The 114094-nt window shown below is 59.9% G+C and carries 107 protein-coding genes, 2 tRNA genes and 1 pseudogene (2 of these 110 cut by a window edge); 31 read left to right on the top strand and 79 right to left on the bottom strand.

Features of this window, described 5'->3' with window-relative positions:
* On the bottom strand, positions 1-141 hold the 5' end (the start) of the coding sequence (locus tag FHX06_RS21420) for an FAD-binding protein (protein WP_183880783.1). It extends 1065 nt beyond the left edge of the window; 141 of the gene's 1206 nt are visible here — the first part of the coding sequence; it begins with the start codon at positions 139-141; its stop codon lies beyond the left edge, outside the window.
* The gene (locus tag FHX06_RS21415) at positions 138-1577 is read right to left on the bottom strand and encodes an FAD-linked oxidase C-terminal domain-containing protein (RefSeq protein ID WP_183880781.1); all 1440 of its coding nucleotides are present in this window, start codon (positions 1575-1577) and stop codon (positions 138-140) included. The genes FHX06_RS21420 and FHX06_RS21415 overlap by 4 nt, the downstream gene beginning before the upstream one ends.
* 136 nt (positions 1578-1713) lie before the next feature.
* Here FHX06_RS21415 and FHX06_RS21410 point away from each other — a divergent pair, with 136 nt between their 5' ends.
* Positions 1714-2610 carry a LysR family transcriptional regulator gene (locus FHX06_RS21410; protein ID WP_112541446.1) on the top strand — a complete coding sequence of 299 codons (897 nt, stop codon included), beginning with the start codon at positions 1714-1716 and terminating at the stop codon, positions 2608-2610.
* A gap of 8 nt (positions 2611-2618) precedes the next feature.
* Here FHX06_RS21410 and FHX06_RS21405 read toward each other — a convergent pair whose 3' ends face one another.
* Complete coding sequence (locus FHX06_RS21405; protein ID WP_183880779.1) at positions 2619-3470, bottom strand: LysR family transcriptional regulator; 852 nt, start codon at positions 3468-3470, stop codon at positions 2619-2621.
* 103 nt (positions 3471-3573) lie between these two features.
* Between FHX06_RS21405 and FHX06_RS21400 the strand changes: the two genes are divergently transcribed.
* Entirely contained in the window at positions 3574-4560 is a 987-nt protein-coding gene (locus FHX06_RS21400) for a zinc-dependent alcohol dehydrogenase family protein (protein ID WP_183880777.1), read from the top strand.
* A 54-nt stretch (positions 4561-4614) separates the two neighbouring features.
* On the opposite strand, the gene FHX06_RS21395 is transcribed toward FHX06_RS21400, so the two are convergent.
* Positions 4615-5772, bottom strand: a complete 1158-nt coding sequence (locus FHX06_RS21395) for an adenosylhomocysteinase (RefSeq protein ID WP_183880775.1) — start codon at positions 5770-5772, stop codon at positions 4615-4617.
* Positions 5773-5862: 90 nt separating this feature from the next.
* Entirely contained in the window at positions 5863-6741 is an 879-nt protein-coding gene (locus tag FHX06_RS21390; protein ID WP_183880773.1) for a LysR substrate-binding domain-containing protein, read from the bottom strand.
* A gap of 267 nt (positions 6742-7008) precedes the next feature.
* On the opposite strand from FHX06_RS21390, the gene FHX06_RS21385 reads away from it, so the two are divergent.
* The 5 genes from FHX06_RS21385 (at position 7009) to FHX06_RS21365 (ending at position 12333) form a co-directional block, all read left to right on the top strand.
* Positions 7009-7521: an NUDIX hydrolase gene (locus FHX06_RS21385; RefSeq protein ID WP_112970227.1), complete on the top strand. Its 513-nt coding sequence runs from the start codon at positions 7009-7011 to the stop codon at positions 7519-7521.
* 62 nt (positions 7522-7583) lie between these two features.
* On the top strand, positions 7584-9080 hold the full coding sequence (locus tag FHX06_RS21380) for an inorganic phosphate transporter (RefSeq protein ID WP_112969797.1): 1497 nt from the start codon (positions 7584-7586) through the stop codon (positions 9078-9080).
* A gap of 14 nt (positions 9081-9094) precedes the next feature.
* Positions 9095-9832 carry a 16S rRNA (uracil(1498)-N(3))-methyltransferase gene (locus FHX06_RS21375; RefSeq protein ID WP_183880771.1) on the top strand — a complete coding sequence of 246 codons (738 nt, stop codon included), beginning with the start codon at positions 9095-9097 and terminating at the stop codon, positions 9830-9832.
* Positions 9833-9973: 141 nt separating this feature from the next.
* On the top strand, positions 9974-11347 hold the full coding sequence (locus tag FHX06_RS21370) for a glutamate--cysteine ligase (RefSeq protein ID WP_113147046.1): 1374 nt from the start codon (positions 9974-9976) through the stop codon (positions 11345-11347).
* 95 nt (positions 11348-11442) lie between these two features.
* Positions 11443-12333: a DUF937 domain-containing protein gene (locus tag FHX06_RS21365; protein ID WP_183880769.1), complete on the top strand. Its 891-nt coding sequence runs from the start codon at positions 11443-11445 to the stop codon at positions 12331-12333.
* Between the two features lie 86 nt (positions 12334-12419).
* Here FHX06_RS21365 and FHX06_RS21360 read toward each other — a convergent pair whose 3' ends face one another.
* Entirely contained in the window at positions 12420-12719 is a 300-nt protein-coding gene (locus FHX06_RS21360) for a DUF1127 domain-containing protein (protein WP_112541455.1), read from the bottom strand.
* A gap of 206 nt (positions 12720-12925) precedes the next feature.
* Here FHX06_RS21360 and FHX06_RS21355 point away from each other — a divergent pair, with 206 nt between their 5' ends.
* Complete coding sequence (locus tag FHX06_RS21355) at positions 12926-13885, top strand: LysR substrate-binding domain-containing protein (protein ID WP_112541456.1); 960 nt, start codon at positions 12926-12928, stop codon at positions 13883-13885.
* A gap of 5 nt (positions 13886-13890) precedes the next feature.
* Here the strand turns inward: FHX06_RS21355 and FHX06_RS21350 are convergent, their stop codons facing one another.
* From FHX06_RS21350 to FHX06_RS21335, 4 genes are all read right to left on the bottom strand, one after another.
* The gene (locus FHX06_RS21350; RefSeq protein WP_183880767.1) at positions 13891-14532 is read right to left on the bottom strand and encodes a TetR/AcrR family transcriptional regulator; all 642 of its coding nucleotides are present in this window, start codon (positions 14530-14532) and stop codon (positions 13891-13893) included.
* Between the two features lie 248 nt (positions 14533-14780).
* A complete protein-coding gene (locus FHX06_RS21345; RefSeq protein WP_183880765.1) occupies positions 14781-15656 on the bottom strand; it encodes a dienelactone hydrolase family protein in 876 nt (291 codons plus the stop codon).
* A gap of 116 nt (positions 15657-15772) precedes the next feature.
* Positions 15773-16189: an MAPEG family protein gene (locus FHX06_RS21340; protein WP_112541459.1), complete on the bottom strand. Its 417-nt coding sequence runs from the start codon at positions 16187-16189 to the stop codon at positions 15773-15775.
* 100 nt (positions 16190-16289) lie between these two features.
* Complete coding sequence (locus tag FHX06_RS21335; RefSeq protein WP_113211421.1) at positions 16290-17045, bottom strand: SDR family oxidoreductase; 756 nt, start codon at positions 17043-17045, stop codon at positions 16290-16292.
* Positions 17046-17145: 100 nt separating this feature from the next.
* Here FHX06_RS21335 and FHX06_RS21330 point away from each other — a divergent pair, with 100 nt between their 5' ends.
* On the top strand, positions 17146-18060 hold the full coding sequence (locus tag FHX06_RS21330) for a LysR family transcriptional regulator (protein ID WP_183880763.1): 915 nt from the start codon (positions 17146-17148) through the stop codon (positions 18058-18060).
* A 3-nt stretch (positions 18061-18063) separates the two neighbouring features.
* Here FHX06_RS21330 and FHX06_RS21325 read toward each other — a convergent pair whose 3' ends face one another.
* The 3 genes from FHX06_RS21325 to FHX06_RS21315 form a co-directional block, all read right to left on the bottom strand.
* Positions 18064-18612 (bottom strand): hypothetical protein, encoded by a 549-nt coding sequence (locus FHX06_RS21325; protein ID WP_112541461.1) that lies wholly within the window; start codon positions 18610-18612, stop codon positions 18064-18066.
* A gap of 2 nt (positions 18613-18614) precedes the next feature.
* On the bottom strand, positions 18615-20099 hold the full coding sequence (gene guaB, locus FHX06_RS21320; protein ID WP_112541462.1) for an IMP dehydrogenase: 1485 nt from the start codon (positions 20097-20099) through the stop codon (positions 18615-18617).
* 224 nt (positions 20100-20323) lie between these two features.
* Positions 20324-21316, bottom strand: a complete 993-nt coding sequence (locus tag FHX06_RS21315) for an MBL fold metallo-hydrolase (RefSeq protein ID WP_113211420.1) — start codon at positions 21314-21316, stop codon at positions 20324-20326.
* Positions 21317-21570: 254 nt separating this feature from the next.
* On the opposite strand from FHX06_RS21315, the gene FHX06_RS21310 reads away from it, so the two are divergent.
* Positions 21571-22989 (top strand): DHA2 family efflux MFS transporter permease subunit, encoded by a 1419-nt coding sequence (locus FHX06_RS21310; protein WP_113209194.1) that lies wholly within the window; start codon positions 21571-21573, stop codon positions 22987-22989.
* On the opposite strand, the pseudogene FHX06_RS21305 reads toward FHX06_RS21310, so the two are convergent.
* From FHX06_RS21305 to FHX06_RS21295, 3 genes and pseudogenes are all read right to left on the bottom strand, one after another.
* Positions 22982-23377 (bottom strand): annotated as a pseudogene (locus FHX06_RS21305) (VOC family protein). The gene FHX06_RS21310 and the pseudogene FHX06_RS21305 sit on opposite strands and share 8 nt — an antisense overlap.
* Positions 23378-23431: 54 nt before the next feature.
* Positions 23432-24151, bottom strand: coding sequence for an RlmE family RNA methyltransferase (locus FHX06_RS21300; protein ID WP_112541465.1), 720 nt, complete (start codon positions 24149-24151; stop codon positions 23432-23434).
* Between the two features lie 2 nt (positions 24152-24153).
* Positions 24154-25707 carry a Ppx/GppA phosphatase family protein gene (locus FHX06_RS21295; RefSeq protein ID WP_113211419.1) on the bottom strand — a complete coding sequence of 518 codons (1554 nt, stop codon included), beginning with the start codon at positions 25705-25707 and terminating at the stop codon, positions 24154-24156.
* 246 nt (positions 25708-25953) lie between these two features.
* Here FHX06_RS21295 and FHX06_RS21290 point away from each other — a divergent pair.
* From FHX06_RS21290 to FHX06_RS21280, 3 genes are all read left to right on the top strand, one after another.
* Positions 25954-26027, top strand: a tRNA-Gln gene (locus tag FHX06_RS21290).
* A 134-nt stretch (positions 26028-26161) separates the two neighbouring features.
* Positions 26162-26719: a hypothetical protein gene (locus FHX06_RS21285; protein ID WP_183880761.1), complete on the top strand. Its 558-nt coding sequence runs from the start codon at positions 26162-26164 to the stop codon at positions 26717-26719.
* Positions 26720-26976: 257 nt separating this feature from the next.
* A complete protein-coding gene (locus FHX06_RS21280) occupies positions 26977-27624 on the top strand; it encodes a hypothetical protein (RefSeq protein ID WP_113211417.1) in 648 nt (215 codons plus the stop codon).
* A gap of 31 nt (positions 27625-27655) precedes the next feature.
* On the opposite strand, the gene FHX06_RS21275 is transcribed toward FHX06_RS21280, so the two are convergent.
* From FHX06_RS21275 to FHX06_RS21265, 3 genes are read right to left on the bottom strand one after another with little or no spacing between them, the layout of a single operon-like run.
* Positions 27656-28450: an anti-sigma factor family protein gene (locus tag FHX06_RS21275; RefSeq protein WP_112969813.1), complete on the bottom strand. Its 795-nt coding sequence runs from the start codon at positions 28448-28450 to the stop codon at positions 27656-27658.
* Entirely contained in the window at positions 28451-29053 is a 603-nt protein-coding gene (locus tag FHX06_RS21270) for an RNA polymerase sigma factor (protein WP_113211416.1), read from the bottom strand. It lies immediately after the preceding gene.
* Between the two features lie 49 nt (positions 29054-29102).
* The gene (locus tag FHX06_RS21265) at positions 29103-29639 is read right to left on the bottom strand and encodes a tetratricopeptide repeat protein (RefSeq protein WP_113211415.1); all 537 of its coding nucleotides are present in this window, start codon (positions 29637-29639) and stop codon (positions 29103-29105) included.
* A 174-nt stretch (positions 29640-29813) separates the two neighbouring features.
* Here FHX06_RS21265 and FHX06_RS21260 point away from each other — a divergent pair, with 174 nt between their 5' ends.
* The 3 genes from FHX06_RS21260 to FHX06_RS21250 all read left to right on the top strand — a co-directional run bounded on the left by FHX06_RS21260 (position 29814) and on the right by FHX06_RS21250 (position 32690).
* Complete coding sequence (locus FHX06_RS21260; RefSeq protein ID WP_112541472.1) at positions 29814-30866, top strand: type III polyketide synthase; 1053 nt, start codon at positions 29814-29816, stop codon at positions 30864-30866.
* Positions 30863-31366 (top strand): isoprenylcysteine carboxyl methyltransferase family protein, encoded by a 504-nt coding sequence (locus FHX06_RS21255; protein ID WP_113015369.1) that lies wholly within the window; start codon positions 30863-30865, stop codon positions 31364-31366. Before FHX06_RS21260 ends, FHX06_RS21255 begins: the two co-directional genes overlap by 4 nt.
* 76 nt (positions 31367-31442) lie before the next feature.
* A complete protein-coding gene (locus FHX06_RS21250) occupies positions 31443-32690 on the top strand; it encodes an NAD(P)/FAD-dependent oxidoreductase (RefSeq protein ID WP_113211481.1) in 1248 nt (415 codons plus the stop codon).
* Here the strand turns inward: FHX06_RS21250 and FHX06_RS21245 are convergent.
* The 8 genes from FHX06_RS21245 to FHX06_RS21210 form a co-directional block, all read right to left on the bottom strand.
* On the bottom strand, positions 32680-33216 hold the full coding sequence (locus FHX06_RS21245) for a gluconokinase (RefSeq protein WP_113211414.1): 537 nt from the start codon (positions 33214-33216) through the stop codon (positions 32680-32682). The two genes, FHX06_RS21250 and FHX06_RS21245, sit on opposite strands and share 11 nt — an antisense overlap.
* Positions 33217-33258: 42 nt before the next feature.
* Positions 33259-34101, bottom strand: a complete 843-nt coding sequence (locus FHX06_RS21240) for a dipeptide ABC transporter ATP-binding protein (RefSeq protein ID WP_018114133.1) — start codon at positions 34099-34101, stop codon at positions 33259-33261.
* Positions 34101-34952 (bottom strand): ABC transporter ATP-binding protein, encoded by an 852-nt coding sequence (locus FHX06_RS21235; protein ID WP_113015370.1) that lies wholly within the window; start codon positions 34950-34952, stop codon positions 34101-34103. The genes FHX06_RS21240 and FHX06_RS21235 overlap by 1 nt, the downstream gene beginning before the upstream one ends.
* A 1-nt stretch (position 34953) precedes the next feature.
* Positions 34954-35844: an ABC transporter permease subunit gene (locus tag FHX06_RS21230; RefSeq protein WP_112541477.1), complete on the bottom strand. Its 891-nt coding sequence runs from the start codon at positions 35842-35844 to the stop codon at positions 34954-34956.
* Positions 35845-35853: 9 nt separating this feature from the next.
* Entirely contained in the window at positions 35854-36858 is a 1005-nt protein-coding gene (locus FHX06_RS21225) for an ABC transporter permease subunit (protein ID WP_113211413.1), read from the bottom strand.
* An 86-nt stretch (positions 36859-36944) separates the two neighbouring features.
* A complete protein-coding gene (locus FHX06_RS21220; protein ID WP_018115076.1) occupies positions 36945-38540 on the bottom strand; it encodes an ABC transporter substrate-binding protein in 1596 nt (531 codons plus the stop codon).
* Positions 38541-38889: 349 nt separating this feature from the next.
* Positions 38890-39363, bottom strand: coding sequence for an iron-responsive transcriptional regulator RirA (rirA, locus tag FHX06_RS21215; RefSeq protein WP_018115077.1), 474 nt, complete (start codon positions 39361-39363; stop codon positions 38890-38892).
* A gap of 197 nt (positions 39364-39560) precedes the next feature.
* Entirely contained in the window at positions 39561-41057 is a 1497-nt protein-coding gene (locus tag FHX06_RS21210) for a CoA-acylating methylmalonate-semialdehyde dehydrogenase (RefSeq protein WP_113015372.1), read from the bottom strand.
* Positions 41058-41228: 171 nt separating this feature from the next.
* Between FHX06_RS21210 and FHX06_RS21205 the strand changes: the two genes are divergently transcribed.
* Together FHX06_RS21205 and FHX06_RS21200 are read left to right on the top strand one after the other, a co-directional pair.
* Complete coding sequence (locus FHX06_RS21205; RefSeq protein ID WP_029616457.1) at positions 41229-41543, top strand: putative quinol monooxygenase; 315 nt, start codon at positions 41229-41231, stop codon at positions 41541-41543.
* Positions 41540-42421 carry a LysR family transcriptional regulator gene (locus FHX06_RS21200; protein WP_113211412.1) on the top strand — a complete coding sequence of 294 codons (882 nt, stop codon included), beginning with the start codon at positions 41540-41542 and terminating at the stop codon, positions 42419-42421. Before FHX06_RS21205 ends, FHX06_RS21200 begins: the two co-directional genes overlap by 4 nt.
* On the opposite strand, the gene FHX06_RS35660 is transcribed toward FHX06_RS21200, so the two are convergent.
* The 5 genes from FHX06_RS35660 to FHX06_RS21180 form a co-directional block, all read right to left on the bottom strand.
* Positions 42369-42593 (bottom strand): hypothetical protein, encoded by a 225-nt coding sequence (locus tag FHX06_RS35660; RefSeq protein ID WP_112541483.1) that lies wholly within the window; start codon positions 42591-42593, stop codon positions 42369-42371. The two genes, FHX06_RS21200 and FHX06_RS35660, sit on opposite strands and share 53 nt — an antisense overlap.
* Before the next feature lie 30 nt (positions 42594-42623).
* Positions 42624-43061 carry a DUF4174 domain-containing protein gene (locus FHX06_RS21195; RefSeq protein WP_113211411.1) on the bottom strand — a complete coding sequence of 146 codons (438 nt, stop codon included), beginning with the start codon at positions 43059-43061 and terminating at the stop codon, positions 42624-42626.
* A gap of 111 nt (positions 43062-43172) precedes the next feature.
* Positions 43173-43412 (bottom strand): helix-turn-helix domain-containing protein, encoded by a 240-nt coding sequence (locus FHX06_RS21190; protein ID WP_018115082.1) that lies wholly within the window; start codon positions 43410-43412, stop codon positions 43173-43175.
* A gap of 224 nt (positions 43413-43636) precedes the next feature.
* Positions 43637-43713: transfer RNA gene (locus tag FHX06_RS21185), tRNA-His, on the bottom strand.
* 131 nt (positions 43714-43844) lie between these two features.
* Complete coding sequence (locus FHX06_RS21180) at positions 43845-44294, bottom strand: phasin (RefSeq protein WP_018115083.1); 450 nt, start codon at positions 44292-44294, stop codon at positions 43845-43847.
* Positions 44295-44509: 215 nt separating this feature from the next.
* Here FHX06_RS21180 and FHX06_RS21175 point away from each other — a divergent pair, with 215 nt between their 5' ends.
* A complete protein-coding gene (locus FHX06_RS21175) occupies positions 44510-48229 on the top strand; it encodes an ATP-binding protein (RefSeq protein ID WP_183880759.1) in 3720 nt (1239 codons plus the stop codon).
* Between the two features lie 277 nt (positions 48230-48506).
* On the opposite strand, the gene FHX06_RS21170 is transcribed toward FHX06_RS21175, so the two are convergent.
* Complete coding sequence (locus tag FHX06_RS21170) at positions 48507-50459, bottom strand: acetoacetate--CoA ligase (RefSeq protein WP_183880757.1); 1953 nt, start codon at positions 50457-50459, stop codon at positions 48507-48509.
* Between the two features lie 162 nt (positions 50460-50621).
* Between FHX06_RS21170 and FHX06_RS21165 the strand changes: the two genes are divergently transcribed.
* Positions 50622-52520, top strand: coding sequence for an AsmA-like C-terminal region-containing protein (locus FHX06_RS21165; RefSeq protein ID WP_183880755.1), 1899 nt, complete (start codon positions 50622-50624; stop codon positions 52518-52520).
* Between the two features lie 12 nt (positions 52521-52532).
* Here FHX06_RS21165 and FHX06_RS21160 read toward each other — a convergent pair whose 3' ends face one another.
* From FHX06_RS21160 to FHX06_RS21140, 5 genes are all read right to left on the bottom strand, one after another.
* A complete protein-coding gene (locus FHX06_RS21160; RefSeq protein ID WP_183880753.1) occupies positions 52533-53351 on the bottom strand; it encodes an ABC transporter permease in 819 nt (272 codons plus the stop codon).
* A gap of 3 nt (positions 53352-53354) precedes the next feature.
* Positions 53355-54266, bottom strand: coding sequence for an ABC transporter permease subunit (locus tag FHX06_RS21155; RefSeq protein WP_018115088.1), 912 nt, complete (start codon positions 54264-54266; stop codon positions 53355-53357).
* A 4-nt stretch (positions 54267-54270) separates the two neighbouring features.
* Positions 54271-55413 (bottom strand): ABC transporter ATP-binding protein, encoded by a 1143-nt coding sequence (locus FHX06_RS21150; RefSeq protein WP_112969827.1) that lies wholly within the window; start codon positions 55411-55413, stop codon positions 54271-54273.
* 91 nt (positions 55414-55504) lie between these two features.
* Positions 55505-56602 carry a polyamine ABC transporter substrate-binding protein gene (locus FHX06_RS21145; RefSeq protein ID WP_018115090.1) on the bottom strand — a complete coding sequence of 366 codons (1098 nt, stop codon included), beginning with the start codon at positions 56600-56602 and terminating at the stop codon, positions 55505-55507.
* Between the two features lie 128 nt (positions 56603-56730).
* Entirely contained in the window at positions 56731-58125 is a 1395-nt protein-coding gene (locus FHX06_RS21140) for a short-chain fatty acyl-CoA regulator family protein (protein ID WP_183880751.1), read from the bottom strand.
* 180 nt (positions 58126-58305) lie between these two features.
* Between FHX06_RS21140 and aceA the strand changes: the two genes are divergently transcribed.
* From aceA to FHX06_RS21125, 3 genes are all read left to right on the top strand, one after another.
* The gene (gene aceA, locus FHX06_RS21135) at positions 58306-59595 is read left to right on the top strand and encodes an isocitrate lyase (RefSeq protein ID WP_183880749.1); all 1290 of its coding nucleotides are present in this window, start codon (positions 58306-58308) and stop codon (positions 59593-59595) included.
* Positions 59596-59608: 13 nt separating this feature from the next.
* Positions 59609-59845, top strand: coding sequence for a hypothetical protein (locus tag FHX06_RS21130; protein ID WP_007819322.1), 237 nt, complete (start codon positions 59609-59611; stop codon positions 59843-59845).
* Between the two features lie 105 nt (positions 59846-59950).
* Positions 59951-61051 (top strand): helix-turn-helix transcriptional regulator, encoded by a 1101-nt coding sequence (locus FHX06_RS21125; protein ID WP_183880747.1) that lies wholly within the window; start codon positions 59951-59953, stop codon positions 61049-61051.
* Positions 61052-61062: 11 nt separating this feature from the next.
* Here the strand turns inward: FHX06_RS21125 and FHX06_RS21120 are convergent, their stop codons facing one another.
* Complete coding sequence (locus tag FHX06_RS21120; protein ID WP_113211404.1) at positions 61063-61932, bottom strand: LysR family transcriptional regulator; 870 nt, start codon at positions 61930-61932, stop codon at positions 61063-61065.
* A gap of 14 nt (positions 61933-61946) precedes the next feature.
* Here FHX06_RS21120 and FHX06_RS21115 point away from each other — a divergent pair, with 14 nt between their 5' ends.
* A complete protein-coding gene (locus tag FHX06_RS21115; RefSeq protein ID WP_246715611.1) occupies positions 61947-62261 on the top strand; it encodes a hypothetical protein in 315 nt (104 codons plus the stop codon).
* Here the strand turns inward: FHX06_RS21115 and FHX06_RS21110 are convergent.
* From FHX06_RS21110 to FHX06_RS21095, 4 genes are all read right to left on the bottom strand, one after another.
* Positions 62234-64078: a methyl-accepting chemotaxis protein gene (locus tag FHX06_RS21110; protein WP_112969833.1), complete on the bottom strand. Its 1845-nt coding sequence runs from the start codon at positions 64076-64078 to the stop codon at positions 62234-62236. The two genes, FHX06_RS21115 and FHX06_RS21110, sit on opposite strands and share 28 nt — an antisense overlap.
* A gap of 256 nt (positions 64079-64334) precedes the next feature.
* Positions 64335-66863, bottom strand: a complete 2529-nt coding sequence (locus tag FHX06_RS21105; protein WP_113211403.1) for a methyl-accepting chemotaxis protein — start codon at positions 66861-66863, stop codon at positions 64335-64337.
* 308 nt (positions 66864-67171) lie between these two features.
* Complete coding sequence (locus FHX06_RS21100; RefSeq protein WP_018115099.1) at positions 67172-67315, bottom strand: hypothetical protein; 144 nt, start codon at positions 67313-67315, stop codon at positions 67172-67174.
* A gap of 166 nt (positions 67316-67481) precedes the next feature.
* Positions 67482-68663 (bottom strand): NAD(P)/FAD-dependent oxidoreductase, encoded by a 1182-nt coding sequence (locus FHX06_RS21095; RefSeq protein ID WP_113211402.1) that lies wholly within the window; start codon positions 68661-68663, stop codon positions 67482-67484.
* Between the two features lie 129 nt (positions 68664-68792).
* Between FHX06_RS21095 and FHX06_RS21090 the strand changes: the two genes are divergently transcribed.
* The 5 genes from FHX06_RS21090 to edd all read left to right on the top strand — a co-directional run bounded on the left by FHX06_RS21090 (position 68793) and on the right by edd (position 75757).
* The gene (locus FHX06_RS21090; RefSeq protein ID WP_113211401.1) at positions 68793-70229 is read left to right on the top strand and encodes a glutamine synthetase family protein; all 1437 of its coding nucleotides are present in this window, start codon (positions 68793-68795) and stop codon (positions 70227-70229) included.
* A gap of 9 nt (positions 70230-70238) precedes the next feature.
* Positions 70239-71534, top strand: coding sequence for an NAD(P)/FAD-dependent oxidoreductase (locus FHX06_RS21085; RefSeq protein WP_018115102.1), 1296 nt, complete (start codon positions 70239-70241; stop codon positions 71532-71534).
* Positions 71535-71669: 135 nt separating this feature from the next.
* Positions 71670-73145 (top strand): glucose-6-phosphate dehydrogenase, encoded by a 1476-nt coding sequence (gene zwf / locus FHX06_RS21080; RefSeq protein WP_018115103.1) that lies wholly within the window; start codon positions 71670-71672, stop codon positions 73143-73145.
* Positions 73146-73163: 18 nt separating this feature from the next.
* Positions 73164-73862 carry a 6-phosphogluconolactonase gene (gene pgl / locus FHX06_RS21075; RefSeq protein WP_113211400.1) on the top strand — a complete coding sequence of 233 codons (699 nt, stop codon included), beginning with the start codon at positions 73164-73166 and terminating at the stop codon, positions 73860-73862.
* 68 nt (positions 73863-73930) lie between these two features.
* Positions 73931-75757, top strand: a complete 1827-nt coding sequence (edd, locus tag FHX06_RS21070) for a phosphogluconate dehydratase (RefSeq protein WP_018115105.1) — start codon at positions 73931-73933, stop codon at positions 75755-75757.
* Between the two features lie 76 nt (positions 75758-75833).
* Here edd and FHX06_RS21065 read toward each other — a convergent pair whose 3' ends face one another.
* The 6 genes from FHX06_RS21065 to FHX06_RS21040 all read right to left on the bottom strand — a co-directional run bounded on the left by FHX06_RS21065 (position 75834) and on the right by FHX06_RS21040 (position 82875).
* Positions 75834-76247 carry a hypothetical protein gene (locus tag FHX06_RS21065; RefSeq protein WP_029616458.1) on the bottom strand — a complete coding sequence of 138 codons (414 nt, stop codon included), beginning with the start codon at positions 76245-76247 and terminating at the stop codon, positions 75834-75836.
* Between the two features lie 115 nt (positions 76248-76362).
* Entirely contained in the window at positions 76363-77454 is a 1092-nt protein-coding gene (locus tag FHX06_RS21060) for an ABC transporter ATP-binding protein (protein WP_018115106.1), read from the bottom strand.
* A gap of 21 nt (positions 77455-77475) precedes the next feature.
* Entirely contained in the window at positions 77476-79128 is a 1653-nt protein-coding gene (locus FHX06_RS21055) for an alpha-glucosidase (protein ID WP_018115107.1), read from the bottom strand.
* A gap of 35 nt (positions 79129-79163) precedes the next feature.
* Positions 79164-80327, bottom strand: a complete 1164-nt coding sequence (locus FHX06_RS21050; RefSeq protein ID WP_113211399.1) for a carbohydrate ABC transporter permease — start codon at positions 80325-80327, stop codon at positions 79164-79166.
* A gap of 1 nt (position 80328) precedes the next feature.
* The gene (locus tag FHX06_RS21045) at positions 80329-81342 is read right to left on the bottom strand and encodes a carbohydrate ABC transporter permease (protein WP_113211398.1); all 1014 of its coding nucleotides are present in this window, start codon (positions 81340-81342) and stop codon (positions 80329-80331) included.
* A 171-nt stretch (positions 81343-81513) separates the two neighbouring features.
* Positions 81514-82875 carry an ABC transporter substrate-binding protein gene (locus tag FHX06_RS21040; protein WP_112541500.1) on the bottom strand — a complete coding sequence of 454 codons (1362 nt, stop codon included), beginning with the start codon at positions 82873-82875 and terminating at the stop codon, positions 81514-81516.
* 295 nt (positions 82876-83170) lie between these two features.
* On the opposite strand from FHX06_RS21040, the gene FHX06_RS21035 reads away from it, so the two are divergent.
* Positions 83171-84196 (top strand): substrate-binding domain-containing protein, encoded by a 1026-nt coding sequence (locus tag FHX06_RS21035; protein WP_018115111.1) that lies wholly within the window; start codon positions 83171-83173, stop codon positions 84194-84196.
* 14 nt (positions 84197-84210) lie between these two features.
* Here the strand turns inward: FHX06_RS21035 and folD are convergent, their stop codons facing one another.
* The 26 genes from folD to FHX06_RS20905 form a co-directional block, all read right to left on the bottom strand.
* Positions 84211-85110: a bifunctional methylenetetrahydrofolate dehydrogenase/methenyltetrahydrofolate cyclohydrolase FolD gene (gene folD / locus FHX06_RS21030; protein WP_113211397.1), complete on the bottom strand. Its 900-nt coding sequence runs from the start codon at positions 85108-85110 to the stop codon at positions 84211-84213.
* Positions 85111-85230: 120 nt separating this feature from the next.
* Positions 85231-87006 carry a GumC family protein gene (locus tag FHX06_RS21025; RefSeq protein WP_183880745.1) on the bottom strand — a complete coding sequence of 592 codons (1776 nt, stop codon included), beginning with the start codon at positions 87004-87006 and terminating at the stop codon, positions 85231-85233.
* Between the two features lie 121 nt (positions 87007-87127).
* The gene (locus FHX06_RS21020) at positions 87128-87976 is read right to left on the bottom strand and encodes a WecB/TagA/CpsF family glycosyltransferase (RefSeq protein WP_018115114.1); all 849 of its coding nucleotides are present in this window, start codon (positions 87974-87976) and stop codon (positions 87128-87130) included.
* A gap of 289 nt (positions 87977-88265) precedes the next feature.
* Positions 88266-88808, bottom strand: a complete 543-nt coding sequence (locus FHX06_RS21015; protein WP_018115115.1) for a hypothetical protein — start codon at positions 88806-88808, stop codon at positions 88266-88268.
* Positions 88808-89173: a hypothetical protein gene (locus FHX06_RS21010; protein ID WP_018115116.1), complete on the bottom strand. Its 366-nt coding sequence runs from the start codon at positions 89171-89173 to the stop codon at positions 88808-88810. The genes FHX06_RS21015 and FHX06_RS21010 overlap by 1 nt, the downstream gene beginning before the upstream one ends.
* Before the next feature lie 11 nt (positions 89174-89184).
* Positions 89185-89751: a rod-binding protein gene (locus FHX06_RS21005; RefSeq protein WP_029616459.1), complete on the bottom strand. Its 567-nt coding sequence runs from the start codon at positions 89749-89751 to the stop codon at positions 89185-89187.
* Positions 89752-89785: 34 nt separating this feature from the next.
* The gene (locus tag FHX06_RS21000; RefSeq protein ID WP_018115118.1) at positions 89786-90196 is read right to left on the bottom strand and encodes a hypothetical protein; all 411 of its coding nucleotides are present in this window, start codon (positions 90194-90196) and stop codon (positions 89786-89788) included.
* Between the two features lie 6 nt (positions 90197-90202).
* Positions 90203-90955, bottom strand: coding sequence for a flagellar biosynthetic protein FliR (locus tag FHX06_RS20995; protein WP_112969842.1), 753 nt, complete (start codon positions 90953-90955; stop codon positions 90203-90205).
* Positions 90952-93039, bottom strand: coding sequence for a flagellar biosynthesis protein FlhA (flhA, locus tag FHX06_RS20990; protein ID WP_112541503.1), 2088 nt, complete (start codon positions 93037-93039; stop codon positions 90952-90954). Before flhA ends, FHX06_RS20995 begins: the two co-directional genes overlap by 4 nt.
* Positions 93040-93130: 91 nt before the next feature.
* On the bottom strand, positions 93131-93397 hold the full coding sequence (gene fliQ, locus FHX06_RS20985) for a flagellar biosynthesis protein FliQ (RefSeq protein WP_112541504.1): 267 nt from the start codon (positions 93395-93397) through the stop codon (positions 93131-93133).
* A gap of 117 nt (positions 93398-93514) precedes the next feature.
* A complete protein-coding gene (gene flgD / locus FHX06_RS20980; protein WP_112541505.1) occupies positions 93515-93973 on the bottom strand; it encodes a flagellar hook assembly protein FlgD in 459 nt (152 codons plus the stop codon).
* Positions 93964-94413, bottom strand: coding sequence for a flagellar biosynthesis repressor FlbT (flbT, locus tag FHX06_RS20975; protein WP_112541506.1), 450 nt, complete (start codon positions 94411-94413; stop codon positions 93964-93966). Before flbT ends, flgD begins: the two co-directional genes overlap by 10 nt.
* Complete coding sequence (flaF, locus tag FHX06_RS20970; protein ID WP_112541507.1) at positions 94410-94757, bottom strand: flagellar biosynthesis regulator FlaF; 348 nt, start codon at positions 94755-94757, stop codon at positions 94410-94412. Before flaF ends, flbT begins: the two co-directional genes overlap by 4 nt.
* Before the next feature lie 36 nt (positions 94758-94793).
* Positions 94794-95846, bottom strand: a complete 1053-nt coding sequence (locus FHX06_RS20965) for a flagellar hook-associated family protein (protein ID WP_112541508.1) — start codon at positions 95844-95846, stop codon at positions 94794-94796.
* Positions 95847-95849: 3 nt separating this feature from the next.
* A complete protein-coding gene (gene flgK / locus FHX06_RS20960; RefSeq protein ID WP_112541509.1) occupies positions 95850-97304 on the bottom strand; it encodes a flagellar hook-associated protein FlgK in 1455 nt (484 codons plus the stop codon).
* Between the two features lie 20 nt (positions 97305-97324).
* Positions 97325-98626 carry a flagellar hook protein FlgE gene (locus FHX06_RS20955; protein ID WP_112541510.1) on the bottom strand — a complete coding sequence of 434 codons (1302 nt, stop codon included), beginning with the start codon at positions 98624-98626 and terminating at the stop codon, positions 97325-97327.
* 127 nt (positions 98627-98753) lie between these two features.
* Positions 98754-99425, bottom strand: a complete 672-nt coding sequence (gene rem, locus FHX06_RS20950; RefSeq protein ID WP_112541511.1) for a transcriptional activator Rem — start codon at positions 99423-99425, stop codon at positions 98754-98756.
* Between the two features lie 280 nt (positions 99426-99705).
* The gene (locus tag FHX06_RS20945; protein WP_112541970.1) at positions 99706-100269 is read right to left on the bottom strand and encodes a lytic transglycosylase domain-containing protein; all 564 of its coding nucleotides are present in this window, start codon (positions 100267-100269) and stop codon (positions 99706-99708) included.
* A complete protein-coding gene (locus tag FHX06_RS20940; protein ID WP_113211479.1) occupies positions 100211-101653 on the bottom strand; it encodes a flagellar hook-length control protein FliK in 1443 nt (480 codons plus the stop codon). The genes FHX06_RS20945 and FHX06_RS20940 overlap by 59 nt, the downstream gene beginning before the upstream one ends.
* Positions 101654-101657: 4 nt before the next feature.
* A complete protein-coding gene (gene motC / locus FHX06_RS20935) occupies positions 101658-102956 on the bottom strand; it encodes a chemotaxis protein MotC (RefSeq protein WP_113211395.1) in 1299 nt (432 codons plus the stop codon).
* Positions 102957-102960: 4 nt separating this feature from the next.
* Positions 102961-104241 carry a MotB family protein gene (locus FHX06_RS20930; protein ID WP_112969845.1) on the bottom strand — a complete coding sequence of 427 codons (1281 nt, stop codon included), beginning with the start codon at positions 104239-104241 and terminating at the stop codon, positions 102961-102963.
* The gene (locus FHX06_RS20925; RefSeq protein ID WP_113211394.1) at positions 104238-104876 is read right to left on the bottom strand and encodes a hypothetical protein; all 639 of its coding nucleotides are present in this window, start codon (positions 104874-104876) and stop codon (positions 104238-104240) included. Before FHX06_RS20925 ends, FHX06_RS20930 begins: the two co-directional genes overlap by 4 nt.
* A 195-nt stretch (positions 104877-105071) precedes the next feature.
* Positions 105072-106025, bottom strand: a complete 954-nt coding sequence (locus tag FHX06_RS20920) for a flagellin (protein WP_112541972.1) — start codon at positions 106023-106025, stop codon at positions 105072-105074.
* A gap of 288 nt (positions 106026-106313) precedes the next feature.
* Positions 106314-107222, bottom strand: a complete 909-nt coding sequence (locus tag FHX06_RS20915) for a flagellin (protein WP_112541515.1) — start codon at positions 107220-107222, stop codon at positions 106314-106316.
* Between the two features lie 254 nt (positions 107223-107476).
* Entirely contained in the window at positions 107477-108385 is a 909-nt protein-coding gene (locus FHX06_RS20910) for a flagellin (protein ID WP_112541516.1), read from the bottom strand.
* A gap of 280 nt (positions 108386-108665) precedes the next feature.
* Positions 108666-109571 (bottom strand): flagellin, encoded by a 906-nt coding sequence (locus tag FHX06_RS20905; protein ID WP_112541517.1) that lies wholly within the window; start codon positions 109569-109571, stop codon positions 108666-108668.
* A gap of 401 nt (positions 109572-109972) precedes the next feature.
* Between FHX06_RS20905 and FHX06_RS20900 the strand changes: the two genes are divergently transcribed.
* Entirely contained in the window at positions 109973-111892 is a 1920-nt protein-coding gene (locus FHX06_RS20900) for a glycosyl transferase (protein ID WP_183880743.1), read from the top strand.
* A gap of 104 nt (positions 111893-111996) precedes the next feature.
* Here FHX06_RS20900 and fliP read toward each other — a convergent pair whose 3' ends face one another.
* The 4 genes in view from fliP to FHX06_RS20880 are tightly spaced (at most 12 nt apart) and all read right to left on the bottom strand, a layout consistent with a single transcriptional unit that may run on beyond the window.
* On the bottom strand, positions 111997-112734 hold the full coding sequence (gene fliP / locus FHX06_RS20895) for a flagellar type III secretion system pore protein FliP (protein WP_112541519.1): 738 nt from the start codon (positions 112732-112734) through the stop codon (positions 111997-111999).
* A complete protein-coding gene (locus tag FHX06_RS20890) occupies positions 112731-113234 on the bottom strand; it encodes a flagellar basal body-associated FliL family protein (protein ID WP_112541520.1) in 504 nt (167 codons plus the stop codon). Before FHX06_RS20890 ends, fliP begins: the two co-directional genes overlap by 4 nt.
* Before the next feature lie 12 nt (positions 113235-113246).
* On the bottom strand, positions 113247-113960 hold the full coding sequence (gene flgH / locus FHX06_RS20885) for a flagellar basal body L-ring protein FlgH (RefSeq protein ID WP_112541521.1): 714 nt from the start codon (positions 113958-113960) through the stop codon (positions 113247-113249).
* Positions 113957-114094, bottom strand: the 3' portion of a protein-coding gene (locus tag FHX06_RS20880) for a MotE family protein (protein ID WP_113206966.1). 402 nt of this gene lie beyond the right edge of the window; only the last 138 of its 540 coding nucleotides appear in the window; the start codon falls outside the window, past its right edge; it ends in the stop codon at positions 113957-113959. Before FHX06_RS20880 ends, flgH begins: the two co-directional genes overlap by 4 nt.

Raw genomic sequence — 114094 nt, 5'->3', positions numbered from 1 at the left:
CAGGCGGGCCTCCGCCTCCACTGCATTGCCGAAACCAGAGCGTGTATCGCCGCCGCTGATGGCAAGCGCCCTACCCTCTTGCGCATGCGCGCGGATAATGGCCGCGACTTCCTCTTCGCTTGCCGGCACCAGATCAATCATGCGGCCGAACGCCCCTCGAGCGGGAAGACTTTTGACGGGTTCAGCAGCCATTGCGGATCGAAGGCTGATCGCGCAGCCATCTGCTGGGCGAGATCGACGTCGGAATATTGATGGCGCATCAGGTCGCGTTTTTCAATGCCGACACCATGTTCGCCGGTCAGGCAGCCACCGGCATCGACGCAGAGCTTGAGGATATCGTTGCCAGCCGCTTCGGCCCTGGCGGCATCCTCGGGATCATTGGCGTTGAAGAGGATCAGCGGGTGCATATTGCCATCGCCGGCATGGAAGACATTGGCGACGCGCAGGCCATAAGAGGCAACGATTTCCGAGGTGCGCTGCAGCACGAAAGACAGTTGGCTCAGCGGCACGGTGCCATCCATGCAGATGTAATCGGCAATGCGACCGGTGGCGCCGAAAGCCGACTTGCGTCCCTTCCAGATCAACGCCGCTTCGGTGGCCGACTGGCATTCGCGCACGGTTCTGACACCGTGTCTGCGAGCGATCTCCACGATGCTTTTCAGCATATCGTCCATTTCCGCTTCCGATCCCTCGACCTCAACGATCAAGAGCGCGCCGACATCGAGCGGATAGCCGGCATGGGCGAAGGCTTCGCAGATCTCGATCGCCGGCTTGTCCATGAATTCGATGGCGACGGGGATGATGCCAGCGGCAATGACATCGGCGACACAGCGGCCCGCCTCTTCCGAGCTTTCGAAACCGAACAGCACAGGACGGGCGCCCTCCGGCTTGGCGATCAGGCGCACCGTCGCTTCCGTGACGATGCCGAGCTGGCCCTCATGGCCACAGACCAGGCCGAGAAGATCGTAGCCTGCGGCATCGAGCGCCTTGCCGCCGAGTTCGATGACTGTGCCATCGGTCAGCACCATCTTGACGCCGAGCAGGTTGTTGGTCGTGACACCATATTTCAGACAGTGCGCACCACCGGAATTCATGCCGATATTACCGCCAATCGTGCAGGCAAGCTGCGAGCTCGGATCAGGCGCATAGAAGAAACCGTCCGCCGAGACGGCTTCGGAGATATTGAGATTGGTCACACCTGCCTGAACAACAGCGCAGCGGTTGGCGAAATCGACTTCAAGGATGCGGTTCATCTTCGACAGGCCGAGCACGACGGCATCTTCCTGCGGGATGGCGCCGCCCGAGAGCGAGGTGCCGGCGCCGCGCGGGACGACCGGAATGCCATAGCGATAACAGTATTTCATCACGGCCGCCACTTCCGCGGTCGAATGCGGCAAGGCAACGGCGAGCGGCAGGCGGCGATAGGAGACGAATGCATCCGTCTCGAAAGGCACGAGTTCGCGCGCTTCGTGTATCAGGCATTCCCGCGGCAGGAGATCGACGAGATCGGCAACGATTTCCTTGCGGCGCGCCAGAACGTCAGGACGCGGAGCGAGGAACGAAATGGCGTCGGACATGGCGTTCTCCCTCGGCCAACATGACGGAAACCGGTGACAAATCCTCCCTGCAACCGGTTCTTTTGGCTTAGCACTTTCCCGATACCGGCGCAAATGTTAAGCACTTATGCCAAAAGGGAAAAAGTTATAAAAGCTTATGACCAATCTGGGTGATCTCGAAATCTTTGCCAAGGTCGTTTCAACCGGCAGCATGTCGCTCGCCGGCCGCGCGCTCGGCTTTTCCCCTGCTGTCGTTTCCAAGCGCATCAAGCGGCTGGAGGACCGGTTGGGCACGCGGCTTTTGCAACGTACGACGCGACAGATTTCGCTGACTGAAGCCGGCCAAGGTTTCTACGACCGCGTCCTCGGCATTCTGGCGGGGCTGGAGGAAGCAGAATTCTATATATCCGGCCGCTCGGCGCAGATGCACGGCACGCTGAAAATTTCCGCCCCCACTTCCTTCGGCCGCATGCATATCGCGCCATATCTGAAAGCCTTCATGGAGGCGCATCCGGAGCTGGCGATCAATCTGGTGCTGACCGATGAATTCAGCGACATCGTCGGCGGCGGCTTCGATCTCGCCATCCGGATCGCGGAACTCACCGATTCCAGTCTCGTGGCGCGGCGGCTGGCCCCTGTGCGCCGCGTGCTCTGCGCCTCGCCCGACTATATCGCCGCTCATGGCATGCCCAAACATATCGAAGAGCTGAAGCAGCACCGCTGCCTGCCCGCCCATAACAATGACGTCTGGCGGCTGGATGGGCCGGACGGCGCCTTCAGCCTGCGGCCCGAGGGCATGCTGATCACCAATTCCAGCGAAGTGATCCGCGAAACTGTCATTGCCGGGCTCGGCATTGCGCTGCGCTCCACATGGGATATCGGCGAAGAGCTGAAAAACGGCAAGCTCATACAGGTGCTGCCGGCCTACGAGGGCTCACACAATGTGACCCTCTCCGCAGTCTATCCGAGCCGCCAGTTTTTGCCGGCCAAGGTTCGGTTGTTCATCGATTTTCTGGCCGAGCTTTACGGTCCGGTCCCCTATTGGGAGCGCTGAGCGGGCGATTATTGCGCCAGCCTCTCGATGACGAGATCCAGAAGCGCCCTCAGCCGCGCCAGCCGCTTCATATCGCGGTGATAACCAACCCAGGTATCGCGACCTGGCGGCGGCTCGCCGAGATCGACAGGTTCGATCGCCGGGATGGCGTCGCCAAGCGGGCGCGGCAGGACGGCAAGACCGGCGCCTCTGGCGCAGAGCGTCGCCTGCACGTCGCGGTTATTGCTGCGCATGGCGATATCCGCCTTTGGCAACTGCCGCTGCAACCAGCCGACATCGGGCATGCCGCCGAAGGCCTCGTCCATTGTGACGAGCCGGGCGCCTTTACCATCGCCCGCCTCAGGATGCGGCAGACCGCGGCGGATATAGAGACCATAATCGATATGCAGCAGCTTGCGGGATATGACCTCGGCCTCGGTGAAAGGCGCAATCCGGAAGACGATATCGGCTTCCCGACGTGAGAGGCTGAGAAGCCGGCTGTCAGTCAGCAGTTCGATGACGACCTTGGGATAGGCAGCAGAGAACTCGGCAAGCACCGGTGAAAGAACATGGGCGCCGAACCAGTCCGACGAGGAAAGCCGCAGCAAGCCATCGAGCTGCCTGCTCTGGCCGGCGAGCTCGCGCTCCAGCCCGAGCGCATCCTCTTCCATGCGCTCGGCATGAGCGAAGACAGTCGTGCCTTCATCGGTCAGGACAAAACCGTCGGCTGTGCGCTGGAAGAGCGTCTGGCCAAGCGAGGTCTCAAGCGCTCGGAGACGGCGACCCATGGTCGGCTGCGTCAGCCCGAGGCTGCGCGCCGCGGCACCGAGTGTTCCGAGGCGTGCGATCGCGAGGAAGAGTTTGAGATCGCTCCATTCCAACAGCCTAGCCTCAAACAAAATTGCATGATCTTCATTCTGTATCTTTCATTTTCATTCATAATTCAATGAGGCATTCTGCGTCCAACAAACCAAGGAGAGTTCCATGAGCACGATGAAAGCCGCGCTTATCGAGGCGCAGAATTCAGAATTCAAGATTACCGATATCGCAAGGCCATCGCCCCAGGCCGGCCAGATCCTCGTCCGCATCAAGGCGGCCGCACTCAATCCGCTGGATCTGAAGATCCGGGCCGGTGAGGCCGCGCATGCCCGTCACCCCCTGCCCGCCATCCTCGGCATCGATATGGCAGGTATCGTGGAAACGGTCGGCCCAAGCGTCGAAGGCTTTCGCCCTGGTGACGAAGTCTATGGCATGACCGGTGGTGTCGGCGGCCTGCAGGGATCGCTTGCCGAATTTGCGGCCGTCGATGCCGATCTCGTGGCCCTCAAGCCGCGCAATCTCTCCATGCGTGAGGCAGCGGCCTTGCCGCTGATTGCAATTACCGCCTGGGAAGGCCTGGCGGAACGTACCCAGGTGAAACCCGGACAAAAGGTGCTGGTCATCGGCGGCGGTGGCGGCGTCGGCCATATCGCCGTGCAGATGGCGGCTGCTGCCGGTGCCCAAGTCTTTGCCGTCGATGGCGGTTCGAAGGCCGAATATATCCGCAGCATCGGGGCAACGCCGATCGACCATGCCAAGGAGACTACGGAAGATTATGTTGCCCGGTACACCGACGGAAAAGGCTTCGACATCGTCTATGACACGATCGGTGGCAAGGGGCTCGACGCCGCCTTCCAGGCTGTCGCCAAGTTCGGCCATGTCGTCACCAGCCTGGGCTGGGGCACGCATTCGCTGGCACCATTGTCGTTCAAGGGCGCGACCTATTCCGGCGTGTTCACGCTGGCACCGCTGCTGACGGGTGAAGATCGCGCCCATCATGGCGAGATCCTGAAGCAAGTCGCATCACGCGTGGAAGCTGGCTCGCTGATGCCGAATCTCGACCGGCGGCAATTTTCGCTTGGAGACGTGGACGAAGCCTACCGGCTCCTCGAAAGCCGGCAGGCTGAAGGCAAGGTGGTCGTCGACATCTGACGACCTTCCGCAATTCCGGACGCAAAACCACGATGCACTTTTGCTGGAATTGCTCTAGCGCGCCAGATCGAGATAGGCACTCGCAACCATCGCATCGATATCCGCCGGAACCGGCACGATGCAGGATTCGGCGCCGACGCCACGCTTTGCGACCCGCTCCAGGCAGCGGGCCTGCAGGGTGAAGCCGAGGTCCATGGATTCCACGGAATTGCCAAGCGGACGCGGGCCGGCCAGGTTGGCCATATGGCCGCCGCCGAGAACGTGGAATGACCTGCCGTTCTTGAGATGGAAGGTCTCGATGAAATCGGTCTCGTAGCGATCGATATCAACGACATCGGGATGGCTGCGGAAAGCGGCCACATCGATCTCATGCGGGAAATGTCCGCCATTCACGAGGATTGCACCGTCCTTGATCAGCGCCAGATCGGCTGCTGTGACGATACCGGGGAAACCGGTAACGGTGGCGATCACGTCGGCCGAGCGGATCGCCTGTTCGCGGAGCGGCGTGATGAAACCGTCGAGATGCGCCTCGAGGCTGGTGACGGGATCGATATCGACGACGCTAACCGTCGAGAAGGCATTGCGGAAGGCAGTTGCCGTGCCCTTGCCGCAGGCGCCGTAACCGAAGACGGTCACGCGTTTGCCGTTGGTGGAGCGGTTGGTGAAGCGCATGTAGCTTTCGAACAGGCTCTGGCCGACGGCGTGCTTGTTTTCTGCGAATTGCTTGATCGGGCTATCATTGATGACGAGGATCGGCATGGCGAGCCTTTCGCGCATCGGCAGCAGGCGGGTTCGGCCGGATGTCGTTTCTTCGGTGCCGCCGAGCAGATTGGCATAGGGCTTGTCGGCGGCAATGGCGAAAAGATCGCCGCCATTGTCCAGCAGGAGATCGGGCTTCTCGGCAACGACGGCTTCAAGGCTCTGATGGTGGGCGACAGGATCGGTCGTCTGGGTTGCGAAGACTGTGATGCCTTGCGCACGCAGGAATTCCACGGTTGCCGGCTGCGTACTATTCAGATTGCCGGTGCAGATCAGGCGCGCGCCTCCGGCCCGCAGTGTCATCAGGAGAGCGACCGTCTTCGGCTCCAGATGGATGCCGGTGCCGATCGAAAGACCGGCAAAGGGGAGCGTCCTTTCGAATTCCGCAGCCGCTGCCTTCAGCAGGCGGCAGCTATTGCCGATCCAGTCTATGCGTGTCGCAGATTTTTCCATCTCATGCCCTTTCGTTCCCTCAGTTCTAGCGAGGCAAAGATAGGGCGGGCATGGAGATATTTCTGATGAAAGGGCAGAAAAACTGCCCTTTCAGGACGCGCCGCCTGAGCCCAGCAGCCAGCTTCGGAGTGCCGCAATGGCCGGCCGTTTCGCGTCTGATGTCCGGCAGCAGAGGCTGTAGCCTGCCGGCCGCCGGATGAAGCCGTAAGGGGCGACCAGAATGCCGCGGTCGAGATCGTCTTCGATCGAGGCCTTCGGCGCCAACGCAACGCCGAGGCCGGCCCGGGCGGCGCCAACAGCCAGAAGAATATCTTCAAATTCCCGAAGACGGGAAAAGGCAACCGGCGGCGTGCCGCTTTCCGCAAACCATTCCGTCCAGAGTTTCGGCGCGCTGCGGCTGACGAGGATGTTGGATTGCGCCAAGGCCGCGATATCGTCTGCAAGTCTTGCGGCGATTGCAGGTGTTGCAACCGGGCCGAATTCATCCTCCATGAAGCGCGTCTCTGTGATACCGGCAGAGGATCTGATCTCGCCGCCCATGATCACGGCATCGAAATCCGGATGTTGCGACAAGGGTTCGACCACCGTCATCGGCACAATATCGATCTCGATATCGCCAAGGCTCGCCTGCATGTCGCCCACCCGCGGCATCAGCCACCAGATGGCGAAGGCCGAGGGCACGCCGAGACGGATGCGCTGGCTGCCCGCCTCCTCGAACGCATCGGCAGCGCGCCTCAAGATGGTAAAGGCGGTTCCCGCTGCCTCGGCAAAGGCACGCGCCTTTTCAGTCGCAACCAGTCTGCGGCCGTCGCGCACGAAGAGCTTGCTGCCGAGATGATCTTCCAGCGTCGATATCTGCTGGCGCACGGCGCCGCGCACCACACCCAGCTCTTCGGCCGCCTTCAGAATGCTGCCGTGGCGACAAACGGCTTCAAAGGCGCGGATCGCATTGAGGGGCGGAAGTCGCATGGTTACCACACTTCGAAAAATACCGTGGAACAAATGGGCGCGGCATTGATTGGGATGCCGGACAGGCCCATATTGTACAGCTGTGCAAGACGACGCATTCGGGACAGAAAATGGCGGAATTTCCAAACCTGCCCGGCTTCGATTTTTTCTATGTAAGATGAAATAAATCGCGTCCCGGTTCGTTTTGCACGTATGGATCGCGCAAGCTTTTCATACCATGCTAATATAACAACGACTCAGCTCGACGATCTAAAGGTGACCCGACAATTGACTCTTCTTGCCCGCCTGGCTTCCGATGTGCAACTCATGTTTCGGCGTCCGCCGCGACAGCAGTATGCTGCACTCTGTTACCGGGTCAAGAAGAAGACCGGCAATCTCGAAGTTCTGCTGATGACCAGCCGCGACACCGGTCGCTGGGTAATCCCCAAGGGCTGGCCGATGGCGCGTAAATGCGCCTATGAGGTGGCAGCCCAGGAAGCCTTCGAGGAGGCTGGCGTGCACGGCACGGTGGAGATGGAATCCCTCGGTTATTATACGTACCGCAAGGTTCTGCGCGACGGCCTGAAAGTGACCTGCAAGGTGCAGGTCTATGCTCTCGAAACGACGAACGTGGCGAAGAACTTCAAGGAAAAGGGCGAGCGCGTCGTCGAGTGGGTTTCCTGCGATGAAGCGGTGAAGCGCGTCCAGGAGCCCGAACTGCGCAATCTCTTTCTCGCCTTCAAGCAGCGCATGACCGAGCGCCTTTCCGACGGCATTTCGAAACAAATTCCGGCAGAATAAGTCTTGCCATCTTGTGCGGCTAGAAAAGGCAGCGCAAAAGCAGGACTTGGCCAGGAAACAGAATGCCGCAACGCAACCCCGTCCTTACGAAACGCACGCTTGATAAGGATCTCGACAAGGTTACCCATGTCGAGGATGCGGCCAAATATGTCTCGCGACGGCTGGTGGCACCGGGGCTTGGCCTGATCTTTCTCGGCCTGGCAATGCTTTTTGCCGGTGTCTATGTCTTCGACAGGCCAGGCGCGGTGCTAGCAGTTGCGGCGGCAGCACTTGCCGCCTACATGGCGATGAATATCGGCGCCAACGACGTGACCAACAATGTGGGCGCCGCGGTCGGCGCACGCGCCATCACAATGAAACAGGCGCTCATCGTCGCCGCGATCTTCGAGGTGCTGGGCGCGACGATTGCCGGCGGCGAAGTCGTCAAGACGATTTCCTCCAGTATCGTCGATACGGTGCAAGTGCCGCAAGCAATGCTCGGCTGGATTATGATGGCGGCGCTCACGGCTGCCGCACTCTGGATCAACCTCGCCACCTGGATGAATGCGCCGGTTTCGACGACGCATGCGATTGTCGGCGCGGTGATCGGAGCAGGCGTGGGAGCGGTCGGGTTAGAGCCGGTCAATTGGCGGGTGATGCTGGAAATCACCGCGAGCTGGGTGACATCGCCGCTGATTGGCGGGCTGATCGCTGCGGGGCTCCTTTATCTGGTCAAGACACTCATTGTCTATCGCGAGGACAAGATCGCCGCCGCCAGACAATGGGTGCCGGTCATGATCGCCGTGATGGCCGGCGGTTTCATGGCCTATATGGTGCTGCAGCTCGCGCCGCCGGAACGATATCCTTCACTGACGATCCTCCTGATCGGCATCGGGATCGGTCTTGTCAGTTGGCTGGCCGCTCGGCCGATCATCCAGCGGCAGGCAGAAAATCTCGAAAACCGCAACAGCTCGCTGCGCACACTGTTCCACTTTCCGCTGATCGGCTCGGCCGCCCTGCTTTCCTTCGCGCATGGCGCCAACGATGTCTCCAATGCGGTCGGCCCGCTTTCGGCGATTGTTCATTCGGCCGGTATTGCTGATAACAGCACGGTCGGCCATCCGCCACTCTGGGTGATGCTCATCGGCGCCCTTGGAATCTCGGTCGGCCTCCTGCTTTTCGGGCCGCGCCTCATCCGGCTCGTCGGCGAGGAGATCACCAAGCTCAATCCGACGCGCGCCTATTGCGTGGCGCTCTCGACCGCTTTCACCGTTATCGTCGCCTCATGGCTCGGCCTGCCTGTCAGTACGACCCATATCGCCGTCGGCTCGGTGTTCGGCGTCGGCTTTTTTCGCGAGTGGTACACGCGTCATTCGAAGCGACGTATCGAGTTCATACGCCGCAAGACCGAAAGCTTCGAGATCGACGAGCCGGAACCGAATGTCCATGAAGCCCGGCGGCGCTATCTGGTCCGCCGGTCGCATTTCATGACGATCATCGGGGCGTGGGTGATAACCGTGCCGGTTTCAGCCGCGCTTGCGGCAGTGATTTATTGGGCTATGTTCGCGCTCTTCATGTGAATCAGGGTCTTAAGATGCGCGCCAATTTCCGCATGCAGCGGCTTTTCATCGATGCTCCCTTGTCAAGAGATGCCGCCGTCGAGGCCACTTCGGAGCAGTTCAACTATCTCGCCAACGTGCTGCGTATGGAAGACGGCGCGGAAATCCTGCTCTTTAACGGCCGCGATGGGGAGTGGAAGGCGAGCCTCTCATTCCCGACCCGCAAGCGTATCCTGCTGACGGCGATGGAAAAGACCAGGCCGCAGCCTGCCCCCTCCGACCTGCACTATCTCTTTGCGCCGCTGAAGGTCGGTCGCATGGATTATCTGGTGCAGAAGGCGGTGGAAATGGGAGCCGGCCTGTTGCAGCCGGTCATGACCCAGCACGTACAGGGCAAGATTACCAATCTCGACAAGATCCGCGCCAATGTCATCGAAGCGGCGGAACAGTGCGGCATTCTCGGCATTCCCGATGTAGCCGAGCCCATGCGCCTTGCCGACCTGCTCGACCGCTGGCCTTCGGACCGGCGTATCATCTATTGCGACGAGGGCGATGCCGGACAGAACCCGCTGCCGCTGCTTACCAGGGTGGCGGAAAGAAAGCTCGCGCTGCTGGTCGGCCCGGAAGGCGGCTTCTCGGAAGAGGAGCGGACGCGGCTGCGCAGCCTCGATTTCGTGACCGCTATTCCGCTCGGGCCACGCATCCTGCGCGCCGACACAGCGGCCGTCGCAGCAATGGCGGTGATACAGGCTGCCATCGGTGACTGGAATTGACTACCCCATGCCGAATGCGCGGAAGTGCCGCTATTTTTTTGATGACTTGTTGAAACAATTTCACTTGCAACTTAGCTGGCTTGCGCACTAATCACCCTTCCAATTGCCCCGGCCCCGGCGCCTTCGAATACAGGTACTTTCATGGCTCGCGATACTACCGACCAGACGCCGATCTCTTCGGTTCAGGAGCTGACCGATTATCTCGCCGCCGGCAATAAGCCGAAGGAGCGTTTCCGCATCGGCACCGAGCATGAGAAGTTCGTCTTCTTCCGCAAGGACAACAGCCCGGTTCCCTATTTCGGCGAGGCTAGCATTTCGGCGCTCTTGAAAGGCCTGCAGGCCAAGAGCGGCTGGGAGCCGATCCTTGACGGCGACAATATCATCGGCCTTGGCGAGCAGAGCGGCATGGGCGCCATCTCGATCGAGCCCGGCGGCCAGTTCGAGCTCTCGGGCGCCCCGCTCGAAAACATCCACCAGACCTGCAAGGAATCCAACCAGCATCTGGCGCAGGTGCGCGAGATCGCCGAGCCGATGGGCATCGGGTTCCTCGGGATCGGCGGCAGCCCGACTTGGACCTATGCGGAAACCCCGCATATGCCAAAGTCTCGCTACGAGATCATGACCAGCTACATGCCCGATGTCGGCACCCGCGGTCTCGACATGATGTACCGCACCTGCACGATCCAGGTGAATCTCGATTTTTCGTCGGAAGACGACATGCGCCGCAAGATGCGCGTGTCGATGAAGCTGCAATCGCTGGCAACCGCGCTCTTTGCCTCTTCTCCCTTCACCGAAGGCAAGCCGAACGGTGCTCTTTCCTGGCGCGGCGATGTCTGGCGCGACGTGGACAACCAGCGCAGCGGCCTGCTCGACTTCACCTTCCGCGACGATTTCGGTTTCAAGGATTATGCCGAATGGGCCCTGGACGTGCCGATGTATTTCGTCATGCGCGACGGCCACTATCACCGGGCGACCCACGTCACCTTCCGCCAGTTCATGAACGGCGCGCTGAAGGGCGAGATCGCCGCGTACGAGCCGACGATGGGCGACTGGACGAACCATCTTTCGACGCTGTTCCCGGATGTACGCCTGAAGCGCTTCCTCGAAATGCGCGGCGCCGATGGCGGCCCGTGGCGGCGCATCTGTGCCCTGCCGGCCTTCTGGGTCGGCCTGCTCTATGATGACGCCGCGCTGCAGGCGGCCGACGAATTGACGAAGGACTGGGGCTTTGCGGAAGTGACTGCGCTGCGCAATGTGGTGCCGGACGAAGGCCTCAAAGCCACCTTCCGCGGCCATGCGCTGATTGAGACGGCGCGTGAGGTCGTCAATATTTCCCGGGCCGGTCTCAAGGCGCGCAACAGGCTCAACGGCGACGGCGTCGACGAGAGCATCTTCCTGGCGCCGCTCGACGAGGTTCTCGCCAAGAAGGCGACGCTCGCCGAGGACCTGCTGGCGCTCTATCACGGCCGCTGGAATGGCTCTGTCGAGCCGGTCTTCCAGGAATATCAATACTAAGAGGCGATTGGCTCTCTCCAAAAAGGCGTTTGCGCATTCCCATTTCGAGCTATAGTGGCACGAACATGCGCTGCGAATCTGGGAGAGGGACTTTCATGCTGCCGCTTTTCGACATGATGATGCAGGCGCAGAACGGCGCGGCGATGGATGCCATCGCCAAGCAGTACAACCTCGCACAGGAGCAGGCGACGAAGGCGATAGCGGCGCTGATGCCGGCATTTTCCGCCGGCCTGAAGCGCAGCACCAGCAACCCCTATGATTTCGTCGGCCTCATGCAGGCGGTGGCGTCGGGCAATTATGCCAGATATTTCGAGGACATGAGCAAGGCCTTCACCCCTGAAGGCATTTCCGACGGGAATAACGTCCTTTCCCAGCTTTTTGGATCGAAGGAAGTCTCGCGCGCCATCGCCGCGCAGGCGGCGCAGATGACCGGCATCGGACAGGAGATCTACAAGCAGATGCTGCCGGTCATGGCCGGTACATTGATGGGCGGGCTCTTCAAGCAATCGACGGGTCAGATGGCCTCGCCGGTCAATCCCTTCGTCAATACCGCCATGGGCGAGACGATCCAGAAATGGCTTGAAAGCACCGGCTTTGCGCCGAAACCGAAGGTCGCACCCGAACCCAGCATTTTCGATAATCCGTTCACCCAGGCCATGCAGCTGATGTTCAGCGTGCCGAAGCCGGAGCCTCAGCCGCAACCCGCCAATCCCTTCCTCGACAATCCCTTTGCCAAGGCATTCCAGGAGATGATGGCAGGGCTCCAGCAGCCGGCAGCCAAGGCTCCGGAACCGCCGAAGGACGCGCAGAAAGGCGAAAATGACAGCTATACCGAGATGCTGAACGCCATGTTCGACAGCGGTCTCGAAGTGCAGAGAAGCTATCAGAAGAGCCTCGAGGCGATCTTCGAGGCTTATCGGCCCAAACCTGCCGCCTCCCCCGAAGATCCCGCTTCCACAGGCCCGTCAACACCGGGCAAGAAATAAAAAAACCCGGAGATGGCTTGGGAAAGCCGATCACCGGGTTAAGCAGCAGGGCTATTGGCTATCACCCTGCGGGGAAACGCGTGCGTTCAGTCCCTGTAGGGGCGCATGACCGCAATATGCCAGCGGCGCTTGGCCGCCTGCGTCAGGTGCTCCGACGGATCTTCAAAGAAGGTCGAGGCGAGGAAAGCGGAGGTGACATCGGCCCGCGTCAGGCCGATATCCCGCAACTGATTGTCATCGAGCTCGTGCAGCCCGTTCACCTGCGAGCGATTGCGCACAATGCGAAGGGCGTTTGCCAGCGGTGCAAGGCCAGCCATAAGACGTTGCATGAACGTCGGGGCGAGCTTGCCGCAGTCGAGTTCTAGTGTCTGTTCATGAGTGCGCATCGAACTCTCCTTTCTTCGGGGCGCAGAACAGCCCACCCCGCCTGCGAGGTCGTGCAGGAAGGGTCAAGCTGGTCACAGGCGGACAGGCAGGGTGTCTGTCCTTCACTTTGCTTGATTTGCACCCCGAAGATGCCAAAGAGCTATTGATCAGTCCAACGAATGTTTCTAATGATTAACATCAGAGATCTTTATGGGTGGATGGGATCATGGCGGCGCCTCTTGATATCGACCAGTTGCAGACCTTCATCGCAATCGTAGACTCAGGCAGTTTCACCAAGGCTGCCGACAAGGTCTACAAGACACAGTCTGCCGTCTCCATGCAGATGCGCCGTCTGGAAGAGCGCATCGGAAAGCAGCTCTTCATCAAGGACGGGCGCGGCAACCGCCTGACGGTCGAGGGCGAAAAGCTGCTCAACTACGCACGCCGTATCATCCGCCTGAACAATGAAGCGATCGCCGCCTTCGACGACAACCGGCTGGAAGGCACGTTGCGCATTGGCACGCCTGACGATTATGCCGATCGCTACATGCCCGAGATCATCGGCCGTTTCGCCAAGACGCATCCGAATGTGGAACTCTACATCGTCTGCGAGCCTTCGGTCGATCTTGCCGAGCGCATGCACAAGGGCGAGCTCGATATCGCGCTTGTCACCCACAATCCGCGCGAGCGCATTTCGGATGTGGTTCGAACAGAGCCGCTTTGCTGGGTGAGTTCCGCCAACCATCCGATCCGCGACGATGCGCCGGTGCCGCTTGCCGTCGGCCGGCGCGATTGTCAGTGGCGCCAGCTCGCCTGTTCGGCACTCGATGCCGTTGGCCGCGAATATCAGGTCTTGTTCACGAGCTGGTCCTGCACCGTGGTCGCCTCGGCCGTGCTCGCCGGCATGGCGGTTTCAGTCATGCCGGAATCGGCACTTCGGACGGGTATGAAGGTCCTGAGCCAGGCAGACGGCTTCCCTGCCCTGCCCCCGGTGCAGATCGGCATCATGAAGCGGCCCGGCGTTTCGCTGTCGCTGATGAACGCGATCACGGCGCATATCACCGCCTGCCTCGACAACATCACGCCGACCGTCATCGAGGACGGGCTGGAGCAGGATGTGAAGACAGGTTATGCCCGTCACTATCCGCGGCTGAAGGCTGCGGCGAGCATGATGCCGAGCTGGTAAAAGGTTCAGGCCGCCGACGCGGATGTCGGAGCAAAGAGGGAAGCGCGGATGACGCGCTTCCATTCGTCGAGAATACGCTCGCCAAGGCCATCTTCGCTCAAGACCGCAAGGCGAATTGCCGCGCCGATCAGGTGGCTGAAAAGGTAAGTGCGCGCTTTCATCTGCTCATCGCAGTATTCCGGCGCCTGACGACGCACAGCTTCCTGGAAGATCTCCGCAACCCGGCCGCTATGCTCGATGTTCAGGCGCAGCAGGTCCTGATCTGTCTCCGTACCCATCCAGACGCCGAGATAGGCAGCATCATTGCGGTATTCGGTGTAATACCAGTCGATCATCGCCGAGATCAGGTCGAGCGCTTCATCCAGGGAACGAACATCCGCGAACATCTCAGCCGTCTTCTGCTGGATTGCCTGCGCATGACGGTCGAACAGCGCTTTGACGATCGCCGCCTTCTCGGGGAAATACTGATAGACCGAGCCGATCGGAACGTTTGCGGCGACGGCAAGTTCAGTCATCCGCATGGCGCTGACGCCCTTTTCGGCAATGAGAGTGGCGGCGGCGTTGAGGATAAGGTCCAGCCGCTGGATGCTGCGCTCCTGTTTCGGCTTTCTGCGAAGAGCAATACGATCCGAAATGTCCGCGCCCATGTGGTTCCCATCTGTCTTGTTATTCAGCGGCGCAAGCGATCTGTCATACCGGCGCTTCGGGCCGATATGACATGCAGGTATTCATCCGTCGTAAATGGAAATGGTCGGATTTTAGGCAATGGCAAGAGCCAATAAAAAACGGGGCATTACGCCCCGTTTTGGTCTGTGCAAAAAGAGCGCTTAACACTTCGTCAAGCAAGCGGGCTCACCACGCCCGTTTCGTCCTGCGACACTCTGCGGAAGCCCGCTCAGGCAAGGTTCTGCTTCAGGAACGCGACCGTGCGGCTCCAGGCGAGATCGGCCGCTGCCTTGTCATAGCGGGCAGCCGAGGTATCGTTGTTGAAGGCGTGGTTGACGCCATCATAGACGTAGATCTCGAATTTTTTACCATTCTCCTCCAGCGCCTTCTTGTAGGCATCGATGCCGGCATTGATGCGATCGTCGAGGCCCGCATAATGAAGCAGAAGCGCCGCCTTGATGTTCGCAACCGCCGAGGCCGGCGGTTGTGCTCCATAGTAGGCCACGCCCGCTTTCAGTTCGGGCGACTTGGTGGCAAGGGTGTTGACTGCGCCCCCACCCCAGCAGAAGCCGATGGCGCCGACATTGCCGTTCGTCGTATCGAGCTTGGAGAGGTAAAGGACAGTCGCCTCGCCATTTGCGGCGACGGTGGCCGCATCGAGTTTGCTGAACATATCGCGCGCCTGATCCTCATTCTCGGGCGTGCCGCCCTGCGGCGAGAGGAAATCCGGTGCAAGTGCCACGAAACCTTCGAGCGCCATGCGGCGAGCGACATCGCGGATATGCGGATTGAGGCCGCGGTTCTCGTGGATGACGATGACCGCGCCGAGCTTGCCGGAGGCATTCTTCGGCTGCACCAGATAGCCTTTCATGTCGCCGCCGCTGCCCGGATAGGTAATATTCTGGCCGGTCAGTCGATCGTCATTTTCGGCGACGACCTCGGCGGCTGCCTTGTTGGCGGCCAGCAGCGGCGCGATTGCGGCTGCCGCGGTTGCAGAGCCTGCAAGCTTCGTAAGCTTGTCCATGAAGCTGCGGCGATCCAGCGTCAGATGCGTATATTCATCATAGGCGTTGATCATTGCCTGCGTAATGACGGGCTTTTCCATGACAGACCTCCTCTGTTCCCACCCCATGCCCAATCGGCAAGGGGGAACATAGGTCAGCGGCCGATAACGCAGGAACAAAACTGTGTTACCGGCCTACCTGGAGAAAATCGCGGGGATCAGGAGAATAGCATCCAGCCGGCAAGCCAGGCCCACATGCCAGCCAACACGACGAAGCCGGCGGCAAAGAGCGGGCTGCGATAGCGCAGGTCGTTGCTGGTGACGTGCACATAGGCATGCGCATAGCGCAGTGCGACGAAAAGCCAGGCAAGCACGACCGCCACCAGATTATCCGCCTCGGTGATATAAAGAAGAATGCTGCAGGCATAGAAGAGTACCGGCAGCTCGAACTGGTTGGCGAGGCTGTTCTTGACGCAGAGACTTTCGACGGGTTCGTCGCGGTTTTCGCGATAATCGGATTTCTTCATCCGGCCCTCCTGGACCACCTTGCGGCGGCGCAGGCCAAGCAGCCCGTAGAGAATATAGACCAGCAGAACATGGGCAAGCAGAGGCCAGAACATTTCGAAGCCGGTCATCAATCATTCCTTCGTTTACGCGACTGCGCGACCAGTAGCGGAAAGGCCGGATGGATGCCAGAGCGGAGACGGCCCGCCATGGAGCGGGCCGTCTTCAGGGTCAGACCTGGGCAATACCACCGTCGACAAAGATCTCGGCGCCGGTAATGAAGCTCGAGTCATCGGAGGCGAGGAAGAGCGCCGTTGCAGCGATTTCTTCCGGACGCCCGACGCGGCCAAGCGGAACCTGCGAGGCCAGGTAGTCCAGCAGGCCCTGTTGCTGCGCCTTGTCCTGGCCGGCGAGTTCGACGAGGCCGGTCGTCTCTGTTGGGCCGGGGCTCAGCGTGTTGATGCGGATGCCGCGATCCTTGAGATCGAGGATCCAGTTGCGGGAGAAGTTTCGGATTGCAGCCTTCGAGGCCGCGTAGACGCTGAAGGCCGGTGTGCCGGTGGCGCCTGCCGTCGAGCCGGTCAGGATGACGGAAGAACCCTTGCCGAGCAGCGGCAGCGCCTTCTGCACGGTGAAGAGCACGCCCTTCACATTGCGGCCGAAGGTGTCGTCATACTGTTCTTCGGTAATGGCGCCGATCGGAGCGAACGAGCCGCCGCCGGCATTGACGAAAAGCACGTCGATACGGCCGGCCTCTGCCTTTACCCGATTATAAAGACGGTCGAGATCGGCAAGATTTGCGGAGTCGGCCTGGACGCCGGTGACATTGCCGCCGATTTCGGCGGCGGCCGCATCCAATACTTCTTTGCGGCGGCCGGTGATGAAGACGCGCGCGCCTTCGGCTGCAAAGCGCTTTGCCGTGGCAAGGCCGATGCCCGAAGTGGCACCAGTGATGACAGCGATCTTTCCATTCAGTCTGTTTGTCATTGTCGTCGTCTCCTGTTGTGTTCGACTGAGCTGAAGATGTGGACGGCGATATCGTTTCGGAATAGAAAGAAATGAAAGACATCATTGCAGGAATGAAACAATGAGTTTACCGGATTTCGAAGGCCTGGCGATGTTTGCCAAGGTTGCCGAGGAGCGCTCCTTCGCTCGTGCCGCCAAGACGCTCGGCGTTTCGGTACCGACGGTTTCGCGCGCGGTAAGCCGGCTGGAGGAACGGCTCGGCGCACGGCTCTTCAACCGCACTTCGCGGCAGCTGGCGCTGACTGATTTCGGGCTGCGGCTGGTTGATCGCGCCCAGCACATCTACGCGGAGGCAGAGGCCGCGGAGAATGAGGCGCGCGAGCTTTCGAGCCAGCCGCGCGGGCTGATCCGTCTTGCCGTGCCCATGGTCTTCGGGCGCCAATGGCTGGCGCCGATCCTGCCCGATTTCTTCGAGGCCTATCCCGAGGTCTCGATCGATATGCATATGAGCGATGCCGTAGTCGACCTTGTCGGCGAGGGTTTCGATGCGGCTCTGCGCATTGCCGTGCTGCCGGATTCCTCGCTGGTGGCAAAGAGGCTGACGCCGGTGGCGCCTTTCATTCTGGCAGCACCCGCCTATCTCGAAAAATACGGCTGCCCGCGGCATCCCCGCGAACTCGCGGCGCATCATTGCCTGGGTTATGCCTACCGGCCGCGGCAGGATATCTGGCGTTTCAGCAACAAGGCAGGAGAAGAGGAAATCGTAGTGCCGACCGGGCCATTACGCGCCACCAATTCGGAGGCCCTGATCCCGATGGCATTGCGTGGCCTCGGCATTGTCGAACTGCCGGAGTTCATGGCCTACGAATATCTTGACGACGGGCGCCTGAAAGCGATCCTCACCGACTGGACCCTGCCGAAAGGCGCCGTCTATTTCGTCACGCCATCGGCGCGTGCCCGGCCGGCAAAGGTGGAAGTGCTTGGCGATTTCCTTGCAGCGAGGCTCTCGCACCCTGTCTGGCGCTGGCCGCGATAGGGTTCAGCTTTCGCGCGATTGATGAAGAAGCGCGCTGCGCACAAGCAGGATGGCGCAGACGGCAAGGCTCGCGAATTTCAGCTTGGTCATCCACGGCAGGATCTGGGCAGCAAAGCCCGCGGCACCGCTATTGCTGAACGCTACGAGGCTCGAGATGTTTTCCCCGTAATCGGCAAAGCCGTAAAGGAAGGGCAGAATATAGGTGATCCGGCCCAGAAGACGCGGCGCCTGCTTGCCGCGCCATGTCTCGATCGGCCCGAGCCGCAGGAAGATCAGGAATAGAAGGGCTGTCAGCAGGGCGGGAAAGAGGAGTTCCGGGCCGAAATACATCGCCCGGAGAATGCGGTTTGCCGTCTCGTTCTGATCGAGCAGCGTCTGCATGTGGAAGACGGCGGACACGTCGTAGCCGGAGAAATAGGTATCGAGCATCGCCTGGCCGGTCTCATGCTCGAACGGCACGGTGTAGCCAAAGGTTGTCCAGCCGAGAACGATGAGGCAGAGGGCTGCGAGCAGCGCGATGATCCAGAGTGGAATTGCGCTGCCCGCTTTCATTGTCAGACGCCGACGCCCGGATAGTTCGGGCTTTCGCGGGTGATCGTCACGTCATGCGGATGGCTTTCGCGGAGCCCGGCACCGGAGATGCGCACAAAGGTGGCGCGCTCCTGGAACTCCTTGATGTCCTTGCCGCCGACATAGCCCATGGCAGCTTTCAGGCCGCCGGCGAGCTGATGCAGGACGCCGGAGACCGGACCCTTGTACGGTACCTGGCCTTCGATGCCTTCGGGCACGAGCTTCAGCGTGTCGCGCACTTCCGCCTGGAAGTAACGGTCTGCCGAGCCCCGCGCCATAGCACCGACAGAGCCCATGCCGCGATAGGCCTTGAAGGAGCGACCCTGGTAGAGATAGACCTCGCCCGGGCTTTCATCGGTGCCGGCAAGCAGCGAGCCCACCATGACGGCAGAAGCACCTGATGCGATGGCCTTGGCCACATCGCCCGAGAACTTGATGCCGCCATCGGCGATAACAGGAATATCCTGGTCCCTTGCGGCCTCGACTGCCGACATGATCGCAGCGAGCTGCGGAACGCCAACGCCGGCGACGATACGCGTGGTGCAGATCGAACCCGGTCCGATACCGACCTTGACGGCGTCAGCACCGGCATCGATCAGCGCCTTGGTGCCATCATAGGTCGCGACATTGCCGGCCATGATGCGAACGGAGTTGGAAAGCTTCTTGACGCGGCCAACCGCTTCCAGAACGCGGGCGGAATGTCCGTGCGCCGTATCGACGACGAGCAGGTCGACGCCGGCATCGATCAGCCGTTCGGCACGCTCGAAACCATCGTCGCCGACGCCGACGGCAGCGGCAGCCCGCAGGCGGCCCTGCGCATCCTTGGATGCGTTCGGGTTCAGCTGGGCCTTTTCGATATCCTTGACGGTAATGAGGCCGACGCAGCGGCCCTCGCCGTCGACAACCAGCAGCTTCTCGATGCGGTGAGAATGCAAGAGGCGCTTGGCCTCCTGCTGATCGACGCTCTCCTTGACCGTCACGAGGTTTTCGCGGGTCATGAGTTCGTAGATCTTCTGGCTCGGATCGGAGGCAAAGCGGACGTCGCGGTTTGTAAGGATGCCGACGAGGCGGCCGGATTTTTCGACGACCGGAATGCCGGAGATGCCGTGCATCTTCATCAACGCCAGGGCATCGGCAAGCGTCGCGTCCGGGCCGATGGTCACGGGATTGACGACCATGCCGCTTTCGAACTTCTTGACCTGGCGAACCTGTTCGGCCTGCTCGATCGGCGTCAGGTTCTTATGAATGACGCCAAGGCCGCCAGCCTGTGCCATGGCGATCGCGAGGCGACCCTCGGTCACAGTATCCATCGCGGCAGAAATGATCGGGATATTCAGCTCGAAGTCGGGTGCAAGGCGCGTTGCGACGCTCGTCTGGCCGGGGAGGACTTCGGAATGACCGGGTTGCAGCAGCACATCATCGAAGGTGAGTGCGTCCAGTCCGGTTGGCGTTTCTATGATGCGAGCCATGGCCAAATTCCTTCAAGAAAGAAAAATGCGACCCACCCGGTACGAATCGTCCGCACCGGCGGTGTGCATGAGTTTATGGAAGTTGGCGAGGGCTGGTAACACGTCTATGACAGGAAGGAAATAGCAAAAAGGCCCGGCACGGGGCCGGGCTCGGTATGGCAGCCATGCAGAGAACGCGTGTCGCATGTCGTTCTCGCAAAACCGCGACGCACTTTTGCGCGACCTCAGATGTCGAACTGATAGGTCTTCGGCACGAAGCGGTAACCGGTCTCCTGTTTCTCCACGAAACCGACCGCCGGGAACGGCATGTGATAGCCGAGGAAAGCGATCTTGTCGCTGGCGATCATGTCGAACACCTTCTTGCGGGTCGCGGCCGCCTGAGCCTTGTCCATGTCGAAACGCACTTCCCAGTCCGGACGCTGCAGCGACAGGATGTAGTGGTTTGCCGTGTCACCCGTCATGATCAGCCGTTTGCCGTCGGATTCGACGTGGAAGATCATGTGGCCGGGTGTGTGGCCTGTCGCGAGCATCGCGGTCAGGCCAGGCGCGATGGTGTCGCCTTCCTTGACGAAGGTCGCCTTTTCGGCGAGCGGCATGACATTCGCAAGCACCGCCTTGTGACCGCCCTCCGCCGGCGTGCCTTCACGCGCCTTGTCCGACCAGAAATCATATTCGGCCTGGCCGATAACATAGCGGGCATTCTTGAAGGCGGGTGCGCCATTTTCCATGAGGCCGCCGATATGGTCTCCGTGGAGATGCGTCAGTGCCACGACCGTGACGTCGTCAGGCGAATAGCCTGCGGCCTTAAGGCCGGCGCTGAACTGGCCCATGCCCCGCTCGCGACCGCCGGCCCCAAAGCCGGTATCGACGACAATGACATCGGAACCCGTATCAACGACCACAGGCGCATAGCTGTTTACGAACTTGTCGGTCGGCAGGAAATTAGCGGCGAGAAGCGCCTGAACGGCCTGCGGATCCTGATTGGAACCGAAGGTTTCATTCGGCTTTTCAATGACATTGAAACCATCGCGGACGGCAGTGAACTTGAATGAGCCGAGCTTGAACTGATTGATCTGCGGCTGCGGGATGACTTCCATATTGCCTGTTTCTCCAGTTGCGGCCGCCTGGGCCGTTACTCTCAAGATGACCGGCGCGGCCAGCAGACCAAGGCCTGCGCCAAAAAGCGTGCGCCGCTTTATTCCATCAAATGTCGTCATATATCCATCCTCCACACTGTGCGGTGCGTCGCCGCACGACCCCCGATATATCCTGCCGGTTCCAGCGAGATTTCTTGCTCCGGCCGGGTAAGCATATGTCAATCTTGAGAGATGAAAGTGTCGAGCAAGTCGTCTCACGCAGTCGTGATCCAAACGTGTCACCGGGATCGATTGTGGGATTGGCAGAGCCCCTATCTGGGACTACACAGCACGGGCCTCCCAAGCCCCATCCGCATCCATCAAGGCATTCGCCTATGAACCGCATCGTCCCCCTGATCCTCGCCGTTGCCCTCTTCATGGAACAGATGGACTCGACAGTAATCGCGACGGCCTTGCCGGCGATTGCGGCCGATCTGCATGTCGGACCAATTACCCTGAAGCTGGCGCTTACCTCCTACATGGTGGCGCTTGCGGTGTTCATTCCGATCAGCGGCTGGATGGCGGATCGCTTCGGCGCCAAGAAAATCTTCCGGCTGGCGATCTGCGTCTTCGTCGTCGGCTCGATCTTCTGCGCCTTCTCTTCGAGCCTCGTCGAATTCGTCTTCGCACGCTTCCTGCAGGGCATGGGAGGCGCGATGATGACGCCTGTCGGACGCCTCGTGCTGGTGCGGACGACGCAGAAAAGCGAACTGGTCTCGGCCATGGCGCTGTTGACGATCCCGGCCCTTGTCGGTCCGCTTGCCGGCCCGCCGCTCGGCGGCTTCATCACCACCTATTTCAGCTGGCACTGGATCTTCCTGATCAACGTGCCTGTCGGCGTCATCGGCGTATGGCTGGCGACGATCTTCCTGCCGGAAATAGAAGCGACGGCTCCGCCGAAGCTCGATTTCAACGGCTTCATCCTGACCAGCCTTGCGGCCGCCGGCGTCGTCTTTGGCCTGTCGGTCGTCAGCCTTCCGGCCCTGCCGCCGATCATCGGCATCTCGGCCACGGCAATCGGCATTATCTGCGGCGTGCTCTATGTGCGCCATGCCCGGCGCTATCCGACGCCGATCCTTGACCTCAAACTATTCAAGAATTCGACCTTCCGCGCCTCGACGAGCGGCGGAACTCTGTTTCGCATCTGCGTCGGCGCCATGCCGTTTCTGACGCCGCTGATGCTGCAGCTCGGATTTGGCCTGACGCCCTTTCAATCGGGCCTTATTACATTTGCCGGCGCGATCGGCGCCATCACCACGAAGTTCATCGCGCGCCGCGTCTACAAGGCTATCGGCTTCCGCACCACGCTTCTGTGCGCCGGCGCCGTCACCACGGTCGTGACGGCCGTGACCGGCCTCTTCACGCCGGAGACATCGCATCTCGTCATCATCGGCGTGCTGCTGGTCGGCGGCTTTTCCCGTTCCTTCATGTTTACCGGTGTCAATGCGCTGGCCTTTGCGGATATCGACGATGCGCAGGCGAGCCAGGCGACATCCATGGCCTCGGTGATGCAGCAGATCAGCCTGGCGCTCGGCGTTGCCCTCGCCGCCTCGATCCTGGAAACCTCGATCTATTTCCGCGGCGCCGAACTGCAGGTCATCGATTTCCACATCGCCTTCTTTGTCATCGCCGGCCTGACCGTCATCGCAACCATCCCCTTTGCCCGCATGGCGAAGGACGCGGGGGCTTCCGTTTCCGGCCACCGCGCCAAGCGCGTGCCGCCGACGATCAACGCCGAACAGGCCGTCAAATAAAGGGCGGTACTTCGGCTTTTTCACAGACGGCGCACAGCTTGTTGCCGTCGAGATCCCGGACATAGGCCGCGTAGAAATGCGCATGATAAGAGCGCAGCCCCGGCTTGCCTTCGTCGATAGCGCCAGTGGCCATTGCCGCCGCATGGAAGGCATCCACCGCCGCTCGCGTCTCCGCCTCGAAAGCCACCATGGAGCCATTGCCGTTCGTCGCGCGGCGCCGGTTGAAGGGAGTTACCACCCAGAAGCGGCAGCGCGTGTCGCCATCGGCGGCATAGCCGATCTCCTCCTCCGAATTGCGCAGGCGCCGGAAGCCCAGCACCGGCAGACGGCATCATAGAAATGCGGCGCGGTAGAGATCGTTGGTGCCGAATGTAACGTAGAGAAGCATGGGATCGTTCGTATCCAGTCCTGGGAAATCATCATCGCAGGACTGGCGCAATGATCAAGCGTCCTCAGGCTCCGCCTCGGCCTTGCGGCCTTTGAAACCCTTCGCCAGCAGGAACATCTCGACCGATTCGGCACGAGATGACGCAGGCTTGACGTGCACGACCTGGCGGAAATGCTGCTTCAGCATGGCGAGCAGATCGCGCTCGGTGCCGCCCTGGAAGGTTTTGGCGAGGAAGTGCCCGCCCTCCCCAAGCACCTCGACGGCAAAGTGCGCTGCGACCTCACAAAGGTGCATGGTGCGCAGGTGATCGGTGCGGTGATGGCCGGTCGTGGGTGCCGCCATGTCAGAGAGCACCAGATCCGGCGTACCGCCAACGGCTTCCATCAGCTTTTCCGGGGCTGTCGGATCAAGGAAGTCGAGCTGCAGTACCGTGACGCCGGGAAGCTGCGTCATTTCCAGAAAGTCGATTGCGGCGACGCGGATATCCTCATCCGTCGATCCGGTCACTTTTGCGGCGATCTGCGACCAACTGCCGGGAGCGGCCCCGAGGTCGATGATGCGCCTTGCGCCCTTCAGGATGTTGTATTTCTCATCGATCTCCAGCAGCTTGAAGGCCGCGCGGGCGCGATAGCCTTCCAGCTGGGCGCGCTGCACATAGGGATCGTTGATATGGCGCTCCAGCCACTGGCGTGAGGAGGCCTTGAGCTTCTTCTTCTTAACGCGTTGGCCGAGCTTGCGGCCGGTGCGGCTTCCCGCAATCGTTGGCTTGGTCATGCCTACCCCTTGTTTCCCCGCTGGCCGCGGCGGTTGCGATGGCGCCGCCACACGCCGTCATCCGCCATCATGTCGGTGAGCAGGCCTTCCCTCAAGCCGCGATCGGCAACACGCATGCGCGGGCTAGGCCAACGACGGCGGATCGCCTCCAGGATGGCGCAGCCGGCAAGCACCAGATCGGCGCGATCAGGCCCGATGCAGGGATTGGCAGCGCGGCTTTCGAAATTCCAGGAGAGAAGCTTCGCCTGCATGGCGGAAACCTCATCATCGGACAGCCATATGCCATCGACCTTGCGGCGGTCGTAACGCGGCAGGTCGAGATGCACGCCGGCGAGTGTCGTCACCGTGCCCGAAGTGCCGATCAGATGGAAATCGCCATCTTCGGCAATCTCGATCTCGGGGCAATCGAAACTCGACAGCATGCCCGCAACCTCGCTCACCATGCCCTCGAAAACATCGGGCGTCACATCGCGGCCACCGTGCCGTTCCGAGAGGGTGACGACGCCGACGGGCAGTGAGGTCCAGTGGGTGATGTGATTGGCAAGGCGGGCGAAGCGGTTATCGCCGATGCGGATGACGGCAATCTCCGAGGAACCGCCGCCGATATCAAAGAGGACGACGGAGCGCGTCTCGCGGCCGACCAGAGAGGAGCAGCCGGAAACGGCAAGCCGCGCCTCGGTTTCGCGATCGATGATCTCGAGCTCCAGTCCGGTCTCGACTACAACGCGCTGCAGGAACTCCTCGCCGTTGGCCGCCTGGCGGCAGGCCTCGGTAGCAATCAGCCGCATACGGCGGATGTCGCGGTTCCGGAGCTTGGAGGCGCAGATTCTGAGCGCATCGACGGCCCTTTCCATCGCCTCGTCGGACAGCCTGCCGCTGGCGGCAAGCCCTTCGCCAAGGCGCACGATACGGGAAAAGGCATCCACGACGCGGAACTGGCCCGGGCGCGTCGGCTGGGCGATCAGCAAGCGGCAATTGTTGGTGCCGAGATCGAGCGCAGCATAGAGTTCGTCCGGCCAGGGATGTTCACCCCCTGCCCGCCCCTCTTCATGACCTGGATGACGGTCCCTGCGATTCGCCGCTTCACCATCGCGCATCTCGCGCGGCAGAGGGCGCGACGGCGCTTCAGCGCGATGTTCGGGCCTAGCGGACGGCGTCGGCTGCACGGGAGCGAGCGGCCTACCCTGCAGGCCGCGCTTGCTGCGATGCTTGCGTCGGTTACGCCGGCTGGAGGACGAATCACCATCCGGCCGCGGACCGTGGCCTTGACTGACGGCCTGAACCACAGGCTGCGGCTGGACGACAGTATCGGATTGGGATGCGCCACGCCCACCACGACGACGGCGTTTCCGCTTGCGGGCCGGGCTTTCGGCGTCTTCCTTCGGGCGCGCTGCCTCCCCGGCGTGGCCGGAGAGATCATGCGAAGCGGGATGAGCGGCGCCGCGGGATTGCCCGCCACGCTTGCCCTTGCGACGCCTGGACTTTTTGCTGTCCTTGCGCCCTGCCGCCGACGCCCCGTCAAATTGCGGCTTGGCGCCGCCTTCGGGGTCTTCCACGTTCGTTTTCCATCGCGCCGCGCAAGTCCAGAAAGGTATGCAGCAGGCGCTCATTCGATTTTTGCGTTGGCGCGAAGATATCAGCGAGTGGCGAAATCACCAAATTCTTTTTGATTCCGGATTTTAACCGCCTGATTTTCACCCGCCGTGGAGGGATCGAATTTTTTCAAAACGGGTATTTGCATTCGGCGTCGTTTTGGTTATAAGCGCCGCACAGCAGCCAAGCCATGCTTCGGCAGCGCCTGCTGGGGAATAGTTCAATGGTAGAACGACGGACTCTGACTCCGTTAATCTTGGTTCGAGTCCAGGTTCCCCAGCCAAATTTTCTCTCCCGCTAAACTCTGCGATCTTCAGTTCATATCTTTTCTGCGCCCAATCTTGCGCCAACGGCAGTAGCAAAGCCTCAACCTTCCGCCGTTAGAATCACCCCAGCTCCCTGGAGACGATTCGAGCCATGAAGACCTTTTCTGCGATATTGCTGGCGGCACTTCTCCTTCCGGTCACCGCCCGAAGCGAGACGACCCAGAGCGAGACAGAATGGATGGGCGAGGCGCGACAGTGGTCAGTCGGGTTCGTCGGTGAGAAACCATCTTATTGCCGGCTGGTCTGGAACAACGAGCTCGGCAAGACGGTCGAATTCCGCCAGAGCCTCGATAGTGCCATGTGGCTGGTTTCGAAGGATGGCTGGGATATTCCCGAGGGCACGACGACCAAGGTGACTCTCATCGGCTATTCCGGCACCAAGGCTGTTGCGGCCGAAGCCTTCGACAGCAAAACGCTTCGCATCCTGCCGGCAACCGAGAAGACGGGCGTGGCTCAGATCAAGAAGGTCCTGAAGAATTCCTTTGTCGGCACGCCGGATATGGAGCTGGATTTTGCCGGAAATGAAGAGCCTTGGGTGGTGCCTTTCTCGCGGTTGCAACAGATGTATACGACCTACGTCAACTGCCTGAACCGCCTCGTCCCGGTCAATCAGGCCAGCCAGGTTTCGGACAAGACACAGCCGTTCTAGAGTGCGTTGCGATCACGCGGATTCGCTTGCCAGGCTTTACCTCCTCATCTCTCCCCGCAAAAACCTCCTCATCTCTCCCCGCAAAACCGCCGAACACTTTTGCGCGATATGCTTTCGATGCCCGCGTTCTGCGTCGCCACGCCGCAGCAGCGCGCCACAAATTCGGCCTGCGCCACAATGATCCTCACGGTCGTGCCCGCCGCATTTCGTTCGTGCGGACAGTTGGATTGGTGTTCTTCCCATCTCAGGAGGCCCTTATGCAAAGGCTTCGTATCGCATTTCTCATGAGCGCCGCGGCAATCGCCGCCGCGCTTACCGGCCCGGCTGTGGCCGAGAGCCTCGATCACAAATCACCCGATACCCATGTCCTCGTCGTGCGATTACCCGATGGTTCGCTCGAGCGCATTCGCTACGCCGGTGACCGACCGCCGCAAATCCGGTTCGACAGTGAGCCGGATTCGGGCCTTTTCGATCCTTTCTGGCCTTCCGCTCCCTTTGCCGATCTGGACCGAATATCCGCGGCCATGGACCGCCAGGCTGCCGCGATGATGCAACAGGCAGACAGCATGATGCGGACATCGCCGGGCAATCAGACTGATGTCGACCTCAATGGGCTGCCGGCCGGCATGCAGGGCTATTCGATGGTTTCGACGATGTCCGGCAACGGCGTCTGCACCCGCAGCGTCCGTTACTTCGGCGGCGCTGACGGCAAACCGCATGTCGAGAGCAGCACGTCCGGAAATTGCTCGGCCGGCAAGGCAACGGGCGCACCCTTGCCCGCCAAGGCGCCGCGACCGACCCTGAAGCCGAAAACCTCTGGTGTCATCGAGGTCAACGCTCGGCCGCCGGAATCGGATGGCGGCGCATCACGGGCAAATCTTCTGCTTGCCAGCACGGCGAATTGACGAATGACGGCCAGAAGCCGTCAGCTGCTCGTCAGACGGAGATCTTGCTCCGTACCGCATCGGCGATCTCGGTCATGCGGTCGACAGGTGCGTGGCCAATGAGCATGAAGGCATGGGTGGCGTTCGCCCAATAGACGACATTCATGCCCTTGCGGCCTTCGATATCGGGGGCCTTCGGGCCGCCGTCGGAGGCGACGATGCAGAGCGCCATTGGGCCGGTCTCGGGATCCAGATAGGCGATCTGGGCGAGCGGCTTGCCATCATATTGCAGGATCTGGGCGCGCTTGAAATCGATATCCGGCAGGGCGACCTGCTCCGGCGAGAGTTGCAGGCCGAGATTGCCGTCCAGACTGGCGAGCTGCGCTGCCTGCACATCTCTGGCCGGAACGGGACCGGCGAGCGTTTGAGGCGTATAGAGCGAGATATATTCGGCAACGACGGCGCGCCATTCGCTGTTTTCATCCTTGCGCGAGAAACTTGCTCCGACACCGATCATGGCGCGATCGACGGCGACGCCGGCAACGACCGACGCGGCAAGCGCGCCGAGAAAGCCTCGACGGCTCACGAAGGCAGCCGGCCTTGCAGGTCGGGCGGCGGGAATGGCTGATAACATGGCTACGAGCCTTGCCCGCGGAGCAGCATCGAGCAGCGGCGCAAAGGCTTGCTTGTAAGGCAGGCTTGCCCGCGCCAGGAATTCCAGCCGTTCGACGACAGCCTCGTCTTTCTCGACCATGGCCTCGATCCGGGCAGCTTCTTCAGGCCCAAGTTCACCGTCGATGAAGGCGGTCAGTTCCTCGTCGGAGGGCATTGAGTGCTTCGTGTTCATTCAAATCCCCCCTGCCGGTACGGCCTCGGAAAGCTTCGCGCGGGCAGCTGCCAGCCGGCTCATCACGGTGCCGATCGGAACATCGAGTATGGCGGCGACCTCGCGGTAGGAAAGCCCTTCCACATAGGCGAGGAAAACCGCCGAACGCTGCGCCTCGGGCAGCGCGTTCACCTGTTTCAAAACCTGGTTCGCCATGACATGCGTTTCGGTGTCGCGGGCGCCGTCAAAGGTGAGCGCCTCGTCGGCATCGACGAACCCTTGACCCTGGCGCACGCGACGGGCGCGGATTTCATTCAGCCAGATCGAATGCAGGATCGAAAACAGCCAGCGGTCGAGCCTTGTGCCTGCTACGAACTGATCGACCCGCTCCAGTGCGCGAACACAGGTTGCCTGCACGAGATCGTCAGCCACGTCGCGCTGATGTGAAAGGACGAAACCATAGCGCCACAGACGGTCGAGATGTTCCGCCAGGCCGCTCCTGATATCCGCTTCGCTCGCGATGGTCGCCTCCGCGCTGACTGGCTGTTTCAGAACCGCCGGTCGGACCGGCGATTCTGTTCTGGCGCGACTATAGGCAGGAAATGTGGTATGTGCGACCGACATCCGGAAATACCCTTCAATCAACCTTGCCTCTCTCCTGCCTCGCGCAAGCTCAGATCTTCGACGGATCGATGATGGCAGCGTTGAGGTCCCGATACTCCTCGCATCCGGTGCCGCAGATCGCCTTGATTGTCGTCAGTTGCTCCTTGGCGAGGTCGAGCTCACCCTTGATGACATAGGCTTCGCCGAGATATTCGCGGACCTTGGCATATTGAGGATCGAGCTTCACCGACTGCAGATAGTAGGAGATGCCCTCGTCCGTGCGGCCGAGCTTGCGGGTGGCATAACCGCGATAGTTCAGCCATTCGGCGTTGTTTTTGTCCTGGACCGTGTCGAGCATGGCGAGCGCTTCTTCATAGCGGCCGGCCTTGGCGAGCGAGTAGGCGTAATCGGTACGGTTGTCGTCCGTTACGTTGGCGCTCTGCTGCTTGACGCATTTCTTTGCCTTCTTGTCGTAGATCTCGCCCTTCTTGCAGACCGGCATGGTGCTGCTGTCGTCTCCGATCGCGAAGACGGGGCCGGAGAAGACAGAAGCGGCAATGCAGCTGCCGAGCACGAGGGAAGCAATGCGGACAGTCTTGGTCGTCATGGGATAACTCCTCGGAAAATGACGTTGCGAGGAGTGAACACCGCTGCCAGCAGCTTTATTCGGCCGTCTCCAGAATTTTTCGGATCACTGCTTCGTGAAATGCATCAAGTCGAATAAACTCGCCAGCCGGCGTGTTTTCCGCTTGTTCCGCCGGGAACGACCAAGGAGAATATTGTGTCGCAATCCGTTAGACTCTTAAGTCTTGTCACCGCAGTTCCAGACCATATCATCCCGCAGAGCCAGGCTGCCGAGGCCTCGGCCCGCCTGTTTGCCGACCGCTTCAAGGAATTCCGTCACCTCGCGCGCGTCTTCGAGAATGCCGGCATCGCAAAGCGTCATGCCGCCCGCCCCCTCTCCTGGTTCGAAGAGACGCATGGCTGGCAAGACAGGATGGAAGCCTATGAAGAGGTCGCCGGTGCGCTGTTCGTTGCAACGGCAAAGCGCGCGCTTGATCAGGCCGGGCTAACCGTCGATCAGGTCGATTGCGTGGTGACGGTCTCCTCCACTGGCATTACTACACCCAGTCTCGATGCACGGCTCGCCGGCCGGCTCGGGTTTCGCGCGGATATCGAGCGCGTGCCTGTCTTCGGTCTCGGCTGCGCTGCCGGCGTTTCCGGTTTCGGCATCGCCTCGCGGCTGGCGCGCAGCCGCCCGGGTGCCGTCGTGCTCTTCGTCGCCATCGAGCTTTGCACGCTCGCCTTCCGTCTGGACGAGCTGACCAAACCGAACATCATCGCCACAGCGCTTTTCGGCGATGGGGCTGCAGCCTGCGTGCTGCGATCGGGCGAAGGCGGCGTGGCGGAAGTGGAATCGGCCGGCGATCACCTGTTTCCCGATACGCTCGATATCATGGGCTGGAAGATCGACGATACCGGGCTCGGCATCCTGCTGGCGCAGGGACTACCGCCTTTCGCAGAAAAGGAACTCGGCCCGGCAATCGATGGCATTCTGGCGCGCAGCGGGCTAAAGCGCGGCGATATCGACCGTTTCATCTGTCACCCCGGCGGCACCAAGGTGCTGACTGCGATGGAGAGCACGCTTTCGATGGCGCCCGATACGCTCGACATCGAGCGTTCAGTGCTTGCAGATTACGGCAACATGTCCTCGCCGACAGTGCTCTTCGTTCTGGAGCGCGCTATCAACAAAGGCCTGCCTGACCGGGCAGCGATGATCGCCATGGGACCAGGATTTACAGCAAGCTGCGTAACATTGCGGAGGGTCGCATGATGTGGCCTTCCATCGCTCTCCTGACCTTCGTGACCGCCCAGAGGCTCTTCGAACTCGTCATAGCGCGCCGAAACACGATGGCACTCTTTGCAAGGGGAGCGCGCGAGATCGCGCCCGACCATTACCCCTATATGGTGGCGCTCCATACGGGCTGGCTCGTTGGGCTCTGGATGCTGGCGGCGGGACAGCCGATCCAGCTCTTCTGGTTCTGTGTTTTCATGCTGCTGCAGGTGCTGCGGCTATGGGTGCTGGCGACGCTCCGGGAGCGTTGGACAACGCGCATCATCATCCTGCCTGGCGCCCCGCTCGTCGAAGGCGGCCCCTACCGCTTCTTCAAACACCCGAACTACATGATCGTGACAGGCGAGATCGCAGCCCTGCCTCTTGCCTTCGGCATGCCGTTTTATGCGCTGGTCTTTTCACTCCTCAATGCCGCCATCCTGACGGTGCGCATCAGGGCTGAAAATGCCGCACTGAAAAGCGCAATGATTTTGAAATGAAATGCGATTTTTCGTTTGCGCCGCCGCATCGAGATGGGCATTTTAGCTCTCAAAATGCAGTGGAATGCAGGCGAAAATGACCAAAAACGCAATCGTGCTCGGCGCTGGTATCGTCGGGGTTTCGACGGCCATTCATCTTCAACGCCGCGGTCGGCAGGTGACGCTCATCGACCGCAGGGAGCCGGGTCACGAAACCTCCTTCGGCAATGCCGGCCTGATCCAGCGTGAAGGGGTCATGCCCTACGGTTTTCCCCAGCAGCTCGGGCTGCTGCTGCGCTATGCGCTGAACAACCGCATCGATGCGCATTATCACCTGAAGGCACTGCCGAGCCAGCTCGCCTTCCTCGCCCGCTACTGGTGGAACTCCAATCCGAAGCGGCACGAGATGATTACCAAGGCCTATGCGCCGCTGATCGAGAATTCGATCATCGAGCACAAGGACCTGATCGAGGCGTCGCATGCCGAGGCTCTGATCCGCAGGGACGGCTGGATGAAGATCTTCCGCACCGAGGCCAAGCGCGATGAGGCCTTCGTGGAAGCTGCGGGCTGGAAGGATCAGTTCGGTGTCAGCTACGAGAGCCTGACATCTGCCGATATTGCCCGGCTGGAGCCGAGCATCACCGGGAATTTCGTTGGCGGTTTGCGCTGGGTCGATCCCTGGTCGGTTCTCGATCCGCATGCGCTGACACGCGCCTATCGCAGTTACTTCGAAAGCCTCGGCGGCCGGTTCCTGACCGGCGATGCGGCATCGCTCGGGCCGGGCGGGTCCGGCTGGAAGATCATGACGTCAGAGGGCTCGCTGGAGGCCGATGATGCCGTACTGGCGCTCGGTCCCTGGGCAGCCGTCGCAACGCGCCGTCTCGGCTATTCCTTCCCGCTCGGCGTCAAGCGCGGCTATCACATGCACTACGGTGTGCAGGGCAATGCTGTGCTCAACAACTGGACGCTCGATTCTGAGCGCGGCTACTTCCTGGCCCCGATGAACCGTGGCGTGCGCCTGACGACGGGGGCCGAATTCGCAACGCTGGAGGCACCGAAAACACCGGTGCAGCTCGACCGGGCCGAAGCCGTGGCGCGGACGATATTTCCGTTGGGTGAGAGGCTGGATCCGGAACCGTGGATGGGTGCGCGGCCCTGCACGCCTGACATGATGCCCATCATCGGCAAGGCACCGCGCCATCAGGGCCTGTGGTTTGCCTTCGGCCACGCCCATCATGGGCTGACACTCGGGCCGGTGACGGGACGCGTGCTGGCGGAACTGATGACCGGAGAGACGCCGTTCATCAATATCGCGGCCTATTCGCCCAATCGTTTCAACCCGTAACGCCAAGAGCGGCGAGAGCCTGCAGGGCCTTCGCCGCTATATCCTCGATCGTATCGTCGATATCGACGGTCACGACACCCTTTTCGCCTGTCGGCGCTTCCAGTGTCTGCAGCTGGCTTTCCAGCAACGACGTCGGCATGAAGTGGCCCTTGCGGTGCGCCATACGATCCGTCAGCAGTTCTTTCGAGCCTTCGAGATAGACGAAATAAAGGTTGTCGCCAGCTGCCGCCCGCAAACGGTCGCGGTAGATACGCTTCAGCGCAGAGCAGGAGACGATGATGCCTTCGCCCTTGGCAAGCGATGCGTTCATCGTCTCGCCGATACGGTCGAGCCAAGGCATCCGGTCCTCGTCGGTCAGCGGAATACCCTTCGACATTTTCTCGACATTGGAAGCGGGATGCAGCGCGTCGCCCTCGACGAACGGCAGGCCGAGGCCTGCCGCTATCTTTTCGCCGATCGAGGATTTGCCGGAACCGCTGACCCCCATGACGATGATTGCATGGAGGGTTCCGTTATTCTCGGTCATCGCTGATCTCGCTCATCGTCGCTGCGTGGAATGCCTACGGGATTATGAAGCCGCAGGCAACGCAGCATTCTTGCGTGCAAGACGCGCCCTGATCGTTTCGACATCCGCGCGCGGCGTCGCTGCAAACAAGGTCTTGGTATAGTTGTGCTGCGGGTCGCTGAACACCTGATCCCGCGTGCCGTATTCGACCGCCTCGCCGAAATACATCACCATCACTTCGTCCGCCATGTAGCGCACGACCGAAAGGTCATGGCTGATGAAGACATAGGTGAGGTTCAGCTCGTCCTGCAAGTCGGCGAGCAGGTTCAGCACCTGTGCCTGCACCGACAGGTCGAGTGCGGAAACCGGTTCATCGAGAACCAATAGCCGCGGCTTCAGCATCAGTGCGCGGGCAATGGCGATACGCTGGCGCTGGCCGCCCGAGAACATGTGCGGATAACGATTGAAGTGGACGTCCTGCAGGCCGACCTTCTTCAGCATCGCCATCGCCAGGTCGCGGCGTTCGGCCGCCGGCGTATTGGTGTTGATGAGCAGCGGTTCCATCAGGATATCGCCGATCTTCTTGCGCGGGTTCAGCGATCCGTAGGGATTCTGGAAGACGATCTGGACCTTGCGGCGGATTTCCGGCGTCAGGTCGCCCTTGAAGATATCGACCTTCTTGCCGTCGATCATGAGATCGCCCGAGGTTGCCGGGTCGATCATCGTGACGATACGGGCGAGCGTCGACTTGCCGCAACCACTTTCGCCGACGATTGCCAGCGTCTTGCCCTGCTCGACGGAGAAGCTCACGCCCTTGACGGCATGGACCGTTCTCGCCTTCTTGAACATGCCGCCTGGCAGGTAATAGTCGCGAACGATGTTCTTTGCTTCGAGGACTGGCGTCATCAGGCCGCTCCCTCCACAGTGTTGTTCGGATTGAAAAGTTCGCCGATGGTCGGCAGCCGGTCGCCCGTCGCATTGTCGGGAAGTGCTGCAAGCAGGGCCCGCGTGTAATCGCTCTTCGGGGATTCGAAGAGCGAGAGAACATCGGCCTCTTCCATCTTGCGGCCCTTGTACTGAACGATCACCCGGTCGGCCGTTTCGGCAACCACGCCCATATTGTGGGTGATCATGATCAGGCCCATGCGATGTTCCGTCTGCAGGCGCATCAGCAGATCGAGGATCTGCTTCTGGATGGTCACGTCGAGCGCAGTGGTCGGCTCGTCGGCGATCAGAAGCTTCGGGTTGCAGGCGATCGCAATGGCGATCATGACACGCTGGCACTGGCCGCCCGACATCTGGTGCGGGAAGTGGCCGAGCCGCTCTTCCGGATCGGGAATGCCGACGGCCTGGAAAAGCTCGATCGCGCGCTTGCGGCGGGCCGCCTTGTCGAGGCCGAGATGGATTCTCAGCACTTCCTCGATCTGGAAGCCGACCGTGAAGCAGGGATTGAGGCTGGCGATCGGCTCCTGGAAGATCATCGACATATCCTTGCCGATGATCTCGCGCCGCTTGGCGCCGGACATGCCGAGCAGGTTCTGGCCGTCAAAGAGCATCTTGTCGGCCGTCACCTTTGCCGTCCAGGGCAGAAGGCCCATGGCAGCCAGCATCGAGACGGACTTGCCCGAGCCGGATTCGCCGACGATCGCCAGAACTTCGCCGGCATCGACCTTCAGCGAGACGCCGTCGACGGCGCGGAAAGGCCCGGTCGAGGTCTGGAATTCGACGACGAGATTTTCGATTTCGAGAAGCGCCATCTCAGGACCTCTTCATCTTGGGATCGAGCGCATCACGCAGGCCATCGCCCATCAGGTTGATGGCGATAACGGTGATCAGGATGGCGAGACCCGGAAATGTTACGACCCACCAGGCGCGCGAAATGAACTCGCGGGCTTCGGCAAGCATCGTGCCCCATTCGGGTGTCGGCGGCTGGGCGCCCTGCCCGAGGAAGCCAAGGGCGGCGGCATCGAGGATCGCCGCGGAGAAGGCAAGCGTTGCCTGGACGATCAGCGGTCCCAGGCAGTTCGGCAGGATCGTCTTGAACATCAGCCGGAACGTGCCGGCGCCGGCGACGCGGGAGGCGACCACATATTCCTTTTCACGCTCGGCCATGACGGCAGCGCGCGTCAGGCGCACGAAATGCGGCTGGTTGACGATCGAGATCGCGATCATGGCATTGAGCAGGCCAGGCCCGAGAACCGCAACGAGCACGAGGGCCAGAAGCAGCGACGGGAAGGCCAGGATGATATCCATGAGGCGCATGATGACGATATCGACGCGACCACGGAAATAACCGGCAACGAGGCCGATCAGAACGCCAGCAACCACCGACAGCGTGACGACCACGACGCCGATGAACAGCGAGAAGCGTGCGCCGAAGATCAGACGCGACAGGATATCGCGGCCGACGGCATCCGTGCCGAGCGGATAGGAGAAGCTGCCACCATCCATCCAGAAAGGGACGGAGAGCAGGAGCTGGCGGTTCTGCTCGTTCGGCGCATGCGGGGAGACGAGCGGTGCGAAGATCGCCAGCAGAAGGATGATGAGGAAAACGAAGAGGCCGATGACGGCGCCCTTGTTTCGCGAGAAGTAGTACCAGAATTCCGTGAGGCCGGAGGGCTGGTCGGATTTTGCAGTAACCGTGCTCATGAACCGCTCCTAGTGCCTGATACGCGGATTGATGAAGCCGTAGGCCAGGTCGACGATCAGGTTCACCAGCATGATGATGCCGGCGATCAAGAGGAGACCACCCTGGACGACTGCATAGTCGCGTTTGAAGACAGCATCGACCATCCACTTGCCGATACCCGGCCAGGAGAAGATCGTTTCCGTCAGAATGGCGCCTGCGAGCAGCACGCCAACCTGCAGGCCGATCGTGGTGATAACAGGGATCATGGCGTTTCTGAGTGCATGAACACCGACGACACGGAGCGGCGCGAGACCCTTGGAGCGGGCCGTGCGCACATAATCCTCGCCGAGCACTTCGAGCATGGCCGAGCGGGTCTGGCGGGCGATCACCGCAAGCGGGATCGTGGCAAGCACCACGGTCGGCAGAATGAGATAGCTGACGGCCGAGGTGAAGGCGCCCTTCTGGCCGGACAGAAGACTGTCGATCAACATAAAACCGGTAACCGGCTTGAAGAAATACATCAGCGAGATGCGGCCGGAGACCGGCGTCCAGCCAAGATAGCCGGAGAAGAAGATGATGAGCAGCAGGCCCCACCAGAAGATCGGCATGGAATAGCCGATGAGGGCAACACCCATTACACCCTGGTCGAACCATGTGCCGCGTTTGACGGCCGCAAAGACACCCGCCGGCACGCCGAGAAGGACGGCCACCAGGATGGCGCAGAGCGACAGCTCGAGCGTTGCCGGGAAAAGCGTGAAGAACTCGCCGAGTACAGGGCGCTTGGTGACGATCGAGGTGCCGAGATCGCCATGCAGCACTTTTCCGAGATAGTCGAAATACTGCGCATACATGGGCCGGTCGAAACCGAGATCGTGCATGATCTGTGCATGACGTTCGGGTGCCATGACACGTTCGCCCGACAATAGCATGACGGGGTCGCCAGGAAGCAGGCGGATGAACGAGAAGGCAATGAGCGAAACGCCTAGGAAGGTCGGTATCAGGACTGCGAGGCGCCCGATGAAAAATCGCAACATAGCAGGTTGTCCAATAGTTTCCGGCGGTCAGGTAGAACCTGACCGCCGGTCAAGCCCGGTTTTTGCCGGGCAGTTTATCATTTTTCTTATTCGGCGATATCAACGCCGTCGAAGCGGTGAATGCCGAGCGGGTCCATGAAGAAGCCCGACACCTTCTTGCTGACCGGTACGAAGACCAGCGAGTGGTCGAGTGCTGCCCAGGGAGCTTCCTTCTTGAAGATCACCTGTGCTTCTTCGTAGAGCTTCGTACGCTCAGCAACGTCAGCCGTCTGCTTGGCCTTGGTCATCAGAGCGTCGTAGTCCTTGTTGCACCACTGAGCGCGGTTGTTGCCGCCGACAGCGTCGCAGCCGAGCAGCGTGTCCATGAAGTTGTCCGGGTCGCCGTTGTCGCCGGTCCAGCCGAGGATGACGGCGCCATCGCGCTTCACATCGGAGGAGAGCTTCAGATATTCAGCCCATTCATGGGTGACGATCTCGACGTTGACGCCGATCTTGGCAAAGTCGGCCTGCATCAGTTCGGCGGCGCGGCGAGCGTTCAGCATGTACGGACGCGAAACCGGCATTGCCCAGATCTTCATCGACAGATCCTTGACGCCAGCGGCTTCGAGAGCCTTCTTGGCACCGTCCGGATCGTACTTGTCGTCCTCGACCTTGTCGTTATAGGACCACATGGTCGGCGGGATCGGGTTCTTGGCAACCTGAGCTGCGCCCTGGAAGACGGCGTCGATGATCGCCTGCTTGTTGATCGCCATGTTCAGCGCGCGGCGAACTTCCGGCTTGTCGAACGGAGCCTGCTGGGTGTTGTAGGCGAGGAAGCCGACGTTCAGGCCCGGCTGTTCCATAACCGTCAGGTTCGTGTCCTTCTTCAGCTCGGCAACGTCGGCTGCATTCGGATACGGGATCAGGTGGCATTCGCCGGCCTTGAGCTTCTGGGCGCGAACAGCAGCGTCGGGGGTGATCGCGAAAACGAGATCGTCGATCTTTTCCTTGCCCTTGAAATAGGCTTCGTTGGCCTTGTAGCGGATAACGGCATCCGGCTGATAGGCGACGAAGGTGAAGGCGCCCGTGCCGACCGGCTGCTGGTTGAACTGGGCCATCTTGCCGTCAGCAGCAAGCTTGTCGGCATATTCCTTGGAAACGATGGAAGCGAAGTCCATCGCGAGGTCGGCCAGGAACGGCGCTTCCGGATGGTTCAGCGTGAACTTGACCGTCAGGTCGTCAACCTTCTCGACCGACTTGATGAGGTCGGGGAAGCCCATGCCGGCAGCGTATTCGTAGGAACCGCCTTCGACATACTTGTTCCACGGATTGTCGGACTTGATCTGGCGCTCGAAGGAGAAGACGATGTCGTCAGCGGTCAGATCACGCGACGGGGTGAAGAAATCGGTCGTCTGGAACTTCACGCCAGGATGCAGCTTGAACGTATATTCCTTGCCATCCGGGGAAACCGTCCAGCTGTCGGCGACGCCAGGCTCGATCTCCGTACCACCGTGCTTGAATTCAACGAGGCGGCTGTAAACCGTGCGCGAAGACGCGTCGAAGGTCGTGCCCGCCGTGTAGAGGCTCGGATCGAAGCCTTCCGGCGATCCTTCGGAGCAGTAGACAAGCGTCTTGGAATACGCGGCGGTGGCCATGACCGAAGCCAGGGCTGTCGCTGCGAGCAGGACAGAGAACTTTTTCATGATGTCGTTTCCCAGGTTTGTTCTTTTTTGATCTTTAGAGATCGGGAGCTCATTACCCCGATCAACGGGCCGATGGAACGATATTTATTTGCTGAAAGCAACGGCATCCGCAGAAAATTTTTCCAGAAAAGTAATTTTAGAAATTTTCGGTCAAAAATAGGCCAAAATTTGCAAGATTGAGGCAGATTTCATCCGATTCCCGTCGCTTTTGGTATAATTTCGCGTCGCGAAACGGCTTTGAAAGCGGTTTCAAGCTGACCTGATATATCACTACTCCGTGAGCGCCAACAAAAAACCACGGCCATCGAAAGCGACCGTGGTTCATGAGGCAATCGGAATAATTCTGATATCAGGCAGCTGGTGCCGGAACAGCCGGTTTGCGCAGATCACCGGTGAGGCCAAGCAGAAAACCGATCTGCGGCCGCGCCTTGACCAGATCGTCAATCGAATATTCGGTCAACACGTCGAAGAAAGCATTCAGCGCCTTGCGCAGCGCAGAGTTGAGGCCGCAACTGTCCACCAGAGGGCATTCGATGGCACCATCCTCAAAGCATTCCGCCATGGCGAAACTGTCTTCGGTGACCTTCACGACATCGAAAAGGCTGATATCAGTCGCTGGCCTGCCAAGGCGCACGCCGCCGTTGCGGCCGCGCACGGTTTCGACCAGGCCCGCCTTGTTGAGAGGCTGGAGGATCTTGAACAGGAAGAGTTCGGAAACACCATATGCCCTGGCAATCTCCGGGATCCGGCTCAACTGTCCTTCATTGGCTGCACAATACATCAACATGCGAACCGCATAGTTGGTCTGCTTCGTCAACCGCATGCCAATCTCCTGAATCGTCTTTGCAAGGGGTATATAGTGGCATTCGCAGTTTTGAACAATTCCAAAATATGAAATTCACATTCAGCTTAACTGAGGCCGATTGCCGCTGGCTTCAGCCTTGTGAAAACCGCGAAACTACAATCAAAGAAAAAGAGGGCCTTTCGGCCCTCAATTTCTGATTTCAGGTCTCTTTAGCCTTACTTCATCGTCGGCATGACGAATTCGGCGTCGCCCTTGATACCCGAGGGCCAGCGCGCGGTGATAGTCTTGGTCCGGGTCCAGAACTTGATGGAATCCGTACCATGCTGGTTGAGGTCGCCGAAGCTCGAAGCCTTCCAGCCGCCGAAGGAATGGTAGGCGAGCGGCACCGGGATCGGAACGTTGATGCCGATCATGCCAATATTGATGCGGGAGGCGAAGTCGCGGGCCGCATCGCCGTCACGCGTGAAGATCGCAACGCCGTTGCCGTATTCATGCTTCATCGGCAGGGACAGCGCTTCTTCATAGTTATGGGCGCGGACGACCGAAAGGACCGGTCCGAAGATCTCGGTCTTGTAGATGTCCATCTCGGGCGTGACGTGGTCGAACAGGCAGCCGCCGACAAAATAGCCGTCTTCATAACCCTGAAGCTTGAAATCGCGGCCGTCGACGACGAGCTTGGCGCCTTCTTCGATGCCCTTGCTGATCAGGCCCTGGATGCGGTTGTAGGCATCCTTGGTGATGACGGGACCCATGTCGGCCTTGTCGTCGGTGTAAGGGCCGATGCGCAGGGACTCGATCTTCGGCACCAGCTTTTCAACGAGGCGGTTGGCGGTTTCCTCACCGACCGGGACGGCAACGGAGACGGCCATGCAGCGCTCGCCGGCCGAACCGTAGCCGGCGCCCATCAGGGCGTTGACGGCCTGGTCCATATCGGCATCGGGCATGATGATCATGTGGTTCTTGGCACCGCCGAAGCACTGGGCGCGCTTGCCGTTCGATGCAGCCGTTCCATAGACGTAACGGGCGATCGGCGTGGAGCCGACGAAAGAGACGGCACCAATATCGGGATCAGTGAGGATCGCATCAACGGCAGTCTTGTCGCCGTTGACCACGTTGAGGATGCCAGCCGGCAGACCAGCCTCGATCATCAGTTCGGCAAGGCGGATCGGCAGAGAGGGATCGCGCTCGGAGGGCTTCAGGATGAAGGCATTGCCGCAGGCGATCGCCGGAGCAAACATCCACATCGGGATCATGCCCGGAAAGTTGAAGGGCGTGATGCCCGCGCCAATGCCGACCGGCTGGCGGATCGAATACATGTCGATCGCAGGACCGGCACCTTCGGTGAACTCACCCTTGGCAAGATGCGGGATGCCGCAGACGAATTCACAGACTTCGAGGCCGCGGATCACATCGCCTTTGGAATCCTCGACCGTCTTGCCGTGCTCGCTGGAGAGCAGCGTCGCAAGCTCGTCCATGTGCTGGTTCAGGAGATCGACGAACTTGAAGAAGACGCGTGCACGACGCTGCGGGTTGGTGGCAGCCCATTTCGGCTGCGCGGCCTTGGCGTTTGCAACCGCAGCGCGCAGTTCCTCGACGCTTGCGAGCGCCACCTTTGCCTGCACTTCGCCGGTCGCCGGATTGAAGACGTCGCTGGTTCGGCCGCTGGTGCCGGCAACCTTCTTGCCGCCAATGAAATGACCAATCTCACGCATGGGTGTTTCTCCTGATCTTTTGGATGCCACAACAATCGCACTTCAATTTTCACAAATCAATGCGCTATAATAAGCAACCGTTGTGCGTAGATTATAGCTCTGCGGCTGCAGTGAGCGCTACTGCTACAAACTGGCACCACATAGGAACAAGTCAAAGGGAAGATCGAACCGATGAGGGAGAAGCCTATTGTCAGAATGGCGGAGCTGGAGATCGATCCAAATACGATCGAAACCTACCGGGCGCTGCTGATCGAGGAAATCGAGGCATCAGTCGCACTGGAAGACGGTGTCCTTTCTCTGAATGCCGTCTCCATCAAGGATCATCCGAACAAAATCCGTATCCTTGAAGTCTACGCCGACCGGGACGCATACGAGGCTCATCTGCAGACACCGCATTTCCTCAAATACAAGAAGGAGACATCAGGCATGGTGACATCGCTGACGCTGATCGACGTCGATCCGATTGCGATGCGCTCAAAACCATGAACTGGGATGACGTACGAATTTTCCTGGCCGTCGCCCGCACCGGACAAATCCTTGCGGCATCGAAGCGGCTGGGGCTCAATCACGCTACGCTCTCGCGCAGGCTGACATCGCTGGAAGAGGCGTTGAAGACACGACTTTTCATCCGCCGCACAAATGGGTGCGAGTTGACCGCAGAAGGCGACATATTCCTTGCCTCGGCAGAACGGATGGAGACGGAAATGCTCGCCGCGCAAGCCAATCTCGGCCACACCGATACGGCCATTGCGGGGACAGTACGCGTCGGCGCACCTGACGGGTTCGGTGTTTCTTTTCTTGCGCCACGCATGGGCAGGCTGATCGAGCGCCATCCGGCACTGAAGATCCAGCTGGTGCCGGTGCCGCGCTCCTTTTCGCTGTCTCAACGCGAAGCGGATATCGCCATCACGCTGGAACGACCGGAACAGGGCCGGCTGGTTTCCTCCAAGCTTACCGATTACACGCTTGGGCTCTACGCATCGGCGGAGTATCTGACGCAACACAAAAAGCCCGGCGATATCGATGACCTGAAAGCGCATCCGCGCATCGGCTACGTCGAAGACCTGATCTTCACTGCCTCGCTGAATTTCTCCGGCGAAGTGATGCGCAGCTGGGATGCCGGGTTCGAGATCTCGACGGCGATCGGCCAGACGGAGGCCGTGCGCTCCGGTGCGGGTATTGGCATTCTGCACGACTATATCGCCCGGCAATATGAGGAACTGGTCCGCATCCTGCCGCAGGTTTCCATTCGCCGCGCCTATTGGACGACCTATCACGAAAGCGCACGCGATCTGGTGCGCGTGCGCAGCGTCATCGACTTCCTGCAGGAACTCGTCGACGAGGAAAGGCAAATCTTCCTTTAAAGCCTTTTCTGGTTCGAAGATGCTTCGCCGGTTCCTCGTTCTCATCTGGATTGGGAAGCGGCGTTTCATCCGGCAACCGGTCAGGCTCCGGCTCCTTGATCGGCGGCACCGGTTTCCAACCTGGTGAAGGCATCGGCGGTTGGTCAGGAATGGGTTCGTTCGGGACGGACATGGCCGGCTCCTTTACGATTGCAATATCCGGTTATTTATCTTCGCTGACGGCTTCGGCAGCACGCATCGGCATGCTGTCGATGATGGCGAAAAGTTCCGATGATGTGATCGGCTCGCTGACGTTCAGCTTCACCGTGCCGTCCTTGCCGAGCAGGAAGGCGGCGAATTCACCCGGGTCAGGCGCACCGAGTTCTTTCCGGAGCGCTTCGCCATCCAGCCCGTCGCCGCTTCCGAAGACCGGTTTTATGCTCGATCCAACGAGCTTGAGGACGACCATATCGCGTTCGTCGAGCGCATCGCGATCGGCAAGCAACTGGTTTTCCTGTCGTGATGCGCGGGAATTATCCCGGTCGGCAATCACAACGAAGACGCGGTTCTTCCACTGGAACTGTTCAAGGCTGGCGACGGCTGCGTAGGCCGCATTGGTCTCGTCGATCTTCGTTGCGCCGTAAAGAAGGGTCTTGGACATACACATACTCCCGTCACCGGTGAACGGTGCGGGAGCCGCAAGAGTTCCAACCATGTTGCTTTAAAAGGGACGACGGCCGATCAGAAATTGCTGATCGGCCCCGTCGCTACGTCAGATATGCAGAAACGCAGAAATCGGAACCTGCAGGGCTGCAGCAATACGCCTCAGCTTTGCGGGATCGGTACTTTCGCCGTTTTCAATTTCGAGGATTTCGCCATTGGCCAGACCGCAGGTCACTGCGAGGTCTTCAATACTGTAGCCAACCGCACTGCGTGCGCCCTTAACCGCAGCTGCCACGTCAATCGGGGAAACAGCGGTCGATTCCTCTATATTCTGAACAGAAATGGACATCAAATTCTCCTTAATGCCTCGGTGGACTGTCCCTACCCCCAGGCGGCAAGCCGCCAGCATTTCGCGACGCAACGAAAACATTGGGCAATTGCTGCATCGCACCGCACATAAATAGGTAAACTAATGTTAACGGCAATAGCAAAATGCGAGGAGGCATCATTTTGACGTCAAAAAGCGCCGATGCCGTGCACTGCCGAACAGGAATACCAACTTATGGGAGAGAATGGTACGGTTGGGGGGTCTCGAACCTCCGACCTCAGGTGCCACAAACCTGCGCTCTAACCAACTGAGCTACAACCGCACAATTGCCGCGCTCGGCGCGACGGGGGTCACATACGAGGACTTGAACTTTAATTCAAGCCCCGATTTGCCTTCAATATACAAAAAGGCCAAACACGCGGTCCAGCCTTTATTGCATATGGCGATTGTCGATCAGGCAACCTTGAAGGATGCCATGGCCTTTTCAGCTGCTTCCTTGGAAGGCTTTGCAACCTTCTCGGCAACCTGCTTGGTGGTTTCCTGCAGCGCCTTCGCCTGCTCGACGGTCACTTCAGCCTGCTTGCGGAGGAAGGAGGTCTGCAGCTCGAAGAATTCGGCGACGGACTTGACGCCGAGAAGCGCTTCCATGTGGGAGAGCGAGCTTTCGGCGTTGACGCGTAGCGCGTCGATCGCCTTGAGGCCGATTTCAACGCTGCCGGCCTGCGCGGTCTGCACCGTTGCTTCCAAGGTCTTGCCGGCTTCTTCGCCCGCAGATTTCAGCTTGGCGTAGGCTTCCTTGGACTGCTGAGCACCCTTTTCGGCGAAGTCGCGGAAGGACTCAGCCAGCTTGCTCGGGTCGAAAGAGGCAATTGAAAAAACGTCATCGGTCTTTATGGTAGCCATCGGATCGCGTTCCTTTAAGATGGGCAAAGCTTCTGCCCGCGATAAATTGGATGGATCTTATATAAGGCATCTCGTTGTGCATTGCAACATTATTGTGCGACGCACAATACGTTAACCTTTCCGGCCGAAAGCTCCCGGCTCTTCTGGACCGGTCGCAGACCTGCAGTTATTAATAAGCAGTTAATTTGAAGAGGCCGAAAGCGACAGGTTCGATCATGCCCGCAGTCCAGTATCCGTTCATTGATATTGCCGTTCATGCGCGGGTTCGTGAACGATTTTCGCGTGGCGAGGCCATGGTCCTGTTCTCGTCCGACCTTTCCCGTCTGCTGTGGGCAAACGGTGCGGGAGCCGAGCTTTTTAGCCATATTGCGGTCTATGATCTGCTCGACCAAGGTATCAGCCACGCCGATATCACCTTTCGCCAGCTCGAAGCGACTGCCCGCCAGCTCAACGAAGTCGGCGACCAGAAAACCTTTGTCATCCGCATCGCCAAGGGCTTCCAGCGCGTTCAGGCTCCGGCCTCATCGGAGCTCATCCGTCTCGCCTCGGGCGAGAAGGCAATCCTGTTTTCCGTCCCGGTCTCCACTCGTCCACTGACGGCGGGTGCAAGCGCTGCGCAGATGCTGCAGGGACTCGATGATCCGGACACGCATATGGCGGTGATCGGGGCCGAAGGTGACGTCATAGCCGCTTCGCCAGGTTTCGCCTCGCTCGGCATCACTCAGCAGGCGGCAAGGACACTCATCACGCTTGCCGGAGCCCACCCGGACCGGCTGGTGAAGCGACCGGTCGCAACCGGTCGTGGCTATCTGCCGGCTGCCGTCGGCAAACTCAACGACGAGCCCGCACTCCACCTTCTCTTCGCCGTCGAGACGGCAATCGGTCATCTCGACCCGATCGAGCCCTCCGCCAATGTCGAAGAGCCTGCGCCGCAGGAAATTCCACCGGCAGAAACAGTGGCTGATATCGCTGGTGTCGCGGCGCCTGCTGCCGGCTTTACCGAAGCCGAGGCGGTCGATGCCGTTTCCGGCATCGAAGAAGTCGAGGAAACGCTGGAAGACATTACCGGCGAGACGGAGGGCCCAGTCGAGGTCAGCGAACCGGCAGCGATCGAAGCCCAATCCGAGCCGCAGGTGGACGAAGGCGTTTCCGGTCCTGAAGTCGACGTCGAGAATACCGACGGGCAGATGGAGCAGCCGATTGAGGCGTCTGCTGCAACGGAAGCAACCATGAAGACAGGTGCAGAAGCTTCGGTTGCCGAACAGATCGAGCCGTCCGCTTCCGTCGCCGAAAACTTCGCGGCAGCACCCGTGGTTCCGGATGAGCCTGATAGCGCCCCGAAAAGCAGCTTCGTCTTCAAGCCGAACAGCCGTGCCACCCGCTTCGTCTGGAAGATCGATGCGGAAGGCCGTTTCAGCGAAGTTTCGCATGAATTCGCCGAAGCTGTCGGCCCGCACGCAAGCAACATCATCGGCAGCGCTTTCTCGGACATCGCGGCCCTCTTCAACCTCGATCCGGAATCAAAGCTCTCCGAGGCCCTGGCACGTCGCGACACCTGGTCCGGCAAGACGATCTACTGGCCGATCGAGGGCACGAGCCTCGTCGTACCGGTCGATCTCGCCGCCCTGCCGACCTACACACGCAACCGCGACTTCGATGGTTTCCGCGGCTTCGGGGTGGTGCGCCTGTCGGACGCGCAGGAAGACCCTCTGGCACTCGGACTGACGCTGGGGCCAGACGGCATCGGCCATGATGCCTCCTATCTTGGCCCGGCCAACGAAACGGTGCCGGAAGAGGCTGAACTGCCGCAAGAGCAATCTGACGAGGTTGCCGATGCTGCGCCGCAGGGCGAAGATGCAGTAGCTGGCATCGGCGAAAACACCGGCTCGAAAGTGGAAGCAGCAGAAGAAGAAACCGTCCCGGAAGCGACGGTTGCTTCGGAACCTGTCGCCGAGGAGCAATCTGCCGCCGAACCAGTTGCCGAGCATCGTCACGAGCCGCGCGACGGGCAGGACGAGCCGCCGGCGCTGCGCCTTTCCGAGACGCCAAGCCGCCGCTTCACCGACAAGATCGTGCAATTGCACAGCGCTGGCAGCGGCCTGACGGCTGCCGAACAGGCGAATTTCCGTGAAATCGCCAAGCGTCTCGAGGCCTTCGGCACACGCCACGACGAGCCGGTCGCGCCGCCGCAGCCGGAGCCTGATGTCGAACAGGCATCCGCTCCAGAAGAGACAGTTAACGAGCCTTCCGCCTTCGAGCCGACAGTAGCTCAGGAAGCAATCTACGAAGCCGCGGCAGAACCGCTGGCGGAAGAGGCTACTGCCGAAGTGGAAGAAATTCCTGCAGCTGAAGCGGAAGACGAGGTGACGGAAGGTCTGCAGGAGACGGTCAGCCAGATCGAGGTCTTGACCAGCTTCATTCCGCCGCGCGTGAAGATGACGGACGGGCTTTCGGCTGCGACCGTCGATATGCTGCCTGTTGCGGTGCTGATCCATGCCGGCGACCAGTTGATCCATGGCAATCCCGAATTCATGCGGCTGACGGGCTATAATTCCGTCGAAGCCCTCTCCGAAGTAGGCGGCATCGACGCGCTGCTGCAACGCCACGACCTCGAAAACGGCACGGGCACGATGATGCTCGTCAAAGCCGATGACAGGCTGGTACCGGTCACGGCCCGCCTGCAATCGGTTCGCTGGGAAGATTCGAACGCCCTGATGCTGGCGCTGATGCCGGTCGAAAGCCGCGAAGAAGGCAAAGGCGAGGTTATCCGCCTCGACCAGCGCACCGACCGGATGGTGGAGAAGGTCGCCAAACTGCAGGTCGAGGTGGAGGAATTGCGCTCGATCCTGGAGACGGCGACCGATGGTGTCGTGGTCATCGGCACGGAAGGCGATATCCGCTCGATGAACCGTTCGGCAAGCGCCCTCTTCAACTACGACGAACAGGAAACGCGCGGCAAACCCTTCGTCATGCTGTTTGCCCATGAGAGCCAGAAAGCGGTGCTCGACTATCTGCACGGGCTTTCCGGCCACGGTGTCGCAAGCGTGCTGAATGATGGGCGCGAGGTGATCGGCCGCGAGGCTGCAGGCGGCTTCGTGCCGCTGTTCATGACCATGGGGCAACTGACCTCTTCCAACGGTTATTGCGCCGTCATTCGCGATATCACCCAGTGGAAGCGCACTGAGGACGAACTGCGCAATGCCAAGGGCGCAGCCGAAACCGCCAATGCCCACAAGACGGATTTCCTTGCCCGCGTCAGCCATGAGATCCGCACGCCGCTCAACGCCATAATCGGCTTTTCCGACATGATGGCGAGCGAGCGCTTCGGGCCGATCGGCCATCCGCGCTACATCGAATATGCAAACGACATCGGCCGTTCCGGCCGGCATGTTCTCGATATCGTCAACGACCTGCTCGATATTTCTAAGATCGAGGCGGGTGAGATGGATCTCGACTTCGCCTCCGTCGGCCTCAACGAAGCGATCTCGGAAGCAGTGGCACTGGTGCAGCCGCAGGCAAACAGCCAGCGGGTCATCATTCGCACCGCCCTGTCACAGTCGGTTCCCGACGTCGTCGCCGACCTGCGCTCGATCAAGCAGATCGCACTGAACATCCTGTCGAACGCCATCCGCTTCACGCCATCAGGCGGGCAGATCGTCGTTTCCACATCCTATGAGACGAACGGCAGCGTGGCGGTGCGGGTGCGCGATACCGGCATCGGCATGACGCGCAGCGAACTCGACCAGGCAATGAAGCCATTCCGGCAGGTGTCCTCCACGCAGTCGCGTCATCGCGGCGACGGCACCGGTCTCGGCCTGCCGCTCACGAAGGCAATGGTCGATGCAAACAGGGCGATTTTCTCGATCAATTCTGCGCCGAATGAGGGTACGCTGGTGGAGATCACTTTTCCGTCACAACGTGTGCTGGCGGGTTAAAGCCTCGTTCTCCGTGCAATTTCAAACGCAGACCCGCTCTGCGTTTCTTCTGGAAACGCTCGCCAAAGAAAAGGCAGCCGATGGCTGCCTTCGAGAGTTGGTGCTGGTAAAACAAGAGCTTAGTCTGAGAACGTCATGTTTCGGGAACCGCGGTTCCAGACCATCTCTTCATGTATGGTCTCCAAGTTGGCTTCACCTTTGACAAACCTTTCTTAATGAAAGGTTTCCAATAAGCGGAATTGATCAACGGCAAAAGCTTGTAGTTTAGCAGCCGCTATCAGACCTTCAGTTCGTCCAGTCCAGCAAAAAGCTTGAGTGCCTCGGGGTTGGCGAGTGCCTCCTGATTTTTCACCGGCCGGCCGTGGACGACCTCGCGCACGGCAAGTTCGACGATCTTGCCGGATTTGGTGCGCGGGATATCTGCGACCGCAATGATCTTGGCGGGCACATGGCGGGGAGAAGCGCCGACACGGATGCGGGTCTTGATCGCCTTGATCAGATCTTCACCCAAGGCGACGCCGGAGGCGAGGCGGACGAAGAGGATGACGCGCACGTCGTCATCCCAGTCCTGGCCGATGCAGAGTGCTTCGGCCACTTCTTCCATCTGCTCTACCTGATTGTAGATTTCCGCCGTGCCGATGCGCACGCCGCCGGGATTGAGCGTCGCATCCGAACGGCCATGGATGATGAGGCCGCCATGTTCGGTCCATTCCGCGAAGTCGCCGTGGCACCAGACATTGTCGAAGCGCTCGAAGTAGGCGGCGCGGTACTTGGTGCCATCTGGATCGTTCCAGAACATGACCGGCATTGACGGAAAGGCCTTGGTGCAGACCAGTTCGCCCTTTTCCCGGCGGACCGGCTTGCCTTCGTCATTCCAGACGTCGACCGCAAGGCCGATGCCCGCCCCCTGGATCTCACCGCGCCAGACGGGCTGGAGCGGATTGCCGAGCACGAAGCAGGACACGATGTCCGTGCCACCGGAAATCGAGGCAAGCTGGACGTCTTCCTTGATCCCTTCATAGACAAAGGTGAAACCTTCAGGCGACAGTGGCGAACCTGTTGAAGTAATCAACCGCAGGCTCGACAGATCATGGCTCACACGCGGCGTCAGTCCGCTCTTGCGTACTGCGTCGATATATTTGGCCGAGGTCCCGAAGATCGCGAATTTCTCCTTGGCGGCATAGTCGAAGAGCACGTTGCCATCGGGCGCAAAAGGCGACCCGTCGAAAAGGCAGAGCGTGGCGCCGGAGGCTAGCCCGCTCGCCAGCCAGTTCCACATCATCCAGCCGCAGGTGGTGAAATAGAAAAGCTTGTCCCCCGGCTGCAATCCGCAATGCAGGCGATGTTCTTTCAGATGCTGGAGCAGTGTGCCGCCGGCCGAGTGCACGATGCATTTCGGTACGCCTGTCGTGCCCGAAGAAAACAGAATATAGGCCGGATGAGCGAAGGGGAGTTGCACGAAGTCGATCGGCTTCGGCTCGTGGGGAGCGATGAACTCCGAAAGCGTCACGCCGCCGGCGGTTTCGCGCGCAACGTCTTGCGCGTTGCCAGCATAGTGGACGACCAGCGTCGGCACGCCGAGGCTCTTTGCGACACTTGCCACCTTCGACTTCACGTCCTGCAGCTTGCCATTGTACCAATAGGCGTCGCAGGCGATGAACAGCTTCGGCTCGATCTGGCCGAAACGGTCCAGGACACCCTGCTCGCCGAAATCCGGAGAACAGGACGACCAGATGGCGCCGATCGAGGTTGCCGCCAGCATGGCAGCTATCGTTTCCGGCATATTCGGCATCATGGCGGCAACACGATCGCCCTCGCCGATGCCGAGCACGCGAAAGCCCTGCTGGAGCTGTGATACAAGCGCGCGCAACCGATCCCATGACCAGCGGTCTTCGACCTTGTCCTCGCCGCGGAAAATGATGGCATCGCCCTGCCCGCTTCCGCTCAGCAGGTTTTCGGCGAAGTTCAGGCGCGCCCCAGGAAAGAAGCGCGCTTCCAGCATGCGGTCGCCGTGAACGAGAATATCCGCGCCGCGCTCTCCCTTCACGCCGCAGAAATCCCACAATGCCGACCAGAAATTTTCCCGATCGGCAATCGACCAGGCATGCAGATCCTCAAAACCTTTCAGGCCAAGACCGAAGTCTGCGTCACAGCGCTGCATGAAGGTATGGATCGGGCTATTTTCGATCCCATCTTCCGTGGGTTGCCAAAGCGGCTGATTCTCCTGCATTCAATCCTCCTCCCCAATGCAGAACTTATATCATGCTGCATTGCATTATAAAGTGTGCAACGGCGCGATCCGCTGCGCGTTGGATTTGCATATGCCCGGTATTTCATATATCCGGCAAAATCAGAAAATAACCGGTAACCGACTGAAATTCCGGCGGAGCTCATGGGTACGTCAAGAGAAGGCAGATGGCGAAAAAGGATTGGCCCCGCCTCGCGCTGGCTGCCGGCCTTTGCCCGTGTCTCCACGATCGTATTGCTAGCCGGCCTTGCCTTCTTCCTCGCGCTCAGGATCGCCGCGCCCTATCTTATTTCCACCGGCTTCGTGCGCTCCGGCATCGAGGACGCCCTGTCGAAATGGACGGGCTATCACGCCGAGATCAAGGGCAATCCGGTTCTCGAGTTCTGGCCGACGCCGCGCATCACGCTGAATGACGTCACCATCCGGCAACCACGTGAAAGCGGCGACAAGCTGCTCGGCCGCATCGAAAGCCTTTCGGCCGATTTCAGCCTTATCGATGCGCTGCGCGGCCGAACACGCTTCCACCAATTTCACCTGCTGCGGCCCAGCCTCGCGCTGACGCGTGATGAGAATGGTCTGATCGACTGGAGCTACACCGGCCTTCTGGCGCGGGCCATCGGTGGGGTGCGGGACGACAGCGGCACCGAGGTTCTTGATCCGAAGCTCGACGCCGATATCGGCGCCGTGACGGTCGAGGACGGCATGCTGACATTGACCGACACACAGACGGGCAATGTCTACCGCTTCGACGACGTCGCAGCCGATATCGCCTGGCCGAAGCTGTCGAGAGCAATCTCGGCCGTCCTCATTGCACGGCTCAACGGTCAGGACCTGAAGGTCGATTTTTCCTCGGCTGCGCCACTCCTCGTCTTTGCCGGCAAGAATGCCGAAATGAAGGCCTCGATCGCTTCGAACCTGGTGACCGCGCGTTTCCAGGGCGTCGGCAGCATGGTGAGCCTCTCTTCGGTCTCAGGCAATATCAACGCCAGCTTTCCGGACGTGCCTGCCCTCTTGGAATGGTCAGGCCGGTCGATCCCCGGCATCGAGTCGCTCAAGAGCGCATCGGTGACCTCGGACGTGACGTCGGTATCCAACGGTTTCCGCTTCAACAATGTCAGCATGACGCTGAACGATGCGAGCGCCACCGGAGTTATGGATCTCACTGTCGCACCCGGCAAACGGCCTAAGATTGGCGGGACGCTTGCCTTCGATCAAATGAACCTCAAGCCGTTCCTCGATGCCTTCGCGCTCAGACTTGCGGCCGGCGGCCTGGGCGACATGCTGCTACCGAGCCCTCTTGGACCGCTGCAACTTCTCGATCTGGACGTCCGGCTTTCCGCGCGACAGGCGCAGATGGGGATCTTTTCGCTCGCGGATGTCGGGGCCAGCGTGATCGTCGCCGGCGAGGAAGCGAAATTCGATATCGGCGACAGCCAGTTCGAGGGCGGCGAAATGACTGCCCATCTGGAGGCGACCCGCCGCGATTTCGACGGTGGCGGCAAATTGCAGCTTTCGATCCGCAATGCGGATTTCAATGCTCTTGCCGAAAAATTGCAGCTCAAGGGGCCGCTACCGCATGCGACCGGCTCTCTCGACCTTTCACTGCAGACCCCGAAAGCGATCTGGACGACGGGACTTGCCGATGTCACCGGCAAGCTGAAATTCTCGGCGGGAGCAGGATCCATTCCCGGCGTGGATATTACAGCATTTCGCACTCAGGCTGCGCAGAAGCCTTTCTTCGCGCTGAGCTCTGCTGCAAACGGGTCTTTTGCCTTCAACAAGCTCGATCTCCAGGCCGACTTCACCAACGGCACAGCAGAAATCCACGACGCGCGTTTTGCCGGGTTGGATCAATCGCTGACGCTGTCGGGTCTCATCACCTATGAGTCCAATGGGCTTGCGCTCTCCGGCTCGCTGGAAGCGACCGACCCGGCGAAGGTGGCCGATCTGCCGCTGCTGCCCTTCTTCATCGGCGGCTCGTGGCCAAACCCGGTCATTTCGCCGGTGCCGCTGTTCAACACACCGACGAAAACCCAGCCCTAACGCCCTTCAGCTTTAAGCACTCGCCGCCGCAGCCCTCTCATCGCGCTCGCGCTGAACCTCGCGACGCTTGGTGACGACGGATGCGCAGATGACGCCGACGGCCACGATGGCAATCAGGATGGTGCAGACCGCGTTGATCTCCGGCGTCACGCCGAGGCGTACCTGGCTGTAGATCTTCATCGGCAGCGTGGTCGCGCCCGGCCCGGACGTGAAGCTTGCAATCACGAGATCGTCCAGCGACAGGGTGAAAGCCAGGATCCAGCCTGAAAAAACTGCCGGCGATATGATCGGCAGCGTGATTTCGAAAAAGGTGCGCACCGGCGGTGCACCGAGATCCTGGGCCGCTTCCTCGATCGACTGGTCGAAGCTCAGAAGCCGCGACTGCACGACGACGGCGACGAAGCACATGGTCAGTGTCGTATGCGCCAGCGTAATGGTCCAGAAGCCGCGGTCAAAACCGATCGCCACGAAGAGCAGCAGCAGCGACAGGCCGGTGATGACTTCCGGCATGACGAGGGGCGCGTATACCAGCCCTGAAAAAAGGATGCGGCCGCGGAAGCGCGTGAAACGAACGAGGGTGATCGCCGCCATGGTGCCGAGGATCGTCGCGAATGTGGCCGACAGCAAGCCGACGCGGATCGTCACCCAGGCCGCATCGAGCAGGGCCTGATTGGAGAGCAGCGAGACATACCACTTGGTCGAGAAGCCGCCCCAGACGGTGACGAGCTTCGATTCATTGAAGGAGAAGATCACCAGAAGCGCGATCGGCAGGTAGAGAAAGGCAAAGCCGAGCACGACGGAGATGATGTTGAAACGGGTCCATCTGAGCACGGCTTATCTCCCTGCCTCATCGGCTTTCGCCTGCACATTCTGGAAGAAGACGATCGGGATCACGAGAATAAGAAGCAGGATCGTCGCCACGGCCGAGGAAACGGGCCAGTCGCGATTGGAATTGAACTCGTTCCAGATCGTCTTGCCGATCATCAGCGTCTGTGAGCCGCCCAGCAGGTCCGGGATAACGAATTCGCCGACGGCCGGAATGAAGACCAGCATGCAGCCCGCGATGACGCCGGGGATCGACAGCGGGAAGGTGACGCGCCAGAAGGCCCGGATCGGCGTGCAGCCGAGATCCTGCGCCGCCTCGATCAGCGTGCCGTCCATCTTTTCCAGCGCCGAATAGAGCGGCAGCACCATGAAGGGCAGATAGGAATAGACGATGCCGATATAGACGGCGGTATTGGTGTTGAGGACGATCAGCGGGTTGTCGATGAGATGCAGCGACAACAGAAGCTGGTTCAGCAGCCCCTCCGGCTTCAGGATGGCAATCCAGGCATAGACGCGGATCAGGAAGCTCGTCCAGAAGGGAAGGATCACCAGCATCAAGAGCGTCGGGCGCACGTTGCGAGGGGCCTGCGCCATGCCATAGGCGATCGGATAGGCGATCAGAAGCGTCAGCAAGGTGGAGATGCCGGCGATGACGACGCTCGAGATATAGGCGTTGAAATAGAGCGGATCGTCCGTCAGGTAGCCGTAATTGTCGAGCGAGAAGGTCGAAATCTTGTCCCAGAAACCGGCCCAGCCATCAGCGAGCGCGAAGACCGGCTCATAGGGCGGCATGGCGATCGCCGTCGCCGACAGCGAAATGCGGAACACGATGAAGAACGGCGCCAAAAAGAAGAGCAGCAGCCAGGCATAGGGAATGATGATGACGAGGCGGTTGTAGAAGCGTGCGGCAAGCGTTCCCATGGTCTCAATCCTTCAGCAGCACGCCGCCGTCCTCATCGAAGGAGACCCAGACTTCCTGATCGTAGGTGAAGGGGTCATCGACAGAGCGCTGTGCGTTGAGAGAGGATGCCTTGACGACATTGCCGTTCGACAATCTGACGTGGAAGACCGTCATGTCGCCGAGATAGCCGATGTCCCAGAGCTCGCCCTTGGCGGCATTGATCGAGGCATTGGCGGGCGCCGTGCGCGTGACGCGGAGCTTTTCCGGGCGGATCGCGAAGCCGAGCGCGGCACCGATGGCTGGCGCATCGGTCGAGGCAGTGCGGACCGTGAAGCCGCTGTCGACGGCAATCTCGACAGCACCGTTTGCGGTCGTGGTCACCTTGCCGTCGAAAATGTTTACGTCGCCGATGAAATCCGCAACGAAGCGGCAGTTCGGCGCTTCGTAGATTTCCGCCGGCGTGGCGACCTGCACGACCTTGCCGTGGCTCATGACGGCAATGCGGTCGGCCATTGTCATGGCTTCTTCCTGGTCGTGGGTGACGACCACGAAGGTGAGGCCGAGGCTCTGCTGCAGGTCCATCAGTTCGAACTGGGTTTCCTCGCGCAGCTTCTTGTCGAGCGCGCCAAGCGGTTCATCGAGCAGCAACACCTTCGGGCGCTTGGCAAGAGAACGGGCAAGGGCGACGCGCTGGCGCTGGCCGCCGGAAAGCTGGTTGGGCTTGCGGGAAGCGAACTGCTCGAGCTTCACGAGCTTCAGCATCTGCGAGACACGCTCGGCCATTTCGTCCTTCGGCATGCCGTCCTGCTTGAGCCCGAAGGCGATGTTCTTCTCGACCGTCATGTGCGGGAAAAGTGCGTAGGACTGGAACATCATATTGACCGGCCGCTTGTAGGGCGGCGTACCTGAAAGATCGGTGCCATCGAGAATGATCTCGCCCGATGTCGGCTGTTCGAAACCGGCCAGCATGCGCAGCAGTGTAGACTTGCCGCAGCCGGAGGCGCCGAGCAGCGCGAAGAACTCGCGGTGATATATATTCAGCGACAGATCGTTGACGGCGGTAAAATCGCCGAAGCGCTTGGTGACATTCTTGAAGGCAATGAACGGTTTTGCTGATGGATCGGACCAGGGTGCGAATGCGCGGCGAATATTGCCAAGAGACTTCATATTATTCCCCGAAAATACAAGGTTTCAGCCGGCCTCGACCCGGGCCGGGAATGGAAAGGCCCGGACGTTTCCGTCCGGGCCGAAATCTCGATTACTGGCCGGTGACGACCTTGGTCCAGATTCGTGTCACCAGTCGCTGCGTTTTCGGATCGAGCGGCGGCACCGTGAAGAGCTTGGCCATGATCTCCGGCGTCGGATAGATCGCCGTATCGTCGATCACTTCCTTGTCGAGGAACTGCTGCGAGGCCTTGTTGCCGTTTGCGTAGAAGACGAAGTTGGATGCCTTGGCGGCGACTTCGGGCTTCATCATGTAGTTGATGAATTCATGCGCCTCTTCGACATGCGGCGCATCCTTCGGAATGCCGAAGACATCGAAGAAAATCTGCGCACCCTGGTTCGGAACCGAATAGTCGACATTCACGCCGGCCTTTGCCTCGGCTGCCCGATCCCGCGCCTGGAAGACGTCGCCCGAAAAGCCGAGCGCAATGCAAATATCGCCGTTGGCGAGCGCGCTGATATATTCAGAGGAGTGGAACTTGCGAACGAAGGGACGAACGGCGAGCAGGGCCTCCTGCGCCTTGTTCAGGTCCTCCTGCTTCTTGCTGTTCGGATCGAGGCCGAGATAGGCCAGAACGGACGGAATGACGTCCGTCGGCGAGTCCAGCATGTAGATGCCGCAATCCTTGAGCTTGGCGGCCTTTGCAGGATCGAACAGCGCATCCCAGTTCGGCTTTTCGTCCGTGCCGAGTGCAGCCTTCACCTTGTCGACGTTATAGCCGATGCCGGTCGTGCCCCACATATAGTCGACGGAATATTCATTGCCCGGATCGAAGGTGGCGACGCCCTTCGTCACGACGTCCCACATGTTCGACAGGTTCGGCAGTTTCGACTTGTCGAGTTTCTGGTAAACGCCGGCAGCGATCTGGCGCTGCATGAAGGAAACTGTGGGAACGACGACGTCATAACCGGTGCCGCCGGCCAGGAGCTTGGTTTCCAGCGTCTCGTTGGAATCGAAGGTGTCGTAGACGACCTTGATACCGGTTTCCTTGGTGAAGTCTTCGAGGATCGAGCTGTCGATATAATCGGACCAGTTGTAGACGTTGACGACACGCTCCTGGGCGAAGGCCGGCGCAGCGGCAAGAAGAGCGACAACGGCAACTGCCGTCAGGTTGGTTATTCTTGACCTCATGATATCTCCTGTTTTTTTAAAGGTATCGCGCCCCCGGACACCTCTTATTCCCTCTGGTTTGGCTGCAGACTAGAAAGGAATTTCTACGCCTACAAGCTCAAAATCCTGCGGCGTCAATGATTTCACAATCACTGGAAATCGAAGCTTCCGAGACCGGCAGAGGTCTCGTCCAGAGCGAGTGGACGTGTCAGTGGCGGCTCGGCCCGGAAAAGGCATCCGCGCCTTTCACAAAGACGGCAGGCGGGGCCGACCGCAATTGGTAGAGCATCGCTTCTGCCATAGACCAGACTGTCGCGCAGGGCGGCATCGCAGCCGATCAGCAGAGCCGTGCGCCGCGCACGTTCGCCGTACTCCACAACCGGCCCTTCGAGCGTGCGCGCGATCGTCAGGAAAGCCGACCCTTCAGGCATGGTGACCGTCTCGGACAACACCCTGCCCGGCTCAAGAAAGGCGGTGTGGACATTGAGCTTCGGACAGTTGCCGCCAAAGCGGGCCTGCGGAAAACCCTGGGCGCCCGTTCTGCGAATGACGTGGCCCGCAGCATCGGTTTCCATCAGGAAGAAGGGAATGCCGGCAGATCCGGGACGCTGCAGCATGGTGAGGCGCGACGCGGCCTGGCCGAAGGAGACAGCGAAACGGGCGCGGATGAGATCGATGTCGTATCGGGTATTCTGGGCGGCAAGAAGAAAGGCCCCGTAGGGCATCAGTAGCGCGAGCGCCGCAGTCCGCGTCAGCTCGAAACGGGCAATGCGCCGCGCCTCGTCGGATGACAACGGCAATTCGTCAAGCGCGGCTTCGATTTGAGATCTTAGCGCGAGCCTTGCGACTTCGATGGCTATTTCCTGCGCCTGATCCGCCCCCGATAGACGCTCGGACAGAAAAAGACGCATCGAGTGACGATCGAAACGCCGGCGCAGGTCCGGCATGACATGGACAGGCAGAATCCGGACGCTGATCCCCCGTTCGCTCTTCAGCCAATCCTTCAGACCGGGGCCACCGGCGAGTCCGTTGGCAAAGCCTTCCGCCGCCGCGTCTATCTCGCCGAAATAGGCGGGGCGGCGCTCCAGCACTTCCCTGACTTCATCCAGAGGCAGGCGGCCGGAGGCGACAGGCGCAGGGCCTTCGCCCGCCATCAAGGTCGTCAAATCGGAAAGTCGGGCAGCCTGCTCGCGATAGGCCCGGTAGAGCTTGATCATACCGCCAGCCGCATTGGGGGCGGCATCAGCCACTTCGACAAGCTCCTGCTCACCCGGCAGTTCACCCGACAGCAACGGATCGGCGAACACTTCCTTCAACTGGCCAAGGCCGCCGGCGGTTTCGCCCTGTAATTCCTCAAGATCGATGCGGTAGACGGAAGAAAGCTTGAGCAGCAGTTGCACCGTCAATGGGCGCTGATTGCGTTCGATCAGATTCAGGTAGGAGGGGGAGATTTCCAGCGCCTCGGCCATGGCCGTCTGCGTCAGTGCCAGCGCATTGCGGATGCGCCTGACTTTCGGTCCCGCAAATATCTTCCGTTCCGCCATGTCACATCCTTTACATGCCGAAATTTACAATCTTTTACAAAGTTACAAATTCATCCTGTAAATCCTCCTCATCCTAACCTCTTTCCTCGTCTGAAATCAAAGGTTTTTCTGGCCATTTTGTTCGTTTCTGTAAAATCTGTCATCAGCGCTCAAGCGTTGAAAGCCAAAGAGGAGATTGGCATGACAGATTTTTACAAACTCATCCGTAATGCCCCCGAGGGACGTTTTGCCGGTATCGAGCGGCCCTATACCGTTTCCGATGTCGAACGCCTGCGCGGCTCGGTGGCACTCCGCTACACGCTGGCCGAAATGGGAGCTCAGCGTCTGTGGCAACTTCTGCATGAGGAGGACTTCGTCAACGCGCTTGGCGCGCTTTCCGGCAACCAGGCCATGCAGATGGTGCGCGCCGGGCTGAAAGCGATCTATCTTTCCGGCTGGCAGGTCGCCGCCGACGCCAATACCGCGTCATCGATGTATCCGGATCAATCGCTCTATCCCGCCAATGCCGGGCCGGAGCTTGCCAAACGCATCAACCGCACGCTCCAGCGCGCCGACCAGATCGAGACATCCGAAGGCGACGGGCTTTCGGTCGAAACGTGGTTTGCACCGATCGTCGCCGATGCCGAAGCCGGTTTCGGTGGGCCGCTCAACGCTTTCGAGATCATGAAAGCCTATATCGAGGCGGGAGCAGCCGGTGTTCATTTCGAGGATCAGCTTGCCTCGGAAAAGAAATGCGGCCATCTCGGCGGAAAGGTGCTGATCCCGACCGCCGCCCATATCCGCAACCTCGACGCGGCGCGGCTTGCGGCCGATGTCATGGGTGTGCCGACGCTCGTCATCGCCCGCACCGATGCAGAAGCCGCCAAGCTTTTGACCTCAGACATCGACGAGCGCGACCAGCCTTTCGTCGACTATGATGCCGGACGAACGGTCGAGGGCTTCTATCAGGTGCGCAATGGGTTGGAGCCCTGCATTGCGCGCGCCGTCGCCTATGCACCGCATTGCGACCTCATCTGGTGTGAAACGTCGAAGCCGGATCTGGAGCAGGCGCGCCGCTTTGCCGAAGGCGTCCACAAGGTGCATCCCGGCAAGCTGCTTGCCTACAATTGCTCGCCGTCCTTCAACTGGAAGAAAAATCTCGACGATGCGACGATCGCCAGGTTCCAGCGCGAACTCGGGGCCATGGGCTACAAGTTCCAGTTTATTACGCTCGCTGGGTTCCACCAGCTGAACTACGGCATGTATGAGCTCGCCAGCGGCTATCGCGAGCGGCAGATGGAGGCCTATTGCGAGCTGCAGCAGGCGGAATTCGCAGCGGAACCACGCGGCTATACCGCCACCAAACATCAGCGCGAAGTCGGCACCGGCTATTTCGACGCCGTGTCGCTGGCGATATCCGGTGGCCGCGCCTCGACGACGGCCATGGGGGAATCAACCGAACACGCCCAGTTCAAACCGGCTGCCGAGTAGAGGAGGAAACGACATGGCATCCATTGCGCGCGTCCGCGAACGGACGGAAGAGCAGGCAAGCAGCATGACGGACGACCAGCAGACGGTGATCCGCATGCTCGCCAACGATCTGCACAGGCTGAATCTATCGGTGATGAAGGCGGTCGAGGCCGGTGTTTCGGTGGAGCTGGTGCGCTCCGCCCGGCATCACGGCGGTGACGGCAACTGGGGAGATCTGCTGATCCCCGTCATCGTCGCCAACAGAAATTAGGCTTAAGGTCCGGTGACAAAGACCACCGGACCTACGCTATTTGACGCAATTGTCAGCAGAACGGAGTCGCGGCATAATTGAGCATATCTTCGAACGGAACTGCATATGCCCGGTTCGCCGCACGCAAAACTCGAAGTTCTGACCGATCTGATCTATGGCGCTCTCTTCGGCGAGACGTCGTGGCAAGCCTTTCTCGATGCCTTGGCCGCGACGATGCCGGATGCCAAGTCGACGTTGTTTTTCCACGATGCCATCGCGCGCACCGGCGGCCTCTCGCTTTCCTCCGGTCTCGCGGAAAAGGAAAGCGAGGCCTATAACCGCTATTACGCGGCCATCAATCCCTGGATGCCGCGCGCCGCCACCCGGCCGATCGGCCTTGGCGTGATCGCCGACCAGATGCTGCCGCGCGAGCAGCTCCTCAAGACGGAATTCTACAGCGATTACCTTCGCTGGATCGGCTGCGAAAGCAGTGTCGGCGTGACGATCATGCGTGAACGCGGACGCTCCTTCAATCTTTCGACGCTGACCTCGTCTTCCGATCCGGATTTCAATCGCAGCAATGCCGAACTGCTGAGCGACCTGGCGCCGCATCTGCGCCGAACCTTCGATTTCATTCGCCGTGAGCACCGCGACCCTCATAATAATGAAAACGGATTGGCGCTCTTCGATGCGATCGGCGTTGGCATCGTCTATATCGGCGAGGATCAGAATATCCGCTCCATCAACAGTGCGGCTGAGAGGATGATCGCCGAGGGCGAGGCGATCGGCGTCTCCTCGACCGGGCGGATCATGATCAATGACGGCGAGCTTGCTTCCCGTCTGTCGATGCTGCTGCGCCACCGCTTGCAGGCAGCTTCGCCGGCGAGCACGCTGATCGGGATGAAGAATTCCAGCTTCAAATGCACGCTGGTGAAGATGCAATCGGATTTCATCACCCAATTTCTCGAGGGACCGACGGTGGCGATGATCATCGAGCGGACGAGCGTGCCTCTGCGGCCCGATCTCAACGACGCGCTGCCGCGCATCGATCAGCTGACGGCAGCCGAAATGCGGATCGCTGCCGGCATCGCGGCGGGCCTGTCGCTGCGCGAGGTCGCACGGACGAACGATGTCAGCTACGAGACGGCGCGCTCGCATCTCAAGAACATCTATTCGAAGCTCGGGGTGAACAGCCAGGTGGGGCTCGTGCGGCGGCTGATGCCGTAACCCAATTCCGGCTAGCCGCGGCTGGCGCGCTTGCCTGCGAAGAGGTCGGTGTAGCTTTTCAAAAGCTTCGTCATGCGGTCGGCGACCGTCCGGATTTCCGGGCGGTGACGATCCTCGGCATTCATGACGATCCATTGGCGATGACGCAGTTCCGGCAGTTCACCGCCGCATCGTTCCAGCTCGGGATCGAGATCGCCGACGAAACAGGGCAATACCGCCTTTCCCGCCCCCGCACGCACCAGATCCGGCAGGGACCGCGGACGGTTGACGGTCGCGACGATGGCCGATCCTGCATTCTGATAGGGCCAGCGCAGGTAGGAGGAGATTGCATCCTCCGCACCGACTGCAATCCATCTGGCATCGTCCCTGCTGGCATTGCGCCTGACATAGACCGCATAGGCGACTTCGCCGAGCAGGCGGGCGGCGAGATTGCTTTCGTCCGGCTCGAAGGCGCGGATGCCGATATCGCTTTCCCGGTAATTCAGGTTCGCCCTCGCTTCGCCGATGGTCAGCGAGATGCCGAACGCGTCCGCCGGCATGCGGATTGCCGAAAAATTCTCCGTCAGCAGCCAGGAGATCCATGTACCGGCCGTGATCCTGACGGTGCCCCCGCCCTCGGACGATTGCCGCCATGCGTCGACCTTGCGAGCGGCGGCCTCCATCTCCTGCAGATGATCGACGAGGATCTGGCCATCTGATGTCAGGCGGTAGCCTGTCTGGCTGCGGTGAAAGAGTGCGCGCCCGAGCTCCTGCTCCAGATCAAGCATACGCCGGCCGATCGTTGCCGGGCTCAAAGCAGTGGCGACGCTTGCGCCCGTCAGGCCGCCAGTGCGGGCGACGTGCAGGAAGAGCTGATAGGAATCCCAGTTACTGTTTTTCATGAGTGAAAAACATAATGGGATTTCGCCTGTTCAAGAAGCGAATTTTGATGTGTAGTTCAGTTGATGTCCACAAACGAAAGGACATCACCATGATTGAATGTTTCCTGATCGCCGATATTGCCGGCCGGATGCAGCGGACAAGATTGCTGCAGCGAACGAGACGCGACCGGATAAAGGAAGAAGACGCATTTTACGACAACGCGGGAAGCAGCGCCCTGGTGCGATTTGCAGCCTGGCTGACGCTGCCGGCGGAGGCCGCCGGTCGCACGAAGGTGCGCCCCGGCAAAGACGAATGCGGGTATCAGGCCGCCTGTCTCACGCGGCCATGAGCGGCAGCGCCTTCGGCCAGCCGGAACTGCTCGATCAGCGCCATCAGCATGTCGGCCTCTTCCGCCAGCTGGCGGCTCGCCTGCGTGGCTTCGGCAACCATCGAGGCATTCTTCTGCGTCATCTGGTCCATCGCATTGACGGAACTGTTGACGTCCTGAAGGGCGGCGGACTGGTCGCGGCTTGCCGTGGCGATAGTCTCGACGTGACCGCTGATTGCGATGATCTCGTGGCTGATCGAGGCGAGCACGCTGCCGGTCTTCTGCACCAGTTCCGAACCTGCATTCACCTCGCGGGTCGACTGGTCAATCAGCGTCTTGATCTCCTTGGCAGCATTGGCCGAGCGCTGGGCAAGTTCACGCACTTCCTGCGCGACGACGGCAAAGCCCTTGCCGGCCTCACCGGCACGCGCTGCCTCGACACCGGCGTTCAAGGCCAGAAGGTTGGTCTGGAAGGCGATGTCGTCGATAACGACGATGATCTGTTCGATGCGCTGCGAGGCATCTTCGATGCGGCCCATCGCAGCGACCGCGTCGCTCACGACAGCACCGGAACTGTCGGCCGTCCGTTTGGTCGCGGCAACCACATTGTTTGCCTCATGGGCGCGTTCGGCCGATGAGCGGACCGTGACGGTGATCTCTTCGACGGCAGCGGCCGTTTCTTCAAGGCTTGCGGCCTGCGATTCCGTGCGTTTGGAGAGTTCGTCCGCCGAGGCCGAAACCGAACCGCTGTTGCGCTGGATGGAAGCGGCACTGGCGCGAATGCGTGTCAGCGTATCCTGAAGGCGCTCGAGCGACGTGTTGAAGTCCATGCGAAGCTGTTCGAGCCGGCCGACGAAAGGGGTTTCTATCATCTGCGAGACATCGCCCTGTGACAGGCGTCCCAGCCCCGCGGCAAGCTGATTGACGGCAAAATCGATCTGGCCGTCGAGCGTGCGCTTCTCTGCATCGTTGCGGGTGCGTTCGGCATCGTTCAGGGCTCGCTGTTCGGCTGCCTGCGTTTCCAGTTGCTGGCGAGCGACTGCGCTATCGCGGAAGAGAGCAAGCGCGCGGCCGATCGCACCGAATTCGTTCTTCTTTTCGACACAGGGAATAGCACTGGCAAGATCGCCCGAGGAAATGGCATGCACGCTCGATGTCAGCGCCTGCATCGGCTTTACGGAGCGACTGATCGCATAGAAGGCGAGCACACCAACGAGCAGCATCACCACCGCACCGACACTGAGAACCAGCATCTGCAATTGGTTCATCCGCTCATAGTAGACTTCCATGGGTATGCCGATGAAGAGGATGCCGATCGTGGAACCGGAGGGATTCTTGACCGGGAAATAACCCGTCATGAACTTGCGGCCGAAGAGGTCCGCCGGCCCGTAATAGGCATTGCCCTGAGCAAGCACGGGCTGGGCCGGATGATCGGCTGCGAGCTTCGTGCCGACAGCACGGTCGCCATTTTCCTTCTTCACATTGGTGGAGACGCGAACGTAATCGCCTCCCTGTTTTTCGAAAATGGTGGCGACACCGGCAATCGACTGCGCCGTGCGGTCAACCAGTGAATAGTCGCCGAATGCCGGGATCTTGTCTTCGGTTACGCCTGCCAGTGCGTTGTTCATCACATCGACGCGGACATCAGCGTCGCTTGCGCCATAAAGAACCGCCATCGAACGGCTCGCATCCTTCGCATCGGAGACCGCACTCTCCATGACATAGGTGCCGAGATTGTAATAGGTCACGCCGACAATGGCCGCAGTACTGACCGCAAGCAGGAACAGCGTGATCGCAACGATCTGACGCACGATGGACGTTGAGAAGAAGAGCGGCATCTGGAACCCCTGGCAAACACAACCGGTATTGGGTTCATAAGAATGCGTTAGGGAAAATTTTCCCTTAACGCAGGGGCGCCTGAGGCTCTTTACTTGGCTTTTTTCAAAACTAGTATGACTTGATGAGCACACAAGTCGCCGGAAGGGAAGAAAAATTTCAATCTTCCGGTTTTTTGCACAATCTATGCGCGATTTTATCTAGAAACAAAAACGGCCCCGAAACCGGGGCCGTTGGTCTTGCAGGCTGAATGTCGGATCAGGCGGCGCGATACATATGCATGTCGCTGTCGCCGTCGATCTTGAACTGCTGCACGAGGTGCAGCAACGCGTCTGCCTCGTTTGCGAGCTCGCGGCTTGCTGCAGTGGTTTCTTCCACCATTGCAGCGTTCTGCTGGGTCATCTGGTCCATCTGGTTGACAGTGGAGTTGACTTCCTGCAGCGCGCTCGACTGGTCGTGGCTTGCGCGGGCGATCATTTCGACGTGCTGGCTGATCGTGACGATCTGGGCACTGATCTTCGCAAGAACCGTGCCCGTTTCCTGTACGAACTGCGAACCGTAATTGACCTCGTTCGTCGATTTGTTGATGAGACCCTTGATCTCCTGCGCGGCAGCGGCAGAGCGCTGGGCGAGTTCGCGCACTTCCATGGCAACGACGGCAAAACCCTTGCCGGCTTCACCGGCGCGAGCCGCCTCGATACCGGCATTGAGTGCGAGCAGGTTGGTCTGGAAGGCGATCTCGTCGATGACGCCAATGATCTGCTCGATCTGGCGCGATGCGTCTTCGATGCGGCCCATCGCATCGATCGCATTGTTGACGACGACGGCGGAGTCGTCGGCGCTGCGCTTGGCCTGGCGGACGATCTGATCGGCATCCTTGGCGCGTTCGGCGGAGGAGCGGACCGTTACGGTGATCTGGTCGACGGCGGCGGCGGTTTCTTCCAGTGATGCAGCCTGCTGCTCGGTACGCTTGGCGAGATCCTCGGAGGACTGGGCCATCTGGTTGCCGTTGCCCTGGATCATCTGCACGTTGTCGCGGATCTGGCTCATCGTGGCCTGCAGGCGCATCATAGAGCCGTTGAAATCCTGACGGAGCTGTTCGAGACGGCCGATGAAGGGCGTGTCGATCGTCGTCGAGATATCGCCCTGCGACATGCGCTCGAGACCGGCGGCAAGCGCGTTGACGGCATACTCGATCTGACGGTCCATCTCGCGCTTTTCGGCATCGTTGCGCTGACGCTCATGCTCGGCGGCCTGACGCTCTTCGTCGCTCTGCTCCTCGATGCGGATCTTGGAGATGGCATTTTCCTTGAAGATGCCGAGTGCGCGGGCCATATCGCCGATTTCGTCGTAACGCTTCTCACCTGAGATGCTGGTGTCGAGCGCTCCTTCGGCGATGCGGCGCATGGCGGCGGTGATCTGGGCGATCGGCCGCTGCAGCGTCAGCACCAGCGCAATGCCGCCGACGATGGAAACCAGGATGCCGAGTGCGGTCGTGCCGACGGAGATGCTGTTGGCCTGATCACGCTCGGTACCGGCCGACTGTTTCTGCTCTTCCGCGAAGCTCGTCAACTGACCCCAGACACCATCGAGTTGCTGGCGTGCGGCGACGTAATCGCTCGTACGCTGATTGATCACATCGACAAGGCTCTGTGCGCCCTTGTCCATCGAGGCGAGAGCGGGCGTGATCGCGTCGACAATATCACCGGCGAAATTCATGCCCTTGGCGCTGGCCTGAAGGGTATTGAGCATGGTGTTGAGCGTGGCGATTTCCTGGTTCAGGCGAACGCGATTTTCCTTGCTCGGCTTGGCATTGAAATCGGCAAGCACGAGCTGCAGCGAATAGATGGAGCTTTCAAGGCGCCGTGTATCTTCCAGAACCGAGTTGGTCTGGGCGATGCGGCTGTCGAGCTCCACGAACGTTGTCGTCGCTTCACGCATCATCTGCGTGGCGGTGAGCTGAGTGTAAGTCGACATCTGGCGGAAGCGGGAAACAAGACGGCCGAGATTTGCAACGCCGTCGTCAGTGCCAGCCTCGGGCGCCGCCGCCTGAGCCTTCAGGTCGCTAACGGTCTGCGCCATGGACTGCGTCATGCTCTTCTGGTTCTGCGGGACGGAGATTTCGATCATGCGCTGCGCCTTGATGATCTGAGGCAGCGCATCGGTCACGACCTTCAGCTTGTCAGGCGAAGTCTGGGCCTTATTGAAATCATTCATGGCGGCTGCGAGCGCATCGCCGCCCTTCAGCAAACGATCGGCAGCGCGCAGCGTTGCCGTCGCGTTGCCTTCGTCGGTACGGATATTTTCTTCCAGCTGCTTGGCATCGTAGCTGACGTTGAAGCGGTTGGTGATCATCACCTTCTGAGCGTCATCGATCTGCTTGCGAAGAGCCATTTCCTGTTCGTGCAGGGTCCAGAGCTTGCCGACGGTATCAGAAATGCCGTTGGTTCCCTCGATCGCCGCCTGCAGGTTATCATGGCCGGAATTGTCGCCGATCTGCGCCATGGTGGCGTCCAGCGTCTGTCCCTGCGCCTTGATGTCGGCATAGAGCTTGTCGCGCGCTTGTTCGTTTGTGGTCTGCAGGAAGTCGTCCATCGAGGCGTAGAGATCCTTGAACCCACTCAGCGACTGGAGAACGCTGTTGGAAATCTCCATCCGGCCCTGCAGCAGACCGGATGCATAAAGGCCCGTCAGACCGACGGCGGATATGGTGACGACGAAAGGCAGAACAAAAATCAGAACCTTTGTCTGAATCTTGAAACGAGAAAGAATCTTGTCAATGAACATGGCGCGCCGTGCCTTTCATACACCACTCCTCCCGCCGGCAGCCTTCTGGCGCCAGCCGGGTGCATATCGAGCTGATCTACTAACAGTTGGGAAGACCCTGGAACGGGCGGCAATCATTGCCAGTTCATTTCCGGCCGGGCCGGAAATACCCAAATATTCGTCTACAATGTGTCAGATTAGATATTAATTTTCGGATAAGCGGTGAGAGCGCGTTAGCCGTGATCGCACAATAGTTGCAAATTGCACGCTGCGGGATCGCGATATATCAGTCGCGACACCGAATATTTCCATTTCAAGCTGCGGAAAGATCAGATGAAGTGGGAAAGAAGAACTGCAATGCAGGCGGCGGTTGCGCCGGCGGCGAGCATCAGATAGCGCAGAGTTACGAGCTTCGTATCAGGCTTTGCCTGGGCAATTGCAATGGCGCGGGCGCGTCGAGTGTTTCTGTTCATTGCGAAACCTCACTTCTGTCTAAACACAACAATCCAACAAAACGGCTTGTCGGTAAAGCTTAATTTAGGAACGACTTTGCCAACCTGCCATTGAGACAGGATGGCGCAGGCAATCTTAAGAAGTCTTGAATCGGCAAAAAGGTTTCACGCCTACAAATATTGGCATTTACAATGTCTCACCGGCGGCAAATCCGGAGGCCCAGGCCCACTGGAAATTATAGCCGCCGAGCCAGCCGGTCACATCGACACATTCGCCAATGAAATAAAGGCCGGGAACATCCTTCGCCTGCAGGCTGCGTGAATCCAGGGCGGCCGTATCGATGCCACCGAGCGTGACTTCCGCGGTGCGGTAGCCTTCGGAGCCGGAAGGCTTCAAGGACCAGTTCTGTGCGGCGTCGGCGAGCCTGGTCAGCAGCTTGTCGGAGAGGTCGGCCATGTTGCCGGTGACGTCCTCGCGCTCGACGATATGTTGCGCGAGGCGCTTCGGCAGGATCTCGCCGAGCGCGGTCTGCGCGGACTGACGTCCGTTTACCTGTTTCGCCTTTTTCAGGTGCGCGGCGATATCGATATCCGGCTCGATATCGACGGTGATCGCATCGCCCTCCCGCCAGTAGGAGGAAATCTGCAGGATGGCTGGACCACTAAGACCGCGGTGAGTGAAGAGCAGGGCTTCGCGAAAGGCGGTCTTGCCATGACGGATTTCGGCTGGCGCGGAAATGCCTGAAAGCGGCGCGATGTTCTCGAGCAGCATTGAATCAAGCGTGAGAGGCACAAGGGCGGGGCGGGTCTCGGTAATAGGCAAGCCGAACTGCTCGGCAATGCGATAGGCAAAACCGGTCGCTCCCATCTTCGGAATGGATTTTCCGCCGGTCGCGATGACGAGCGAGGAGGCTTCGAACAGGCCTTCCGATGTCGCGACGCGGAAGCCGCCGTCAGTCTTTTCAACGCCCGATATTTCGACGCCGAGATGCCAGGCAGCGCCCGCTGCGCGCATCTCGTCGAGAAGCATGAAGATGATGTCCTTGGCGCTGTTGTCGCAGAAAAGCTGGCCAAGCGTCTTTTCATGCCAGGCAATGCCGTGACGATCCACCATGGCAACGAAATCGGCCGGGGTGAAACGGGCAAGCGCCGACTTGCAGAAATGCGGATTGGCGGAGAGGAAGTTCTTCGGGCCGGCATTGATATTGGTGAAGTTGCAGCGGCCGCCGCCGGAAATTCGGATCTTCTCGCCTGGCGCGCGGGCGTGGTCCAGCACGGTGACGGATCGACCACGCTGTCCGGCGCGGATGGCGCACATCATGCCCGCGGCACCCGCCCCGATGACGATCACATCGCTCCTGTGCCGCACAATCCGTTTTCCCTGCTGAAATCGCGTCTTCTTTTTCCATCAGAGGGCGAAAGTCAACGCCTTTGCCCCCCTCGCCAATTGCCAAACTCCGGTTATGATGGCGTCACGATCAACGCAAACCGGTGTGTCATGTCCCCAAAAAAGACGACGCTGAAGCCTGCCAGAAACGTACCCGCCTCGAAGAAATCCCCTCCCGATCCCGGATCTCTGCGCGGCGTTGCGAACTGGAAGGAAGCGGCGCAGTGGCTGAGGGCACGCGGTATCGAAGACATTGAATGCATCACGCCGGACCTTGCCGGCGTGCCGCGCGGCAAGATGATGCCGTCCTCCAAGTTCACCTCAAACACATCGCTCGCACTGCCTTCGGCGATCTACCGTCACACGATATCGGGCGAATATCCCGAGGAGACCGAAAGCTTCCGCTATGAGCCGCGCGACAGCGACCTGAAGCTCGTGCCCGACCTTTCCACCCTGTCCGTGGTTCCCTGGGAAACCGACCCGACCGCGCAGGTCATCTGCGACATCGTCAATTCCGACGGCCAGGAAGTTCCCTACACGCCGCGCAACGTATTGAAGCGCATTCTCAGCCTCTATGCCGAGCGCGGCTGGAAGCCGATCGTAGCGCCGGAAATCGAATTCTACCTGGTCGCCACGAATGACGACCCGGACTATCCGCTGCATCCGCCCAAGGGACGTTCAGGTCGTTCAATTCTCGGCGGCCAGGGCTATTCGATCGCCGGCATCAACGAGTTCGACGAACTGATCGACGACATCTATCACTTCTCGGAGAAGCAGGGCCTCGAGATCGATACGCTGATCCACGAGGAGGGACCGGCGCAGCTCGAAATCAACCTCCGTCACGGCAATCCGATCGAACTTGCCGACCAGGTGTTCCTGTTCAAGCGCACGATCCGCGAGGCAGCGCTGAAGCACAATATCTACGCCACCTTCATGGCCAAGCCGATGCAGGGCCAGCCGGGTTCGGCGATGCATATCCACCAGTCGGTCGTCGACATCGCGAGCGGCAAGAACGTCTTCTCGAACAATGATGGCTCAGCCTCGAAGGAATTCTTCCACTTCATCGGCGGCATGCAGAAATACGTGCCGAGCGCGCTTGCCATGCTGGCGCCTTACGTGAATTCCTACCGGCGCCTGCAGCCGGATATGTCCTGCCCGGTCAATAATGCCTGGGGTTACGACAACCGCACGACGGCCTTCCGTGTGCCGGTCTCCGATCCGCAGGCGCGGCGCGTGGAAAACCGCCTGCCGAGCTCGGATGCCAATCCGTATCTGGCGCTCGCTGCCTCGCTTGCATCCGGTCTGCTCGGCATCGTGAAGGAAATCGAGCCCACGGCTCCGACCGAGGATGCCGCCAACGAAGGCTCGATCGACCTGCCGCGCGGCCTTCTGGAAGCCGTGGCGCTGCTGGAAGACGAACCGGCCTTCGAGGAAGTTTTCGGCGCAGAGTTCATCGGGCTTTATGCCGGCGTGAAGCGCGGCGAGTTCGAAACCTTCATGCAGGTGATCAGCCCCTGGGAACGGGAGTTCCTCCTCCTGAACGTGTGAGGTTTTGCCATGACGCAAGAGACCTGGCAAAGCCCCATTGCCCCAGGCGTCTCCTGGTATCAGGCAACAGTCGGCGAGCGGCCGGATTATCCGGCGCTCGACGGCTCCAGGCAGTGTGACGTCGCCATTATCGGCGGCGGCTATACGGGCCTTCAGGCCGCCTATAATCTCGCCAGGGCTGGCGTTTCGGTGACGCTCATCGAGGGCAGCAGACTCGGCGACGGCGCCTCCGGGCGCAATGGCGGCCAGCTCGGCACCGGCCAGCGCTGGTGGCCGGAAGAGATGGAGGAGAAGATTGGCTACGAGCGCTCCAAGGCGCTCTTCGATCTCGCGGAAGATGCCAAGCGGCACCTCATGGATTTTGCGACCGAGCACCAGATCGATATGGATTATGTGTCCGGTCAGCTCAGCGTCGCCCACAAGGAAAGCTACAAGCGGTACTATTACGAGAATGCGGAAATCGCGGCCTTCCGCTACGACTATCCGCATCTGCGTTTCATGGACCGCGAAGAGACGCAGGAGCGGCTTGGCTCGAAACGCTTCTATTGCGGGGTACGCGATACCGGCACCGGCCATATCCATCCGCTGAAGCTGCTGATCGGCCTTGGCAGGGTGGCAGCCAATGCCGGGGCCGATATTTTCGAAATGACCAAGGCAAAGTCGATCGAAGAGCGCAGCGGCAAGGTCGTTATCGAAACCGAACGCGGCACGATCACTGCCAACAGGGCGCTGATTGCCTGTAACGGCCATATCGGCAATCTGGAGCCGATCACGGCCAGCCATGTCATGCCGATCCGCTCCTTCATCGGCGCGACTGTGCCGCTTGACCGGTTCCCTGATGTGATACCGGGCGGCGAGGCGGTGGCGGATTCGCGGTTCGTCGTGCGCTATTTCCGCAAATTGAAGGACGGACGGCTGCTGTTTGGCGGGCGGGAGGCCTACACGGCCGACAATCCGCGCGACATTTCGCAGCATATCCGCCGGCAGATCGCCGAAATCTACCCCGCGCTCAAGGATATCGAGATCACCCATGCCTGGGGCGGCTCGGTCGGCATCACCATGCCGCGCCAGCCCTTCGTGCGCGAAGTCATGCCGGGCGTCACCTCGATCGGCGGTTATTCCGGCCACGGCGTCATGCTGTCAAATTACTGTGGCAAGCTTTACGCAGAAATGGTGCTGGGGAAATCGGCCGATCTCGATCTGTTCAAGGCGCTCGATATCCCTGCCTTTCCGGGCGGCGCACGCATGCGGGCACCGCTGCTTTTCCTTGCCTTGTCGTGGTTTGCCCTCCGCGACAAGTTTTAGTTCGATTGCGGATTTCCTCACCGGACAATTCGCTCTAAAACCGATGTCCGACAGATTCATTGCACCGCACACTGGCTTTTTTAAATCGATTAGATTAAAACGGCCACCAACCAAGCCTGATTGAGAGACAAGCTCATGAGCAGCCAGATCATTCCCGTTGAGCCTTTTGATTACGTCGTCTTTGGCGGCAGCGGCGACCTTGCCGAACGCAAGCTTCTGCCGGCGCTTTATCATCGCCAGATCGAGGGCCAGTTCTCGGAGCCGACCCGCGTCATCGGCGCTTCGCGCAGCCCGCTTTCGCATGAAGAATACCGCAAGTTCGCCAAGGATGCGCTCAAGGAGCACCTGAAGAAGGGCGAATATGACGAGGCCGAAGTCGAGAAGTTCTGCTCCCGTCTCTTCTATGTTTCCGTCGATGCCCGTACCGATACCGGCTGGGACGTGCTGAAGAAGCTGCTCGACGAGGGCAAGGACCGCGTGCGCGCCTTCTACCTCGCTGTTGCTCCGGGCATTTTCGGCGACATTTCGCAGAAGATCCACGACCACAAGCTGATTACCAAGTCGACCCGTATCGTCGTCGAAAAGCCGATCGGCCGCGATCTGGCTTCGGCACTGCAGCTCAACGACAATATCGGCCGCGTCTTCAAGGAAGAGCAGATCTTCCGCATCGACCACTATCTCGGCAAGGAGACGGTGCAGAACCTGATGGCGCTGCGCTTCGCCAACGCGCTCTATGAGCCGCTCTGGAACGCCAATTATATCGACCATGTGCAGATCACCGTTGCCGAAGCCGTCGGCCTCGAGGGCCGCGCCGGTTATTACGACACCGCCGGCGCGCTGCGCGACATGGTACAGAACCACATCCTGCAGCTTCTCTGCCTGACCGCGATGGAAGTCCCCTCCTCGATGGATTCGGAAGCCGTTCGCGATGAGAAGCTCAAGGTTCTGCGCGCGCTGAAGCCGATCAACGCGTCCAATGTCGAGCAGGCGACGGTTCGCGGCCAGTACCGCGCCGGCGCTTCCGGCAGTGGCCCGGTCAAAGGCTATCTGGAAGAGCTGGAAGGCGGCGTTTCCAACACGGAAACCTTCGTCGCCATCAAGGCCGAGATCAACAACTGGCGCTGGGCGGGCGTTCCCTTCTACATCCGCACCGGAAAGCGCCTCGCCGGCCGCGTTTCGGAAATCGTCATCACCTTCAAGTCGATCCCGCACTCGGTCTTCGACCAGGCCGCCGGCCGCATCAGCCAGAACCAGCTGATCATCCGCCTGCAGCCGGATGAAGGCGTCAAGCAGTCGCTGATGATCAAGGATCCGGGCCCGGGCGGCATGCGCCTGCGGAATGTCTCGCTCGACATGAGCTTCGCCCAGGCCTTCAACGTGCGCAATCCAGACGCCTACGAGCGTCTGCTGATGGACGTCATCCGCTCCAACCAGACGCTGTTCATGCGCCGTGACGAAGTCGAAGCGGCATGGCAGTGGGTCGATCCGATCCTCAAGGGTTGGGAATCCACCGGCCAGCAGGTGCAGGGCTATACGGCCGGCACCTGGGGTCCAAGCCAGGCCATCGCGCTGATCGAGCGTGACGGCCGCACCTGGCACGACGACATCTAAGTCCAAGGGTCCGAAGATATGGCATCGACACTGCATTCCTTCGCTAACGCCGCCGAACTTGCCGCCAGCCTTGCAGACAAGGTCTCCAGCGTCCTTTCGGCAGCCATCGCAGCGCGCGGAGCGGCAAGCATCGCCGTTTCCGGCGGCTCCACGCCGAAAGCCTTCTTCCAGGCGCTTTCGACGCGCGATATCGACTGGGCCAAGGTGACGATCACGCTTGTCGACGAACGTTTCGTTCCCGCCGACAATCCGCGTTCGAACCACCTGCTGGTCGATGCCAATCTTCTTCAAAACAAGGCGAAAGCGGCACGTTTCGTGCCGCTTTACCAGCCCGCCGCCTCCGTCGAGGAGGCTGCGAAGCTTGCAACGGTAAAGAGTGCGGAGATCGGCATCCCCTTCGATGTCGTCATTCTCGGCATGGGCGGCGACGGCCACACCGCCTCGTTCTTCCCCGGTGGCAACAATCTGAGCGTTGCGCTCGATGCCAGGACACCGCGCGGCATCATCACCATGGATGCGGAAGGGGCTGGCGAGCCGCGCCTGACCTTCACGTTCTCCGCACTGCAAGATGCCAAACTGCTCATTCTCCACATTGAGGGCGAAGGCAAAAAAGACGTTCTCGCCAAGGCAGAATGTACAGGCGAAGAGGCAGACATGCCGATCCGCGCCATTCTGCGCCGGGCCACTTCCCCGGTCGAGATCTACTGGGCTCCCTGATAGGGCCTTACAGCCGCCGAAGCCGGCGAACAGAACATTGACGAACCAGAACAAGGCAGGGATTTTCCATGTCCGCTCACGCACGTATTGCTGCGATCACGAATCGCATTGTCGAACGCTCGAAGCCGACCCGCGAGCGCTACCTGGAACGCCTGCGCGCTGCCGCCTCAAAGGGCGTCAACCGCTCGGTTCTCGGCTGCGCCAACCTCGCCCATGGCTTTGCCATCTGTTCCCCCGCCGAGAAGGATGCGCTTGCGGGCGACCGTGTGCCCAATCTCGGCATCATCACCGCCTATAATGACATGCTCTCGGCCCACCAGCCGTTCGAGACCTATCCGGCGATCATCCGCGAAGCCGCTGCCCAGGCCGGCGGCATCGCTCAGGTCGCAGGCGGCGTGCCGGCAATGTGTGACGGCGTCACCCAGGGCCAACCGGGCATGGAGCTCTCGCTCTTCTCGCGTGACCTTATCGCCATGGCAGCGGGTGTCGGCCTGTCGCACAACATGTTCGATGCCGCCCTCTTTCTCGGCGTCTGCGACAAGATCGTCCCCGGTCTGATGATCGCCGCCCTCTCCTTTGGCCACCTGCCGTCGATCTTCATTCCAGCCGGCCCGATGACGACGGGCTTGGCGAACGACGAGAAGTCGCGCGTGCGCCAGCTCTTCGCCGAGGGCAAGGTCGGCCGTGCCGAACTGCTGGAAGCCGAATCCAAGTCCTATCACGGCCCGGGCACCTGCACCTTCTACGGTACGGCCAATTCCAACCAGATGCTTATGGAGATCATGGGCTTCCATATGCCCGGCTCTTCCTTCATCAACCCAGGCACTCCATTGCGCGAAGCGCTGACCCGAGAGGCCACCAAGCGGGCGCTCGCCATTACCGCTCTCGGCAACGAATTCACGCCGGCCGGCGAGATGATCGACGAACGCTCGATCGTCAACGGCGTGGTCGGCCTGCATGCGACGGGCGGCTCGACGAACCACACGATGCACCTCGTCGCCATGGCCCGCGCCGGCGGTATCGTGCTGACCTGGCAGGACATTGCCGAGCTTTCGGAACTGGTGCCGCTGCTTGCCCGCGTCTATCCGAACGGGCTTGCAGACGTGAACCATTTCCAGGCAGCCGGCGGCATGGGCTTCCTCATCAAGGAACTGTTGAAGCAGGGTCTCGTGCACGACGATGTACGCACCGTCTTCGGTCACGGGCTGCAGGCCTATACGGTCGATGCGCAGCTCGGCGAAAACGGCGCCGTCGTGCGCCAGCCCTCGCCGGAAAAGAGCCACGATCCGAAGGTGCTCGCCAGCATCGAAACGCCTTTCCAGGCGAATGGCGGGTTGAAGATGCTGCGCGGCAATCTCGGCAAGGCGGTCATCAAGATCTCCGCCGTCAAAGCGGAGCGCCATATCATCGAGGCGCCGGCAATCGTGTTCCATAGCCAGCAGGAACTGCAGGACGCCTTCAAAGAGGGCAAGCTCAACCGCGATTTCGTCGCTGTCGTGCGCTTCCAGGGACCAAAGGCCAACGGCATGCCGGAACTGCACAAGCTGACCCCACCACTCGGCGTGCTGCAGGATCGCGGTTTCCGTGTGGCGTTGCTGACCGACGGGCGCATGTCCGGTGCTTCCGGCAAGGTTCCAGCGGCAATCCATGTCACGCCCGAAGCTGTCGATGGTGGCCCGATCGCCCGCATCAAGGACGGCGACATCATCCGTCTCGATGCGATCAGGGGCACGCTCGAAGTTCTCGTCGATGCTGCTGACATGGCCGAGCGCGAACCTGTGACGATCGATCTTTCAGACAATGAATTTGGCATGGGCCGCGAGCTTTTCGCGCCGTTCCGTCACGCGGTCGGACCGTCCGACCAGGGTGCCAGCGTGCTCTTCCACGCGCACTGACATCCCCTCATCGATGCAAAAGAAAAACCCGCGGCCGAAACCGCGGGTTTTTCATATCCAGCGAGACGCGAGACTGTTACGCGCGGATATCGAGGACGTAGTCCTTGTGAGCCGGGTGCGTGCTGTAGACGAAGATCTTGTTCAGTTCTTTCTGCGTCAGCAGGCGCAGGAAGCGAACCTCGATCGTGTTGTTCGGGAAAGTCTTCATCAAGAGGCAGCCCACCTTGGTGATGCGGGCATCCGGAATATCCAGGTAGAACTGCTTCGGCAGCGTATACTGTGTGAGGATCGCCAGGATCGCGCTGCTCATGGATATACGGACGATATCGCAGCGGCGCGAGGCGGCATGCATGACGCCCTTTTCCGTATATTCGATACGCGCGGCGTTCATCGTGTCTTCCATCTTGAACCGCGATTCGCGGTCGTACATGAAAGATTCTTCCTTCGCCAGGAAGTGCGATTTCGCAGGTGTTGGATTCGATGCGGCCATGGCCTTAGTCCCCTCAGTCTTGATGAGAAAAAGGCTAGCACTGCATGTTTAACAGAAAGTGAGAATCCTTCCCCTTGGCAGTCTCAGGAGGAAGGATTCCACCAAAAATGGATGATCATTTCCTATAGGTGTGACCGGCCGCATCGAAGAGGTGCAGTTTCTGCCGGTCGGCCACGAAATGCATCTTCTGGCCGCGCTTTACATCGAAGATTCCGGGCAGCTTGACGATGATCGGCTCACCCTGGACCAAGCCTTCAATGTAGAGAAGCGTCACTTCGCCGAGCTGCTCGACGATCGAGACTTCGCCCTCGAACAGATAGTCTTCACTGGGATCGGCGATGCGCAGGTCTTCCGGGCGAACGCCGAAGCTTGCCTGCTTGCCCTTTTCCGATGCCGCAGTGGCGATATCGAGCGTCACGGACTTGCCGCCGGTCAGCGTCACCGTCGTCGTGGCACCGGCATCGGTGATCGTTGCCGGGATGATATTCATGGCCGGCGAGCCGATGAACTTTGCGACGAACAGGTTTGCCGGTCGCTCGTAAAGCTCCAGCGGTGCGCCCACCTGCTCGATATTGCCGGCCGAGAGGACGACGATTCGGTCCGCCAGCGTCATCGCCTCGACCTGGTCGTGCGTGACATAGATCATCGTCGTATCGGCCATCTGCTCGTTGAGCCGCGCGATCTCGATACGGGTCGCGACGCGCAGTGCCGCATCGAGGTTCGACAGCGGCTCGTCGAAGAGGAAGACCTTCGGATTGCGGCAGATGGCGCGGCCGATCGCCACGCGCTGGCGCTGGCCGCCCGAGAGCGCCTTCGGCAGGCGGTCGAGATATTTGGTCAACTGCAGGCTTTCGGCGGCAGCCCGCACGCGGCGGTCGATCTCCTGCTTGCTCTCGCCTGCGATCTTCATGCCAAAAGCCATGTTGTCGAAAACAGTCATATGCGGGTAGAGCGCGTAGGACTGGAAAACCATGGCAATGCCGCGCTTGGAGGGCGGCACGTCATTGACGAGCATGCCATCGATATACATCTCCCCACCGGTGATATTTTCCAGGCCGGCGATCATGCGCAGCAAGGTGGACTTGCCGCAGCCGGAGGGGCCGACGAAAACGATGAATTCGCCCTGGTTGATTTCCAGATCGATGCCGTGGAGCACGTCCACAGAGCCGTAGGATTTGCGGATATCCTTAAGCGTCAGTCCAGTCATTTTCCTCTCCCCTCCTGATCCTTAAGCGAGGCGGGCGAAATACGCCCCCCAGGCCGGAATATCGATCTTGTCGCCGTAGTTGTTGCTGTTAAAGCCGTGCCCCGTCAAAGCTTGCCACTCGCCCGCCGGCAGGGTGACATTGGTTTCTGCCGGCCCCATGTTGAAGATGCAGAGCAGCGTCTCATTGCCGTATTCGCGCGTGAAGACCAGGGCATCGCCCTGCGGATCCTCGAACTCGATTTCGCCCTTGGCGAAAGCCGGATGCTGCTTGCGAAAGGCGAGGAAGCGGCGGTAGTGCTCGAGCACGGAATTCTCGTCGCCCTGCTGCACGCTGACGGCGCGCAGGATGTGCTCGACCGGGACCGGCAGCCAGGGTTTCACCGTCGAGAAGCCGCCCTGTGCGACTTGGCTGTCCCAGACCATGGGCGTGCGGCAACCGTCACGCCCCTTGAACTCCGGCCAGAACTGGATGCCGTAGGGATCCTGCAGATCCTGATAGGCGAGATCGGCTTCGGTGAGAGCGAGTTCCTCCCCCTGATAAAGGCACACCGAACCACGCAGTGTCATCAACAGCGAAGCATAGAGCTTGGCAAAGGCATCGTGGTCGGCAACCAGCGCGCCCCAGCGGCTGACATGGCGCATGACGTCATGGTTCGAGAAAGCCCAGCAGGCCCAGCCATCGGGAGCGGCGGCGTCGAAATCCTTCATGACTTCCTCGACGCGCTCCGGCGTCAGCGGATCGGGCGCCAGGAATTCGAAGGCGTAGCACATGTGCATCTTGTCATTGCCGGAGGTGTATTCGCCGACGATTTCGAGGCCACGCTGGCTGTCGCCCACTTCGCCGACGGCGGCAATGGCGGGAAACTCTTCCAGCACGGCGCGGAAGCGCTTCAGGAATTCGAGGTTCTCAGGGCGGTTCTTGTCGTAGAGATGCTCCTGGAAATTATAGGGGTTCACGGCAGGCGCGGTGGACGCATTGCGGCGTTCCGGGGCAAGCGCCGGATTGTCGCGCAGAAGCTTGTCGTGGAAATAGAAGTTAATCGTGTCGAGGCGGAAGCCGTCGACGCCGCGCTTCAGCCAGAAACGGACGACATCAAGCAGGCGGTCCTGAACCTCGGGATTATGCAGGTTCATATCCGGCTGCGAGGTCAGGAAATTGTGCATGTAATATTGCATGCGCGTCGGATCCCAAGCCCATGCGGAACCGCCGAAGATCGACAGCCAGTTGTTCGGCGGCGTACCGTCCGGCTTTGCATCGGCCCAGACATACCAGTCGGCCTTGGCATTGGTCTTGCTCGTGCGGCTTTCGACGAACCAGGGATGCTGGTCGGAAGAATGCGAGATGACGAGGTCGATCATCACCTTGATGCCGAGACGGTGGGCTTCCGCTATCAGCGTGTCGAAATCGATCAGCGTACCGAAGATGGCGTCGACGTTTTCGTAGTCCGAGACGTCGTAACCGAAGTCGCGCATCGGCGAGGTAAAGAAGGGCGAAATCCAGATGGCGTCGGCACCGAGGCTTGCCACATGCGGCAAGCGGGCGGTGATGCCCTTCAGGTCGCCGATGCCGTCGCCGTTCGAATCCTGGTAGGAGCGCGGATAGATCTGATAGATCACCGCGCCGCGCCACCAGTCCTTGTCGGCGGTCAGATTGGATTGGGAAGCCACACTCATGGAATATCCTGTCTAAGCTTAAGTCTTGGGATGGATCAGCCTCCCTTGACCGACCCCGCCAGCAGGCCGCGCACCAGATAACGCTGCAGCGAGAAGAAGACGAGCAGCGGTATGATGATGGTGACGAAGGCGGACGCCGTCAGGATTTCCCAATTGCCGCCGCGCGAGCCAAGCAGCGCATTCAGCGCTCCTGTCAGCACGAGGTGGTCCTTGTCGGTGCCGAGGAAGACCATGGCCACAAGCAGGTCGTTCCACACCCACAGGAACTGGAAGATCGCGAAGGATGCAAGCGCGGGGAAGGACAGAGGCAAAACGATGCGGGTGAAGATCTCGAAGTCGCTGGCGCCATCGACGCGGGCGGATTCGATGATCTCCTTGGGCAGGCCGGCAATATAGGCCCGCAAGAGATAGATGGCGAGCGGCATGCCGAAGGCGGTGTGCGCCAGCCAGATGCCGGGATAGGTCTTCGACGGCTGGCCGATCGCGGTGCCGATCTCGTTATAGAGACGCAAGAGCGGGATGAGCGACATCTGCAGCGGCACGACGATGAGGCCGACGACGAGTGCAATGAGAAGCGCGCGGCCGGGGAATTCCATCCAGCTCAGCGCGTAGGCGGCAAAAGCGGCGATCAGGATAGGGATGATGGTCGCCGGAATGGTCACTGTCAGAGAGTTGATGAAGGACTGGCCGATACCCTCGCTCGTTAGAACGGTCTTATAGTTCGCGAGCGTGAATTCCGGCGGAGCCGATGCCGCGACATAGATGCGGCGCGGACGTTCATCAGGCGCAAAGGCGACATTCTTCATGTAGCGGTAGCTGCCATCGCTGTTGATGACCAAGCTTTCGCCCTCGCCGAGATCAGCGGTCTGACCAGCCTCGAAAGCCGAAGGCTGCTGCACACGTACGCCGAAGGCCTTGACCGAGCGGCCAGGCTGATCGGCCAGCACGTTGCCCGTGATCACATAGATATCGCCTTCCTGCTTTGCCTGATCGGGGGTGCCGAGGCGCGCGGCCACAGTCTGCGTGGAACCGGCAAAGGCGGTCCACCAGCCGGAAACGGTGATCTGGTCCTTGTCGCGCAGCGCACTGACGAAGATGCCGAGGGTCGGCACCAGCCAGATGATGACGATGACGAGAACGCAGAAGTGGACGAAAAGACGGGCCGGGCCGATCTTGAAGTAGCTTGCAGCTCTCGTCATCTCAGCGTCCCTTCAGTTCGGCATTGGCGCGGCGCACGTTCCACACCATGATCGGCGTGACGGCGAGCATGATGATGATGGCGATGACAGCGCTTCGGCCGGAATCGCCGCCGCCGCGGAACAGCCAGTTGAACATCAGGTTCGCCAGTACCATGGTCTGCCACTGGCCGTTGGTCATGGTGAGCACGATGTCGAAAACCTTGAGGACGAGGATGGTGATCGTCGTCCAGACGACGGCGATCGTGCCCCAGATCTGCGGCACCATGATGCGCCAGAAGATCTGCCAGCCATTGGCGCCATCGATGACAGCTGCCTCGATCGTCTCCTCCGGGATACCGCGCAATGCGGCCGAGAGGATCACCATGGCAAAGCCGGTCTGGATCCAGACCAGGATCACCATCAGGAAGAAATTGTTCCAGAAGGGAACGGAAATCCAGACCTCAGGCGTGCCGCCGAATGTCTGCACGATGGCGTTCAAAAGGCCGATCTGCACATCGTTGCCGCCGCGGTATTCATAGATGAACTTCCAGATGACGGAAGCGCCGACGAAGGAGATCGCCATCGGCATGAAAACGATGCTCTTGGCGATATTGCCCCACCAGATGCGGTCGGTCATGACGGCGATGACGAGGCCGAAGAAAGTGCAGCAGGCGGGCACGACGGCCAGCCAGAGAATGTTGTTGAAGATCGACTGGCGGAATTCGCGGTCGTTCACGGCCCACAGGTAGTTCTGCGCACCGACGAACTCGTTGCCCGACCGGTCGTAGAAGGACAGGATGAAGGTCGCGACGACGGGATAGACGAGGTAGACGATCAGCAGAAAAAGCGCCGGAAAGAGAAACAGCCAGGGCCGGATCATCGCGCGCCGGTTCAGATTGCGTGAAGCCTGACGGATATCACCGTCCTTCACCGGCAAGGCGAGATCGAGGATCTTGTTCGAGAAAAAGAAATAGGCCGAACATGCGAAAACGGCGACGACCACGACGCCCAAAGCGGACACTATCTGCGACAGCATTTCGTCCCTCCCCTGCTTCCCTGTCTTATTTTGAAGGGTTAATGCCGGACACCGTCAATATTGCTTGTGGGTTTGACCACAGGATCCGGCACAACCGGGCTCCCCCTCTGGAGCCCGGCCGTTCATTCCGGTGATGCCGCCGGTCGCCCGGCGGCACGAAATGGCAGGAAATTACTTGATGCCGTCCCAGGCGCTCTGGATTTCGGCTGCAGAGTCCTGAGCGGACTTGCCGCCGACGAAATCAACCATGCCGGTCCAGAAGGCGCCAGCGCCGATCTTGCCAGGCATCAGGTCGGAACCGTCGAAGCGGAAGGTCGTGGCCGAGGTCAGGATCTCGCCTTCCTTCTTCATCTGCGGGTTGGCGTAAGCATCGACATTGACGCCCTTGTACGGGGTCAGGAAGCTCGACTGCGCCATCCAGAGTTCATGGGCGACCGGCGTCTTCAGGAAGTCGACGAAAGCGCGAGCGGTCGGGGAGTCCTTGGCGATGGAGACGAGCGTACCAGCACCCAGAACCGGCTTGCCGAGATCGGCATGCGCGGCATAGGTCGGCATGTAGAAGAAGTCGGCATCGGTACCGAGCTTCGTTCCCTCGGGGAAGAAGGACGGGATGAACGAAGCCTGGTGGTGCAGGTAGCACTTCGGCGGAACGGCGAAGAGGCCCTTCGGGCTGTCGCGGAAGTCCGTCGAAGCAACGGCTGCAACGCCGCCGTCGACATATTTTTCGTTCTTGGCGAACTTGCCGAATTCGTCGATGGCAGCAACGACGGCCGGATCGGTGAACTTCACTTCATTGGTAGTCCACTTGTCGTAGACCTCGGGCTTCTGGGTGCGCAGCATGATGTCTTCGACCCAGTCGGTTGCCGGCCAGCCGGTTGCGCCGCCGGAACCGAGACCGATGCACCACGGAACCCCGCCGTCCTTGACGATCTGGTCGGTCAGGGCATGCAGCTCTTCCATGGTCGTCGGGACCTTGTAGCCTGCCTCTTCGAAGTTCTCAGGAACATACCAGACGAGCGACTTCACGTCGGCCTTGTAAGGGAAGGCGAAGTAGGCGTCCTTGCCGTCCTTACCCTTGTAGGTGCCGTAACCGACCCAGCTGTCGCCGGCGCCGTAGTTGTCCTTGACCCACTTGGAAGTATCGTCGCCGAGCGGCGTCAGGTAACCCTTGCTCGCGAGATCGGCCAGCAGGCCCGGCTGCGGCAGAATGGCGATATTCGGCGGGGAGCCTGCCTGCGTATCGATAACGATCTGCTGCTCGTAGTTTTCAGAGGAGGAATACTTGGCGTCAATGCCGGTCGCTTCGACGAAATAGGCGAGGATGCTCTGGAAAAAGGCTTCGTCTTCGCCGCGCCAGGGGCCGAAGATCGTCAGCTGCTGACCCTTCAGGTCGGCATGGGCAGCCTTGAAGTCGTCATAGCTCTTCCAGTTGAACTTGGAGTCCTGACCCGGTGCGAATTTCAGATCCGCTGCCGATGCAGCGCCCGCAAAAAGCGCCGCAAGTGCAACGCCCATCAAGAATGACTTTTTCATGTGATCAACCTCCCATCACAATCGGATAGCGCAGAATTTCATCCAAAGGAAATCTCAAAGCGCTTTGACAACGCAACTCATTCCCTTTTGGCCGAATGAAGTCAAGCCATTTTGCGAAAACGGCAGGAATACCGCCACTGTATCGCGTCGCAGCAAGGCTTAATGGGGAATATGGAGCGATTTTTCTTGAGTCAAGCGCAGCAGATGCTACATATTTGAAAGCGCTTTGGAAGCCATTGGGAGGCGGCGGCCACTATTTTACGGCCACAGGGCAGGCCGGGAGGAAGCATAGCAGGTGAATCTCAAACAGCTATCGGAATTGCTGGGGCTTTCGCAGACAACTGTGAGCCGCGCACTCAACGGCTATCCGGAGGTCAACGAGGCAACCCGGGAACGCGTGCTCCGGGCGGTCAAGGAAACCGGATACCGGCCCAACAAGGCCGCCCAGCGGCTTGCCACCGGCAAGGCCGGCTCGATCGGCCTCGTCATGCCGACAGCGCCCGGCCATCAATCGGACGTGCATTTCGGCGAGTTTCTGACCGGTCTCGGCGAGGAAGCGGTGCGTCATGACTTTCACTTCGTCATCATGCCGGCCGACCCGGACGACGAGGTCGCAGCGCTGCGGCGTCTCGCGATCAGCGGCAATGTGGACGCGCTCTTCGTAGCCTATATGCGCGGCCACGACCCGCGGCTTGCCATGTTGAAGTCGCTTTCCATGCCCTTTGTGGTGCATGGCCGCTCGTTCGGCTCGGAACCGGACTATCCCTATCTCGACATCGACAATGAGGCGGCTTTCTACGATGCGGCGAGGCTTCTTCTGCAGCTCGGCCACACGCGCTTTGCGCTGATGAACGGGCCGCTGCATCTCGATTTCGCCATTCGCCGCAGGAACGGGCTCATCGCCGCGCTCGCCGAACGCGGGTTGGAGCTCGAGGAAGACTGCACGAGCCATACGGTCATGACGGACGAGGAAGGACTGATCGCCATGGAGCGCTTCCTGCAGCTTCCGGATCGGCCAACCGCCATTTTATGCTCCAGTACGGTGCTTGCGCTCGGTGCAATCCGCGCCGTCAATCAAGCCGGATTGAAACTCGGCGAGGACATTTCGCTGATCGCCCATGACGACGTGCTGCCGCTCCTGAAGCCGGAGAATTTCTCCGTGCCGCTGACGACGACACGCTCGTCGCTGCGGGCGGCCGGCGTGCGCATCGCGCAGCGGCTCATCGGGACGGTCAAGCAGGCAGGCCCCTTCCCCGAACAGGAACTCTGGAAGACCGAGTTGATCGTCAGGGCCTCGACAGGCGCCGCGCCCCAGAGTTGATTAAAAGCGGCTGATCAGAATACCGGCGGCGTCAGTCCTGCCGAACGATGGGCGGCAATCACCGTATTGGCCATCAGCATGGCGATCGTCATCGGGCCGACGCCGCCCGGAACCGGGGTGATGACGGCAGCAACCGGAGAAACATCGGCAAAGGCGACATCGCCGACGAGGCGGGTCTTGCCCTCGCCGCGTTCGGGGGCGGCAATGCGGTTGATCCCGACATCGATGACGGTGGCACCGGACTTGACCCAACCGGCTTTGACCATTTCCGGACGACCGACGGCGGCCACCAGAATATCGGCATTGCGGCAGATGCCGGCGAGATCCTTCGTGCGCGAATGGGCAATGGTGACCGTCGCATTGGCATTCAGCAGAAGCTGCGCCATCGGCTTGCCGAACAGGTTGGAGCGGCCGATGACGGTGGCATTGAGGCCGGAAAGATCCTCACCATGGGTGCGACGGACGAAGACCATGGCGCCGGCCGGCGTGCAGGAGACGAGGCCGGTCTTCAGGTCACCGGTCGCAAGCTTGCCTGCATTGACGACACTCAGGCCATCGACATCCTTCTCCGGCAGGATCGACTGGATGATCGCCTCGCTGTCGAGATGTCTGGGCAGCGGCAGCTGCACGAGAATGCCGTGGATCGACGGATCGGCATTGAGCGTGGCGACGAGGGCGGCAAGCTCCTCCTGGCTCGTCTCGACCGGCAGCGTGTGCTGGACGGATTTGAAGCCGCATTCCTTGGCCATTCGGCTCTTGGAGCTGACATAGGTGTGGCTCGCCGGATCGTCGCCGACGATGATGACCGCAAGGCCCGTCTGAATGCCTTTGGCGGCTTCAAGCGCGGCATTTGCCGATTTCACGGTTTCGATTACGGATGCGGCAACCTGCTTGCCGTCGATTACTGTCGTCACGCGTCTTCTCCGCCCAGTTTCGCGCCAGTCTATTCGCCCACGGCGGGAATGATTTCCCGATAACGCCCTATCCCGTTTAAAAACGGCAAATGCAAGAGCAATCTGCCGTCGGGCGTTCGCCTATCGGGAAGCCTGGTGGGCGTGTAGGCGATCGCGCAGGCTGGCGATCTGCGAGCGCAATGCATCGACCTCGTCCGCCGTCTGCGGGACCAACTCCGGTTCGGGGACCTGCACAAGTTCGGCCACAGGGGCAAGGATTTGAGCCTGGACGGGAATTTCAACCGGCAGGACCGGCACCTGTTCGGACTGCCAGCGGAAGCGACGCGGCAGAAAAACGAAGCCGAGGCCTACGACCAGACCTGCAAGGCCGCCTAGCAAGGCATTGAAAGCGAAACTGCTGCCACCGGGACCCGGCAGCACAAGAGCGGGTTTGCGAACCGTAACCCTGCCGTCGCCGATGGCACCTGTCGTGGAAACCTCTTCTTCCAGGCGCGAGCGGGCCGCAGAGGCCTTTTCCCGCAACTCGGTCAACTTGGCGAGATCGACGCCGGTGTCGCGGCTCTGGGCAATGAGCGCGTTGCGACGGTCGCTGAGTTGCCTGCGCGCATCGACGGCGGCCTTGGCCGTCCCACTTGCGTTCTGGGCGAGGCGCACAAGTTCCTTGCCGATGCTGTCCTTCAGTCCGTCGACCTCGGACTGCTGCTGGAGCAGGCGCGGATGGCGCGGCCCAAGGTCTGCCGAAAGCTGCGCGAGCGCCGTCTTGGCAATCGCATATCTGTCGCGCAGATCCTGCAGGGCGGGTGAGATCATATCCGAAGGGAGCGAGCCTTCCAGCACGTCCGCGAGCTTGGCGGCCTTCAGCTTGTCGGCCTGTTCCTTGGCGGTCAGGATATTGTCGTCGGCATTCTTGAGATCGGCATCGAGGCCGGCGATCTGACGCTGCAATTGCGTCGCAACCTTGACATTGCCCTCGCCGTTCTTCTGGCCAAAAGCCATGAGCTCTGCCTGGGCCTGATCATTTTCTTTTTTCAAGGCAGTGGCCGTCTCGGCCGCCTTGCTCGCGGCACTGCCGCCAGTCACCGCATCGGACAACCGCATGGCGATTCGTGTCGATTTGTCGCCATCGGCCGTCGTTACCATCAGGCGGATCGTGCCAGTGCGGTCATCAGGAATAATCGCGAGGGCAGATTTCAGCGCGGCCTCGGCGCGCGATGCCGGATCAGCCGCCGCGCCGCTGCCGGAGAGAAGCTCGAAGGCAACACCAAGTGCATTGGCATTGTTGCCGGCAAATTCCGGATCGCGGTCCAGCTTCATTGCTGCAACAGCTGAGGTGATGACAGGTACCGAGAACAGTCTTCTGACGGTTTCCCCGACAAGCGCAGCCCGGTCGCCTGCGCCTGCATCCACGGCAAGCGTCGTTTCTGCTGTGTAACGCGCTGGTGCGGATGGCATCAGGACGGGGGTGGCAGCACCAACGAATGAGAGGGCAACAATGATGAGGGCGCTCCTGCGCCATTTCGTGCGCCCTATTTCGCGTGAAACCGGCAAAACGGGTGCTTTTTCGACGGGAGCGACGTGATGAACCTGGACGTATTGCGTCGCTGGCTCCGCTGCGGGAGAACAGGGCTCAAAAGCGGGAGCGGAAACGGAAGAGATATCGTTAGCAGCCTGAAGGCGCGAACCGAGGATCGTTTCGATCCGATCGACCAGCGGTTCAGTCTGCCGCGCTTTCGCGCGCTGCTCATCGAGCAGCCGGCTTATGGCGTGCAGCAGTTCGGCTTCCGAAGGGCGGATCTCCGGTGCACCGGTGCTCTCTTCCGCGTGACTTTGCCGCTGGCCGCGCGAGAAGCTGGTTGCGCGATCATGGAAACTGCTTTTCGCCCTGGAATCGTGCATTGGCGTCACATCTCATGCGCATGATAGCCGAGTTCGCTCAACCGCGCCGACGCGGATGATTAAGCTACTCTAAATATATATGGCAAAGAAATGGTTAACCGCAGCCTGCAGAAATCTGTAATCAGCCGGCTTTCTTCATCTGCTCGATTCTCTTCTGTTCGCCCGCAGCGTGCGTCGGTTCAACCGGCTGGCTGAGAATACGCGCGCGCCGGCTGAAGCGATACTGGAAGACCCGGAAGAGGAAAATCGGGATACCGATAATATAACGGCGCCAGAGGCGCGCCGGCTCCTGCACCAGGCGATAGGCCCATTCGAGACGCATCATGCGCACGGTTTTCGGCGCGCGGGGGACGGTGCCGGAAACGAAATCGAAAAGTGCGCCGACCGTCAGGACGAGACGCGCGTGATCGGCGCGGATATTCTGGTGAACCCATTTTTCCTGCAGCGGCGTGCCCATGCCGACAATCAGGATATCGAGCTTCTGACGCTCCACTTCGGCGGTAACAGCTTCCGGATTTGCCTTGTCGAAAAAGCCGTCGGAGATGACGAAGAATTCGTGCCAGGGCGTATGCCTGGAAAAGTTCTCGGCCGCCTTCTCGACAACCGCACGCGCGCCGCCGATCAGACCGATACGGCGCGGTGTTTCCATGAAGGTCAGGAATGCCGGCACGAAATCGGTACCGTTCAGATTGGCGGGAAATGGCGAACCATGCGTGACCTGGGATGCGATGTTGAGGCCGATACCATCAGGCAGGACCAGATTATGCGACATGATCTGATAGTATTCGTCGTCGCCCAGGGCCGTCAGCATGTTGTGGGCGTTGACGAAGCAAACCACGGTCTGCCCGACAGGGATGGAAGCCAGTTCGTTGATGAAAACCAGCGCGTCGTCCCAGCCGAGATCGCAGACCGGCAGATCGAAAATCGTCCGCCGCGATGCAAGCACCGCGAAGTTTGCAATCAAATTCATTCCAACCTCCTGCCGAGGGTGCGTCATGCGCCCGACATCCTGGAAAACAAGCCCACATTTCCGCAGCGGAGGTCTTGTGAGGACCAGCGGCGTCCCGCCTGAAGCGATTTCCCCCAACCCGTGGCGGCATCATCCCAAGCTTGTGCCGCGTTTATATCAACTCTGCTTCAAACAACCCTTAGGAAAAACCTTTGGATTTTCATGCGCGCATAAGTAGTTCATTAACCAAGACGAGAACGCAAAAAACGGCGCCTCTCGGCGCCGTTTTGAATTGACCGATCAATGGTGATCAGTGACTGGCCGAGGGAGCCGGCGTTTCGGACGCGGGCGCGGTCTCGACGATCTTGACTGGCGCTCCAACCTTCTGCGGCTTGCCGCCGGAGGTTTCCTTCACGTCTTCCTTCGACAGATAGTCGAGCTGCTCCAGCATGACATCGGCCACATATTCGCCGCCGAGACGCTCGTTCATGCCCTTCTTGATCTGTTCGCGGAAAGCCCCGGGATCGAAGGCCTTGATATTGGAGACGTCGATCATCTTGTTGCCGACGAGCAGGCTGAAGAGTTCGTCGGTCGTCATTTCCGTGATCGGCAGGTTGAGGCCTGCGATCATATCCTTGTGCATCATGAAGGAGATGCGGCCGAGGAAATAACCGTTGACCGCACCGTTGCCGATAACGGGCACGGTGATCGTCTCGCCCTTCACCAGCTCGAGCGCGCTTTGCTTGGTATCCGCTTCAACCGGCGCCGGCGCAGTCGCCATGTTCACCGAGAAATAGACCGATGCCAACGTGACGGCGCAGACCCAGACGCCTGTGAGGACGAGCTTGATCATCAGGCATCCCGCGCGGCGAACTGTTCCTGGGAATAGGTGCCGTCAGCATCGGCATCCTGCACGGCGTTCTTCAAGAGATCGGCAACGGCGCGAACCGCCTCCAGATGCGCTTCGACGCGGCGGGCGTTTAGCGTAAGCTTCTTCTTGAGGCCATGAAGCTGGTCCAGATGCGAAGCGGCAAGCTCGGCCGGATCGGTGTCGCGGAAGAGCATCGAGAGCTCGTACAGGCACCGGCTCTTGTGCGCATTGGAGACCTTGAGATCGAACTGCGGATCGCTGCCGATCCGAGTGTTCTCATTGTCGATTATCATTTCGAGGCGCCCGAGAACGGATTTGATCCTGTATTCGTTCGAAACTATTTCCATTTTATCCTCGATTATGCGTCGCTTGTTGCGGACTTATTGTCGGCAGTCGGAGTGCCGAAGGTCTTGCGTTGAAAGTCGTCGATCATGCTCATTGCAGTCTTGCGGTCGTCTTCATCCGTGGAGGCGTTGACGATCTTGCCTTCCTGGCGGCGCAACTGCTCGGAATACATCTGCTTGGCAATTCCGATGCCGTCGCCCTGAGCCATGACGTTGCCGAGCTGCTCGGCCATCATGCCTTTCCAGATATCGCCCGTTGCGCCCTTGCCGAAGACATTCTCGGCATCGCTCGGCAGCATGGACTTCACGAAATTCTGCAGAACCATAGCCTCGAACTTCCGGTAGGTTTCCGGCACGTCCTCGGTCTTTTCGCGGTTCTGGATATTGTGCAGGCCGGTCTTCTGCTTGACGTTGTCGAGAATGTCGACTGCGGAAGAGAAACCGTTACCGCTGTCGGCCAGGCTTGTCGCAGCAAAAGCGGCGCGGCTGGCTTTCAGCTTTTCCTGGGCAGCCTGAACCTCCATGGGGTCGGCCGCCTTGACGACGTCCATCACCAGATCGCTGGGGGGTGAAATAGCCACGATACAATCCTCTAATGTAAGATCGTGGCGATTATCATTTTTGAAGCTTGCTGGAGGCTGGCGTTGCGAACTGCTGATCGATTACATCGTAGACGGCATTGTCATCCGCCTCACGACGCTCGGCCTGAAGGGCATCGAGCATGCTTTCCTCCAGCCGGTCGCCCTTGGCGCGCTCGCGCGTCAGGCGCATTTCATGGACCTGCTGCATGCCGGTCAATTGCTGATCCTTGATGCTCAGCCTGCCGAAACGATCGGCATAACTCTGCGAGAAAGCACGATGGACAGGGTCCAGCGAGCCGAGCGCTAGAATGGCGACATCCATGGCTGCATTGACTTCGGCGCGCTGGCGGCTGGTTTCCGCCAGATCGTACTCCGCCATTTTTTCGAGATGCCGCTGAACCGTGACCAGACGCTTGAGCTTGTCGGAGCGCTTCTTCTCCATCATCGCCCCTCACTTTCCCACGAATATGCTGCCGAAGGATTGGGCGAACTGGCTGATCAATGCAGCGATCGAGAAATAGAGCAGGAAGAGGCCGCCCATGAGCAGATAGGGCGTGGAGATGAAGTAGACCGGGATCTGCGGCGCGAGCTTGTTGATGAAGCCGATCGAGATGTTGAAGATCAGTCCGTAAATCAAATAGGGGCTCGAAAGCCGCAGCATGATGTAGGTGGTCTGCTCCAGCGTATCCGTGAAGGTGATGAGCGTGGAGCGCAACTGCATCAACCCGCCGAAAGGCATGGTCGTGTAGGAATCGATCAGCGCGCGGAAAACGATGTGATGGAAATCCATGATGAAGAGAACCATCAGGCCGGTCATCGTGATAAAGGCCGTCAGACTGATTTCGGGCGAATCTTCGACGATGTCAGACGTGCTCGGCTGCGTGTAGCCGACCATCATCGAGACGATCGTGGCCGCGAACTGCAGACCGAGCGTATAGAGCCTGGCGAGCATGCCATACATCACACCGATCAGTGATTCGCTGAAAATCAGGCCGATATAGGTGCCGGAACTGGTGTGGACCGACGGATAGACCGTGTCCCAGAGCACCGGCAGAACGGCAAGCGAAAGCGCGCCTGCAATGAAGACGCGCAATTGCTCCGGCACGCGGCCCGACGAAAAACCCGGAAGGGTCAGCACGCAGCCACCGATCCGGCAGAAAACCAGAAACAGCGCCAGAACTGTCCCTTGCGGGTCTGAAATCATGAAATCGAGCCCAGAATCTTGATTTCGATGCCCTTGGCCAGTTCCACATGCGAGAGAACGGGAAGTGTTGCGAAGAGTCGCTCGATGATCATGCGGACATAGGAGCGCGTTTCCGGTGAGGTGACAAGGGCGAAAGGCAGGCCTCTGTCCATGAATTCACGGATAACTTTCGTCGCCTGTTCGCTGAACTCTTCGAGCGTGCGCGGATCAATGTCGAATTCGACGACTTCGCCCTTGGCATCGCGCTTGAGCGCCTGGTGGAAGGCGAGGTCCCATTTGCTGCCGAGCCGCAGCACGCGCAGCACGCCGTTGTCGGCAAGGTCGCCGCAGAGCTGCTGGGCCATGCGGATGCGGACGTGCTCGACGATCTGCTCCGTCTTCCTGACATGCGGGGCAAGTTCTGCGACCGCTTCCAGAATGAGGTGCAGGTTGCGGATCGAGACGCGTTCGGCAAGAAGCAGCTTCAGCACCGCCTGCAGGCCCGAATAGGACATGTGGGACGAGCAGATCTCATCCGCGAGCTTCTTGTATTCAGGGTCGAGACGATCGATCAGGATCTTCACGTCCTTATAGGACAGAAGCTGCGGCAGGTTGTTTCTGATAACCTCGCTCATATGCGTCAGCACGACCGAGACGTTGTCGATCGGCTGGAAGCCTTCACGCTTCAAGTCTTCGGCGAAGTTTTCGAGGATCGAAACCGCCGGCATGCCGAAAGCGGGTTCGCGGATTTCGTCGCCGGGAATGCTCGGCTTGCGACCGGCGCCGGTGACGACGAGAACTTCGCCGACACGCAGCAGGTTCGAGGCGACAGTCGTGCCGTGAATGCGGATCTGGTACGACTTCTCGGGGATGCCGATATCGTCGGTGACCTTGATTTCCGGCACGACGAAGCCGTATTGGGTGGCAAACTTCTTGCGCATCTTGCCGACGCGGAAGGCGAGTTCCTGATGGGCGCCGAGCAGGCGGGTCGAGACCATCTTGCCGAGAGCGAGCTCGATTTCGGAAGTGCGCAGCACCGCCTTGACCGAGTCCTTTTCGAGCTCCTTGGTCTGGACGACCTTCTTTTCCTCGGCTTCACGGCGAAGCAGATTTTCGGCTTCGGCCTGACGCGGAATGAACCAGGCGCCGAAGGCGAGAAGACTGCCGAGGATCACGAAGGGCACAAACGGCAGGCCCGGCATCAGAGCGAGGACGAACATCAGCACGGCCGAGACGGAGAGTGCGCGGGGATAGCCGCTCAGCTGATTGACGACCGCCTGGTCGGTGGAGCCGGTGGTGCCGCCGCGCGAGACGAGCAGGCCGGCGGCGAGCGAGACGATGAGGGCCGGCATCTGCGAGACGAGGCCGTCACCGACCGACAACTTGACGAAAACGTCAGCTGCTTCGCCGATCGGCATGCCATGGCGGAAATAGCCGATGATGATGCCGCCGAAGACGTTGATGGCGGTAATCAGAAGACCGGCGACAGCGTCACCGCGAACGAATTTCGAGGCACCGTCCATCGCACCGAAGAAAGAACTTTCCTCTTCCAGTTCCTTGCGGCGGCGCTGGGCTTCCTTCTCGTCGATGATGCCGGCCGAAAGGTCGGCGTCGATCGACATCTGCTTGCCGGGGATGGCGTCCAGGGTAAAACGCGCGCCCACTTCTGCGATACGCGTCGCACCCTTGGTGATGACGATGAAGTTGATGGTGATGAGGATCAGGAAGACGATCAGACCGATGACGAAGTCGCCGGACATGACCAGGCTTGCAAAGCCGGCGATGACGCCGCCCGCCGCGTCATGTCCCTCGTTGCCGTGCGAAAGGATGACGCGTGTCGTGGCAATGTTCAACGCCAGTCGCGTCATTGTCGCGATCAGAAGGATGGTCGGGAAGGACGAGAATTCGAGAGGTTTCTGGATCCACAGCGCGACCATGAGGATCAGCACCGAGAAGGCGATCGAGAAGGCCAGGCCCATGTCGATCAAAAACGGCGGGATCGGCAGGAAGAGGATGCAGATAATACCGATGATGCCCAAGGCAAAACCGATATCACGCAGACTTGGGGCGGCTTTCGGAAGGGGTAGTGCAGGTGGTTGCGCCATGGCGATTCCGTCTCTTCATGAGAGGAGGCGAACCTCAGAGTCCGCCCAATTCGGATCGACAGTTAAATGGCGAAGCTTGCGCGAAGTTGGCTCAGAAGCCTGACTGGATGCGCGAGAAGACCAGATTGGTGAAGATGGAAATCTGCGAGCCCACGAAGGGGGCCGAAATGCCGACCGTGACCAGAACGGCTACGATCTTCGGAACGAAGGTGAGTGTCGCTTCCTGCACCTGCGTGAGCGCCTGGATCAGCGCGATGACGAGACCGACGACCATTGCCGCAATGACCGCAGGACCAGCGGCAATGAGGACGGTCCAGATAGCAGCCTGGAACAGGTCGAGTGCATCAGCTTCATTCATCGTCAGGCAACCTCATATCGCCTTGAAAGCAGCCAGCCCGGCTTTAACCGGACTGGTATTTTTGGCGTCATCCAAACGAACGAGCGTCAGGCCCCTTTCGGCGCCGCCGTCGTCACTTCAGGTATTATCCGAACCGCTATCGTCGCCCGAAGGATTGGTCGGCGCCGAATCAGAAATGGAGATGCCAGCCTGAATGAGGATTTTACCGCCATTGTCCAGCGTTGCAATGAGGCCGTCGGAATAAACCTTGACGGATTCGACCGTACCCTTGGTCTTGCCGTCGGCGCTTTCCATGTACTTGCCGACATAGCTGCTTGCCTGGGTCAGGCTGGAGCTCGTCAGAAGCGTATCGAGCTTCGTGTTCGTCTGGATCGTCTGCTCGACCTGCGAGAAGCTTGCAAGCTGAGACATCTGCTCGCTGGCATCCATCGGATCGGTCGGATCCTGATTCTTCATCTGCGCGACCAGAAGCTGAAGGAAGTTATCGTAGTTCAGCGTGGCCTTCTGCTGCGCGGCATTGGACGAGCCATATGTGCTGCTCCCGCCGCCTACGCTCTGGGTTCCGTCTACCGCCATGGTGCGATCTCCCTGCGAATCTGCTCGACCATGGTCGGGGGCAGCTCGTGATTGTTGAGAATGCCGTCTTCGATCGCGTAGAGACCGCGGATCGCCTTCAGCGCGTCGAAGGCGCGGCCAGTCGAAACGAGTGCGTCGATCCGCTTCAGTTCGGCGAGAATTTCCTCGTTCTTGAAGCATGTGAGCAGCATCGTGATCGACTTGCGGAACATCGCCGTCGAATGTTCCTTGCCCTCGGGATTGATGAGGATCATCTGGGCAATGAAGTAGAGCTGGCGAAGCGGCGTGGTCGCGCCTTCCGGCTGTAGCACGTGGTTTTCGAGAAGGAACGTCACATCGTTCAGGAATTCCAGTGCCACCTTACGGTCGACACGCAGGACAGCGCCGTTGATGAAGATTCTTTCTCCGGCTTTCAGAGAAATGCGAAGTGTACTTTTCATTTAAGTCCATCCCTGATGATGGTGGTAACGTCGATGATGCCCTGGTAGTTATTCGACTGACGTTTTCTAATTCTGTCGCATTCCTTCAATATCCAGATCGCAATCGAAATAAGGTTCGCCCTGAGTTCGATCTCCAGCTGGTTGTCTGGATGCTTCAAATCCTCAACGAAGCTGATCCAGACCCTGCGGGTGTAGAAGAGAGCTTCAATAGCCTCCCGGCTGTACTTCTCTTTATCGCGCGCCGCCGAAAGCAGTTCGATCGAACGTTCGAGAACCTGCCATTCCCGCTCCTTCGCGTCGGCAACCGAGTCTTGCATGACCTCGGCATAAGAGAACTGATACATTCATGCATCCTTCTTTATATTGCGCGCCTTTGATCATCAAAGGTAGTTCACGAGACTCAACTGCTGAATCTTCGATACGATCGTGTAAGCGGTTTCGAGCTGTGTTTCCAAAGTCTTGACAAGGGTCGAGGCCTCGTAGGGATCAACACCCTGGATATCGACGAGCTTGGTCTGCATGATGTTCGCCTGGGCATCGAGGGCGTCATTCGCCTTTTCGACGCGCTCCTGCGAGAGGCCGAGCTGACTGGCCTGGGTAACGAGACCCGTGGTCGCCCTCGTCGTGTATGTGATCGCCTTGGAGGAGACTGCGCTCATCGCATCGGTGCTGAGATTCTGGCCGAATAGCGCGGCCGTCGTCACAGTTGCCAGAGCGAAGTAACGCATGCCCTCGGAATTGGCGCTGGTCGAGGATTCAACGACTTCCGAATTGCTGATGCGGCTCGTCATGTTCTGACTGGACGCCTTCGACCAGCCGGTTGTCGGATCCGTCCAGGCGGCTTCGCTGAACATTGGCTCGACCTGGGTCTCGATGAATGTCTTCATCTCGTCGCCGGTGAGCTCGTTAACCGGCTTCGGCGTCGGCAGGCCTGCCGCGTAAGCATTCAAGGCTGTAACGATCGCCGCCGAAGTCGCCGCCGTCTTGTCCGTCAGCGGCTGAATGTCGGTATTGATGCCGGCGAAGAGGTATTCGCCGTTCACCATCGAGTTGGACGTGTCCATCATCGTCGAAAGCGCGCTCGTGGCCGACTGGATAGCGACCGTGACGCTGCCCGGATCGTGGCTGCTCTGCAGCGCGGTCAGCTTGGACAGGAAGCCGTCCCCGGCCGTCTTCATTTTGGTGAGCCCGGTCTGGGCCGATTCCATGCGGGCATCTACAAGCGCATTGCTGAGCTTGATCGATTTGATGCGGTCGACTTCGCGGGTGAAGTCGATGCTCTTGGCTGCGTAACCGCCAAGCGACACACCAATATCGGCGTAGGTGCCGGTGGTCGCCTCCATCGTCGCCTTCGTCATCTGGTTCTGCGCCTGGCGGATCGTCAACCGCATGGCGTTCTGAATGGCCGAACTTGAAATAAATGAGCTCTTCATGGCTTAACTCGCAATATCCAGCAATGCTTTCAACATTTCATCAACGGCGTTCAAAATCTTGGTCGCCGCCTTGTAGGACTGCTCTATGTCGAGAAGGAGCGTCAGTTCCTCGTCGAGGTTGACGCCGGTTTCATTGGAATAAGCTTCATCGGTTCGTGCTGCGGCAGCTTGAGTATTTTCCGCCGCCGTCGTCGCGTTGCTGCGGTTCTGCTCGAGCCAGCCGATCGAATTGGTGGCAAAGGTCAGGATGCTGACATTGGTGTCCAGACCGGTACTCGGATCGAATGCAATCCCCGAATCCATCGACGTATAGAGACGGTCGAGTTCCGCGGTATAACCGCTCGAACCCGTCGGGTTCGCAGCCGTGCTGCTTGCATTGATGTTGCCGTCACGCAACCGCATCGGATCGCCGCCCTTGGAGGTGACGACACGGTCATTGATCGCGATCGTTCCGGCGATGCCCTTGATGACGGTGCCAGCCGGCGGAACCCCGCCTGCGGTGCCGGTCGTCGGGTTTGTCCAGACGAAGAGGCCAGGATTGCCGTCTTCCTGGTAAAGGTTCACGAGGCCGCGAGCGACTTCGTCGAGCTGGCTCTGGAACGTCGGTGCGATATCGTCGCGGATCTGCAGAAGCGAGGCGAGGCTACCCTTGGCATTGGTCGTCGAGCCCGAGCCCATGTTGACGGCAACGCCATCGACATAGACCTTGTTGCCGACTGTGTCGGCCGCATAGGACTGCGTCGGCTCGAAGCTGACTGCGCGCGGGATCGTCTCGAACAGCGTCGTGCCGTCGGCTGTGTAGAGCACCATGTCGTTGTTGGCGCGTGTCGCCGTAGACACGCCAACGATCTGGTTGATCTGCTTGAGGACCTTTTCGCGTTCATCGAGAGCGCTTGACGGATCTTCGTTGGATGATGTCGCCTTCTTGACGGCATTGTTGGCCGTTTCGAACTGCTTCAGCAGGCTGTTCAGCGAGTCGACCTGGTTCTTGATCTGCTTGTCGGCATCGGAACGCTGCTGCTGCACTGCCTTGGAGGCATTGTTCAGCGAGGTTACGACGTCCTGCGCCGCCGTAATCGCACCCTGGGCAGCAATAAGGTCACCGGGGGTGGCGCGGAACGTGCCGAGCTTGTCACGGAAGGTGCGCAGGGCCGTTTCGGGCGACGTTTCGTTGTCGTTGCCGCCCATGATCGATTTCAGATCTTCAAGGCCGCTCAACAGGGTCTGTTGAGCGCTGTCCTGCGAGGACGCCTTGAGATACTGTTTCAGCAGCGCATCTTCCTGTGCGCGGCTGATCTTGACCACCTGGGCGCCGTTCAGCGAGGTGGTGAGCATCGCCTGCCGGCGCACATAGTCCTTGTTGCCGGCGTTCGAGATATTGTTCGATACGATGCTGCTCTGCGCGCCCGTATTGTTGAATATGCTCTGCGCGGTGTTAAGTGCTGAAGTGAGCGACATGGCTTACCCGTTACCCTGAATTAACGCTTGAGGTTGACGAGGACGTCCATGAGATCGGAACCCGTCTGGAACACCTTTGAGTTGGCGGTGTAGCTGCGCTGGGATTCGATCATTTCGGTCAGTTCGCCGGCGAGGTCGACGTTCGAGCCTTCGAGGGCGCCCGACTGGATCTTGCCGAAACCGCTGGTCTGCGGGAAACCGGTGACGGTCACGCCCGACTTGCCGTTGGCCGAATAGACGTTGCCGGACATCAGCGTCAGCAGGTCTGGGCTCGGCACATTGGCGAGCGGGATCTGGAAGACGGGCTTGGTGCTGCCGTCATCGTACTTCGAGTAGACGATGCCGTCGGAGTCGATGGTGATATCGACCGGCGAATTCGCGCCCTGACCGTCGACGTTACCTGTACCCGAGAAATTGTCGCCGACCTGGGAGAGGTCGAGCTTCATATTGATGGTGAGGCCGGTTACCGGATCGACGATATTGGTCGTCGACGGGGCCGCCGGGACAGTCATCTGACCCTTGTCGTCGAACTGGATGGAGGTGACATTCACCGCCGCCGAGGAATAGGGGAACGAGCTGGTTCCCGTCGTCGCCTTGTCGGCATTGCGGTAGACCGCCATTTCCCACTGGGTCGTACCAGCCGCGGCCGGCGGCGATGCGGGATTGGGAACCTTCGTGTAGTAGATGTCGTACATCACCTTACTACCGAGCTTGTCGTAGGTGACCATCGAGTATTTCTGTGTGTCGGACGTCACCGTAGCGGAGTTTGCGCTTGGCAGGTTGGCCGGGACCGACACAATCTTTGCGCCGGGCTTGAGGTTGCCGGTCCATGAGCCGTTTGAGGTCGGAACGGCCGCCAACTTCTGGTCGCCGAGGACGTTGATCGGAACGAGGCCGTCAAAGCCGTTGACGACGACTGCCGGAGCAGAGGAACCCCACGGATAGCCCATGAGCGTGAAGCCGGCCGAGTTGACGAGGTTGCCGCTGTCGTCCTTCGTAAAGTCGCCAGCACGCGTCAGGACGGGAACACCATCGCCGCCCTGGACGATGAAGAAGCCGTCGCCGGAAATTGCGAGGTCGTAACCGGAGGTCGTGTAGGAAATGTCGCCCTGGTCGGAGACAGCCTGGCGAACCGTCGTCGTCACGCCGCCCGAGTTGTAGTTACCGGAGCCCGACGGCAGGACCAGCGACGAAAACGCGGTCGAAACTGCCTTGTAGCCGCTGGTGTTCACGTTCGCGATGTTATCGGAGACGGTGCTGAGGCGGTTTGCCTGAGCGTTCATCCCCGATACTGCCGTCTTCATGCTGCCGAAAATGCTCATCTGAAAACCTCGTTTTACCTGTTAAGTGCAACAGTATTTGGCGGGCCTTGCGTGAAGCTGTCTGTTGTGCCGGGTCGCCGACCGAAATATTCCGGCTTTCCCGCGCGGCACGACCCGCGCCGAAAAATCAATTCCAATCAATGCAGTAGCCAAGGAAGCGCTTGGAATCGACCGGGTCGACGCCGAGCTTCTTGCGCAGCTTCTTGCGCAGCTTGGAGATGTGGCTTTCGACGACGTTTTCTTCGACTTCCTCATCGAAAATGCCGTAGATCGCATTGAAGATCTGGGTCTTGGTGACGCGACGGCCGCGATTGGCAATCAAGTATTCGAGGATGCGGCGCTCGCGGCGCGGCAAGGCGAAGGTTTCGCCGTTGATTTCCGGATCGCGCCCGTCGGAGAAGACGCGGATGGCGCCGATGTCGGTGTGGTTTGCGATCGCCTTCAGGCGACGACGGATTGCAGCGGCACGCGCGAGAATCTCACGCGGATGCACCGGCTTGCGTACAACGTCGTCCACGCCGCAGTCAAAAAGGGCCAGCGTGTTTTCGAGTGACGGTTGATCGCTGACCGCAATCACCGGCGCCATCGAGCGATCCCTGATCGCACGCGGCAATTCCATGGCCCGCTGCCCCTGGCCGATCAGAAATGCCTCGACCGCGGCGATGTCAGAATCAGCCGCCGTTTGCACCCATTCGCCGAATTCACCGGGATCAAAGCCGGTTGAGGGAATGCCCTCACGACCAAAGAGAGAAGTGTAACCATCCTTCACGAGCTCACGCTCATCAACCACTACGATCATTCGTCCGCCTCCGAATCAGTGTGGCACATCGATGATCTATGGGTACGAATCGCGCGAATCTGCAGCAACTCGTGAAAGTTAATGGCGGAAATTAATAATTGATTAAGATTTGGGTACCGATTTGATCTACATATAGTAGGTCGACGAGGTTATGCACACAAAAATTTCGTGGAAAAGTTAACGTCCGCTTAATTACGCCTTGCAAGCGGGTTTTGTGCCGAATTCTTGCCACACTGTGACACAGTTCGGTCATAATTGGTGAATTCAATTATTAATTGAATTAATTTCCGCAGAAATTGCTCGCATTGGGAGTCCACTTGCCATAGCCGGTGGCAACCAGATTTGCGATGACGCGGCAGACATATTGCTTCTGCGCCGGATTGTTGTTCGGCCCCGCGTGGTATCTGGCTACCGCCATCGTCCAGGTCTCATGACGATCGTGAAGATTGCGCAGGAACTTCGCTGCATACTCTACGTTGCGGTGGGGATCGAACATATCCTCCACGGAGCTGAAGTTTTCACCGTGGAAATAGTGATTGATTTGCATACATCCGATATCGATTAGCTTCGCGCCGTCCCTGCTGGCAGTGTCGAATTGACGCAACGCGGCTTGCTCGGAGGCAGGAAACAGCGCCTTGCCTTCGACGTTCATCGCATAGGGATAGAGCGAACCCTTGCGCCCGGTTTCCGTCAAGCCGACCGAATAGAGAATCCCCTCGGGGATCCCGTATTTGGCTGCCGCAGACTGGATCTCGCGCTCGCAGGCGCCTGTGGAGGCGGATGCGCTAGAGGTAAACGCTACCAGGGCGGCTGCCGCCAGCGTCGATAGCAGAAGCGTTCTCAACACCGTTGCCGCCCGCACCATTGAAGCCTCCATCCGTCTGCCGCGCTGTCTGGTTCTGGCGCTCGCGCGCCTCGCCGCCCTGGCCTTGCTGGGCGAGCGACTGTTGCTGCTGCTGGGAAGTCTGTCCCTGGCTGTTTGCCTGGTTGCCGGCATCGGACCGATCCACTGGCGCCATGCTGATGGTCACGTTATCGACCGCATAGCCCTGGCTGCGTAGCGCCTCGAGAATCTTGCCGTGGTCTTCCTTGAGCTGGCGATAGGCCGCGCCGGTCTCGACCTTGAGGTCGACATTCAGCGTATCGCCTGACAGCCGCATCGTCGCCGTGACGAGGCCAAGATCGATCGGGCTCATCTGGATCTTGAGGGTGTTCACCACCTTGCCGGTGCTTGTCCATTCAGCGGCGTTCGACAGAGCAGAGCTCGGCTGCATAGCCTGTGCCCATTCCTTGTCACCTGAAAGTGCCGCTGTCACGTTTGCGGAATTCGGGTTCTGAACCAGGCCGAGATAACGACGCGATTCCAGGACGGAAACATTTTCGACGCTCGACTTTCCCGACTTCTCGCCGGGTTGTTCGGTACCGATATGCATGTCCATCGACTGGCCACGGCCATCGGCACGGCTGATCCTGAACGTCTTGCCTTCTACGCCTTCGGCATTCTCCGTTCCCGGCACACGCGCGTCATTGCCATGCGGGGCGACGGCTGCCAATGCATCCGACACGTGCGCACCAGCCTTCGCACCGTTTACGCCTTCGGCCTTGGCGTCCTTCTTGCCGGCCATTGCGTCGTCCGCCTTCGCGGCCGCATGATGAGCCGAAGCCTGCAGGACAGCCGCGGCGTCCCCGGGCTCCTTCTTCAGCAGGCCGAGAACGTCGGTGATATCGCCATCGCCGGGCTCTACGTCGGCGCCTGTATCGACAGCGGTGTCGCCGCCGAGCGCACCGATCTTGACCTGCTTGGCAGGCTTGCCCCCCGCCTGAGCAACGGTCTCGGCTGCCTCATCCTTGGCGCCCGGCTTGCCCAGTCCAAAGGCAGCTGCGTCCTTCTCCCTTACAGACTTCGCAGGCATCTTGCCGGCGTTTGCGATGGTTTCGGACTGCACGTCCACCTGTCCCTGGAGCGAGGCGTCATTCAGATCGATCAACGGCTTCGGATTGCGTCCGCGCAAGTTCCGCGCCGCGGCCTCGGCGCTATCGCTGGCGTCCTGCTGGCCGGACTTATCGACGCCATCCGCATCCTGATCGCTGTTGCCGGCCTTGGAGAGGACATCGGAGAAGCCGCCGTTCTGATCCGCGGCGTCGCCTCTGCCGGCCCCCCGACCGGATCTTACGGACGCAGACGCATCCGTGCCGGGCGCTCCGCCCGAGACGCTGATATCCATCATCATCTTACTTGCCTTCTTGGGCCAGGAGACCGTCGATTTCGTCGAGCTTGGATCGATTGGTCGTCACGAAAGAGGTAAATGAAGGGTCGACATCCTGGCCCCCCGTGCCAGCAGAAGCCTCGCCTTCGACAACAGGTTCCGGGGAGACGCTATGCGCTCCTTCCGGTTGCGCAGCCGTGGCGGCTGCAGCCTGTTCAGAAGTAATTTCTTGATTAGTATTATTAGGGGTGGAGCCTTGCGTCAGGCTTGCCGGATCCGGAGCCCTCAATATCTGCTCGGCAACGGAGCGAGCAGCTGCCTGCAGTGCCTGATCCTGCGGCGAGAGAGATGCGCCGGAGATATTGGCGATATATTTGGCCGCCTGGTCAATATCGTCGGTCGGGACGTTTGCCATGCCGTTGTAGAAATCGGCGAGTCGTCCGAATGGATTGTCGGTCCCCTCGCCCAGCGACTGAACGCGCTGAGCGGCCATACGGGCGAGATCAGGCTTTCCAGCAATCGCGGCAGCGCGCGCGACGCGCAGATAGACCTCGCGCTGGCGTGGGGCATCCATGAAGGAGAGGATATCGACAACCGTCTGTGGCTTCACATCGTGATCGTGGCTGACAATCAGCTTCACGAAGAGATCGGCGAATTGGCTGGCATAGGGCGAATGGAGGAAGCGGCGGATATAGCGCTGCGAATAGGCAAGCCCCCTGTCGACCTGCCCGGTTTCGACGCAGATGGCGACCGAGCGGCGCAGCGCCGCCTCTTCCACGATCGTGCCGGGTGCGTTAAGGCGCGCCTTGTCATATAATGCAAGGGCATCCGTCGGCTTCGTGGCGATCATCACATTGCCGCCGATCAACGCCAGATAGGGGCCAATCTTCTTGCCTTCATATTCCTTGGCTGTTTCTTCCAGCGTCTTGGAGACAAGAAGGCCCTTGCCGCTCAGATATTTCCGCAACACATCGGTAACGCGATTGTCGAAGTAACCGTTGACGTCATGGGCAACGAGATATTCCAGCGTCTGAGGATTGCCGCCGCTCATTACATAGATCAGCGCGGCATCGACGTTGCGATCGTCATCATAGACGGACGGATCGACATTACGCAGGCGCTGATCGATCTTGCCAAGCATGAAGCGCTGCATTTCGCCGGCGGAATGATCGCCCGTTACAACCGAGTCCTGAACGAACTGCAGCGAGCGCAGCATCTTGTACGGCGCGAGATCGTCCGCATCTGCGGCATGGCCGATGGCTGGCGACATCATCGCCAGGCCGAAGACCGCATATCTGAAATAGCGATGCTGCCTGCGCGTCATGCGACTATCCTTGATCTGCCTGCACGAGAATCTCGATCCGGCGGTTTGACGCGTTGTAGGGGTCATCAGGCAGTTTCAGGCGGCGGTCGGCGAAGCCGGAAACCTGGGAAATACGCTTCTCGTCGAGGCCGCCGCGAACGAGCATGTAATAAGCGCTCTGGGCACGGTCCATCGAAAGGCGCCAGTTCTCGTTGAGATCGCCCTTGAACGGCCGCCCGTCCGTATGGCCGCGGATGGCAACGGCTCCGCCCCTCTGCTTCAGGATCGCACCGATCTTCTGCATGGCGAGGACCATCTCCTGGCGCGGCACAGCAGAGCCGATATTGAACATGGAATCGTCGTTCTGGTCGGAAATGCTCACCAGCAGGCCGCCCTCGGACGCCGTCACCGTCAGGCCCTCGGCGAGCTTGCCGGCAACACCGGAGATCTGCTGGGCAATCTCCTGCTGCAGTTCCTCGGCCTGCTGCTTTTCTTCGGCTTGCTTCGCCTCTTCCTTCTTGTCGGCGTCCTTGGTCTTGTCCGCCTGCTTGTCCTTGGTCTTATCCGCCTTCTTGTCGGCCTGCTTCTCTGTCGAAGCGGCGACGGCAGCGCTGTTGGGGTCCTTGCTCAGCAGGGTGGAAGGCTGGGCATTTTCGGCCTTGGCGAGCTCATTCGGTTCGGCCTTAGAATCGAGCGGCGAAGGCTGCTGTGGTTTGCCGGCGGTCGTAACTTCGACCTGCTTGGTCCAGAAATCCGGATCGAAGGGGTCGCGGTAAGCCTCGCCGCCATCGGCGCCGGTCGCCGGACCCGAATCCGCCGCACCGCCATCGCCCTTGGCGCTGACGTTTGCCTGCTGGCCAACTTCCTGGGCAATCTCGGCAAGAACCGAATAGGGGTTCTCGAAGAAATCGGCTTCCGAGTAATTGGTCTTGTCGCCGGAGGTCGAGGTCTGATCGTCGCCGTCGGCGGCAGACTTGCCCTGGTTCGGATTCTCTTCCTTTTCCTTCGACTTTTCCTGGTTCTGCTCGCCTTCAGCCTGGTCGACCGGCTTCTTCAGACCCTTTTCCGTCGGCTTTTCATCCGACAGTTTGATCGGATTGAAATAGGTCGCGATCGAGGCCTTGGTTTCCTCGTTGGCGGCGTTGACGAGCCACATCACCAGGAAGAAGGCCATCATTGCGGTCATGAAGTCGGCATAGGCGATTTTCCACGCACCGCCGTGAGCGCCGTCATGATCTCCACCGCCATGTTTCTTGACGATGATGATCTCGTTCTTTCCGTGGTGATGGTTTTCGCCGTCGCTCATTCGGAAACTTTCTTCAAGCTGGCCGCCCAGGCGGAAATACGGGTCACGAGTACGGTCTCGCCGATCTCGGCAGCAAGGTCGATGTCATCAGCCTCATGATGGCGGACCAAGGCGGCATGTTCTCCGAGTTCGCCCTTGAGGATATCGAAAAGCTTGGCCGGACCGCGCACGACGACCGGCACCGCCGCACCGTCGAGGATCGCCTCGCGCAGCAGAACGGCAAGATTTTCGGCAGCTTTCTTCGCGAGCGCCTCGGTCATCACAGGTGCGATTGCCGCCGCGGTCACTTCGCTGACGAGCGTAGCAATCTCTTCGGCCATGTCGCGGATGCGGGAAGCGATCACCGCAGCCGCTTCGATTTCGTAGCGAAGCCTCAGTTCCTCGATCTCACCGGCATGCGCCTCGGCGGCGGCCCGGGCCTCGCTTTCGTATTTTTCGGTCAGGTCCGCAGTGGCTGCCGCGAAGCCCTCGGAAAAGGCCTCGCGCCGCTCTGCCTCGACGTCGACCTCGGGCTCCTGCGGCAATTCCTCAAACGCGGAGGCGGTTTCGGTCGCGAAATCATCTACATCGATGATCGGTGCCGAGGGACTCGGCTCACCGAAATCCTTCAAATACCGGGAAAGCATAATGCTCATAAAAAACCGTCCAGTATTCGGGATGCACGCGGCATGCCCCCGCTTGAAAAATGACCATGTCCTTGCCGGCATGCCGTTCCGGTTCGGAAGAGGCCTGGGGCCTGTTGCCGGCATGGATTCGGACGCTGCCTTCGTGCCGGAAACTAGAAACCCAAACTTGCGCGAGGATGAATGGTACCGCCCTCGCGCCGATCGTTATTCGAGCAGGATCAGAATTTTGCTGGCGGACGTATTGAGGATGGAGATCGCTTCAACGGCCATCTGCTTCTGAGTTTCAATCGCCTTCTGGCGGGTCGAGGCCTCGTCCATATCGGTGTCGACGAGGGCACCGACACTCTTGTCGATAGCGTCGGACAGGTCGGCGGTGTAGTCGATCTGGTCGTCGATGCGGGCCTTCATGATACCAATCCCTGCCGCCGAATTCGTGAGCTGCTTCAGCATGGAGTCCGTAGCCGTCAGCATATCCATGAGCTGCGAGTCGGTGGTCGACTTGCTGATCGAGATTGCCGTGCCCGTCGCCGGCGTCCCGGAGTTCGCATTCAGGAGATAGTAGTTGCGCACCGGCGTGCCATCGACATTGCCGTTGACATCCTTGGTAAACAGGCCGCCACTGGCATTAGTCTTGTCGATCAGGATGGTCTGGGATGACGGAAAGTCGACGGTCTGGGCCTGATACTCGCCGGTCGGGGCGCGTACGAAGCTGCCGATGATCTTCCATTGCGGGGGCGCCGCAGGCTCGCCGTTCAACAGCCAGTTTTCGCCGGCGAAGGCCGTTCCCTCCACCATCGTCTGAAGCTGGTTCTTGTATTCCGTGATTTCCGCATTGATCTTGTCCTTGTCGGCGCCTGGCTCACGCGCGGCAACCAGCTTGGCTCTGAGATCGCCGAGAAGATCGATGGCGGAGTTCATCGCCGTATAGGTCGAATCGACCTTCGCCGCGCCGAGGCCGAGCGCATCGCCGATGGTGCCGAGATTGGTGCTGTCGCCGCGCATGACGCTCGCGATCGACCAATAGGTCGCATCGTCGGACGCGGTCGCGACCCGTTTTGCCGTGGAAATCTGCTGCTGTACGTCGCTTGATTCTTTATTGATGCTGCGCAGCACTGCAAGCGCACTCACCGCGGCCGCGTTGGTAATCTTGACGGTCATCGACATGGTCTCGGAAAGGTGAAGGGATCAGGCCGGTTTGCCGGCAGCGACTGAAATGGCATCATGCCGCCGGCGGGTCCCCCACGCCGGTGTGTCGCAAAACAAATCAACTCCCGGCAACGTTAACCTGATATCAACCACTTCCGCAAGAGCGGAAACGGGAATAAAGCAGCGTCGCCAAAGATCCCACAAGCCATTGAAATAAAACGAAAACCGCGCCGTTTTGGCGCGGTTTCCAGGCTGCCTCGAAATGGCGGCACAAGGTTTGGTCCAGCTTCAGCCGCCGCCTTAGCTGCGGAAGAGCGTGAGGACGTTCTGAGCGCTGGAATTTGCGATCGAAAGTGACTGGATCGCCAGCTGTTGTTGCGTCTGCAGCGCCGTCAGCCTGCTCGATTCCTCTTCCATGTCGGCGTCGACGAGGCGACCGACACCCGAGTCGATCGAGTCGCCGAGGGCCGCGACGAAGTTCTCCTGCAGCTCGATACGGTTGGAGATGGAGCCAAGCTGAGAGGCTGCCTTCGTCATTGCCTCCAGGCCTGCTTCGATTGCCGTCAGCGCCATGGCGATTTCCGGCTGACCGAAGGAGGTGATGTTCATGGTGTAGATCGAGCCGATCGTACCGTTGGAGGTACCGATAATGCCGGTGCTCGAGTCGATTGTGCCCGTCGTGGTCATGCCGAACAGGACGTTGCCGTTGGAAGACGAGTCCAGGACATAATCGGTCGTCTTGACCGAGACATTGCCGTTGCCGTCGCGGACGAAGGTGGAAACGACGCTCTTGGTCGTGTTGCCGGCAACCCAGTTTTCACCGGAGAAGGAAGCCGACTGGGAGATGCTCATGAGCTGAGCCTGGAGCTGGCTGATTTCTTCCTGGATCTTGGTCTTGTCGACGCCTTTTTCAGTTGCCGCGACGATCTTGGACTTGATTTCGCTGACGACGTCGATGGCGTTGTCCATTGCCGTGTAGGCCGTGTCGACCTTTGCAGCGCCGAGACCGAGAGCGTCGGAGACTGCGGAAAGAGCCTTGTTGTCCGAACGCATGGTCGTTGCGATGGACCAATAAGCTGCGTTGTCTGCTGCCTTTTCAACGCGATAGCCGGAAGATACGCGATTTTGAGTATCCTGAAGATTATTGCTGATGCCGCGGAGTGTCTGGAGAGCGGCCATGGCCGCGACGTTGGTCAAAATGCTGGTCATGAAATGATTGCCCCTTGTTGGCAGACATTAATAAAAGGGACATTCGGGAATAGCGCCCGGGAACGACGATCAGCCTTCATGCCTGTTAACCCGTTCTTAAATTTGGTTAACTCGTCGTCTCGTTGAGACGCAGAAAATAGCAATATGGTTAATCAATCGTTAACGGAAATTAAAAAAAGCCGCGCTCCATCGAAGCGCGGCTCGATTTCGATAGGACCCGCCGGTTACCCGGCGGGTTATATTTCGAGATCCTATTAGCCGCGGAAGAGCGACAGGATGTTCTGCGAAGAAGAGTTGGCGATCGAGAGAGACTGGATCGCGAGCTGCTGCTGCGTCTGGAGAGCAGAGAGCTTGGAGGACTCTTCTTCCATGTTGGCGTCGACGAGGCGGCCAACACCGGAGTCGATCGAGTCGGAGAGCGAGTTGACGAAATCGTCCTGCATGGTGATGCGGGTGGAGATCGAACCGAGCTTTGCACCGGCAGAGGTCATGGCCTTCAGAGCGTTTTCAACGGTCGTCAGAGCCGTGCCGAGGTCGCCGAGGGTCATGCTGGTGATGTCGAGGCCGTAGACCGAGCCGGTCGGGCCGTAGGACGAGCCGAGGATACCCGTGGAGGTTTCGACCTGACCGTTGGTCATGCCGAACATGACGTTGCCGACCGAGCTGTTGTCCAGGACGTAATCGGTCATCTTGACGGAGACGCCGTTCGAGCCATCGCGAACGAAGGAAGAAACAACGCTCTTCGTGCCGTTGGCGCCAGCAACCCAGTTTTCACCGGAGAAGGAAGCCGACTGAGCGATGCTTACCAGCTGGTCCTGCAGCTGGTCGATTTCTTCCTGAACCTTCTTCTTGTCGACGCCGTTTTCGGTAGCGGCAACGATCTTGGCCTTGATTTCGCCGACGACGTCGATAGCGCTGTCCATGGCGGTGTAGGCAGTGTCAACCTTTGCAGCGCCGAGGCCGAGGGCGTCGGAAACAGCCGAGAGAGCCTTGTTGTCCGAACGCATGGTCGTTGCGATCGACCAGTAAGCAGCGTTGTCGGAAGCCTTCGCGATACGGTAACCAGAGGAAACGTGGTTCTGCGTCGTGTTGAGGCCCTGGTTGATGCCGCGCAGCGTCTGGAGAGCAGCCATTGCTGCGTTATTGGTGTTGATGCTGGTCATAGTTTTCTTGCCCCTTTTGGCAGATTTGAAGAAGGGACATTCCGGATTTGGGCCGGCCCACAGCGATCAGCTTCATGCCTGTTAACCATTCTCGTCAGGGTTAACTCGCCGTTTCGATGGGCTTAGAAAACACCAAGATGGTTAAAGAAAACTAAATTCAAAAATGTAATTTCGTAAAAATATCTGATACTTAGAAAGGTTTTCATTAACCGAAAATTAAAACATTCGAGGCCGGGGGTTACCCGGCCTCGACGTTTTTGGCGATGTTGCTGGACCGCTCTTAGCGGAAGAGCGACAGGATGTTCTGCGAAGAAGAGTTGGCGATCGAGAGAGACTGGATCGCGAGCTGCTGCTGCGTCTGGAGAGCAGAGAGCCTGGAGGACTCTTCTTCCATGTTGGCGTCGACGAGGCGACCGATACCGGAGTCGAGCGACTTGCTGAGCGAGTTGACGAAATCGTCCTGCATGTTGATGCGGGTGGAGATCGAACCGAGCTTTGCACCGGCAGAGGTCATGGCCTTCAGAGCGTTTTCAACGGTCGTCAGAGCGTTGCCGAGGTCGCCGAGGGTCATGCTGGTGATGTCGAGGCCGTAGACCGAGCCGGTCGGGCCGTAGGAGGTGCCGAGGATACCCGTGGAGGTTTCGACCTGGCCACCGCTCATGCCGAACATGACGTTGCCGACCGAGCTGCTGTCCAGGACGTAATCGGTCATCTTGACGGAAACGCCGTTCGAGCCATCGCGAACGAAGGAAGAAACAACGCTCTTCGTGCCGCTGGCACCAGCAACCCAGTTTTCACCGGAGAAGGAAGCCGACTGAGCGATGCTTACCAGCTGGTCCTGCAGCTGGTCGATTTCTTCCTGAACCTTCTTCTTGTCGACGCCGTTTTCGGTAGCGGCAACGATCTTGGACTTGATTTCGCCGACGACGTCGATAGCGCTGTCCATGGCGGTGTAGGCAGTGTCAACCTTTGCAGCGCCGAGGCCGAGGGCGTCCGAAACAGCGCCGAGAGCCTTGTTGTCCGAACGCATGGTCGTTGCGATCGACCAGTAAGCAGCGTTGTCGGAAGCCTTGCCAACGCGGTAACCCGTCGAAACGTGGTTCTGCGTGGTGTTGAGGCCCTGGTTGACGTTACGCAGCGTCTGGAGAGCGGCCTGGGCGGAAGTGTTCGTGTTAATGCTCGTCATAAGTGTGTCCCCTAGAAAAACTAGATACAAAAAGGAGGACATACCGGACTATAAATACCGGCGATGACGGACCAGCTTCATGCCACTCGGGCCTTTATCTCTTGGCCCAAACCCGTCATGTCGAGGGCAATCTCGCAGCCAATACTTGCCAACTTCTTAAAAGCTGAGGGGTCGGCCAAGTCGCTTCAATTCCATGGTTAATGTTACTTGAATTTGTCTTCCAGGAAGCGTCTTTCCCGGAAAGCGGGTATGCGACTGCACCGGTTTCAAGCAAGCTTCGAATGCCAGTATGGCAGAAGCCGGGATAGTATCGTCGGGCAACCTGCTTTTAGCGGGACGGTCCGATTGCGCGCCCGTCGATCACCATTTCATGCCGGAACATTTCCTCACGGAGTTAGGTTTTGAACAGCAAAGTTTCGTTCTCGGCGGCATCCCGCGACTATCAGGCGGGCCGCTATACACAATCTCTGGCGACGCTCAACCAGCTCATCGACACTCAGAAGGACGCCAAGACCTACGCCCTCCTGGCCAAGAACCTGTTGCAACTGGGCTTCAAGTCCGATGCAGCCAAGGCCTATGGCCTCGCAGCCGACTGCGCCGGGCAAGGCGGGTTCGAATTCCTGAAGACTGCCGCAAAACTCCACCTGGAAGCCGGCAACGACGACGACGCCCTGCTGATCGCGATGCGCAATCTCGGCAAGGCTCAGGAAGATGCCGAACTCGCATTCATTATCTCGACAATCTATGTACGCCGGCAGCGGCGGGATCTGCTGCGCCCGTTCAAGAAAATCCTGTCCGAGAGCATGAACCCGGATCATATGCGCCTTGCCGCGCTGCTGCTCAACGACGACCTCATGGACGAGACGAACCAGCAGCTCGCCCGCAACCTCTTCCGGCGCTTCCCGGGCAACCTCGCCTTCCGTTTTCTGTATCTCGTCTGCGTGCGCGAATTCAACGAATTCGATGAGGCGAACAAACATCAGGCGCCTATCGACGCCGCCCTTGCAAAGGGCGACATCGATACGCTGAGGAAGGACAATCCCTTCTATCATCTGCATTGGTGCGGCGACGAGGATTTCAATCGCTATGCGACGATCGGCACGCAGCCGCTGGACCCGGTACGCGTGGGTTATCGACGCGGTCTGCCGCATACCTGGTCCGACAAGATCCGCATCGGCTACATGTCCTCGGACTTGTGGGACGGTCACGCGACGATGAAGCTGCTGCAGCGGGTTCTCGAGCTTCATGATCGCAACCGGTTCGAAATCACGCTCTTCGATCACACCCAGCCCGAGTTTCTGGAGAAGAACGTCGCCGATCGCAGCCGCTGGGGCAAGATCGTCAACACATACGGCCTGTCGGACGCCGCTGTCCTGAATGCCGTTCGCGCCGAGAACATCGACATCATGGTCGACCTCAAGGGCCACACCTCGGGAAGCCGCGCGTCGTCCTTCAATCAGCCGCTGGCGCCGATCCAGGTCGCCTGGCTGGGCTTCCCCGGCAGCACGGTCAATATCGATCTCGACTACGTCATTGGCGATCACTCGGTGCTGCCTGACGTCGCCAAGCCTTTCTATCACGAGAAATTCCTGCGCATGCCGGAAAGCTACCAGCCGAACGATCCGGCAAACCGCCCGCGGCCGCAGCCTGTCACGCGGGCAGAGCTGGGCCTCCCGGAAGATGCCTTCATTTTCGCCTCGTTCAACGGCAACCGAAAGATCACCTCCCAGGTCGTCGACAGCTGGTCCAGGATCCTCAAGCGTGCGCCCGACAGCGTGCTCTGGCTGATGGCAAATACGTCCCGCAACAAGGACAATCTGCTGGCGCGCTTCCAGGCCAATGGTATCTCGGCGAAACGGATCATCTTCTGCCCGCGTGCGCCCTATGAAGTGCATATCAGCCGTCAGCAGGCGGCCGATCTCGGCATCGATACATTCCCTGTCAATGGACACACGACCACTTCGGAACAGCTCTGGGGCGGCCTTCCTGTTCTGACGATGAAGGGCACGAACTTCGCCTCACGCGTCAGCGAAAGCCTGTTGAGGGCAATCGATCTGCCGGAACTCGTCGCCGACGATCTCGGTGCCTACGAGGATCTCGCCGTCGAGCTCGCGCTCAATCCGGAACGTGTCGCGGGCTACAAGAACCATCTGAAGGACAAGCGCTATATCGCGCCGCTCTTCGATGCGGAACGTTTCTGCCATCATCTCGAGCGCGGCTACGAGCTGATCATCGAGCGGCGGAAAAACGGCCTCACCCCCGACCACATCGACGTTCCCGCCCTACCGTCGCGCACCGAGCCTTTCGGCTCGAACGACTGAAGCCGTCGTCATTGCAAACACGAAGCCCGCCGGAGCGATCCGGCGGGCTTCGTGTTTGTGAGAAAGGGAATGCGGCAAACTGACTGGGAGCCTGACCTTGCCCGTCAGCTGAAGGAGCGCACCAGACTTCCGACCAGAAGGTTCCAGCCGTCGATCAGCACGAAGAAGAGAATCTTGAATGGCAGCGAGATCGAGGTCGGCGGCAGCATCATCATACCCATGGCCATGGTGATCGTCGCAACGATCAGATCGATGACGAGGAAGGGCAGGACGATGAGGAAGCCGATTTCGAAACCGCGCCGAATCTCCGAGATCATGAAGGCAGGCAGCAGGATGCGGTAGTCGATCGGGTCTGTCGTCTGGATATTCTGGCCGCGCTCGCGGGCTAGGTCGGCAAAGAGCGCGAGATCCTTGTCACGCGTATTGGCAGACATGAACGTGCGGAACGGTTCGGCGATGCGTTGAACCGCCGTTGATTCATCGATCTGGTTTGCAAGCAGCGGCTGGACGCCGTCCTGCCAGGCCTTATCGAAGGTCGGCGACATGACGTAGAAGGTCATGAACAGCGAGAGCGAGAGAAGGATCATGTTCGACGGGGTCGAAGACAGGCCCATGCCCGTACGCAGGATCGAAAAGGCGATGATGAAGCGCGGGAAGCTCGTCACCATGATGAGGATGCCCGGCGCGACCGAAAGCACGGTCAGAAGGCCAAATGTCCTGATGATCCAGGCGGCGGCGGAGCCGTCGACCGGGATATTCAACAGATCAGTCGGAAGCTGCTGTGCTACCGCCAGTTCCGGCACCGCCATCATGGCGGCAAGGAAAACTATGAGTCGAATCATTCGATGACAAAGGTCCTGAACATGACCTTCGATACGCGCCCTTGAGAGCGAAGGTCAACACGTTCCTGGATGTCATCCTTGAGATATTGAAAGCCCCGCGGCCCTTCGATCTGCTGAAGGGAAATGGTCCTGATATAAGCGAGGATATCCTGGTGAATATCCTCGGCGACCTTGACATCAGGCGGCCCGTTGAACATCAGCGCCACCTCGAGTCGGATCCAGTTTTCGGAGGGGTAAGCCAGGTTCGAGGTGACCGGGTCCAGCACGACGATGTTGTTGGCTTCCGTGGCGATTTTCGGAAGGCCGCCCTCGGCCTTCTTCTTGGCCTCGGCCTCCTTCGCCTGTTCGGCCTCGGTGGCGCTGCGGATGTTCGGCGCTACCATGTTGCCGACCGCCCAGCCGCCGCCGGCGCCGACAAGCGTCAGGACGGCAATGCCGATGATCGTCATCACCGTGCCCGACTTCTTCTTTTTGCCTTCGTCCGTTTCGTTGTCTGCCATTTTGGTTCAGCCTCAAAGCGGCGAGAAGAGATCGACGGCCTGCTGGCCGCGCGGCGGCTGCTGCACTTCCATCAGGCGGCCGCGGCCACCGTAGGAAATGCGGGCTTCGGCGATCTTGTCATACGAGATCTGGTTGTCGGAATTGACGTCCTGCGGACGTACGATACCGGCGACGTTGAGGATGCGCAGTTCCTGATTCAGGCGCACTTCCTGCGAGCCGCTGATGACCAGGTTGCCGTTTTCGAGGATGCCGGTAACGACCGCCGCCACCAACAGGTTGAGCTTGTCGGTGCGCTCGATCTTGCCCTTGCCGTCCGTGCTCGTGTCGGAACCATAAGTCAGATCCGTCTTGGACTGTGGCGTCCAGCCGAAGACCTGCGCGTTGACGTCCCAGTTCATCCCGCTTGAATTCTTGCGGCTGCGGTTGGTCTCGTTGTCGAAGGAGCCCTTGTCGTTGATCTGGATATCGACCGTCAGGATATCGCCGACGTTGAGCGCGCGCGCATCCTTGAAGAGCGCGGCCTGCGAATCGCTCCACAACGAGTAGCCCTGCGCAACCGCGCGCGGTTGCTTCGGATAAAGCGCCATCTGCGGCGTTTGGCCATAGGCAAGACCGCTGCCGATCGGGCTCATGGAAGGCGCGCGGCCGATCTCGTTGACTGCCGTCGATTGGCAGCCAGCAAGGAGGGCAACAGCGGCGATCACAGCCGGTAAACGCTTATTCATGAAGGATCCTTCGAGGTATTGGGATCAGATGCACTTGCGATGATGCTGGCGATGTTGGCAGCCTTGGTGGAATCCATCTCGTTCAGGATCAGGCTGGATTGGCGCGGCCCAAGCCGCATGATGACGGCTGCGGC

It is taken from the genome of Rhizobium sp. BK512 (genome assembly GCF_014194915.1).
Lineage (GTDB): Bacteria > Pseudomonadota > Alphaproteobacteria > Rhizobiales > Rhizobiaceae > Rhizobium.
This window is presented reverse-complemented; position numbering and strand designations above follow the sequence as displayed.

Excerpts from the sequence above, each read along its gene's own strand:
- FHX06_RS21175 (WP_183880759.1), top strand. The coding sequence starts at position 44,510 with ATGCCCGCAGTCCAGTATCCGTTCATTGATATTGCCGTTCATGCGCGG.
- FHX06_RS21315 (WP_113211420.1), bottom strand. The coding sequence starts at position 21,316 with ATGACGACATTTGATGGAATAAAGCGGCGCACGCTTTTTGGCGCAGGC.
- flaF (WP_112541507.1), bottom strand. The coding sequence starts at position 94,757 with ATGTATCAGTTCTCTTATGCCGAGGTCATGCAAGACTCGGTTGCCGAC.
- flhA (WP_112541503.1), bottom strand. The coding sequence starts at position 93,039 with ATGGCGCAACCACCTGCACTACCCCTTCCGAAAGCCGCCCCAAGTCTG.
- FHX06_RS21395 (WP_183880775.1), bottom strand. The coding sequence starts at position 5,772 with ATGGAAAAATCTGCGACACGCATAGACTGGATCGGCAATAGCTGCCGC.
- FHX06_RS21400 (WP_183880777.1), top strand. The coding sequence starts at position 3,574 with ATGAGCACGATGAAAGCCGCGCTTATCGAGGCGCAGAATTCAGAATTC.
- FHX06_RS21235 (WP_113015370.1), bottom strand. The coding sequence starts at position 34,952 with ATGGCGCTTCTCGAAATCGAAAATCTCGTCGTCGAATTCCAGACCTCG.
- FHX06_RS20920 (WP_112541972.1), bottom strand. The coding sequence starts at position 106,025 with ATGACCGTCAAGATTACCAACGCGGCCGCGGTGAGTGCGCTTGCAGTG.
- FHX06_RS21275 (WP_112969813.1), bottom strand. The coding sequence starts at position 28,450 with ATGAACACGAAGCACTCAATGCCCTCCGACGAGGAACTGACCGCCTTC.
- FHX06_RS20955 (WP_112541510.1), bottom strand. The coding sequence starts at position 98,626 with ATGAGCATTTTCGGCAGCATGAAGACGGCAGTATCGGGGATGAACGCT.
- FHX06_RS21065 (WP_029616458.1), bottom strand. The coding sequence starts at position 76,247 with ATGGCCGCATCGAATCCAACACCTGCGAAATCGCACTTCCTGGCGAAG.
- FHX06_RS21270 (WP_113211416.1), bottom strand. The coding sequence starts at position 29,053 with ATGTCGGTCGCACATACCACATTTCCTGCCTATAGTCGCGCCAGAACA.
- FHX06_RS21100 (WP_018115099.1), bottom strand. The coding sequence starts at position 67,315 with ATGAACAGAAACACTCGACGCGCCCGCGCCATTGCAATTGCCCAGGCA.
- FHX06_RS21330 (WP_183880763.1), top strand. The coding sequence starts at position 17,146 with ATGAGTTTACCGGATTTCGAAGGCCTGGCGATGTTTGCCAAGGTTGCC.
- FHX06_RS21060 (WP_018115106.1), bottom strand. The coding sequence starts at position 77,454 with ATGACTGGACTGACGCTTAAGGATATCCGCAAATCCTACGGCTCTGTG.
- FHX06_RS21120 (WP_113211404.1), bottom strand. The coding sequence starts at position 61,932 with ATGAAAAACAGTAACTGGGATTCCTATCAGCTCTTCCTGCACGTCGCC.
- FHX06_RS21085 (WP_018115102.1), top strand. The coding sequence starts at position 70,239 with ATGACGCAAGAGACCTGGCAAAGCCCCATTGCCCCAGGCGTCTCCTGG.
- edd (WP_018115105.1), top strand. The coding sequence starts at position 73,931 with ATGTCCGCTCACGCACGTATTGCTGCGATCACGAATCGCATTGTCGAA.
- FHX06_RS21245 (WP_113211414.1), bottom strand. The coding sequence starts at position 33,216 with ATGACCGAGAATAACGGAACCCTCCATGCAATCATCGTCATGGGGGTC.
- FHX06_RS21045 (WP_113211398.1), bottom strand. The coding sequence starts at position 81,342 with ATGCTGTCGCAGATAGTGTCCGCTTTGGGCGTCGTGGTCGTCGCCGTT.
- FHX06_RS21110 (WP_112969833.1), bottom strand. The coding sequence starts at position 64,078 with ATGCCGCTCTTCTTCTCAACGTCCATCGTGCGTCAGATCGTTGCGATC.
- FHX06_RS21015 (WP_018115115.1), bottom strand. The coding sequence starts at position 88,808 with ATGATCAAGCTCGTCCTCACAGGCGTCTGGGTCTGCGCCGTCACGTTG.
- FHX06_RS21025 (WP_183880745.1), bottom strand. The coding sequence starts at position 87,006 with ATGCACGATTCCAGGGCGAAAAGCAGTTTCCATGATCGCGCAACCAGC.
- FHX06_RS21140 (WP_183880751.1), bottom strand. The coding sequence starts at position 58,125 with ATGGCGGAACGGAAGATATTTGCGGGACCGAAAGTCAGGCGCATCCGC.
- FHX06_RS21280 (WP_113211417.1), top strand. The coding sequence starts at position 26,977 with ATGCAAAGGCTTCGTATCGCATTTCTCATGAGCGCCGCGGCAATCGCC.
- FHX06_RS21340 (WP_112541459.1), bottom strand. The coding sequence starts at position 16,189 with ATGACCGGCTTCGAAATGTTCTGGCCTCTGCTTGCCCATGTTCTGCTG.
- rem (WP_112541511.1), bottom strand. The coding sequence starts at position 99,425 with ATGATCGTAGTGGTTGATGAGCGTGAGCTCGTGAAGGATGGTTACACT.
- FHX06_RS21325 (WP_112541461.1), bottom strand. The coding sequence starts at position 18,612 with ATGAAAGCGGGCAGCGCAATTCCACTCTGGATCATCGCGCTGCTCGCA.
- FHX06_RS21165 (WP_183880755.1), top strand. The coding sequence starts at position 50,622 with ATGGGTACGTCAAGAGAAGGCAGATGGCGAAAAAGGATTGGCCCCGCC.
- flgH (WP_112541521.1), bottom strand. The coding sequence starts at position 113,960 with ATGAATAAGCGTTTACCGGCTGTGATCGCCGCTGTTGCCCTCCTTGCT.
- aceA (WP_183880749.1), top strand. The coding sequence starts at position 58,306 with ATGACAGATTTTTACAAACTCATCCGTAATGCCCCCGAGGGACGTTTT.
- FHX06_RS21355 (WP_112541456.1), top strand. The coding sequence starts at position 12,926 with ATGGCGGCGCCTCTTGATATCGACCAGTTGCAGACCTTCATCGCAATC.
- FHX06_RS21200 (WP_113211412.1), top strand. The coding sequence starts at position 41,540 with ATGAACTGGGATGACGTACGAATTTTCCTGGCCGTCGCCCGCACCGGA.
- FHX06_RS21205 (WP_029616457.1), top strand. The coding sequence starts at position 41,229 with ATGAGGGAGAAGCCTATTGTCAGAATGGCGGAGCTGGAGATCGATCCA.
- FHX06_RS21310 (WP_113209194.1), top strand. The coding sequence starts at position 21,571 with ATGAACCGCATCGTCCCCCTGATCCTCGCCGTTGCCCTCTTCATGGAA.
- FHX06_RS21145 (WP_018115090.1), bottom strand. The coding sequence starts at position 56,602 with ATGAGGTCAAGAATAACCAACCTGACGGCAGTTGCCGTTGTCGCTCTT.
- fliP (WP_112541519.1), bottom strand. The coding sequence starts at position 112,734 with ATGATTCGACTCATAGTTTTCCTTGCCGCCATGATGGCGGTGCCGGAA.
- FHX06_RS21125 (WP_183880747.1), top strand. The coding sequence starts at position 59,951 with ATGCCCGGTTCGCCGCACGCAAAACTCGAAGTTCTGACCGATCTGATC.
- FHX06_RS21230 (WP_112541477.1), bottom strand. The coding sequence starts at position 35,844 with ATGAGCACGGTTACTGCAAAATCCGACCAGCCCTCCGGCCTCACGGAA.
- FHX06_RS21210 (WP_113015372.1), bottom strand. The coding sequence starts at position 41,057 with ATGCGTGAGATTGGTCATTTCATTGGCGGCAAGAAGGTTGCCGGCACC.
- FHX06_RS21410 (WP_112541446.1), top strand. The coding sequence starts at position 1,714 with ATGACCAATCTGGGTGATCTCGAAATCTTTGCCAAGGTCGTTTCAACC.
- FHX06_RS21365 (WP_183880769.1), top strand. The coding sequence starts at position 11,443 with ATGCTGCCGCTTTTCGACATGATGATGCAGGCGCAGAACGGCGCGGCG.
- FHX06_RS21020 (WP_018115114.1), bottom strand. The coding sequence starts at position 87,976 with ATGAATTTGATTGCAAACTTCGCGGTGCTTGCATCGCGGCGGACGATT.
- FHX06_RS21170 (WP_183880757.1), bottom strand. The coding sequence starts at position 50,459 with ATGCAGGAGAATCAGCCGCTTTGGCAACCCACGGAAGATGGGATCGAA.
- FHX06_RS20910 (WP_112541516.1), bottom strand. The coding sequence starts at position 108,385 with ATGACCAGCATCAACACCAATAACGCAGCAATGGCTGCTCTCCAGACG.
- FHX06_RS20995 (WP_112969842.1), bottom strand. The coding sequence starts at position 90,955 with ATGATTTCAGACCCGCAAGGGACAGTTCTGGCGCTGTTTCTGGTTTTC.
- flgD (WP_112541505.1), bottom strand. The coding sequence starts at position 93,973 with ATGGCGGTAGACGGAACCCAGAGCGTAGGCGGCGGGAGCAGCACATAT.
- FHX06_RS21220 (WP_018115076.1), bottom strand. The coding sequence starts at position 38,540 with ATGAAAAAGTTCTCTGTCCTGCTCGCAGCGACAGCCCTGGCTTCGGTC.
- FHX06_RS20905 (WP_112541517.1), bottom strand. The coding sequence starts at position 109,571 with ATGACGAGCATTAACACGAACACTTCCGCCCAGGCCGCTCTCCAGACG.
- FHX06_RS21380 (WP_112969797.1), top strand. The coding sequence starts at position 7,584 with ATGCCGCAACGCAACCCCGTCCTTACGAAACGCACGCTTGATAAGGAT.
- FHX06_RS21055 (WP_018115107.1), bottom strand. The coding sequence starts at position 79,128 with ATGAGTGTGGCTTCCCAATCCAATCTGACCGCCGACAAGGACTGGTGG.
- FHX06_RS21040 (WP_112541500.1), bottom strand. The coding sequence starts at position 82,875 with ATGAAAAAGTCATTCTTGATGGGCGTTGCACTTGCGGCGCTTTTTGCG.
- FHX06_RS20890 (WP_112541520.1), bottom strand. The coding sequence starts at position 113,234 with ATGGCAGACAACGAAACGGACGAAGGCAAAAAGAAGAAGTCGGGCACG.
- FHX06_RS21255 (WP_113015369.1), top strand. The coding sequence starts at position 30,863 with ATGATGTGGCCTTCCATCGCTCTCCTGACCTTCGTGACCGCCCAGAGG.
- FHX06_RS21190 (WP_018115082.1), bottom strand. The coding sequence starts at position 43,412 with ATGTCCATTTCTGTTCAGAATATAGAGGAATCGACCGCTGTTTCCCCG.
- FHX06_RS20925 (WP_113211394.1), bottom strand. The coding sequence starts at position 104,876 with ATGAGCATTATGCTTTCCCGGTATTTGAAGGATTTCGGTGAGCCGAGT.
- FHX06_RS20930 (WP_112969845.1), bottom strand. The coding sequence starts at position 104,241 with ATGAGCGACGGCGAAAACCATCACCACGGAAAGAACGAGATCATCATC.
- FHX06_RS21195 (WP_113211411.1), bottom strand. The coding sequence starts at position 43,061 with ATGTCCAAGACCCTTCTTTACGGCGCAACGAAGATCGACGAGACCAAT.
- FHX06_RS21180 (WP_018115083.1), bottom strand. The coding sequence starts at position 44,294 with ATGGCTACCATAAAGACCGATGACGTTTTTTCAATTGCCTCTTTCGAC.
- rirA (WP_018115077.1), bottom strand. The coding sequence starts at position 39,363 with ATGCGGTTGACGAAGCAGACCAACTATGCGGTTCGCATGTTGATGTAT.
- FHX06_RS21375 (WP_183880771.1), top strand. The coding sequence starts at position 9,095 with ATGCGCGCCAATTTCCGCATGCAGCGGCTTTTCATCGATGCTCCCTTG.
- FHX06_RS21115 (WP_246715611.1), top strand. The coding sequence starts at position 61,947 with ATGGGATTTCGCCTGTTCAAGAAGCGAATTTTGATGTGTAGTTCAGTT.
- FHX06_RS21090 (WP_113211401.1), top strand. The coding sequence starts at position 68,793 with ATGTCCCCAAAAAAGACGACGCTGAAGCCTGCCAGAAACGTACCCGCC.
- FHX06_RS21300 (WP_112541465.1), bottom strand. The coding sequence starts at position 24,151 with ATGACCAAGCCAACGATTGCGGGAAGCCGCACCGGCCGCAAGCTCGGC.
- FHX06_RS21155 (WP_018115088.1), bottom strand. The coding sequence starts at position 54,266 with ATGGGAACGCTTGCCGCACGCTTCTACAACCGCCTCGTCATCATCATT.
- flbT (WP_112541506.1), bottom strand. The coding sequence starts at position 94,413 with ATGAAAAGTACACTTCGCATTTCTCTGAAAGCCGGAGAAAGAATCTTC.
- FHX06_RS21415 (WP_183880781.1), bottom strand. The coding sequence starts at position 1,577 with ATGTCCGACGCCATTTCGTTCCTCGCTCCGCGTCCTGACGTTCTGGCG.
- FHX06_RS21335 (WP_113211421.1), bottom strand. The coding sequence starts at position 17,045 with ATGACAAACAGACTGAATGGAAAGATCGCTGTCATCACTGGTGCCACT.
- FHX06_RS21000 (WP_018115118.1), bottom strand. The coding sequence starts at position 90,196 with ATGATGGAGAAGAAGCGCTCCGACAAGCTCAAGCGTCTGGTCACGGTT.
- FHX06_RS21225 (WP_113211413.1), bottom strand. The coding sequence starts at position 36,858 with ATGTTGCGATTTTTCATCGGGCGCCTCGCAGTCCTGATACCGACCTTC.
- FHX06_RS21250 (WP_113211481.1), top strand. The coding sequence starts at position 31,443 with ATGACCAAAAACGCAATCGTGCTCGGCGCTGGTATCGTCGGGGTTTCG.
- FHX06_RS21105 (WP_113211403.1), bottom strand. The coding sequence starts at position 66,863 with ATGTTCATTGACAAGATTCTTTCTCGTTTCAAGATTCAGACAAAGGTT.
- FHX06_RS21240 (WP_018114133.1), bottom strand. The coding sequence starts at position 34,101 with ATGACGCCAGTCCTCGAAGCAAAGAACATCGTTCGCGACTATTACCTG.
- flgK (WP_112541509.1), bottom strand. The coding sequence starts at position 97,304 with ATGTCGCTCACTTCAGCACTTAACACCGCGCAGAGCATATTCAACAAT.
- FHX06_RS21150 (WP_112969827.1), bottom strand. The coding sequence starts at position 55,413 with ATGAAGTCTCTTGGCAATATTCGCCGCGCATTCGCACCCTGGTCCGAT.
- FHX06_RS21345 (WP_183880765.1), bottom strand. The coding sequence starts at position 15,656 with ATGGAAAAGCCCGTCATTACGCAGGCAATGATCAACGCCTATGATGAA.
- guaB (WP_112541462.1), bottom strand. The coding sequence starts at position 20,099 with ATGGCTCGCATCATAGAAACGCCAACCGGACTGGACGCACTCACCTTC.
- FHX06_RS20940 (WP_113211479.1), bottom strand. The coding sequence starts at position 101,653 with ATGATGGATATCAGCGTCTCGGGCGGAGCGCCCGGCACGGATGCGTCT.
- FHX06_RS21265 (WP_113211415.1), bottom strand. The coding sequence starts at position 29,639 with ATGACGACCAAGACTGTCCGCATTGCTTCCCTCGTGCTCGGCAGCTGC.
- FHX06_RS21390 (WP_183880773.1), bottom strand. The coding sequence starts at position 6,741 with ATGCGACTTCCGCCCCTCAATGCGATCCGCGCCTTTGAAGCCGTTTGT.
- FHX06_RS21370 (WP_113147046.1), top strand. The coding sequence starts at position 9,974 with ATGGCTCGCGATACTACCGACCAGACGCCGATCTCTTCGGTTCAGGAG.
- pgl (WP_113211400.1), top strand. The coding sequence starts at position 73,164 with ATGGCATCGACACTGCATTCCTTCGCTAACGCCGCCGAACTTGCCGCC.
- fliQ (WP_112541504.1), bottom strand. The coding sequence starts at position 93,397 with ATGAATGAAGCTGATGCACTCGACCTGTTCCAGGCTGCTATCTGGACC.
- FHX06_RS21130 (WP_007819322.1), top strand. The coding sequence starts at position 59,609 with ATGGCATCCATTGCGCGCGTCCGCGAACGGACGGAAGAGCAGGCAAGC.
- FHX06_RS21050 (WP_113211399.1), bottom strand. The coding sequence starts at position 80,327 with ATGACGAGAGCTGCAAGCTACTTCAAGATCGGCCCGGCCCGTCTTTTC.
- FHX06_RS20965 (WP_112541508.1), bottom strand. The coding sequence starts at position 95,846 with ATGAAGAGCTCATTTATTTCAAGTTCGGCCATTCAGAACGCCATGCGG.
- FHX06_RS21285 (WP_183880761.1), top strand. The coding sequence starts at position 26,162 with ATGAAGACCTTTTCTGCGATATTGCTGGCGGCACTTCTCCTTCCGGTC.
- FHX06_RS21360 (WP_112541455.1), bottom strand. The coding sequence starts at position 12,719 with ATGCGCACTCATGAACAGACACTAGAACTCGACTGCGGCAAGCTCGCC.
- FHX06_RS20915 (WP_112541515.1), bottom strand. The coding sequence starts at position 107,222 with ATGACCAGCATTTTGACCAACGTCGCGGCCATGGCCGCTCTCCAGACA.
- FHX06_RS21350 (WP_183880767.1), bottom strand. The coding sequence starts at position 14,532 with ATGGGCGCGGACATTTCGGATCGTATTGCTCTTCGCAGAAAGCCGAAA.
- FHX06_RS21010 (WP_018115116.1), bottom strand. The coding sequence starts at position 89,173 with ATGGAAATAGTTTCGAACGAATACAGGATCAAATCCGTTCTCGGGCGC.
- FHX06_RS35660 (WP_112541483.1), bottom strand. The coding sequence starts at position 42,593 with ATGTCCGTCCCGAACGAACCCATTCCTGACCAACCGCCGATGCCTTCA.
- motC (WP_113211395.1), bottom strand. The coding sequence starts at position 102,956 with ATGACGCGCAGGCAGCATCGCTATTTCAGATATGCGGTCTTCGGCCTG.
- zwf (WP_018115103.1), top strand. The coding sequence starts at position 71,670 with ATGAGCAGCCAGATCATTCCCGTTGAGCCTTTTGATTACGTCGTCTTT.